Origin of the sequence: Curtobacterium sp. NPDC088465, assembly GCF_044753165.1 — a bacterium.
In the GTDB taxonomy this organism is placed as follows: Bacteria; Actinomycetota; Actinomycetes; order Actinomycetales; family Microbacteriaceae; genus Curtobacterium.
This window is the reverse complement of the sequence record NZ_JBIVMR010000001.1, coordinates 574,419-689,761: the sequence shown is the minus strand read 5'-3', so window position 1 is coordinate 689,761 and position 115,343 is coordinate 574,419. Positions and strand designations below refer to the sequence as shown.

Genomic DNA, 115,343 nt, shown 5'->3' with positions numbered 1-115,343 from the left:
TGAACCGGGTCAGCGCGGCCAGGTCGCGACGACCGCCACCGCGTTGAACAGCACGTGCGCCACGATCGCACCACCGATGCGGTTCGTCATCGCGACCAGGGTGCCCGTGAGCAACCCGAGCACGAAGGTCGTCAGGAACACCTGCACCCCACCGAGCGAGGTCGTCGCCGACCCGAGGAACAGGTGCGACAGCGCGAAGAGGAACGCCGTCACGAGCACGGCCAGCCAGCGCGTCCGGGGCGTGAGCTCGGCGGCGAGCAGACGCTGGAACAGCCCGCGGAAGAAGAGCTCCTCGAGCACGGGGCTGACCAGCACGATGCCGACCGCCGACACGAGCAGCAGCCCGATGTCCGGGGTCCCGAGCGACGGCGCGGGCTGCAGGCCGCTCGTCCCGGTGAAGGACAGCGCGAGCACGGCGTCGAACACCCGCGTCAGGATCACGACCCCGAGCGCGAACACGAGGTCGCCGAGCTCGATCCGGAAGCGACCGAACAGGTCACGGCCCGAGCGGCGCAGGACCCAGACGATGCCGAGCACGAGCGGCACCCACACCGCGAGGTTGCCGAGCAGCACCTGGAGCACCGGGCCGGGGACGGCGCCGCGCAGCGTCAGGCTGCTCACGATCCGGGCGAGCACGACCGCCACGACGAGGGCGACCAGCAGGGCGACGAGGTCGCGTTGCCGGGCGGTCGAGGGCTCGGTGGCGGCCACTTCCGGCTCGGATGTCATGGGGCGAGCGTAGAGGACGACCGACGCAGATCGGCAAGAACAGCCGAGTGAGGCTCAATGGTGTGGCACTATTTGTATGCCGTCTGCTGGGACAAGCCCACGGAACCTGTGTCGGGACCACAGGAACGGCCAGGATCGGGGAAGGCGGGCCGCGTGGAACTGCGCGACTACATCACAGTGCTGCGGAAGAGTTGGGCACTGATCCTCGTGCTCGCCCTGGTGGGCGTCGCGGCGGCAGCAGGGTTCTCCCTGCTGAAGAAGCCGGTGTACTCCGCCGAGGCGCAGGTGTTCGTGTCGACGGAGACGTCGGGCAGCGCGAGCGACCTGGCGCAGGGCAACACCTTCACGCAGCAGCGCGTGCTGACGTACTCGAACCTGGTGTCGACCCCGATCGTGCTCCTGCCGGTCATCTCGTCGCTCGGGCTCGACATGAACGCGGACGAGCTGTCGAAGATGGTGTCGGCGACGGCGCCGACGAGCACGACCCTCATCTCGATCACGGTCAACGGCACCGATCCGGTGCAGGCGACGAACATCGCGAACGCGACCTCGCAGAGCCTGACCAACGTGGTCGAGGACATCGAGGCCACCGACGAGAACGGCTCGAGCAGCGTCAAGCTGACCCGCGTGAAGCAGGCACAGGTGCCGAGCTCGCCCGTCAGCCCGAACGTCCCCGTCAACATCGCCCTCGGCCTGCTCGTCGGTCTGGCGCTCGGCGTCGGCATCGCCGTGCTGCGCGAGACGCTCGACAACCGCGTCCGCGTCGAGACCGACGTCGAGAAGATCAGCGACAAGCCCGTCGTCGGTGGCATCGCCTACGACAACAAGGCGTCCGAGCGACCGCTCATCGTGCAGGTCGACCCGCGCAGCCCGCGCGCCGAGTCGTTCCGCACGCTCCGCACGAACCTGCAGTTCCTCGACCTCGGCACGGGCTCGCGCACGTTCGTCATGACGTCGTCGATGCAGTCCGAGGGCAAGAGCACCACCGTCGCGAACCTCGCGATCGCGCTGGACAGCGCCGGCTTCAAGGTCATCCTGATCGACGCCGACCTCCGTCGCCCCCGCGTCGGCGAGTACATGGAGGTGGACGGCTCCGCCGGGCTGACCGACGTGCTCATCGGTCGCGCGAGCCTGGAGGACGTCGCGCAGCCCTGGGGCCGCGGCAACATGGTCGTGCTGCCCGCCGGTCAGATCCCGCCGAACCCGTCGGAGCTCCTCGGCTCGAAGGCCATGCAGGACCTGATCGAGACGCTCGAGCAGCAGTTCGACTACGTGCTCTTCGACGCACCGCCGCTGCTGCCCGTCACCGACGCCGCGATCCTGTCGAAGAAGGCGTCCGGTGCCATCCTCGCGGTCGCGTCCGGCAAGACCCACAAGGGCCAGCTCGCCGCCGCGGTCGCGTCGCTCGAGAACGTCGGCGCACCGATCGCCGGCTTCGTCATCACGATGATGCCGGTCAAGGGTCCGGGCGCGTACGGCTACGGCCGCTACGGGTACGGCTACGGGTACGGCCTCGACGAAGAGGAACCGCCCCAGAAGTCCACCAAGTCGTCGGGGAAGACCCGCGGCAAGCTCGGCGTGGTCCGCCGCGCGGACCGCTGACGGCGGTCGGGGGATGAGCCAGCGCCGGGGGATCCGAAGCCTCGGGAGCGAGCTGCCGCGGACGACGCTGATCGGGATCGCACTCGTGGTCGTCGCGCTCGTCGTCGTCGACGTCGTCCTGGTGGCGCTGGCGCTCGCGCGCACCGCGCCGGAGGCGCGCGGCGACGCCGGTCCGGTGCCGACGTTCGGTTCGAGCGCGTCAGCGCCGGCGACGCCGGGACCGTCCGCCACCGCGTCTGCAGAACCGACGGCCGACGGGGTGTCGACCCGTCACATGCTGTCCGCGGTCGACGGACTGGAGGCATGGCGAGCCTCCAGTACGACCTGTGACGTCTCCGAGACGGTGCTGGAGCACACCACCGACGGTGGGCAGGAGTGGTCACCCGTCGCCCTGGGCGACGACGTGCGGACCATCGGGTCGCTGCGCGCGACCGCCGACGGCCTGTCCGTGCTCGTCGGCGTCGGCGACGAGTGCGCGACCGAGGTCCGCACCAGCACCGACGACGGAGCCACCTGGGTGCTCGGGACCGCCGGTGCCGCAGGCGCGGGGGTGACCGACCAGGGGTTGGTGCTCGGGGACGCGGTCGTGCCCTCGCCCTGCGAGGACCCGCTCGACGCCTTCCGGGGTGACAGCACGACGCTGGTCGCGTGCGCTGACGAGCTGCGGTGGCGCACCGGTACCGGTGCGTGGGTGACCGTGCCGATCGACGGCGTCCGTGCCCTCGCGGTGAACGGGACCGAGTACACGCTCGCCCGCATCGGGACCGACTCGTGCGACGGCGTGCAGATCGAGACGATGCCGGCGTCGGGTGTGACGCCTGCGACGACCACCACGCCGATCGGTTGCAACCGGGTCGCGACGGACGGTGCGATCGCGCTCGACCGCTCCGGGCAGGACGTCTGGATGTGGACGGGCGACGGCGTCGCGGTGTCGAAGGACGGCGGGGCGACGTGGTGAGCGTCGTCGAGCGATCAGCGGTGCGGCCGGAGGCATGGGAAGCGACCTACTCCCGTCGGCTCGTCATCACCGACGTGTTGGCGCTGGTCTGGGTCGTCTTCGGCGTGCAGATCGCCTGGTTCGGTTTCGACAGCAGGCAGGTCGCGGGAAGTCCGGCGGACCTGGCCCTCGGCTACACCGCGGTGTCGGTGGTCCTGATCGGCGCCTGGCTCACGGTGCTCGCGGTCTACGACACCCGCGACCCGCGGTACGTCGGGAGCGGCGCCGGCGAGTACCGGCGCATCGTTGATTCAGCGATCCGCCTCTTCGCGCTCGTCGCCATCATCGCCTACGTGTTCAAGCTCGACATCGCGCGCGGCTACGTGTTCATCGCCTTCCCGCTCGGCGTGCTCGTGCTGCTGCTCACTCGTTGGATGTGGCGACAGTGGCTCAACGCGCAGCGTCGCGGCGGCAAGTTCTCGGCGCACGTGGTGCTTGTGGGGTCGACCGCCTCGGTCGAGCACATCGCCCGCGAGCTGATCCGCCACCCCGAGGAGGGCTACCGCGTCGTCGGCGCTTGCGTGCCGACCGGCGAGATCGGCTCGCCCCTCGGCGCGACCGGTGTGCCCGTGCTCGGTCGCATCCCGGATGCCGTGGTCGCGCTGCGCAGCATCGGGGCCGACACGGTCGCCGTCACGAGTTCCGACGATCTCGGCGCCCAGGCCGTCCGGGAGCTCAGCTGGGAACTCGAGGGTGGTCGCGAACACCTCATCGTCGCCCCCAGCCTGACCGAGGTGAACGGCCCCCGTATCCACACGCGGCCCGTGGCCGGTCTGCCGCTCATCCACGTCGAGATGCCCCGGTACGACGGGTCAGCGCTCTTCACCAAGCGAGCGTTCGACATCGTCGGCTCGGCCGGGCTGATCATCGCGCTCTCGCCGCTGCTCATCGTCCTGGCGCTCGTCGTGAAGCTCACCAGCGCCGGACCGGTGCTGTACCGCCAGGAGCGGATCGGGCTGAACGGCCAGCCGTTCGACATGCTCAAGTTCCGGTCGATGCGCGTGAACGCAGACGCCGAGCTGGAGGCGCTGCTCGCCGCGCAGGGCAAGGGCGACACTCCACTGTTCAAGCTCGACAACGATCCGCGCATCACACCGATCGGGCACTTCCTGCGCAAGCACTCGCTCGACGAGTTCCCGCAGCTCTTCAACGTGTTGTTCGGGTCGATGAGCCTGGTCGGCCCTCGCCCCCAGCGGGAGGGTGAGGTCGCACTGTACGACGCCGCCGCCGCGCGCCGGCTCCTGCTCAAGCCCGGCATGAGCGGGCTCTGGCAGGTGGGCGGCCGGTCGTCGCTTGCTTGGGAGGACGCGATCCGGTTGGACTTGTACTACGTGGAGAACTGGTCAGTGACGAGCGATCTCAACATCCTCTGGAGAACGGTGCGTGCCGTGGTCGCACCAGGGAACGAAGCACACTGATGGCAGGTCTCATCGCTCACGAGTGGATAGCGCAACACGGCGGTTCCGAGAACGTGGCGGAGTCGATGGGGCGTGCGTTCCCGGACGCCGACGTCGTGACGCTCTGGAACGATGCTCCCGAACGCCTGCGCGGACACAAGGTCACCGAGACCTGGCTGTCCAAGACCCCACTGCGGCGGAACAAGGCCGCGGCGCTGCCGTTCATGTCGTCGACATGGCGCAACGTCGACACGAGCCCCTACGACTTCGTGCTCGCAAGTTCGCACGTCTTCGCTCATCATGTCCCGGTCGACCGGGAGACGCCGAAGTTCGTGTACGCACACACTCCGGCCCGCACGATCTGGGCACCGGAGCAAGACTCGCGCGGGGCGAACGTCGTTGTGAGAGCGTCTGCACCCTTCTTCCGGCGGCTTGATCGCAGTCGGGTGGACGACAACGCTCGGTACGCAGCGAACAGCAACTACATCAAGGAGCGGATCGCCTCCACATGGGACCAGGACGCGACGGTCATCTATCCGCCGGTCGACGTCACCGGGATTCGGAGTGCCGCACCCACCCTCGACGGGCGGGAGCGTCGCCTCCTCGACGGGCTTCCGTCCGACTTCGTGCTCGGCGCTTCCCGCTTCGTGCCCTACAAGCGTTTGGATCTCGTCATCGAGGCTGGCTCAGCCGCCGGGATCCCGGTCGTGCTCGCTGGCGGCGGACCGTTGCGGGAAGCGCTAGAGGCGAAGGCCGCCGACTCTCGGGTCCCGGTCGTGTTCATTGATCAACCCTCCAACGGTTTGCTGCACGAGCTCTACCGTCGTGCGTCGGTCTTCTTGTTCCCCCCGGTCGAGGACTTCGGCATCATGCCGGTCGAAGCGATGGCGGCGGGTACTCCCGTGGTCACCTACGCGGTCGGCGGCGCCAGTGAGAGCGTGGAGATCGTCCGAGGGGGCGTCGTGTCCGCCTCCCTCGACCCCGGAGAGCTCGGGTCCGCACTGTTGAGCGCCGTGGACACAGACATGCGGGACGTGCCGCAACGGGTCGAGCGGTCGTTCGGCGAGGATGCCTTCATCACGCGACTGCGCGACTGGATGTCCGAGAAGTGAGCTCCACGAGCGACGCGACCGATCGTGTGAAAGTGCTCTTCGTAGACCATTCCGGCTTGCCCGGCGGGGGCCAACTCGGCCTCCTCCGCTTCCTGCAGTCACGGGCGGGGGCAGGGACTTCGGTACTCCTGCTCGACGAGCCGGGTATCTTCTCGACGGTTCCGGGCAACCGCGTCCACAGCGTGGGGAGGGGCGGACCGTTGAGGCGGCTCATGGCCCTCGGTGGAGCGCTGCGCCGTGAAGCTGTCCGGAACGGTGCGGAGCTGGTCGTTGCCAACAGCCTACGTTCGGCACTCGCTCTCGCCCTGACGCGGAAGCCGCGCGGAGTCCGGTACGTCTACTACCTTCGAGTCGACATGGACCGCAGCAAGATGAGCCGCGCCCGGTGGGTCCTGCTGAACGGCTTCGTCCTTCCTCGTTTCGACGGCTTCATCAGCAACAGCCGTTGGACAGAATCCACGATTCCGTCGAGGTTCCTGGAGAAACCTCGTCGTGTCGCATACCCGGTCAGCGGAACCGTCAATGCCTCGGTGCCGGCGAGGCCAAGCCACGAAGCGACGTCGCTGACGGTCCTCAGCCTCAACCGGGTGGTGGAGTGGAAAGGACTGCACGTTCTCGTCGAGGCCGTGCAAATCCTCGTCGACGAGGGTTTCCGACACCGGGTGAACGCGGTGATCGCTGGAGGGACCTTCCACGAGGACGAGGCCTACGCAGCGCGACTCGAACATCGAGCGTTGGCCGAGAAACTCCCGATCTCGTTCCTCGGGCACCAGGCAGACGTCGCGCCGCTCCTCGGTCAGTCTGACGTCGTGGTCTCTTGCTCGCTCGTGGCTGAGCCGTTCGGGCAGGTCGTGGTCCAGGGTCTGGCCGCGGGCCGTCCGGTCATCGTCACCAACAGTGGAGGGCCGCGCGAGATGATCACAGACGGTGAGAACGGCGTCGTCGTCGAGCCGGGTGATGCGCGAGCCCTCGCCAGGGCGCTCAGACGTCTCGCTGAATCTTCCGAACTCAGGGACCGGATGGGTGCGGCGGCGCGCCGATCTGCGGAGCGGTTCTCGGACGAGCGCACGACGGAGGAGCTCGTCACCTCGCTGAGCGGGCTCAGAGAAGACATCGCCGCGCAGCAACGGATCGGACGTCGTCAATGAGTGGGCGTTCAAGCGGCAGGGCGGACGGCCTGACTGCGGAACCAGTCGACCGGCCACGCCTCCTGATCATCACGAGGTCCTTCGCGGACAACTCCACGGGAAGAGCCTTCGCGCTCTGGTCGCTTGCACAGCGACTCGGTTGGACCGCGATGGTCGTGTCCGGCGACGACAGTCCGGTGTGGTCCCCGCTCGTCGGCAGCGCCTTCGCAGAAGCCTGCTCGTACGTGTCAGACGAGGGGGCACTCGAACTCGCTCGACAGTCTGACCTCTTGATTGCAGTGAAGCCCTTCCCGGAGACGCTTGGTCGCGCGGCTCGAATGCAGGCCGTGACATCCACACCTGTCTTGGCTGATGTGGACGATCCGGACATCGAGGTGAGGTTCCCGTTCCACGATCCTCGCAAACTCGTCTTCAGGGCCGTTACCCGCCCGAGGGAGCTGATCACGGGGTTCCAGATGAAACGTCTGGTGAAGAAGTTCCCGGTCACGGTGAGCAATCCGGTGCTCCAGCGACGATTTGGTGGTGACATCGTCGGTCACGTTCGTACTGACACCGGGCCCGGAGCGACGCACACAGCGCGGGGCGGGAAGGTGGTGTTCGTCGGAACGAACCGGAAGCACAAGGGTGTCGATGTCCTCCGCGAAGCAGTCGCTCGACTCGCGTCGGAAGGTTTCACCCTCACCGTCACCGATGATGAACCAGAAGACGCCAAGGCGTGGGAGCAGTGGACCGGACGCACGACGCTCGAGGAAGGACTACGACTGGTCCGGACCGGGGACATCGTCGTGGTGCCGAGCCTCCGGGGTCACACAACCTCCGGAGCGCAACTCCCCGCCAAGCTCATGGATGCCATGATCGCGGGTCGGGCCATCGTCGTTTCGGACTTCGCTCCCCTGCGCTGGGCTGTGGGTTCCGGTGGCCTGGTAGTCGCCCCGGGCTCCGTCGAAGCTCTGGCAAGCGCGCTTCGCCAATGTGCCGACCCTGCGCTGCGAGCAACGCTTGGTGCTGCGGCACGCGAGCGCGGTATCGATGAGTTCTCGGTTGACGCCGTCGCGGACCGTTTCGCGGCGATCTGCCGAAGAGCAATCGCTGGCGCCCCGGTCCGATCGCGGGATGGACAATGACCAAGGACATCCGGCAGCAGCCCACTCGTCTTCCCGTCGAGGACCACTCGGCTGTGGCCGGCGCAGCGCGGGGAGGCGCGGGCTTCACGATGATCGCGCAGGTCATCGTGCTTTGCGTGACGTTCGGTGGCACATTCGTGCTCGCCAACCTCCTGCCGCCCGCCAGCTTCGGTCTCATCGGTATCGTCACAGCTGCCACGGGCGCAGGTGATCTCTTGCGCGACGCCGGTCTCGCGAACGCCGCGATTCAGGCGCGTCGGCTTTCCAACCAGCAGCGTTCGAACCTCTTCTGGACCTCGGCGGCGCTGGGTTCGACTGTCGCGCTCGCCGTCTACCTCATCGCTCCATTGCTCGGGGGCGTCTACGACAACGCCGACATCGTCCCCATCACGCAAGCGATCGCGGTCTCCTTCCTCCTCAACGGTCTCGCGTCGCAGCACCGCGCATCGTTGTCCCGCGAACTGCGTCTTCGCGCCACCGCTGCTATCGACGCGCTTGCGTCGGTGATGAGCACCGTGACCGCCATCACGATCGCTGCGCTGACGCACAGTGTCTGGGCTCTGGTGTTCCAGCAACTGGCGGGCCCCGTGATCGCTCTCACACTGGCCCTCTGCCTAGCGCGGTGGTGGCCGATGCTCCCACGACGCTCGGAGGGGATCAGGCCGATGCTGTCGTACGGATTCCACCAGCTCGGAGCGCAGCTGGCGGTGTACGTGGGGGAGAACATCGACACCTTGATCGCGGGCTACCGGTTCTCGCCGACGGAAGTCGGTTACTACAGTCGGGCGTACTCCCTGGTGACCCGGCCTCTCACCCAGGTGAACGTCCCCGCGGGGAAGCTCGCCAACCCGGTACTCTCGCGTTTCCAGGATGACGACGAGCAGTACTTCCGCTATCTCCTCCGGGCGCAACGGCTCTTGCTGGTGGTGACAGCGACGGTGATCATGCTCTTCGCCGCTATCGTCGCGCCGATCATTGCTCTCCTGCTCGGAAACGAATGGGCGCCAATAGTCCCCCTGATTCAGATCCTCGCGGTCGGCGCCCTCTTTCGGGTCGCAGCGTTCAGTACTTCATGGGTCGCGGCATCGCGCGGGCTCAACAAGATCAGCCTCTACGCCAATCTCACGGGACTTCCGGTGACGATCGGGGCGATTCTGCTCGGCTCTCAGTGGGGTATCACGGGCATTGCGGTCGGACAGGCGGTGTCGGGGCTCACTTCGTGGGTCCTAGGGCTCGTCTGGTTCGCTTACAAGGCCAAGACCCCAAGCCGGCAGTTGTTCGGCACGAGCGCAGAGCTGTTGGCCACCCTGGTGTTGCCGTTCGTGGGCGGCATCTCCGCTGTTGGTCTGACGAACGAACTGAGCCCGTGGATGTCCATCGCTTCGGGAGTCGGAGCATTTGCGCTGGTCTACCTGCTCGAGGTCCTTGTACTCAAGCGCCTCAGAGCAGATATTCGTAGTGTCCTTAGCGTCGTCTTCTTCCGCGGCGCTTCTCGCCTGAAGCGGTGATACGTCCGTTGGCGAAGCGGTCGGTGACAACAGATCGCGAGAGCAGACCGACACGTGCTCGAGCCTCATTGTGATGCGCGTTCATCACGAGCGCATTGCTGGCCCTCAGCGGGGAGTGCCCGCTGGCGAATGAATTGCCCGCCCGAGGCGGTGGCCGAAGCCCTCATTTCGCAAGGGCGGCAGTGGTCGTTCTGTGGCCCGTATGCGGTGATACCCGCAAGATGAGGTAGTGCGGTGCCACTGAAGGCCCGAGAGTCGCGTTGGCTACTGGCGGTGGAACGACCGCCGGGCGGAGCCTCCTCTCCGGGAGGCTCCAAGTTCAGCTTCGTGGCCGAGCGCGCTGTGTCAGCCGAAGGATTTGGATGACTGAACGGCTCCTCGGAGCGGAGTAGCCGCGGGGGAACCGAGCGACAGTGCTGCCCCGAGCGTCAGAGCAAATAGTGGAAACGCTTGGAAGTAGCTTGTGACGTCATTGAACATCCAGAGGAGCATCACTGCGGCGAGCAAGCCGCGCGTCATGACCCGAGTGCCGGCGTCAGGGATACGACCCGCGTCACGAGCGAGATCGAACCAGATTTTGGCGACTATGAGCAGGTAGACGGTACCGAGGATTACCCCGAAGTCTGCAAACGCTGCAACGAAGAAGTTCTCGGTGGGCAGATGGAAAACGGCATCAGCTCCGCGGATGCCCAGGCCTGAAGTCCATGCTCCATTCTGGATCATTCCGTGGAAAATCCCCTCCCAGTGCTCCACTCGCCCGGACGTCACGTTGCCGTTGGCCAGGTCGAGACGCGACAGCGACTGCGGCGTGAAGGAAGGGATGACACCAAAGGAGATCAAAGCGATCAGCGTCAGAATGCCAAGCGGTAGGAGCAGCAGCCAGAAGGCAGGTCGGCGGCGTTCCGCAATCACGATGCAGACCACGAGGACGGCCGCACCGATCAGGCAAACGCGTGCAAGAGAGAGGGCATAGCTGACGAGCAGTAGCGCTGCGGCGATGGCGTAGCCGACCATTCGAAGCCTTGTCCGCGCCATGCTGATAGCAAGCGCAAAAGCTGCCACGACTGCAAGGGCTCCATAAGCACCAGACTCGCCGACCCACCCACCGAGCCTGTGGATCATGCCTCCTCGAGTGCCATCAGAGAACGTCTGGTGTGCGTAAGTCGCTGGCAAGTTGGCTCGGTAGCCCGCGATAGAGGTGACACAGGAGGCCACCGATGCGATCGTGCAGACTGCCAACAGCTGCTTCGCCCTGGCGGATTCCACTCTCGCGACGTAGACGGCCGCCAAGGTTCCGAAGACAAACAGGAATCGGACGGTGAGTAGCCCCTGGGTTGCAAGGACGTTGCTCGGGTACAGCCAGATGGCAGCGACGCCTGTACTGACAATCACGACGCCGAGGAGTATCAGAATTCGCGCGAGGCGCCCGCCACTGCTCGAAAGAACGACGCCCCACATGAAAATTCCGAAAATATCGATCGGGCGGACTTCGCCACCGCCGACGCCAGGGACGGCAGGGAGAGATGCGATCACAACTGCTGCAACAGCCGCCCAGAAGGCGATGCCTGTTCCCCTGACTCGAACGGCATCGACTGTTGAGCGAGTGAGGCCCCTGGGCGCACCAACTTCACTCAAGGTGCGCGTCGGTGCCGCTGTCGTCATACTGGCAGTCTAGGCATGTCGAGCTCTTGTCACGAGCGCTAGCGCGATCGAGCTTGGAGGCGCTGCGGCGAGTGGGCCTCAACTAAGATGGACCCATGTCGGACCTGCCGGAGTCGCGACGCACTGCAGTTCGCCGGGGGAACAGGTCCCGTGTCGGTCTGTGGATCGTCTTGTCGATTGTCTTCCTCTTGTTCCTCGCTGCAGCATGGGTGGGGGTACGCGGCGTTCTCGCCAAAGGTCACCTCGAAGGGGCCGTCGCCGATGTCGGTACCCTGCGGTCGCAGCTCACGGGCGCCGACACGAGCGCCGCGCAGCAGACGGCGAAGCACCTGGAGGACGAGGCATCCGCGGCGCGGTCACTCACCAGCGACCCTGTTTGGGGCGCAGCCGAGTACGTCCCGTTCTTCGGGACGAACCTGCGTGCTGTGCGCGAGGTCGCCGTGGTCGTCGACGATGTGGCCGATGGTGCGGCGAGTCCCGTCGCTGGCGCCGTCGGTGGGCTTGGGGTCGGCTCTTTCGCACCGAAGGATGGGAAGGTCGACCTTGATCCGCTCGTGAAGGCACAGCCGGCGGTCGCGCAGGCGGCTGAGACGCTTGCCAAGGCCGACCGCGACGCTCAGGCGATCGACACGAGCGGCACGCTCTCGCCGGTCACGTCCGCGGTCAATCAGCTACGGAACGCCACGCAGTCCGCGTCGAAGCAGGTCGACACGGCCAATCGCGTCGTGCAGCTCGCACCGGCGATGCTCGCTCGCGACGGCGAGCGCAACTACGTGCTCCTGTTCCAGAACAACGCCGAGCTCCGCGCCGGGGGCGGTATCCCGGGGGCCGTTGCGCTGCTCAAGGTGCAGGACGGGTCGATCAAGCTCGAGAACCAGGCTGCGGGTTCGTCGTTCGGTCCCTACGAGCAGCCGGTGCTTCCGCTCGAGCCGGAGACGACCAGCCTGTACGGCGACATCACCGGCAGGTACATGCAGGACGTCAACCTCACGCCCCGCTTCAATGTCACTGCGCAGCTCGCCCGCGAGATGTGGAAGCAGAAGTTCGGGCAGGAGGTCGACGGCGTCCTCGCGATGGACCCGGTGACGCTGAGCTACATGCTCCGTGCGACCGGGCCCGTGCAGCTCGCAACCGGTGAGACCCTCACGTCGGACAACGCCGTGCAGCTGCTGCTGAGCGACGTCTACGCCAAGTACCCGGATCCCGAGGTGCAGGACGTCTTCTTCGCCTCCGCCGCGAGCGCTGTCTTCGACAAGGTGTCGAGCGGAGACTTCGACGCGAAGCAGTTCATCGGAGCGCTGACTCAGGGGACCGACGAGGGGCGCCTCCGTCTGTGGAGCGCGTCGGGGGACGAGCAGCGGCGGCTCGACGGGACCCCGCTGGCCGGTGAGCTCCCCACCGCGTCTCGCGAGACCCGGCAGTTCGGTGTCTACCTGAACGACGGCACGGCCGCCAAGATGGACTACTACCTCGACAAGACCGTGTCGGTGGGATCGTCGGTCTGCCGACAGGACGGTCGTCCGACTTCCGTGATCGAGGTCACCCTGAAGAACACCGCGCCAGCCGATGCGGCGACCAGCCTGCCGCGCTACGTGACCGGCGGTGGCACTTTCGGTACCGAGCCCGGGAAGATCAAGACACTCGTCGCCGTCTACGCGCCGGAGAACGCCATCTACCTCGGCTCGACGCAGGACGGCAAGCAGGTCGGCGTGCAGACCGCGACGGACGGTGGACACCCGGTCACGCAGCTGCAGACGCTGCTCGCGCCGGGGGAGAGCACGACCTTCCGCGTCGCATACCTCGGCGACGCGAAGTTCGCAGACGCCGGTGTCGAGGCGATCTCGACGCCCGGCGTCAAGCAGGGCAAGGTCGAGCCCCTCCAGTTCGAGTGCAAGGACCCGGTCTCCGCAGGCTGAGCGCGAACGATACGTCCGCGGCCCGTCCACGGAACGGAGGCGACGGCGTGTCGAGCCGTGCAGCGCGGTCGATGTTGTCCCCAGAGTGGGGGGTCAGAACTTTCCTGAGCACGCGGCTCAGCCGGTCACAGGTACACAACGAGCGGCCGGAGTAGCTGTGTGAATTTGTCCAATAGCGGCCTTGAACTGGGGTTTGGATTCGACGATCACTCCCCTCGCTGGGAGCGCAGTCACCCTCGAGCTGTCCCTGATGCGCACCGGTCCCGGCTCGATCTCGAAAAAGTTTCGGATCAGGTGGCAACAACCTGAGGATTCCCGCTAGATTGAGGGAACTTCGCCATAGCGACCGCTTGCTCCTTCACGGCTTGCGTTTGGGGGGAGTGCCACGGGCTCTGGGTGTCAGGGTCTGCAGGATCAGATTCTTAGGGGAAACACTTCATGAAGAAGCTCATCGCAGCTGCCGTCCTCGCGGGCGCAGCGTTCATCGCCATCCCGACCGCGGCGAACGCTGCCGGCTACGCGCCGGACTCGAGCGTCTCCGTCTCGGGCAACTACGTCGCGGGCGGCACCGCCTTCGTCAGCTTCACCGACGGTGCGTTCCAGAACGGCGAGACCGTCAACGTCCAGGTGACCGGCGCCGGCGCCGTGACCCTCGGTGCGCTGCCGACCACGACGGTCTCGAAGGCCTACACGGCTTCGCCGACCGGCGCGCTCGTCGTCAAGGTCACCTTCCCGGCCGGTGCTTCGGGTACCTATAACCTGACCGCCACGGGCGCCACCTCGGGCGTCGTCGGCCTCGCCTCGTTCACCGTCGCCCCCGGCGACACCGCCGTCACGGTCGGCTCGAACGGCAACTCCGGCACCCCCGGCCAGCTCGCCTTCACCGGTGGCACCATCTCGACGCTCGGCCTCTGGGCTGCCGGCGGCGCCATCGTCCTCGGTGGTGGCCTGCTGGTCGTCCGCAAGTCGGTCCGTCGTCAGCACGACGCCGCCTGAGCGCAGCTGAACTGAACGAAGCCCCTGGCGCCTCGGTGCCGGGGGCTTCGTGCTGTCGTCGGTGGAGGGACGAGGGCGGATCAGGTCGGACGGATCAGGTGACGACCAGGGCGATCGCCACGACGGCGATCACGACGAGCGGCGCGACGATCCACAGCCACCAGGGGAAGGTCGACGGCCGGCGGTAGGGGCGATGGTGCTTCCGATCGGGGTTCGGGTCCATGCGCTGACCGTAGGCCGCGCACGGGCCGAGCGGTTCGTCCGTCGTCAGATCGTCACACTGCGGCCCGCGACTGTCCGCCAGCCGCGCTGACGCGGGCCCGCCCCAGCACCACGATCCCCAGCAGGACCCCGAGCACCGCTCCGGAGGTGTTCGACAGCACGTCGTCCACCGACGCGAACCGCGCCGGCAGGAACAGTGCCTGCACCGTCTCGATCGCGCAGCTCGCCAGGAACCCGCCGAGCATGCCGACCCACCACGCGCGTGCCCCGAAGAGCAGCAGCACGAAGAACCCGAACGGCACGAAGAAGAGCACGTTCGCGGTGAACTCGACCGATCCGTAGTCGAGCCACTGCGGAGCGCCGAGACGGTGCCCCGCGGCGATCGCTCGCGTCAGCCACGGGTGGATCCCGCGGTCGACGGGGGAGCCCGCCGTCGCCACGAGCACCACCAGGAGCGCGTAGGCGGCCGCGAGCGTCCACGCCACCCGCCTCGTTCGTCCCGACGCGTGCGCGGCGCTGTGTCGCGCGTGCCAGGCTGCGTCGAGCAGCGCCCCGATCGCGACCCCGACGAGGCCCGCGAGCACGACGGACCGGAACCGCTCGCCCGGGGTGGAGGACTGTGCCGCCACGGCGACGGCGGCCGCCAGCACGACGACGGCGCTCACCAGGGCGCGTCCCGCCACCCCGGCCGGCCGGGAGGCCCGGCTCGCCCCCGCCAGCAGCACCGGCAGCAGGGCGGTCACCAGGGTCACCGCGATCGCGGCCACGAACCCGTCACCGAGCGTCAGGGTGCCGTGCCCGAGCGCGCGCAGCGCGCCCACGAGGTGGAGCAGCGCGGACCGGACCCGGTCAGCGAGGCCGGGCACCAGCAGGACCGCGCCCACGAGCACGACCGCAGCCACCATCCCGCTGCGCACGATCGTGGTCCTCGTCCTGGTGCTCATCGGGAACGACGCTAGCGGGCCGCGCCTCCCGTCCGGGATGGACGCGAGGGGACCTCGCGAACTGCAGGAACCGGTTCATCCACGGAACGAGTACCCCGTTCTCGCACCTGTACCCCGTTCCCGCGTCCCCCGACCCCGGAAATCCGGGGCTGTACCCCGATCCGTATGCACGAAACCCGTGAATGGACGGGCATCGCTGGCGTCGGCGGGGGACGTTCTCGTACGGTTGCACCATCACCTGATGTACCCCGGATCGCGAAGGAGAGCGACATGAGCACCACCGTCACCACCGACACCCGCGAGGTCACCCTCGACACCGACACGGTCGACGTCATCGCGATCCTCGAGGCCGAGGCGGAGCACTCCGGCCGCGCAGCACGTGCCAAGACCACGTGGACGCAGGAGGACGACGGCGAGTGGATCGCCAACTACGGCGGCTACTTCGGCGGCAGCGTCGACAAGCGCGACGGCCGCTACGTGGCCTCGGACACCTTCGGACTCGTCGTCGGCGACTTCGCCACGCTCGAAGAGGCCCAGACGAAGCTCTCGGACCAGCTCCACGTGATGCTGCCGGCCGTGATCCGTCCGGTCGCGTAGTGCCCGACGACCATCCGGCCCTCGCGGTCAGCACCACCAGCCAGACCCGTACCACCAGCACGGCCCGAACCACCAGCACCGTCCAGCACCACAGCAGCACGAGGAGCACCACCATGAGCACCAGCGTCGCCAACAGCCAGCAGGCCGAGGTGACCGTGGACACGGCGACCATCGAGGTCATCACCGGCATCGCTGCCGGCGTCGTGTCCCCCGATGCACCGGCCCGGGCGCACGTCGTCTGGTCCGAGGCCGACGCGGGGCTCTGGGCGGCGAACTACGGCGGCTACTACGGCGGCGTGATCGACCAGCAGGGCGCACACTTCTTCGTGTCTGACACCTTCGGTCAGTACGTCGGCGACTTCCGCTCGCTGCACGAGGCGCAGGACCGTCTCGCCGAGCGGCTCCACCAGCTGCTGCCGGACGTGCGCCGCACGCTCGACTGAGCAACGATCCGACCGGGAGGCCCGGGTCGCCTCCGCCACACGGCGGACGTGACCCGGGCCTCCTGTCGTCGTGCGCCCGGCGGGACCGTCGTCGCGGGCCCGCCAGCATGCACCCCCAGTTCGAGGAGGGTCCCCCACACTGGGGACCGGCGTTGACCCCTGGTGCACTCAGTGTCCTGCCAGGATCGGGACGACGCCAGCGACCGTCCCTCTGCACGGACCGTCACGACAGCTCGGCGTCGGCATCGTCTCGACCCGAAAGTGACTCATGCTGCCTGTGCACCAGGGCACCCGTGTGCCCGCACGCGCTCACGCGCGCCCACGACCCGGTATCCGTACCGTCGCCATGCTCGGCGTCGCCCTGCTCGGCGCCGTCGGTCTCACCCAGGCCGTGGTGGCCGACCCGGCTGCGGCTGCGTCCGGACTCCGTTGCGACCAGAACACCGTGTACGCGATCAACGGTGCGGGTGACCTCGCGTCCATCGACGTGACGAGCCACGCTTCCGAGGTCAAGGCGAGCATGAGCCCGGGCAACAACGCCCTCGGACTCGCGAAGAACGGTGTCGCCGCCTACGCGTCGTTCAACGGGACGACGCCCGCGGGCAGCGCGAACACCATCACCACGTACGACGCGGTCAACGAGCAGCGGCTCCCCGACGTCAAGAACGCCGACCCCTCCGGCGCGCGTGCGTTGCTGCGCGGCGCGGTCAACCCGGTGACGGGCCTGTACTACTACGCGGGCAACGGGGCGAGCGCCTACCTCGGCGCGTACGACCCGAACACGAAGACCCGCATCGGCCAGGTCGGCTCCCTCGGGAACCTGCAGACGGGCATGAACGGCGACATGGCCTTCAGCACCCGCGGCCTGCTGTTCGTGGTGACCGGCAACCAGGTCCGTCGCGTCGACGTCGAGACCGTGCCGACCTCCGCCGGTCGACAGGTGCTGTCGACCTCGTTGGTCGCGACGCTGCCGAGCAACCAGGCCGACGCCGGGGGCAGCCCGGGCATCGCGTTCTCGTCCGACGGCTACCTCTACGCGTCCATCGGCACCACGATGTACAAGATCAACCCGAGCTCCGGCAAGCAGGTCGACAGCTTCACCATCGGTGGGGACTTCCAGCCGTCGGACCTCGCGACCTGCAACTACGCGAACACGCTCGCCGCGCAGTCGAGCGTCGACGAGCGGTGGAACGCCGGCGACCAGTTCGGTCTCCGCGTCGACGGCGATCAGATCTCCGCGGGCAACACCGCTGACACGACGAGCACGAGTGCCGGCGCGCAGACGCCGAAGGCCGGTGCCGTACTGACGCTGCCGGACACGACCTACACGGCGACGCAGTCCGCCAAGGGGACGACGGACCTCGCGAACTACGACACGACCTGGCAGGCGGTCGAGCTGAACAGCGGTCGGACCGTTGCATCGGGAAGCGGCAACAACGCGTCCTTCGTGTTCCCGCACGCGACGACCGCGGACGGCAGCGACATCGTCGTCACCTTCGCCAACACCGTGAAGGCCACACACGTCGCGACCACCGCCGACACCGCGACCACGACCACCGGTACCGCGGTGACGAAGAGCGCCGCCGACGGTGTGCTCGCGAACGACAGCGGTACCGGCCTGAGCGTCGTCTCGAACACGCAGCCCGCACACGGTTCCGCGACGGTCCGTGCCGACGGGTCCTACACGTACACGCCGGCCGCGGGCTTCTCCGGCACCGACTCCTTCACCTACACGGCGAAGGACTCCTCCGGGCAGACCGCGACGAGCACCGTCACCGTGACGGTCCAGCCGACCGGCGCCGACGACGCCTTCTCGGTGCACGCCGGCGGGACCGCGACGGCGGACGCGACCACGGGCCTCCTGGCCAACGACGGCGGCAGCGACCTGACCATCACGAGCCACACCGACCCGACGCACGGCACCCTCGAGCTCGGGAAGGACGGGTCCTACCGGTACACCCCGGCCCCCGGCTTCTCGGGCACCGACTCCTTCACCTACACCGCGACCGACGGCAACGACACCACCACGACGGCGACCGTCACCGTGACGGTGCTGCCCGCGGCCGGCGCCGACGCGATCACCGTGACCGCCGGCGGACCGACCACCGTCGGTGCCCCGGGCCTGCTCGGCAACGACCAGGGCACCGGCCTGACCGTCACCGGGTCGACCCAGCCCGCACACGGCACGGTCACCGTCGGGAAGGACGGCTCGTACACGTACACCCCGGCCGACGGCTACTCCGGTGACGACACCTTCGACTACACGGTCACCGACGGCAACGAGAAGTCCGACACCGTCACCGTGACCGTCCTCGTGCGCCCCGCGGCGGTCGACGACACGATCACGCTGCCCGCGGGCGGCACCGCCACGGCGACGACCCGCGCCGACGGCGTCCTCGGCAACGACCGCGGCACCGGCCTGACGATCCGCTCGAACACCGAGCCGACGCACGGTTCGCTGACGCTGGCACCCGACGGCACCTACACGTACGTGCCCGCGACCGGGTTCTCCGGCACCGACACGTTCACCTACCAGGCCACCGACAGCGCCGGCACGGTCGTCAGCGGCACCGTCACCGTGGTGGTCGTGCCCGTCGCGGCCGACGACCGCGCCGCGACGACGGCGAACCGTCCCGTCGCGATCGACGTGGCGGCGAACGACACCGGTACGGACCTCACGCCGAGGATCGCCACGGCTCCGGCCCACGGCACCGCGGTCGTGAACGGGGACGGCGCCGTCGAGTACACCCCGGCCCGTGACTGGTCCGGCACCGACACCCTCTCGTACACCGTGACCGACGGCTCCGGCCGGACGTCACAGCCGGCGACCGTGACGATCGCGGTCTCGCCGACCGCCCGCCCGGACACCACCTCGACGACGGCCGGCACCCCGGTCACCGTCGCGGTGACGGCCATGACGAGCAACGACTCCGGTACCGGGCTCACCGTCACCGGCGTGGGCAAGGCCTCGAACGGCACGGTCGAGCTCGACGCGGACGGCAACGCCGTGTTCACCCCTGCCGACGGCTTCTCGGGTACCGGCTCGTTCTGGTACGACGTCCGTGACGCCTCGGGACGCACCGACTCCACGTGGGTCGTCGTCGTGGTCGGACCGCAGGCCACCGCGGACTCCGCGACCGTCCCGGCGTCCACCACGCTGACCGTCCCCGTGGCGGAGGGCGTCCTGGCGAACGACCACGGCACCGGGCTGACCGCGACGATCGACGAGCAGCCGCTGCACGGCACGGTCGACCTCGCCGCCGACGGCTCCTACACGTACACGCCGACCGCGGACTGGTCGGGCTCGGACCGCTTCACCTACACGACGAAGGACGCGTCGGACACCGACGAGAAGAGCACCGGTCTCGTGACGATCACCGTCACGCCCCGCACCGAGGACGACCGGATCCGCACCGCGGCCGACCAGCCCGTCACGGTGACCTCGGGTGACCTGACCGGCAACGACCACGGTTCCGGCCTCACCGTCACGTCGGTCGGGCAGCCGAGCGCCGGCACCGTCGTGCTGAACGCCGACGGCACCGTCACGTACACCCCGGCTCCGGGTGCGTCGGGCACGGCGACCTTCCCGTACGGGGTCACCGGCGCGAACGACGAGCAGGCCGCGGGCACCGTCACGGTGACCATCACGCCCGTGGTCGCCGCGACCGACGCCGACGCCACCGCCGACGGCACCCTCGTGGTGCCCGCGGACGAGGGCGTGCTCGAGGGCGCGACCGGCACCGGCCTGACCGTCACCGACAACACGGACCCGGGTCACGGCACCGTCGAGGTCGGGAAGGACGGCTCGTACACGTACACGCCCGAACCGGGGTACTCCGGCAAGGACACCTTCGACGTGACGATCACCGACGGCTCCGGGAACACCACGACCGGCACCGTCACGATCACCGTCGCACCGAAGGCCGTCGACGACACCGCGACGACCACGACGGGGACCCCGGTCGACGTCGCCGTGATCGAGAACGACAAGGGCACCGCGCTCCGGGTGACTGGCATCGGCACGGCTGCGAACGGCACCGTCCGGATCTCCGACACGACCGGCACCGACGGCACGGCCGCCCGCGACACCGGCGTGACCTACACGCCCGCCGACGGGTTCTCGGGCACCGACACGGTCACCTACACGGTGACCGATGCCGCCGGCTCGACCGCGACCGCCACGGTGCGCGTCACCGTCGCACCCACCGCGACCGACGACGTGCTGCAGACCACCTCCGGCACCCCGCTCGCGCTCGGCGGGACCGTGCTGACCGGGAACGACCACGGCACCGGGCTGACGGTCACGGACCACACGGCTCCGCGTCACGGCACGGTGACCACCGCGGCGGACGGCTCGCTCGTCTACACGCCGACGACGGGCTGGTCCGGCACGGACACGTTCACCTACACGGTGACCGACGCCTCCGGGCAGACCGCGACCGCCACGGTCACGGTCCTGGTCGGCAACGTCGCGACGGCCGACCACGGCACCACCACCACGAACGGCACGCTGCGGGTGTCCGCGGCCTCGGGCGTCCTGACCGACGACTCCGGCGCGGGGCTCTGGGCGAAGATCGACCGGCAGCCGGAGCACGGCACGGTCGAGCTCCGCAAGGACGGCTCGTACGTGTACACGCCGGCTGCCGGCTTCTCGGGCACCGACACCTTCACGTACACCGCGGTGGACGCCGAGGGCTCGACGTCGACCGGCCTCGTGACGATCACCGTCACCCCGGTCGCGACCGACGACCGCACCAGCACCGCCGCCGGCACCCCGGTGACCGCGGTCGACCCGGGCGTGCTCGGCAACGACCACGGCTCGGCCCTGCGGGTCGTGTCCGCGGGGACGGCTCGGCACGGCACGGTCCGCATCGCCGGCGCAGGGACGTTCGTCTACACGCCGGACCAGGGCTTCTCGGGTGTGGACTCGGTCACGTACCGCGACCACGACCTGGAGGGCCAGGCCGCGGACGCCACCGTGTGGATCACCGTCGGGATCGACGCCGTCGACGACAGCGCACGGACCGTCGCGGGCACCCCGGTCGCCCGTGACGCCCGGCACGGCCTGCTCGGCAACGACCGGGGGACGGGCCTGACCGCCGCCCTCGACCGGAAGCCCGCGCACGGCACCGTCTCGGTGCAGCGCGACGGCTCGTACCTGTACGAGGCCGCGGACGGCTTCACCGGCACGGACCGGTTCACCTACACGGTGACCGACGCCTCCGGGCAGACGACGACGGCCACCGCGGTCATGACGGTCGTCGCGGCCGCCACCGCCACGGACGACTCGGGTGTCGGTGCCGTGGGCCACCCGGTCACCATCCGCCCGATCGACAACGACCACGCCAGTGGCGGAGCGCACTTCGTGGCGACCACGCTGCACCTGGTCGACCCGGCCACCGGCGCACCGACCGACCGGGTCGTCGTGCAGGGCATGGGCACCTGGCAGGTCGACCGCGGGCAGGTCGTGTTCACCCCCGAGCACGGCTGGGCAGCGCGCACCTCGATCGACTACACGGTGCTCGACAGTGCCGCGCAGCTGGTCCGCGCGACCATCGAGGTGTCCTACCCGACCGGGATCGCGGCGGTCGCGCACATCGCGAAGCTCGCCTTCACCGGCACCACGGGACTCGTCGGACTCGGCCTGGCCGCGGTCGCGATGGTCCTGGCCGGGGCGTTCCTGGTGGTCCGCCGCCGAGGTGACGGGACCGCCGTCGTGACGGGGACGCGCCGCCGCAGCGGGTCCTGACGACCGCACCCCACCACCGGACGGGAGGCCCGGATCACGTCAGCCGACAGGCGAACGTGATCCGGGCCTCCCGTCCGTCGTCCGTGGTCACGACCCGACGTCGGGTCGCCGTGCCCTCGGGGGTCAGCGGACGGGCCCGTGGTGCGCAGCGCTCACCCGATGGGTGCGATGAGCTGCGGGCCGTCGTTCCGCACGCTGTTCACCGCGCGGGAGACCTCGTACTGCTCGAGCCCGGCCGCGACCGCGAGCGACTCGTGGTCGAGCAGTGCGAGCAGGTCGTCGGAGCCGAGGTCGCCGTCGAGCCAGTCGTCGTAGCCGTCCGGGGTGAGGAACGCCGGCATCCGGTCGTGGACCTCGCCGGGCGCGACGTGCGCGTCGCGGGTGATGATCGCGAGCGACAGCCGCCACTTGTCCGGGTCGTCCTCGGGCTTCGTCGGGTCCGGCCAGGCGCTCACGATGCCCGCCATCGCCAGTGCGCCGTCGGGCTCGTGCACGAAGTGGGGCTCCTTGCCGTCCTCGCGCACGACCCACTCGTAGTACCCGAGCGCGGGGACGATGCACCGGTTCGTGGCGAACGCGCGCTTGAACATGCCGCTCGTCGCGACCGTCTCGATGCGGGCGTTGATCGGCTTCGGCCGCTGCTTCCGGAAGTCCTTCGCCCAGCTCGGAACGAAGCCCCAGCTGATCTGCGGGAGCTCGCGCTGCCCGTGGCGCTGCCGGACGGCGTACACGGGGTCGGTCGGCGCGACGTTCCAGCTCGGGGCGAGGCCGGCGTGCACCTCGCCGGTGTCCTCGTCGACGTGCTCGGTGCGCGCCGCGAGCTCACCCACGAGCTCGGGCAGCAGATCAGCCGTGGTGTCGGAGACGACGAACCTTCCACACATGCGCCCAGTGTGCCCGCCGCGGCCGACAGTGGTGCGGGCGCGCAGCCGTCACTCGCCGGGCAGGCGGACCTTCGACCCGTGGGGGTGCCGGCGCCAGAGCGGACGGTGCCCCGGCGTGGTTGGTGCCGCCTCGAGCGCCGCGAGGCGGGCACGTTCGGCGAGTCCGAGCCGCGCCACCATGTCCGGGAGTGTGAGGAGGTACACGAAGGGCCACAGGATCACGAAGACCTCGACCTGTCCGGAGACGAGCGCCGTGATCCCGCCGGAGGCCGCCCCCACCAGGAGCGGCCCGAGCCGCGAGAGCCGTCGCACGAGTCCACGCTGCAACAGCGGCACGTCGATCAGGACGGCCTCGCGGTCCTCGGGCGCGATCGGCTGCGCTCGCCGGCCGATGTAGGGCTGCACCGACCAGCGGACGGACAGCTGCCAGTCGGGTCGCACCTGTCGCCCGTTGATCCGGAGCTCGGGACCGATGTCGCGAGCCGTCGGGAAGCAGGAGTACGCCACCGCGAGGACTCCGAGCGTCGCGAAGGTGATCGCGACGACCGGGCGGAGGACACCGGGGCCCACCCAGGCCCACGCCCACTCCGTCGCGACGAACACGACGAGGGCGACCGCGGCGACGGCTCCCGCGGACCACAGGGCACGACGGGCCCGCGCCGGGTCGACGACCTCCCAGAGGCGCCCGCGCAAGACCTGCCAACCGAGCCGGTACACGGACCCCTTCTACGCCGCGAGGCTGCGAGGACCGGCCGCTGCTAGCGTGCCCGGGTGGACGACGAACAGCGCTGCCCCTGCCTGAGCGGCAACCCCTACGGCGAGTGCTGCGGGCCCCTGCACGCCGGTGCCGCCGCACCGACCGCCGAGCGGCTCATGCGCTCCCGGTTCACCGCGTTCGCGCTCGGGCTGCCGGAGTACCTGCTGCTCACCTGGCACCCGAGCACCCGGCCGGACGAGCTGACGCTCGACCCGACGCAGCGCTGGACGCGCCTGGACATCGTGTCGACCCGGTCGGGAGGCCCGTTCGACTCCGCCGGGCAGGTCGCCTTCCGCGCGTGGTGGCGCACCGACGACGACCGCGGGACGCTCGAGGAGACGAGCGAGTTCGTGCGGGAGCAGGGGCGGTGGTTCTACGTCGACGGGGTCATCGCCTGAACCGTCGTTCACGGTCGACGGCGTGGTCGCCTGAACCGCGGTTCACCGTCGACGGCGTGGTCGCCTGAGCGCTGACGGTCAGGCGGTGATGGTCGCCGGCAGCCCGACCGCGAGCCGCATCGCCCGTCGGACCGCGGCCTCGTCCGGCAGCAGCTCGGTGTCGTCACCGGACACGAAGAACCGGATCTGCCCGATCGCCTGCTCCGTCAGCATGTCGAGCCCGTTGAGCACCCGGCCCCCTGCGGCGAACCAGCGTCCGGCCGCGGCGGTCGGCCAAGGCTCGTAGGCGACGTCGAACAGCACCGCGTCCGGCCCGGAGGGCAGCAGCTCGAGCGGGTCGGCCGCGCCGCCGGGCAGCGTCGACACGAGGAACCCGTGCCGCATCCCCGGCAGCGAGTCGATCGGCAGCACCTCGAGCGTCACCCCGAGGCGCACCGCCAGGTCCACGAGGGAGCCGGCCTTCGCGGTGTCGCGGAGGAAGAGCCGCACGTCGACCGCGCCGAGCCGCACCGCAGCCGCGAGGGCGCTCGCCGCAGTGGCCCCACCGCCGACGATCGTTGCCTCGCCCGGCAGGTGCCCGAGTGCCTCCACCGGTCGGACGATGCCCTCGACGTCGGTGTTCGCGCCGGCCAGGACGACGCGGTCGCCCTCCTGCCGGAAGGCCACCGTGTTCGCGACCCCGAGCTCGTCGACGAGCGGGGTGGTTCGGTCGAGCATCGGCAGGACGTCCCGCTTGAGCGGCATGGTCAGGCTGAGCCCGCGCCAGTCGGGACCCAGCCCCGCGACGAACGCGTCGAGCCCGCCGGAGGCGACCTCGTGCCTCCCGTACGTGAACGGCAGCCCGAGCACGTCGTAGGCCGCCGCGTGCAGCGTGGGGGAGAGCGAGTGCGCGATGGGGGAGCCCAGCACGGCCAGCCGGGTCCGGTCGGGGTCGGTGAACTCCACGTCCGGAGCCTAGCCGCTCAGCGCCCTCGACTGGGGTGCTTAGGGTAGCCTTACCTGTGTGATCCGAACCTCCCCCTCAGCGCGCCGCGTCCGCCGCGTGCTCGCGGCCGCCGGCGCCGTCGTCGCCGCGTCCCTCGTCCTCGCCGGGTGCACCTCCGGCTCCTCGTCGCCCGCCGCGTCCGACGGTGCCTCGGGCTCGGGCGGCGCGTTCCCCGTCTCGATCCAGACCGCACTCGGCACGACCGAGATCCCCTCGCAGCCGAAGCGCGTCGTCGCCCTCGGCTGGGGTGACGCGGAGACGGCGCTCGAACTCGGCGTGCAGCCCGTCGGCGCCAGCGACTGGCTCGCCTTCGGTGGCGACGGCGTCGGGCCGTGGCTCAAGGACGCGTACACGAAGAAGCCGACGATCATCCAGACGCTCGAGCCCAGCTACGAGCAGATCCTCAAGCTCAAGCCGGACCTCATCCTCGACACGAAGAGCTCGGGCGACAAGGACCGCTACGCGAAGCTCTCGGCGATCGCGCCGACCGTCGCGGTGCCGAAGGGCGGCGCGAACTACCTCACCACCACCGAGCAGCAGGTCGACCTCGTGTCGCGTGCACTCGGCAAGGAGTCCGAGGGCAAGAAGCTGCTGACCGACCTCGAAAACGCGTACGCCGCGGCGCGGAAGGCGCACCCCGAGTTCGACGGCAAGACCGCCGTCGTCGGTTCGTACACGGCGGACGGCTTCGGCGCGTACGCCTCGAAGGACAGCCGCTCCACCTTCATGCAGCAGCTCGGCTTCACCATCCCGAAGGCCGTCGACCAGCAGGCCGGCGACGCGTTCTCGGTGAGCCTGTCCGAGGAGAACCTCGACCTGCTCGACGCCGACCTGACCGTCGTCCTGCCGATCTACGTCGACGCGTCGAAGGCCGAGTCCGACCCGCTGTTCCAGAAGGTGCCGTCGGTCGAGGCCGGGCACTCCATCGTCGTCGACGACGCGGACGTGTCGAACGCGTTCTCGCTCGGCACCACCGCCGCCATCGAGTGGGCGCTGGACCGGCTGCCGGACGAGTTCGCGAAGAAGGTCGGCTGACCGACAGCCACAGGGGGAGTACGGGAGACGCCGGGTCGCGAGTCGCGACCCGGCGTCTCCCGTTGCGTGCGTCCCTCGTTGCGTGCGTGCGTGCGTGCGGGGGCGTGGCGACCGGCGGTGACGGATGGTGCGCGGTCGCCGGACGGGAGGCACGGTGCGGGCCGGCACCGCGCCTCCCGTCCGACGTCTGGTGCCGTTCCGCGCGTTCCGCTACGCGGCGGTGAAGGTGGAGCCGATGAAGGCGAAGAGCAGGGCGATGAGCGGCAGCGAGCCCTGCACGAACGCCGAGTTCAGGTACCGGCGACCCGTGCCGGCCAGGACGACCGCGGCGCCGAGCATGCTCGCGCTCGAGAACACCACGAGGGTCCACCCCGTCGCACCGCTGCCGGTGACGACCAACACGACGCCGAGGATCGCGCCGATCGCGAGGAACAGGTTGTAGAAGCCCTGGTTGAACGCGAGGGAGCGGGTGGCCTGCGCCTCGGACTCCGAGGCGATGCCGAACACGCGGCGGACGCGAGGACTCGTCCATGCGACGGACTCGAGGAAGAAGATGTACACGTGCACGAGGCCCGCGAGGACCGCACACACGCCCGAGATCACGAGCAGGACCGACATGGCCTCCATTCTCGCAGCCCCGGAGCAGTGCTCGTGTCCGCCCGTCACACCAGCCCGCTCGGCGGAGGGCCGCCGGTAGGCTCGGGCCATGAGTGCCGACGAGTCCACACCCGTCCACGACGATGCGGTCGCCGAGCTGGCGAGCATCCGGCAGAGCATCGACAACATCGACGCCGCCGTGATCCACATGCTCGCCGAGCGCTTCAAGTACACCCAGCGGGTCGGTTACCTGAAGGCCGAGGCGGGCATGCCGGCCGCCGACCCGGGGCGTGAGCAGGTGCAGGTCGCGCGGCTCCGACAGCTGGCCGCCGAGTCGCACCTCGACCCCGCCTTCGCGGAGAAGTTCCTGAACTTCATCGTCGCCGAGGTCATCCACCACCACGAGCGCATCGCCGGCGGCGAGCGGTGAGCGGGGCTGCTGCCGGGTTCCCGGCCGACGACTTCCCGCGGGATCTCGCCGACCTGCACCTGCTCGTCGGGTCGTACACGGCGACGGGTGGTGGGAACGCGACCGGCATCTCGGTCGTGCACGGGACCACCGCATCCACCGTCGCCGTGATGGACGACCCCTCGTTCCTCGCGCTCTCCGGCGACCGGGTCTACGCCGTGTCCGAGACCGCGGACGGTCGCGTCTCGGCCTTCCGGTACGCCGGCGGTGCGCTCGAGCACCGTTGGGATGCCGACGCCGGTGGTGACGCACCCTGCCACGTGCGGGTCGACCCCTCCGGTGCGCTCGTCGTCACGAACTACGTCTCCGGCACCGTGACCGCTGTGTCGCTCGAGGCCGCTGAGTCGCACGCCGCCTCGGTGACCGCGAGCGACGGCGTCGTCGGGACCCACGGCAGCGCGGACCGGGTCGTCGTTGCCGAGTCGGCGCTCGTCACCGGCGTGCTGCCCGACGTCGAGGGGCCCGTCGAGGACCGGCAGGAGGGGCCGCACGCCCACCAGTCGATCGCGACGCCCGACGGCACCGTGCTCGTCGCGGACCTCGGCGGCGATGCACTCCACGAGTTCCGGGTGACGGCTGACCCCGCGATCGACCTCGTGCGCGTGCACCACCTCGGGCCCGGGGTCGGGCCGCGGCACATGGCGTGGCTCGGGGCCGGGGCCGGGGCCGGGTCGGACGCGGACGCGGACGCGGACCTCGTCGTCGCGGGTGAGCTCGACGGACGTGTGTACCGCCTGCGCCGCGACGACTCCGGGACGCTGCGGCCGATCGCCTCGGCGCCGGCGTTCGAGGGCGCGGTGGGGGAGTCGCTCCTCAGCCACGTCGAGGTCGACCAGGCCGGACGGGTCGTCGTCGCGGTCCGAGGCCGGGACCTGATCGTGGTGCTCGACACCGCGGACGACGGGCTGACCGTCGTCGGGTCGGCGTCGTGCGGTGGCGTCTGGCCGCGGCACTTCGCGCAGGTGCCCGGGTACCTGCTGGTGGCCAACCAGATGTCCGACGCGATCGCCGTGCTGCCCGTCGGGGCGGACGGGGTGCCGGGCGAGGTCGTGGCGCAGATCGCCGTCGGGTCGCCTGCGTGCATCGTGCCGGTGTCGGCCCGGTCGTGACCGTGGTCGGGGCCGGCGCTAGTGCCGGGGCTGGGGCCGGCGCTGGTGCCGGGGCCGGGGATGGCGCTGGGGCGCCCGTGCCCGTGCCCGTGCCCGTGGCCGGGGCCGGTGCGTCGGGCGTGCTCGCCGACGGGTACCGCCTGGTGGTCGGGCCGCCGCCGCTGGACGACTACCTGCGCCTGCGACGGGACTCCGGTCTGTCACCGAAGGACGCTGCGCAGGGTGCCGGGGCTATCGCGGGGAGCTGGTCGGCCGTGCACGTCGTCGACACCGACGGGGTCCCCGTCGCCATGGGCCGCACGATCGGGGACGGCGGGTGGTACTTCCACATCGCCGACATCGCCACCGATCCGGACCACCAGCGCCGGGGGCTCGGGAGGGTCGTCGTCGAGTGGCTCGTGGCGGACATCCGGTCCCGCGCGCCGGAAGGCGCCTACATCACGCTCGTCGGGGACCCGCCCGGTCAGCGGCTCTACCGTTCGCTCGGGTTCGAGGACGTCGCGCCGAGCCTCGGGATGGCGCTGCCGCTGCGCTGAGGGAGCCGGGCGTCAGCCGTGGACGACGTTGGCGAAGGGCCGGCCCGCTGCCAGCGCGGACACCTGGCGTCGCACGAGCTCGAGGGTCCGCGGCACGCTGAGGTCCGTGTTCCCACCGACGTGGGGCGTCAGCACCGTGTTCGGTGTCGTCCAGAGCGGGTGCCCGGCCGGGAGCGGCTCCGGGTCGGTCACGTCGAGCGCTGCCGACAGTCGTCCGCGCTGGAGCTCCGCCACCAGGGCATCGGTGTCGACGACCCGTCCGCGGGCGACGTTCACCACGAGGGCGCCGTCGGGCAGCGCAGCGAGCAGGGCTTGGTCGACGAGGTGTTCGGTCTCGTCGGTCAGCGGGGTGATGAGCACGAGGACGTCCGTCCGGGCCGCGAGCTCCGGGAGCTCCCCGAACGCGTGCACGTGCCGACCGTCCTGCTCCCGTGCAGTGCGCGCCACGACGGTGACGTCGCACCGCATCGCCTCGAACCGCGTGGCGATCGCAGCGCCGATCGCCCCGTGGCCGACCACCGTGACCCGACGATCGGCGAGCGAGCGGGTGGTGCGGACGTCCCACACCCCTGCGGCGCGGTCGGCCTGGAACGCGTGGATCTCGCGGAGCGAGGTCAGTGCCAGACCGACCGCGAGCTCGGCCGTCTCGTCGTCGTGGATGCCGCGGCCGTTCGCGACCTGCGCGTGTGCCGGGGCGTGCGGCAGCGCGTGCTCGTACCCGGCACTCGGCAGCTGCAGGAGTCGCAGGTTCGGCAGGTCGTGCACGAACTGCCACCGGTGACGACCCGCGAAGTAGAACGGCAGCAGCGTGAGCGCGACGTCCTCGGGGCGGTCGTACGGGCCTTCGACGTCCCACACGTCGAGCTCGACGCCGTCCGGCACGGGGCCGAACCGGTCGACGAGCTCGACGAAGGGCAGGGTGACGATCGGCATGCGGTCGCGGTGCTCCTGGTCGCCGTCAGCTGTCGGTGCGCGGCGAGAACGAACCGTGGTCGTCGAGCGGCCCGCGCCCGACGTAGCCCTCGGTGACGTCCTCGACGATCACGTCGCCGAAGCGCGCCGGCAGCGTCGCGCCGTGCGTGCCCCGCAGCTCGTCGATCGACGCCTCGAACGAGCCCTGCACCTCGAGCGTGCCGGACGAGGCGTCCGTCACACCGATGCGCAGCACCGGGAAGCCGCGACCTTCGCACAGCCCGCGGAACCGCACGTCGTCCTCGCGGCGCACGGTCACGATGACGCGACCCGTCGACTCCGAGAACAGCGCGGTCGCCGTGTCGACGCCGTCGCGCTCCTCGAGCTCGTCGAGCACCACGCGTGCGCCGATCCCGAAGCGCAGGACCGACTCGGCGAGGGACTGGCCGAGGCCGCCGTCCGCCAGGTCGTGGGCGCTGGTGAGCAGCTGCTCGCCGGATGCCGCGTGCAGCAGCTCCGCCAGGGCCTTCTCGCGGTCGAGGTCCACCGCCGGCGGGCGACCACCGAGGTGCCCGTGGACGGTGCCGGCCCACGCCGAGCCGTCGAGCTCGAGGCTCGTCGTGCCGAGCAGGTACACGTTGTGGCCGTCGTCCTGCCAGCCCGAGGGCACGCGCAGGGCGACGTCGTCGATGATGCCGAGCACACCGACGACGGGCGTCGGGTGGATCGGGGTCGTGCCGGTCTGGTTGTAGAACGACACGTTGCCGCCGGTGACCGGGATGCCGAGCTCCATGCAGCCGTCCGCCAGGCCCTCGACGGCCTCGGAGAACTGCCACATCACCTCGGGGTTCTCCGGCGAGCCGAAGTTCAGGCAGTCGGTGACCGCGGCGGGGACGGCGCCGGTGACGGCGACGTTCCGGTACGCCTCGGCCAGCGCCAGGCGCGCGCCCTGCTTCGGGTCGAGCTGGCAGTAGCGGCCGTTGGCGTCGGTCGCGACGGTGACGCCGAGCCCCGTCTCCTCGTCGACGCGGATCATGCCGCCGTCGTCGGGGAAGGACAGCGCGGTGTTGCCGAGCACGTAGGTGTCGTACTGGTTCGTCACCCAGTTCTTCGACGCGAGGTTCGGCGAGCCGAGCAGCTGCAGGAACTGCGCCTTGAGGGCCGGACCGTCGGTCGGACGCTCGAGCGAGGCGGCGGTGTCGGCCTGCAGCGCATCGATCCACGACGGGTAGGCGACCGGGCGGTCGTACACCGGACCGTCGACGGCGACCGTGCGCGGGTCGACGTTCACGATCTCCTGGCCCTGCCAGTCGATGACGAGACGGCCGGTGCCGGTGACCTCGCCCAGGACGCTCGTCTCGACCTCCCACTTGCCGACGACCGCGAGGAACGCGTCGAGCTTGTCCGGGCGGACGACCGCCATCATGCGCTCCTGGCTCTCGGACATGAGGATTTCCTCGGCCGTGAGCGTGGGGTCGCGCAGCAGGACGTCGTCGAGCGAGATGTGCATGCCACCGTCGCCGTTCGAGGCGAGCTCGCTCGTCGCGCAGGAGATGCCAGCGGCACCGAGGTCCTGGATGCCCTCGACCAGTTCCTCGCGGAACAGCTCGAGGCAGCACTCGATGAGGACCTTCTCGGCGAAGGGGTCGCCGACCTGCACCGCCGGGCGCTTGGTCGGGCCGCCCTCGGTGAAGGTGTCGGACGCCAGGATCGACGCGCCGCCGATGCCGTCGCCACCCGTGCGGGCACCGAAGAGCACGACCTTGTTGCCGGCACCGGAGGCGTTCGCCAGGTGCAGGTCCTCGTGCCGCAGGACACCGACCGCGAGCGCGTTGACGAGCGGGTTGCCCTGGTACACCGGGTCGAAGTAGGTCTCGCCGCCGATGTTCGGCAGGCCGAGGCAGTTGCCGTAGAACGAGATGCCGCCGACGACGCCGTGCACGACGCGCGCCGTGTCCTCGTGGTCGATCGCACCGAAGCGCAGCTGGTCCATCACGGCGACCGGGCGCGCGCCCATCGAGATGATGTCGCGGACGATGCCGCCGACGCCGGTCGCGGCGCCCTGGTAGGGCTCGACGTACGACGGGTGGTTGTGCGACTCGACCTTGAAGGTCACCGCCCAACCGTTGCCCACGTCGACGACACCGGCGTTCTCGCCCATGCCGACCATCAGGTTCTTCGTCATCTCCGGCGTGACCTTCTTGCCGAACTGACGGAGGTAGTTCTTCGACGACTTGTACGAGCAGTGCTCGGACCACATCACCGAGTACATGGCGAGCTCGCCCGAGGTGGGGCGGCGGCCGAGGATCTCGCGGATCTTCGCGTACTCGTCGGCCTTGAGCCCGAGTGCCTCGTACGGCTGCTCCTTGTCGGGGGTGGCGGCGGCGTCCTGGACGGTGTCGGGCTTCGGGCGAACGTGGGTCGTCACGGTGTTGTCGTTCCCTGTCACTGGAGTCGTGTTCGTCGGAGTCGTCGTCACTTGACGAGCGTCGACTCGATCACGGAGGTGAAGAAGGTGAGGCCGTCCGTGCCGGAGGCCATCGCCGCGGGGGTGTCCGGGCCGAACCCGGGCTCCGTCGCGTGCTCGGGGTGCGGCATGAGCCCGACGACGTTGCCGCGCTCGTTCGAGACGCCCGCGATGTCGTCGATCGACCCGTTCGGGTTCACCCCGACGTAGCGGAACACGACCTGGCCGTTGTCCTCGATGCGCTTGATCTCGTCGGCGTCTGCGACGAACCGGCCGTCGGCGTTCTTCAGCGGGATCGTGATCTCCTGCCCGGCGCTGAACCCGGAGGTCCAGGCGGTGCCGGCGGTCTCGACGCGGAGCTTCTGGTCGCGGCGGATGAACTGCTGGTGCGCGTTGCGGGTGTGGGCGCCCGGCACGAGGCGGGCCTCGGCGAGCATCTGGAACCCGTTGCAGATGCCGAGCACGGGCATGCCCTTGCCTGCGGCGTCGATGACCTCGGCCATGATCGGGGCCTTCGCCGCGATGGCGCCGGCACGCAGGTAGTCGCCGTACGAGAACCCACCGGGGAGCACGATCGCGTCGACCCCCTGCAGGTCGTGGTCGCCGTGCCAGAGCGCGACGGGGTCGGCTCCTGCGAGGCGGACCGCGCGCTGGGCGTCGCGGTCGTCGAGCGAGCCCGGGAACGTGATGACGCCGATGCGCATCCGCGTCACGCGTCCTGCACGGTGACGGAGACGACGTCCTCGATCACGGCGTTCGAGAAGACGTCGGCCGCGATGTCGCGGACCTCGGCCAGCTTCGCGTCGTCGACCGGGCCGTCGACGGCGATCTCGAAGCGCTTGCCGATGCGGACGTCGGTCAGGTCGGCCTTGCCGAGACGGGCGAGGGCGTTGCCCACCGCCTTGCCCTGGGGGTCGAGGATCTCTGCCTTGGGCATGACCTCGACGACGATGGTTGGCACGTGTTCACTCCAGCGCTTGGGTGGGTTGGGTGGGACGGCATCAGTCTACGGGCCGCGCGCGCCGCGCCGGGCCGCTTGTGGAGAAGTCGTCCAAGGCGTATGTTCCAAGTCGAATAATCGCTCGCGAACACGGTCTGGAGGCACGGATGGCGTCGCTCACGCCCCTCGCGTTCGCCGCGCTCGGCCTGCTCGCCGAGGCGCCCATGCACCCGTACGAGATGTTCCAGACGATGCTCCACCGGCACGAGGACCAGAACGTCAAGGTCCGGCCGAGCACGCTGTACCACCAGATCGGACGCCTCGTGGACCTCGGGTACGCCGAGGCACTCGGGACCGCGCGCGAGGGCAACCGGCCCGAGCGCACCACCTACGCCATCACCGACCACGGCCGCGCGGAGCTCGACGCCGGACTCCGGCGCATGATCGCGGAGCCCGCCGACGAGTACCCCGAGTTCCAGCTCGCGGTGTCCCACGTCGACAACCTGACCGCCACCGACGCGGTGACCGCGATGCGCGCACGCGCTGCCGCACTCCGCGCGGAACGTGCCGGGTACGACGAAGCCGCCACGGGCCTCCAGGCCAAGCAGCTCGCCGAGCGCTACTGGCTCGACGTGTCGTACGTGCGTGGCATGCTCACCGCGCAGATCGAGTGGCTCACCGCCACCGCCGACCGGATCGCGAGCGGCGACATCCCCTGGGACGGCCCCGCCGTCCCCGACCCAGCACCACAGAAGGACCAGGACACCACTCGATGACCTCCACCACGTCCGCCGACCTGCAGCACGGGAAGAAGCCGTGGCCCGCGCTCTGGGCACTCGTCGTCGGCTTCTTCATGATCCTCGTCGACTCGACCATCGTGTCGGTCGCGACGCCCACGATCGCGCAGGCGCTCGACGCCGACATCAACGCGGTCATCTGGGTGACGAGCGCCTACCTGCTCGCGTACGCGGTGCCGCTGCTCATCACCGGGCGCCTCGGCGACCGGTTCGGCCCGAAGGTGCTGTACCAGGCGGGTCTCGTGGTGTTCACCCTCGCGAGCCTGTGGTGCGGCCTCGCCGGGTCGATCGAGGTGCTCATCCTCGCCCGCGTCGTGCAGGGCCTCGGCGCCGCGATGATGACCCCGCAGACGATGGCGGTCATCACGCGCATCTTCCCGCCGCAGAACCGCGGTGCGGCCATGGGCCTGTGGGGCGCCGTCGCCGGCGTCGCCTCGCTCGTCGGCCCGATCGTCGGCGGGCTGCTCGTCGACGGCCTCGGCTGGGAGTGGATCTTCTTCGTGAACGTCCCCGTCGGCGTCGTCGCGTTCGTGCTCGCGCAGCGCTTCGTCCCCCGCTTCGAGCGGCACGGACACCGCTTCGACTACCTGGGCATCGTGCTCAGCGCCGCCGGCATGTTCCTGCTCGTCTTCGGCATCCAGGAGGGCGAGACCTACGACTGGGGCACCATCACGGGCCCGATCTCGGTCTGGTCGCTGATCATCACCGGCATCGTCGTGCTCGCCGCCTTCGTGGTGTGGCAGGGCGTGCAGAAGGGCGAGCCGCTGCTGCCGCTCGGCCTGTTCAAGGACCGCAACTTCACGCTCGCCAACATCGCCATCACGGCCGTCGGCGTCGCGATCTCGTCGTTCGCGCTGCCGATCATGCTCTGGGCACAGGACGTCCTGCGTTTCTCGCCGACCCAGGCCGCGCTGCTGCTCGTGCCGCAGGCCGTCCTGTCCGCCGCGCTCGCACCGCTCGTCGGCAAGAACCTCAACAAGTGGAACCCGCGATGGGTCGGCTCGTTCGGCCTCGCGTGCTTCTCCGGCGGGCTGTTCTGGTTCGGTGCCCTGCTGTGGTCGGGCGCCGGCTGGGGCTGGACGCTGCTGCCGAGCGCGCTCCTCGGGCTCGCGAACGCCTGCATGTGGGGTCCGCTCTCGGTCTCGGCGACGCGCAACCTGCCGCCGGCGCTCGCCGGTGCGGGGTCGGGCGTCTACAACACCACGCGGCAGATCGGTGCGGTGCTCGGTTCGGCCGGCATCGCGGCGCTGATCGAGGCGCGCATCACGGCGAACTTCCCGTCCGGGTCGGGCACGGGCTCGGGCGGTGCGGAGCAGCAGGTCGGCGCGCTGCCGGAGTTCCTGCAGCAGCCGTTCGCCACGGCGATGGGGCAGTCGCTCGTGCTGCCGGCCGTGGTGCTCGTGGCGGCCATCGTCGCGGCGCTGTTCCTGGCGAAGCCGAAGCAGACGACGGCGTGGAAGCAGACCGGCGCGGTCGAGACGCAGCCCGGCGCGGCGGAGCCCGAGGCCGCGGCGCGCTGACGCTGCGGCGCGGTCGTCGTCACACGGACCCCGGTCCCGCTCGTGCGGGGCAGTCGTCCGGGGTGCCGGTCGTGCGGGGCAGTCGTCCGGGTCGTGCCGGTGTAGAACGACAAGACCGCTGTCGTACGACAGCGGTCTTGTCGTTCTTGCCGTCCAGAGCGGAAGAGCGTGGATCGGCGGGGACTGGTGCGACAGGATCTTCGTCGTACGACAGCGCATCTGTCGTACGACGGCGCCGCACGACCCCCCTCGGGCCCCGCTCACCCCCGCCGCTGCAGGTGCGCCCGGGTCAGCTCGGCCATCTCCTCGTCGGACAGGGCGTCCACGGAGCGGGCCTCGCGGCGGTCCGTCCGCTGCCACCGCACGAACAGCATCACGAGCACCGGGACGTCGGCGACCTCGGCGATGAACCAGAGCAGGTCACCCGCCAGGTGCTGGTCGCGCAGCGGGGTCGGGAACCACGGCTGCCCCACGGCGTGCACGAGCGACCCGTCGAGCACGTGGTCCGACACGCGCAGCACGATGCCGGGGACCGCGTCGAGCAGCAGCTCCACGAAGGCGAGCAGGAACTCGACCGTCACGAACGTCGAACTGCGGAGGACCCCCGGCTCGGACAGCGGCCCGAGCACCGTGAAGCCGAGCACCGGCACGGACACGGTGACGAGCGCGGCCCACACGCTCGACTCACGCACGACCGCCGACAGCGGGGTGAGCAGCACCGCGAAGAGCACCAGCCCGACCACGGGGGCGACGATCGCGTTGCCGAGCACCCGGATCGGCCGTGAGTGCACCACGCGGTCGGCGACGGCGGACCAGTGCGCGGGTCCGCCCAGGCGCAGCAGGGACACGGGAGCGGCCAGGGCGGCGAAGGTCGGAACCGCGAAGAACAACAGGGCGAGCCGGAGCGTGAACGCCCACCGGAGCTCCTGGTCGTACCGCCCGACGATGCCGAACTGCAGCACGGCGAAGAGCAGCAGTGCGACCAGGAACGACGCGGTGCGCCAGGCGGACCACCGGGCCCCACGGCGTCGAGCGCCGACGAGCCACCAGCCGTAGGTCACCGCGGCGACCGCCAGCAGCACCGCGGCCAGGGGATCGACGTGCCAGGTGCTCCAGAACTCGGCGGGTTCGGGCGTGGGGTGCCTCCTGGTGTCGGGCCGGACGAGCCGGCTCCGTCATCCTCCGCCCGTCCGACCCCGCCGCAGCCGGGCCGATGCGCAGCGGCGGTGAGGATCGGCTCAGGTGCCCACTGGTCCCACGGCTGCCGAGGCTGTCCGCGCGGGCCGGGTCCGGCCGAGCAACCACACCCCGACCGGCACGGCGACCGCGCCGAGGACCGCGACGCCGAAGGACAGGTGCCACTGCATCACGACGAACGCCGGACCGATCGTGCACAGCGCTGCGACGGTCACCACGGGCCACCCCGCCCGGTCGGTCCCCGGCTGCAGTCGGGGGAGCGGGCGGTCCCACCGGCGCAGCGCCCTGGCCACACCGATCGCCGCGGCCAGCACGACGACGAGTGCGATCGGCCGCGTCGCCCACCACGGCACCGAGCCCGGGTCGGGGAACGGGACGGCGAGCAGCAGCGCGACGCCGTTCAGGGCGATGTACAGCGGCAGGTGCCAGAGGTAGATCGCCATGCCGTCACGACCGAGCACGAACACGGTCGCCTGCGCCGCCCGGGTCTGCATCAGTCGGGTGAGCGGTCGGTGCACGAGCTGCACGAGGCAGACCTGCGACACCGCGAGCACCGCCAGCGGCAGCATCGGCGGGTTGAGGTCCTGCAGCATGTCCGGCGCCCAGAGCCCGACGCTCGTCAGCGGGACGAGGAGGGCGTACCCGGCCAGCGCGACCGCCGCGAGCAGCAGCCTCGAGCGGCGGGCGAACCAGCCGTCTGCCCAGAGGAACCCGAGCTGCTGCGCGAAGAGCCACACCGGGCCGAGGTTGAGGAGTCCGACCTCGGCGGTGCCGGTCGCGAAGCGGAGCGTGTCGACGGCCGTCGCGAGGACCAGCAGGACACCGAGCGTGCGGAACGGCGCCCGCGCGTGCAGGCGTGCCATCACCGGCACGCAGCACTGCGTGATGCCGTACGCGGCGAGGAACCAGAGCGGCGAGCCGATACCGAACGCGACCTCGGCGAGCAGCTCCGCGGGGGTGCCGAGGGCCGTCGCGATCCCCAGGCCGAGTGCCAGCACCACGAACAGCGGCACCGCCGGGCGGAAGAGCCGCACGAGTCGCGTCGCCACGAAGTCCCGCGCACCGCCGCCCCGAGCGAGCGTGCTGCGCCACCCGACCGCACTCGCGAACCCGCCGACCGCGAAGAACAGCGGCATCACCTGGCCCGCCCACGTCGCGGGGACGTACCAGGCCGCCTCCTGCAGCGGGCTCGTGACACCGATGCCGTCGGCCGACACCGCCACCCCGACCATCGTGACGTGCACGACGACGACGAGGACGACGCACGCCGTCCTGATGAGGTCGACGACCAGGTCCCGCTGCGCGATGATCCCCCGGACGTCCTGAGCGCTGCTGGCCGGCACGGAGTCGATCCGCGACGAAGGCCCCTGCTTCGTGGACATGCCGTGACGCTAGCGCCCGACCGGCTGGATCAGCATCGTCCCAGCGGATCGCGACCGGATCGTGACACATCGCATGCCAGCAGCGGCATACATCGTCCTGAGAGTCGCGCGCGGAGTCGCCGTGGGGGAGGGGGGCACACCGCCGCTGCGGACGGGCACGGCCGGATGGCGCGCCGACACGCGCAGCACGCCGCCCCCTGGGCCCCGAGCCCACGACCGTGTACGGTGGAGCTTGTCTTGACCGATGCAAGAGAAAGAAGTTGATGGACGCCGACGCCGACCTGCTCCGGGCTGCCGGCCTGCGGGTGACGACGCCCCGGCTGGCCGTCCTGCGTGCCTCGGGATCGATGCCGCACGCGACCGCGGACGACATCCTCACCGCGGTCTCGGTCGAGCTGCCGACGACGAGCCACCAGGCCGTCTACGGGGTGCTGGGCGCCCTGACCGGCGCAGGACTCGTCCGGCGCATCGAGCCCGCGGGCAGTCCGGCGCGGTACGAGCGGCGCACCGGGGACAACCACCACCACATCGTCTGCACGATGTGCGGCGCGGTCGAGGACGTCGACTGCGCCGTCGGCCACGCCCCCTGCCTCACGCCGTCGGAAACGCACGGCTTCGCCGTCACGACGGCCGAGGTCACGTACTGGGGCATCTGCGAACGCTGCGCAGCGGCGGAACGCGACGACGCCCAGGTCGTCACGGCCTGACTCCGGCGGGACGTCCGGAGTCGGACGAGACCGCCCGGCGCGACACCGACGTGACGCGCCCCACGAGCAACCCGAACCATCCTGACCGAACCAACCGTTCCACCTGAGGAGGAACCGTGTCCGACCAGAACACGACCGGCCCCGCCGGCACCCCCACCACGACGACCAACTCCGGCGCCCCCGTCTCGAGCGACCAGCACTCCATGGGTGTCGGCGCCGACGGCCCCCTCGCCCTCCACGACCACTACCTGGTCGAGAAGCTCGCCCAGTTCAACCGCGAGCGCGTCCCGGAGCGCGTCGTCCACGCGAAGGGCGGCGGTGCGTTCGGTACCTTCACCGTCACGCACGACGTCTCGCAGTACACGCGTGCCGCGTTCCTGCAGCCGGGCAAGCAGACCGAGATGCTCGCCCGCTTCTCGAGCGTCGCCGGTGAGCAGGGCTCCCCGGACACCTGGCGCGACCCCCGCGGCTTCGCGCTGAAGTTCTACACCGAAGAGGGCAACTACGACCTCGTCGGCAACAACACCCCGGTGTTCTTCATCCGCGACGGCATCAAGTTCCCCGACTTCATCCGCTCGCAGAAGCGCCTGCCGGGCAGCCACCTCCGCAACCACGACATGCAGTGGGACTTCTGGACCCTCTCCCCGGAGTCGGCCCACCAGGTCACGTGGCTCATGGGTGACCGCGGCCTGCCGTCGTCGTGGCGCCACATGGACGGCTTCAGCTCGCACACCTACCAGTGGATCAACGCCGAGGGCGAGCGCTTCTGGGTGAAGTACCACTTCGAGACGCAGCAGGGCCACAAGACCCTGACGCAGGAGGACGCCGACCGCATCGCCGGTGAGGACGCCGACTTCCACATCCGCGACCTGTACGAGGCGATCGAGCGCCAGGACTTCCCGAAGTGGGTCCTCAAGGTGCAGGTCATGCCGTACGCGGACGCCGAGGGCTACCGCTTCAACCCGTTCGACCTGACGAAGGTGTGGCCGCACGCGGACTACCCGCTCATCGAGGTCGGCACGATGGAGCTGAACCGCAACCCGGAGAACTACTTCGCGCAGATCGAGCAGGCCGCGTTCGCGCCGTCGAACTTCGTCCCCGGCATCGCGGCGAGCCCCGACAAGATGCTCCTCGCGCGCATCTTCAGCTACGCGGACGCCCAGCGCTACCGCGTCGGCACGAACCACGCGCAGCTGCCGGTGAACGCCCCGAAGAACGAGGTCCACTCGTACTCGAAGGACGGCGCCATGCGCTTCGACTTCCAGAAGGCGGAGGTGCCGGTGTACGCGCCGAACACCCAGGGTGGAGCGCACGCCGACCCGACCGCGACGGACGACGTCCCGGGCTGGGAGTCCGACGGCGCGCTGCAGCGCTCCGCGGCGACCCTGCACGCGGAGGACGACGACTTCGGCCAGGCCGGCACGCTCTACCGTGAGGTCCTCGACGACGCCGCGCGTGAGCGCCTGGTCGGCAACATCGCCGGCCACGTCTCGAAGGTGACGCGCGACGACCTGCGCGAGCGCGTGTTCGCCTACTGGACCAGCGTCGACGGCGACCTGGGGGCGCGCGTGCGCGCCGCGGTCGCGCCGAGCGCGCCCGGTTCGAACGAGGACCCGGAGAAGGTCGCGGTCGAGGCGTAGTCGCCACCACCTGACGGACGGGAGGCCCGGTACCAGCTGGTACCGGGCCTCCCGTCCGTCGTGTTGTCGCTCCTGGACCTGCTGGCCGTTGAGCATGACCTCGCCCGGCTGGTGGCGGGGCCCGGTCCTCGTTCCTGGACCTGCTGTCCGTTGCGCATGACCTCGCCCGGCTGGTGGCGGGGCCCGGTCCTCGTTCCTAGACCTGCTGTCCGTTGAGCATGATCTCGCCCGTCGGCCAGTCCTCCAGCTGCGCCTCGACCGGCAGGACCATCCAGCCGCCCTGCTCGGTCTCGTTCACACCGACCCCGTCGGCCGTGAAGGCCGAGAACGTGCCGACGGCGCCGTCGACCTCGTGCCAGCCCATGTGCGCGTAGAAGGGGATGCGGTCCTCGCCGGCGCCGAGGAAGCCGTAGGGCACGCGGAGTCCCTCGAGGACGGCGCGGGTGCGGACGAGGAGTTCGCGGCCGACCCCGCTGCCCTGCAGCCTCGGCGAGACGGCGACGATGCCGGTGTCGCCGACCAGGACGTCCTGCCCACCGACCGTGACGAACATCCGACGGATCCCGACGTGCGCGAGCACCGTGCCGTCCTCGCCCCAGCCGACCACGCGGCGCTCGGGCTGCATGCCGGCGTAGTCGCGGCCGCCCACGTACCAGTGCGACCAGCTCGGGAACGCCTGCCCGAGCATCGCTGCGATCGCCTCGTGGTCGGGGAGCGACAGTGCGCTCTCCTCGACCACCTCCCACCGGATGTCTTCGCTCACGGGTCCATCCTGCCGGGTCCGCCTGCGCGTCGGTGCGGCCCGAGGCTCGGCCAGGCGGACATGTTCGCGTGTGCTCGACCACGAACGTGTCCGCGGAGCCGAGCCTCGGCGCAGACCGCCCGCGCGCGAGCCGCTCAGCCGCGACCGGGCGCGGTCACCTCGATGCGGTTCGCCCACGGGTCCTCGAAGGCCACGGTCCGACCGTCGTCCGCGGTCTGCACCCCGGTGTCGTGCATGCGGGACACGAGTGCGCCGAGGTCGTCCGCACCCGGCACCTCGATCCGCACGAGCCCGAGCCCGAGTGCCTGCTGCCGGCGCCCGGCCCCGCGGGAGTTCCACGTGTTCATCGCCATGTGGTGGTGGTACCCGCCCGCGCTGACGAACAGCGCCTGGTCGCCCATCGCCGCGGTCGTCGCGAAGCCGAGCCGGTCGACGTAGAACGCCTTCGCGGTGGCGACGTCGCCCACGGACAGGTGCACGTGGCCGACCCGGCCGGGGCGCGTGCTGGCCGCTTCGAGCGCCGAGGAGGTCAGGTGTTCCTGCACGAAGGCGTTCGGGTCGACGTAGATGGTCGCCATGTCGACCATCCCGTGCGTCCACGACCACTCGGTGCGGTCGCGGTCCCAGTACAGCTCGACGCCGTTGCCCTCGGGGTCCTGGAAGTAGAACGCGTTGCTGACCAGGTGGTCGGCGCTGCCCGTGAAGGTCTGCGGGTACTTCGTCGCGACGGAGTACAGCGCTGCCGCCAGGTCGGCCTGCGTGTCGAACAGGATCGCGGTGTGGAAGAGCCCGGCCTCGTGCGGAGCGGCGTGCCGCATCGCGGGGGCGTGCTCGAGGACGACGATCGGCGTCGACCCACGACCGAGCACGGCGGTCCCGCCCGCGTTCGTCAGCACCGTCAGGCCGACGCCGTCGCGGTAGTAGGCGACCATCGTGTCGAGGTCGGCCACGCGGAGCGTGACGGCGCCCATCCCGGTGTCGGCTGCGAGCAGGTCCTGCGTGTGCATGCCCCCAGTGTGCGCCGGAATGGTTGACGCGTCAACCAAACCGCGACCACGGGCTACTTCGCGCTGAACCCGCCGTCGGTCTTCAGCAGCTGGCCGTTCACCCACCCGCCGTCCGGCCCGAGCAGGAACCCGACGAGCGCCGCGGTGTCGGTCGGCATCGACGGGCGCCCGAGCGGCGTCTGCGCGACGGCGGCCCGGCGGATCTCGTCGGTCATCCACCCGGTGTCGTTCGGGCCCGGGTTCACCAGGTTCGCACTCACCCGCACGTCACCGAGCTCGAGGGCAGCCCCGACGATCAACCGGTCGAGTGCGCCCTTGCTCGTGCCGTACGGCAGGTTGAACCCGACGTGGTCGCTCGTCAGCGCGACGATGCGACGGCGGTCCTCCGGTACGGCTGCACCCTCGCGGAGCCGCCGCGCGTACGCCTGCACGACGAGGAACGGCGCGCGCACGTTCACCGCCAGGTGTCGGTCGAACGACTCCACCGTCGTGGTCGCGAAGTCCGAGTCGACCGACTCGCAGTGCGACATCACCACGGCGGTCACCGGCGCGCCGGCCTCTGCCTCGGCGCGGCCGACGAGCGCGGCCGCCTGCTCGGGGTCGGCCAGGTCGACCGGGAGGCGCGTCACCCGTGCCCCCGCACGCTCGGCCTCCGCGACCACCGCGTCCACCCCGTCGGGGTCGGCCGCACCGTGCACGCGCGCGTCGTACGGCCCCCACCACGAGAGGGCGAGGTCCCAACCGTCGGCGGCGAGCCGCGTCGCGATCGCGGCACCGATCCCGGCGCGGCGGCCGACGCCCGTCACCAGGGCGAGCGGTCTGCTGGTGAGCGGTCCGTGGGTCATGGGTCGTGCCTCCCGTCCGGGCGACGCGTCGGTGCGTCGCCCGACCAGGATGGCATCGCACACGGGATCCCGTCGGCGCGGCGCGGCGCGGCAGGGCCAGGATGGGAGCATGCCGCCCTCCCGCCGACCCGACCTGCCGACCTTCCCGGTCGACCGTCTGCGCGACCGCATGTCGTCGTACATCTACGGCAACATCACCGTGCTCGCGGTCGCGATCGCGGTGGGGCCGGAGCAGATCGAGCACGGGGCAGCGGTGCTCACGGTGCTCGCGACGGCGGTGCTGACATACCTGGCGCACGTGCTGTCCCACCTCGTGGCGCACACCATCGGCGACACCGGTGACGACGCCGAGCACCGGGAGACGATCGGGGCGATCCTGCGCGACGCGAACCCGATCGCGACCTCCGGCCTCATCCCCGCGGTGCTCTACGCCGTCGCGTGGGCGGACTGGCTGCCGGCGCAGTGGGCGCAGACCGCGGCGATCGTCATCCTCGTCGTCCGCATCGGGATGGTCGGGGTGTTCCTGCAGCGGTTCAGCGGACGGCGTCCGACGTTCCTCGGGCTCTGGGGTGGCATCGTGCTCGCCGCGGTGGCCTTCGTGATCGGCCTGGTGAAGGTGGTGGTGACGCATTGAGCGAGCAGACCGACGAGCCCCGTGCCGGACGACCGGTACGGTCCGGGTGGCGCTTCGTCCGCGACCTGGCGGTCATCGTGGTCGTCGCGCTGCTGGCGTCCTTCCTGGTGAAGGCCTACCTGGTGCGGGCGTTCTCGATCCCGTCCGGCTCGATGGAGCGCACGCTGCTGATCGGCGACAACGTGCTGGTGAACGAGCTCGTGCCGGGCGTCGCCCCGCTCCGCCGGGGAGACGTCGTGGTCTTCCGCGACCCGGGCGACTGGCTGACCAGCGAGCAGGGCGACGACCTCATCAAGCGGGTGATCGGGCTGCCGGGCGACCGGGTGTCGTGCTGCGACGCCGAGGGACGGCTGTCCGTGAACGGGCACGCGGTCGACGAGCCGTACGTGGTCCGGCCGTCCGACGTGGACCGTGTCTCGGCGGAGGACTTCGACGTCACCGTGCCCGCGGGGCGGATCTGGGTGATGGGCGACAACCGGTACGAGTCGGCCGACTCGCGCATCCACGGGACGGTGCCGATGGCCGACGTCGTGGGCCGGGCGTTCGTCGTGACCTGGCCGGTCACGCGGTGGAGCGTGCTCGGCCGGTACGGCGAGGAGTGGGACGCGGTGCCCGACCCGCGGTGAGGGACCCCGCGCAGCGCGCTGGCCGGTCAGCAGCCGGTCGTGCTGAGCGTGACCCGCGTGACGTCGTCGCCCGACACCGTCGTCCGGACGGAGCACAGGTCGCCGGCCCGCACCGTGACGTCGCCGAGCGGGACCCCGGCGAAGTCCGCGGTGCCTCCGGGGAACACCCGCTGGTGCTCGGACAGCTTGCCGGTCGCGGCGAAGACCTTCACCTCGTAGGGGCGATCCGCAGCGTTCGACGACACGGTCACCGAGATCTGCCCGGTCGAGTCGTGGGCGCCGCACCCCGTCAGTGAGAGCGCGGCGGCAGCGCCGAGGGCGAGCACGAGCGGAGCACGACGGATCACCGTGCCGAGGGTACGCGCGTCCGACGGAGGCGCGTGTCCGGCGGATCCGGTCGCGCGCTCCCGGGTCCACCGTTCTGGGGAGGGGCGCTCCCACGGCGGACCAGTAGCGTGGAGGGCATGCACCAGGGGACCTCACCGACCTCCGCCGGATCATCGCCCGACGCCGTCCGCCGCGCGGCCCTCGTCGCCGCGCTCGACGTCGTCGACGGCGGGCCCGAGGAACGCTTCGAGCGCATCACGCGGATCGCCCGCGAGGCGTTCGGTGTCTCGGGCTCCTTCCTCAACCTCGCCGGCACCGAGGTCCTCACCATCAAGTCGCAGCAGAGCGACGCCGTGTTCGGCCCGACCATCCCGCTCCGGGACACGTTCTGCGGCCGCACGCTCGACCAGGCCGGTCCGATCGTCGTACCGGATGCCCGCGCCGACGACCGGTACGCCGACATGCCGATGGTCGTCGAGGACCCCAACGTGCGCTTCTACGCCGGTGTGCCGCTCCGCGTCGGCGACGACCACGTCAAGGTCGGCACGCTCTGCCTGGTCGACCCGCAGCCCCGGACGCTGGAGCCCGACGACCTGGCGCTGCTCGAGGAGCTCGGCGTGTGGGCGGAGCGCGAGCTCGCGGCCGGCGCGGACGAGGACCGCCTCCGGAACGTCCTCGCCGGGCTGCAGCCCACGCCGGTCACGGTGCCGGGGTACCGCATCGGCGGCATGTCGGTCCCGCACGGGGTGGTCTCCGGCGACCTGCACGAGTGGCACCTCGCCGGTGACGCCCTGCACCTGACGGTCGCGGACGTGATGGGCAAGGGCATGTCCGCCGGGCTGCTGGCGGCGACGATCCGCGGAGCGCTCCTCGCGCGGCCGGACGAGGAGCCCGGGCGGGCGATCGCCGCCCTGGACGAGCAGGTCGCGCCGGACCTCGGCCGTGCCGAGTCGTTCGCCACCATGTTCCACGGCCGGCTCGATCCGACCAGCGGGCGGATGGACTTCGTCGACGCCGGGCACGGCCTCGTCCTGCAGATGCGTGCGGACGGCCGTGAACGGACGCTCCTGTCGAACGACCTGCCGATCGGCCTGCACCCGGCCGGGCTCACCCGGTCGTCGGGGTCGCTCGTGCTCGAGCAGGGTGACGTCCTCGTGCTCGTCAGCGACGGTGCGCTCGAACTCTGGGACTCGACGCTGCAGTCGCTGTCCCGGCTCGGGGCCCTGTGGCGCGAGGAGCCCGAGATCGACGCGTTCCTGGGTCGGGTCCGCGCCCGTGCGCTCGAGCACGACCCCGGTGACGACCTGACGGTCGTCGTGCTCGTCCGCGACTGAGCCACGGCGACCGGCGACCGGCGGTCGTCGGTCGTCATGTGGTCGGACGGGAGGCGCGCGGCGGCCCCGCCACGCGCCTCCCGGTCGGCACCCGGTCATGTCGCGCTCCGCTGCGGACGACACACCCTGCTGTGGCGGGGTGCGACGTCCGTGCGAGGGCGCGACGTCCGTGCCGGGGCGCGATCCGTGATCGGCGGACGCGTGGCGGGACGCACCCGGCCGGGCCGCGACGCCGGCCCGGCGGTCAGGCGCCGAGGCGCTCGATGAGCTCCGCGTAGCGGGCGGCCGTGCGGTCCACGATCTCCGCCGGCAGCACCGGCGGGGTGCCCTGGCGGTCCCAGTTCGCGCTGAGCCAGTCGCGCACGATCTGCTTGTCGAACGAGTCCGTGCGGCTGCCGGAGCGGGCGTCCCAGTAGCGGCTGGAGTCGCTGGTCAGGACCTCGTCCGCGATCCGGATCGTGCCGTCGGTGTCGCGGCCGAACTCGAACTTCGTGTCGGCGATCACGACGTCGTGCTCGAGGGCGATCGCCGCCGCCTCACCGTAGACGCGCAGCGACAGGTCGCGGAGGGCCTCGGCGTCCTCGCGCCCGACGAGCTCGACGGTCTGCTCGAAGGAGATGTTCTCGTCGTGCTCGCCCTGCGGCGCCTTGTAGGCCGGGGTGTAGATCGGCTCGGGCAGGCGGTCGCCCTCGGACAGCCCCGCGGGCAGGGGGACACCGCACACGCTCTGCGTCTCGCGGTACTCCGCCCAACCGCTGCCGACCAGGTACCCCCGGACGACGCACTCGACCGGGAACATGGCGAGCGGCAGCACGTGCATGGACCTGGCGGCCACGGACTCCGGCACCGGGGTCCCGCCGGCACCGGGGTCGACCAGGTGGTTCGGGACGTCCGCGATGCGGTCGAACCAGAAGCGCGACAGCCGCGTCAGGAGCTCGCCCTTGCCGGGGATCGGGGGTTCGAGTGCGAAGTCGTAGGCGCTGACCCGGTCCGAGGCGACGAGCAGCAGCTCCGACGCGCTCGCGACGTCGTCGATGCCCGCGGGCACGTAGAGCTCGCGGACCTTGCCCGACGAGACGTGCCGCCAGCCGGGCAGCTCGGACACGGCCGTCACCGTGCGACCTTCGCGGCGATGTCGGTGCGGTACTGCGCCCCCTGGAGCGCGATGTCGCCGAGTCCGGCGTATGCGCGCTCCCGGGCCTGTGCGAAGTCGGTGCCCGTCGCGACGACGCTCAGCACCCGGCCGCCGGTGGCGACGAGGTCGTCGTCGAGCACGGCGGTCGCGGCGTGCGCCACGGACACGCCCTCGCGCGCTTCGGCAGCGTCGATGCCGGTGATGACCCGACCGGTGTGCGGGTTCTCCGGGTAGCCCTCGCTCGCGAGCACCACCGTGACCGCGACGTCGGTGCTGAACGCCGGTTGCGGAGCCGACGCGAGCTGTCCGGTCGCGGCCGCCGTCAGCAGGGCGCTGAGCGGCGTGGTCAGGCGGGGGAGCACGACCTGGGTCTCCGGGTCGCCGAAGCGGGCGTTGAACTCGATGACGCGGACGCCCTGTTCGGTCACGATGAGCCCGCAGTAGAGCAGGCCGATGAACGGCGTCCCCTCGTGCTCGAGTCGACGGACGGTGGGGAGCGCCACGAGCTCGGTGACCTCGGCGACGAACGCCTGCTCGGACTCCCACCGCTCGGCGAGCCACGGGAGCGGGGAGTAGGCGCCCATGCCGCCGGTGTTCGGACCGGTGTCCCCGTCGCCCAGGCGCTTGTGGTCCTGTGCGGGGCTGAGTGCCCGGACGTCGTGCCCGTCGCTCAGGAAGAACAGCGAGACCTCTTCGCCGTCGAGGAACTCCTCGACCACCACGCGGCCGTGCTGCAGCCAGTACGTGGCGTGGTCGACGGCCGCCTGCCGGTCCTCGGTCACCAGGACGCCCTTGCCCGCGGCGAGCCCGTCGGCCTTGACCACGTACGGTGCCCCGAGCTCGTCGATCGCGGCCACTGCCTCGTCCACCGTGCCGGCGTACACGGGGCGTCCGGTCGGGACCCCGGCCTCGGCCATGATGCGCTTCGCGAACGCCTTCGACCCCTCGAGCTGGGCGGCCGCACGGCTCGGGCCGAACACCGGGATGCCCCGGGTCCGGAGCGGGTCGGCGACCCCGGCGATCAACGGCGCCTCGGGCCCGACGACCACGAGCTCCACACCGTTCTCGATCGCGTACTCGGCGATCAGCTCGCCGTTCGTGGGGTCGAGCGACACGGTCTCGACGTCGGCGGCGATGCCGGCGTTGCCGGGCGCCACCGTGATGACGTGTCCGGCCCGCTCTGCGAGGAGGGCCGTGATGATCGCGTGCTCGCGGGCACCGGAACCGAGGACGAGGATTCGCACGCGGCAAGCCTACCGAGCGCGACACGCCGTCCGCGATGCGACGGCTAGCCTGTGGACATGCCGCCGAAGAGGATCGAGGACGCCGCGGGACGCTCCGCGCTCGCCGCCGTGCGCGCGGGCTCGACCGTCCGGTCGGACGTCGCGACCGCGGTCCGGTGGACCCTGCAGCGCCTGGCCGACGACGTCCCCGGCAACAGCGTCGAGGTCCGCGTCCCGCCGTTCGCCGCGGTGCAGGCGGTCCCCGGTCCACGGCACACGCGGGGGACCCCGCCGAACGTGGTGGAGACCGACGCCACGACCTGGCTGGCCCTGGCGCTGGGCGAGCTGCGGTGGGACGAGGCCCTGGCGGCGTCGCGGGTCAGCGCGTCCGGCTCCCGGGCCGACCTGACGGCGTTCCTGCCGGTCCGTACCGCGGTCTGACGCCGGTCGCGCCGCTGCGGTCGCGCGGCCGGGCGAACCGGCAGCCGGGGCGCTCGGCCGGGTCGTACAGCCTGGCTCACCGACTTAGGTAGGTCCTACCGATGTGACCGACAGGACCACCCCCGTAACGTCGAAGTCGCCGGGATTCGGACCCGACCCGAACGGGTCCGAACCCGGCGACAGGGTTCAAGGTACGCGACATGCTGCCTTCGTTGTCAACCGGTACGGCGAGTCGTGCTGCAAACCGCAACGATCGCGGTCCCATCGGGGACCTTTCCTGACCCTGCGTCAGCTTCCGAGGCGGTTCAGGACGCCGCCGGACGACCATCAGGACGCCGACGCGTGGTCAGCGGGCGCCGAGCAGCTCCACCAGCTCCGACCGCGCGTGCACGTCCCACTTCGCGAAGATCCGCGACATGTGCGCGTCGATCGTCCGCACGCTCAGGCTCAGCGTCTCCGCGATCCGCCGGTTGCTCAGGCCCTGCGCCGCGAGTTCCGCGACCTCGTACTCCCGGTTCGTCAGCGGTGGGCGGACCCGACCGGCCGACACGGCCATCCCGTGCGCGGCGAGGACCCCCTGCGCCGCCACGACCCGCGTCCGGTCGCCGGCGAGCTCGGCGTCCGCGTACTCGACGACCGCGCGGGCGAGGGGACCGTCGACGCGCGCTGCGGCTTCGCGCATGCGGGCGAGCGACGCGGTGGTGTCCCGCCCGGACGTCATGTCGTGCGTGTAGTGCTGCGTCACCGCGTACATCACGTGCAGCCACGACCCGTCACGGGTGCTGCGCTCGATGATCTCGTCCGCGTGTCGGAGTCCGGCCGGGTTGCCGAGCACCGTCTCGGTCCAGGCGATCGACACCGCCACCTGCTCGCCGGTGATCCGCATCGCGCGGCCCGGTGTGGTGCGGGCGCGCTCGAGTGCCGCGGCCGCGCGCTCGGTGTCGCCGGCGTACGCGTACGCCATGGCCAGTCGTGCCCAGGGGTAGGCCGCGAACCCGCCGTGGTCGGCCACGTCGTAGCGCTCGCACGCCGCCGAGAACGCGGCGATCGCGTCGTCCCACCGTCGCTGACCGATCGCGTGGTTGCCCAGGCCGATGAGCTCGAGCGTGAAGTCGTACTTCAGGAACGGGCTCCCGCGTCGGACCGGGATCTCGGTGACCAGGTCGGCCATGTCCCCGCGCCAGACCTGCACCTGGTGCAGCACCGAGACGTTCTCGCCGACGCCCCACGGGGCAGCCTCGACGTGCTCGACGGCGGTGGCGATCGCCCGGCGCGCGAACGCGGCGGCCTCCTCGAGCCGGCCCTCGGTCGCGAGTGCCATGGTGACACACGGCGCGAGGCACAGGAGCGACACGGGCACGGTCGGCTGCTGGAGGATGCGCGACCGCTCGATCTCCGCCCGGACCTCGGCGAACCGACCGCCCCAACCCAGGTGGGCCAGTCGGAGCAGCCGGACGTGCTCGGCCGTCTCCGGACCGACGAGGGGTGCGAGGGCCTCGGAGAGCGCCACGGCGGCGTCGACGTCGTCGTCGTGGAACTGCCGGATGTTCGCCAGGGTCTCGCACGCCTCGACCACGACGGCGTCGTCGATCTCGCCGGCGCGCTTCCTGGCGAGGTCCCACGCGGCCTCCGCGTCGGCGCGACCGGCCTCACGACCCGTGCTGTACGAGTGCGCGACGGACCGCAGGCAGAGGGCGGTGACCCGCTCGGTGGCCGTGAGCGCGGTGCGCAGTGCGGCCGAGGCCAGGGCGACGGCGCTCTCGTGCTCCTGCAGCCGGACCGCGACCTGGGTGGCGTCGATGAGCTGGCCGACCGACGGCAGCACACCGCACTCGAGCGACCAGAGCGCGGCGCGGAGCCGGGCGGCGGGCGGCGCTCCCTCCGGCCGGGCGGTCCGGAAGGCGTTGGCGCGCGCGAACAGTGCCGTGCGCCGCGCGACCGGCACGAGGCCACGGACGACCTCGCCCACGAGCGGGTGGGACGACCGGACGATGCTCGTGCCGTCCTCGGCGGAGTCGACGGCGACCAGGCCCAGCGCGACGACCCGGTCGACATCGCCGCCGGACACCATCCCGAGCAGTCGGACGAGCGGGATCGGGTCGGCGAGCGCGACGATGTCGACGACGTCACGGAGGTCCTCGGGCAGCGCGCCGAGCTCGGTGCGGTACATGTCCGCCAGGCTGTTCGACGCGGTGACCCGGCCGCGCCAGTACCAGCCCGTCGCGGTCTGGTCGAGCGCCCCGGACGTCAGTGCCGCGCGGACGACCTCGCGCAGGTACAGCGGGTTGCCGGCGGTCGCCCGGTGCACGCGCTCGGTCGAGGCGGTCTCGAGCTGCGCGCCGAGTGCCTGTGCGACGACCTCGCCGGTCTCGTGCAGGTCGAGCGGGGCGAGGTCGATGCGCTCGAGCAGGTCGTCCTGCCACAGTGCGCGGAGCGGCTCCGACAGTGCGGTGAAGTCGCGGCACGTCAGCACGAGCCGCGCACCCTGGTCGCGGACGAGCCAGGCGACGTACCGAGCCGAGATGGCGTCGAGGTGGTCGGCGTCGTCGACGCGCAGCACGACGTCGCGGTCGGCCAGGTCGTCGGTCTCGCGCAGTCGGCGTGCGGCCGAGGCGTCGTCGACCAGGTCCGCCAGGGCCGCCGGCAGCTCACCGAAGCGGTCCGCCACGGCGCCGAACGGCATCGAGCGACCGGCTTCGACCGCGGTGATCGGCACGACGACCGTGCGACCGGTGGGGTCACGGCGGGCGACGCGGTCGGTGACGCGGGCGGCGGTGGAGGTCTTGCCGAGCCCCGGTGCGCCGACGATCGCGACGCTCCAGCGGTGCTCGGCGACGACGGAGACCGCGCGGTCCTCCTCGCGACGCTGCACGATCGGCCACGGGACGCGTCCGGGCGTGCGGGGGCGGCGACGCCCACGGACGGACTGTTCGTGCACCCCGTCACCTCCCGTTCCTGGTCGTCCGCCTGCTCCCCCCGGCTCACGGATCCCGTTCCCGGGCTCCGACATCGTCCTCGACCGGGTGGTCGGTGTCCGACGGACTGCGTTCCGTGGATACCGACCGGTAGGGACATCATGCCCTGGATCGGTCGACGCGCAACAGGCCGACGGACGTCCCACAGTGGGGGACAATGGTCGGGTGAGCGACACCGACCGACCCGAAGACCGCCCGGCAGCGCCGGCCGCGACGCCGGCTCCGAGCGCCGTCAGCTCGGCGGACGAGGTCACCATCCGCCGCGCACCCAAGTTCGGCGTGTTCATCGTCGGCGGCGCGGTGCTCGGCTTCCTCGCGACCCTGCTGGTCGTGACGCTCACCATGGACATCGACCGCGGCGACCAGCAGGACGCCGACTTCGGCACGCTGGTCGGCTACTTCTCGCTCTGGGGCGTCACGATCGGCGCCTTCGTCGGGGCCGTCGTGGCGATCGTGCTCGACCGCGTGTTCGCCCGCCGCGCCGCCCGCCTGACGGCGGAGCGCGTCGAGGTCGAGCCGGCCGAGGAGACCGTCGACGGCGAGGTCGAGGAGCACGGCGACGCGGGCGGACCCGCGGGACGCACCGACCGCTGACGGTCTGCACCGCACGACGGACGGGAGGCTCCCCACCCGCTGGTGGGGAGCCTCCCGTCCGTTCCGTGGTCGCCGTGGCGACGCGACTCAGCTGAGCTGGTTCGCCTCCACCCACGACAGGTACTCCGGGCTCACCGTGCCGGTGACGTACTCACCGGTGAAGCAGCTCATCTCGAGGTCGGTGACGTCCGAGCCCTCGATGATCGCGTCACGCATGTCCGCGACCTCCTGGTAGATGAGGTGGTCGCTGCCGAGCACGCGGTTGATCTCCGGGATCTTCCGGTCGTGCGCGATCAGCTCGGCGCGGGTCGGCATGTTGATGCCGTACACGTGCGGGTACCGGACCGGGGGAGCGGCGCTCGTGAACGTGACCTCGTTCGCACCGGCTGCTCGTGCCATCTCCACGATCTCGCGGCTCGTGGTGCCGCGGACGATCGAGTCGTCGACGATCAGGATGTTCTTGCCCTTGAACTCGGACGACATCGCGTTGAGCTTCTGGCGCACCGAACGCTTGCGCTCCGCCTGCCCGGGCATGATGAACGTGCGGCCGACGTAGCGGTTCTTGAAGAAGCCCTCGCGGTAGTCGATGCCGAGCTTCTGCGCGACCTGCATGGCCGCGGGTCGGGACGAGTCCGGGATCGGCATGACCACGTCGATGTCCCCGGTCGGGGCGTACTGCGCGATCGTGTCGGCCAGGCGGTTGCCGAGACGGAGGCGGGCGTCGTACACCGAGATGCCGTTCATGACGGAGTCGGGACGCGCGAGGTAGACGTACTCGAACGAGCACGGCACCAGACGCGGGTCCTTCGCGCACTGGCGGGCGTGCATCTGGCCGTTCATCTCGATGAACACGGCCTCGCCCGGAGCGATGTCGCGGACGACCTCGTAGCCGCCGGACTCGAGCACGAGGGACTCGCTCGCGACGACCCACTCCGGCTGCCCGGCCTCGTCGAACTTGTGGCCGAGGATCAGCGGTCGGATGCCGTACGGGTCGCGGAACGCCAGCAGGCCGTGTCCGGCGATCGTGGCGATCGTGGCGTAGGAGCCCTCGACGCGCTCGTGCACGCGCTCGACCGCGTCGAACACCTGACCGGCGTCGAGCTCGCTGCCGCGGACCTGGCCCTGGAGCTCGTGCGCCAGGACGTTGACCAACAGCTCGGTGTCGCTCGTCGTGTTGAGGTGACGGCGGTCGATGTCGAACAGCTCGCGGGTGAGCTCGCGGGTGTTCGTCAGGTTGCCGTTGTGCACGAGCACGATGCCGTAGGGCGCGTTCACGTAGAACGGCTGGGCCTCTTCCTCGTTGCTCGCGACGCCCTTCGTGGCGTACCGGACGTGTCCGAGCCCCATCGTGCCGAGCAGGGCACGCATGTCGCGGGTGCGGAATGCTTCACGGACGTGCCCACGCGTCTTGTGCATGTGGTGGACGCGACCCTCGACCGTGGCGATGCCGGTCGAGTCCTGGCCCCGGTGCTGCAGGAGCAGCAGGGCGTCGTAGATGGATTGGTTGACGGGCCCCTGCGCAACGAGGCCGACGATGCCGCACATTCGCGGAGTGCTCCAGACCGTAGGATCGGGTGGTACCGAACAAGTCTGCCATGCTCCGCGGAGGACCACGCATGCCGAACCCGTACGCTGCCGCCGGTGTCGACACCGCCGCCGGTGACCTGGCCGTCGAACTCATGAAGTCCGCCGTCTCGGCGACCCACAACCCATCGGTGCTCGGTGGTGTCGGCGGGTTCGCCGGGCTCTACGACGTCTCGTTCCTCAAGGACTACGAGCGTCCGCTGCTCGCGACCTCGACCGACGGCGTCGGCACCAAGGTCGCCATCGCGCAGGCGATCGACAAGCACGACACGATCGGCCAGGACCTCGTCGGCATGGTCGTCGACGACATCGTCGTGGTCGGCGCGAAGCCGCTCTTCATGACGGACTACATCGCCTGCGGCCGGGTCGTGCCGAACCGCATCGCCGACATCGTCGCCGGCATCGCCCGCGGCTGCTCGGCGACCGGGACCGCCCTGGTCGGCGGCGAGACGGCGGAGCACCCGGGGCTGCTCGGGCCGGACGACTACGACGTGGCGGGTGCCGCGACCGGTGTCGTCGAGGCCGGGCGTCAGCTCGGCGCGCACCTCGTCGAGGACGGCGACGTCGTGGTGGCGATCGAGTCCTCCGGGCTGCACTCGAACGGGTACTCGCTCGTCCGGCACATCCTGTCCGGCAAGGGCATCGGCTACACCGACCAGCTGCCGGAGTTCGGCGCGGGGGTCTCGGTGGGCGAGGCCCTGCTCGAGCCCACCCGGCTGTACACCGCGCCGCTGCTCGACCTGCTCGACGCCCGACCCGGTGTCGTCCACTCGCTGTCCCACGTCACCGGTGGTGGCATCGCCGCGAACCTGGCGCGGGTGCTGCCCGTCGGCACCTGGGTCGAGGTCGAGCGCTCGACGTGGACGCCCCCGACGGTGTTCCGGGTGCTCGCGGACATGGCGGGGACACCGGTGGAGGACACCGAGGGCACCTGGAACCTCGGCATCGGGATGTTCGCGGTCGTCGCGGCGTCCTCGGCGTCGGCGGTGCTCGACGACCTGCGGGCCGCGGGGCTGCCCGCGTGGACGGTCGGCACGGTGTCGACCTCGGCGCGGGACCTGGACGGGTTCGAGCAGGGCGCCAAGGGCGTCGACGGGGGAGCGGTCCGACTCGTCGGTTCCTACGCGGGCTGAGGCGCACCGCCCCGACCTCGGCGGCCGCGCGGCGCCACGGTCTGCGCCGAGCTGCGCGGCGTCGTGCGGTCGCGCGGCGTCACCGTCTGCGCCGAGCTGACGGCGTCGGCGATGTGCCACCGGTGCCGGCGCGGCCGTCCTGGTCGCACGACCTGCCGCGTGCGGTCGTTCCGGTCGCGCGAACTGCCGCTCATGTCGAAGGCGAGCGGCAAGTCCTGCGACCGAAGCTCGCCGCCGCGTGCGGTGGTGCGGCGAGGTCGACCCGCTCGGGCCGTCGTCGGCGATGTTCCACCGGTGCCGGCGCGGCCGTCCTGGTCGCACGACCTGCCGCGTGCGGTCGTTCCGGTCGCGCGAACTGCCGCTCATGTCGAAGGTGAGCGGCAAGTCGTGCGACCAGGGCTCGAGCCCAGCGAGCTGGACGTGCCCGAAGACCGCCGGAGCCCGCGCACACGACGACGCCGCGCGACCCCGGAGGGTGCGCGGCGTCGACGGTCCGGGTCAGGCGGACTTGTCCTGGTCCTGCTGGGGCTCGAACTCGTCCTCGTCGTCGCCCGGTTCCTCACCGTACTGGTCAGCCCAGCGGTCGACGTAGGAGTTCTCGTCCGAGTGTTGCCCGGCGGAGAGCTCTCGCTCGAGCGCACCGTAGTTCGTGTCCGGACTGAAGTACTTCAGCTCCCGGGCGACCTTGGTGTGCTTTGCCTTCTGACGGCCGCGCCCCATGCGTGACCCCCTCGTGATCGGCTCTGGTCCGGTCCTGGCGGGTGCATGGTTGCCACCCGGGGAACCGAACGGTTCGTGGTTTGAAATCTGCCGATCACTCTACCATGTACCCCGTTCCCCACCTGCCCATCGGCGTCCCCCGTCGGCCGGTCGGAGAGGTGACCAGGGCTCACGCCGCGAGCGGCTCCGGCACGCCCCGCTTCCGCCGTGCCGAGCGCAGGACGAGGGCGTCGAGCGAGAACTGCCCGGGCCCGGTCAGGGCGATCGCGAGCGAGGCGACGGCGAGCACGAGCACGTACTCGAAGCCGCCGTCCTGGGCGAAGAACCCCGCGGTCGCGTGGGCGAGCAGGCCCGCGACGACCATGTCGACCGCGAGCAGCAGTCCGACGACCCGAGTCGCGACGCCGACCACGAGCAGGATCCCGCCGACGAGCTCGAGGCCGGCGACGAGGGGTGCCGCGACCTCGGCGAGCGGGACGCCCATGCCCGAGAAGCCCTGCGCGACGCCGGGGATCCCCTGCGCGAACTTCTGGGCGCCGTGCGCGGTGAACACCACGCCGAGGACGATGCGGAGCGCGGTCAGGCCGATGGAGGTCGATGTCGTTCGCATGGCGACGACGCTATGCGGTGACGTGTCATCGACCCGAGGCCCTCGGGGGATTGTCCGCACTCGGCCAGGGGTCACCCAGACGTCGGTCCGCCGAATCGGGGACCGACGCTCAGGAACGACCGACGCCGGTCCACCACAGCGGGGACCGGCGTCGGGCGACAGGGTGTCGCGTCAGGAGTCCGCGCCGCGCCCGGTCTGCTGCTGCAGGCGGTCGATGTGCTCGGACGCCTCGGCCTTGCTGAGGTCCGCGGGGAGCTCCTCGCCGGCCTCGCGGGCGAGGGTGTCGAGGTAGCTGCGCTGTGGTCCGGTCATGGGCTCGTCGCCGGTCACCCACTGCTCCGGGTCCTTGCTCGCGGTCGTCGAGGGGTCGGGACGCTCGCCGCCCAGGGTCTCGCCCTGGTGCGACTCGTCGGGGGTCTGGTCTGCTGCGTCGGTCATGGCGCTGAACCTACGCGCGACGCCGGACACGACACGCAGCGAGGGCGTCCCCCAGGGGACGTGCGCCGGCACGCGGACCGGGCTCCCGACCAGGCGGACGGCGGCGCTCAGACCGGCGTCGCCGTGTAGCGCACCAGGTCCGGTCCGACGCCGCTCGTCGCGATCGGCACCTCGTCGCCGCCCTGCTCGATCCAGATCGTCGCCGCCCGCTCGTCGATCCGGACGACCTCGTGCAACGACCCGTCGATGAGCACCGCCGCCCGCACGGACACCTGCCCGGTGGACGCCCGGGGCGGCAGCCCGACCACGTCGGCGTCGTACGCGGCGTACCGACCGGGGGAGAGGAACGGCGAGACCGGGGTGGTCACGACCTCGAGACCACCCTCGACGGCGCGCACGGCGACCAGGCGCACCGCCTGGTCGGTGGGCAGGGGGACGTCGACCACCGGGGCGTCGACCGGACCGGCCAGTGCACGGAAGGCGGGCCGACCGTCGGGGGCGAGCAGTCCCTCCAGGCCGTCGATCCGCACGCGACCGCGGCCACGCGAGTCGGCGTAGAGCCCCGGCTCGAGCCCGGAGCGGCGTGCCTCGAGCCGCGTGACCACGACGCGGTCCGGTCGGTACCAGTCGCGGAGCGTGGCCGGGTCGACCCAGCCGATGCTGGCGACCCCGCGGGCGAGGTCGGCGCGGTCGTCGGCGGGGCGTTCGTCGAGGGCTCCGAGCGGGTGCTCACCGCGCACGGCGACGAGTCCGGCGTACGGCCCGGCCACCGGTGGTTCGTGGTCGAGCACCTCGACGCGCTTCGACACCTTGCCGCCGTGGCCGTCGAAGGTCGCGAAGGTGCGCAGGTCGGAGATCGTCATGTCGCCGACGATGCTACGACCGGCCGCCGTCACGGCGTGCAGGTGTGGCGACGAGGAGGTGCACCTCGCCCGTGCACTGGGTCGGGTCGACGCCCTCCGCGGGACCGGCGGGACGCGACGCCCGCCGCGGCTGCAGGCCGTCGCGCTGCACCGGCGACCCCACCGGCTGCAGGCTGTTCCGCTGGACGGACCGGAGCAGACGGTCCTCCTGCGCGTCGTGGTGGGACACGCCCTGCGGCGAGCGGCGGAGTGCCGGCCGGACCGGCTCACCGCGGCGTTCCTGCCCCGGCAGCGGACGGGAGCGTCGCCCGTAGAGCAGTTCCGACGAGTCGAGCAGCCACGGCACCAGGGCCACGGTCACCCCGTGCACCAGCAGGAGCTTCTTGCGGATCCGGCGCCCGCGGTGGTTGTGCAGCAGGGTCTCCCACCAGTGCCCGACGACGAAGACCGGCGTGTAGACGGTGACGACCTCGGACCCGTGCTCGGCCCGGTGCGCCTTGATGTACCGGATGAGCGGCATCGAGATGTCGCGGTAGGGACTCGGCACGACGGTGAGCGGGACCTCGATCCCGTGCTCGACCCACTGCTCCTGCAGCCGGCGGGCCTCGGCGTCGTCGATCGCGACGTGCACCGCCTCGAGTCCGGCGTGCTGTGCCGCGATGGCGTAGTCGATCGCCTTGAGCACCGGCTTCTGGAGTGTGTTGACGAGGACGATCGCGTGGTCGCCGGTCGCGCCGAACTGCGTGTCGACGTCCGCCTCGACCTCGTGCGAGACGTCGCGGTAGTACCGGTTCACGCCGAGCATGAGGACGAACAGCACGGGCATGATCACGAACACGAGCCAGGCGCCGTGCGTGAACTTCGTGATGGTGACGACGACGAGCACGACGAAGGTGGAGGTCGCGCCGATCGCGTTGATCGTCAGCGAGCGCCACACCTGTCCGCGGTCGACGGGCTCGTCCGCGCTGCCGTCGCGGTCCGAGCGCAGCAGGCGCAGCCAGTGCCGGACCATGCCGGTCTGGCCGAGCGTGAACGACACGAAGACGCCGATGATGTACAGCTGGATGAGGCTCGTGACGTTCGCGCGGTAGACCACGAGCAGCGCGACCGCGACGAGCGCGAGCACGATGACGCCGTTCGAGTAGATGAGGCGGTCGCCGCGGGTCGACAGGGCCTTCGGCGCGTAGGAGTCCCGCGCCAGGATCGAGCCGAGCAGCGGGAAGCCGTTGAAGGCCGTGTTCGCGGCGAGGAGCAGGACCGCGGCCGTCGTCGCCTGGACGACGAAGAACAGCACGCTGCCGCCCCCGAAGGTCGCGGCGGCGATCTGCGCGATGAGCGAGCGCTGCGGTGTGGTCGCGCACGCGGTGAAGCCCTGCAGGTCGCACGCGCGCTCGGCGTAGTGCACGTGCGAGACGAGCGCGAGCGTGATGAGCCCGACGAACAGCACGATCGCGATCGAGCCCATGAGCACCAGTGTCGTCTGGGCGTTGCGGATCTTCGGGCGACGGAAGGCCTGCACGCCGTTCGCGATCGCCTCGACACCGGTCAGGGCCGAGCAGCCGGACGCGAACGCGCGCAGGAGCAGCAGCACGAAGGCCGCCTGCGTCGTGTGCTCGACGTTGTCGATCGTGTACGCGGCGGACTCGGCGACGGGGGCGTTGCCGAGGGCGGTGCGGACCAGGCCGGTGACGACCATGACGAACACCGAGCCGACGAACAGGTAGGTCGGCACCGCGAACGCCTTGCTCGACTCGCGGACGCCGCGCAGGTTCACCCCGGCGAGCAGCACGACGAAGGCGACCGCGAGCTCGACGCGGAACGGGTCGAGTCCCGGCAGCGCCGAGATGATGTTGTCCACGCCCGAGGCCACCGACACGGCGACCGTCATGACGTAGTCGACGAGCAGCGCGCTCGCCACGACGAGGCCGGCCTTCTCGCCGAGGTTCCGGTGGGCGACCTCGTAGTCGCCACCGCCGGACGGGTAGGCCTTGACGAGCTGCCGGTAGGACGCGACCACCACGACGAGCAGCAGCACCACCACGGCCGCGACCCACGGGGCGAAGGTCAGGAACGCCATCCCGCCGAGCAGCAGGATCATGAGGAGCTCCTGCGGGGCGTACGCCACGCTCGACAGCGGGTCGCTCGCGAAGATCGGCAGCGCCAGGTGCTTCGGGAGGAGCTGTCCCTCGAGCTTCTCGGAGGGCAGGGGATCGCCGATCAGTCGCGCCTTGAGCGACCGGATCTCGTTCGTCACGAGCGGCAAACCTACTCAGTTGCGCGCCCGAGTCAACACTGTGGGAACGGACAGGCGGCGACGGCCGTGCGCCGGACGCACGCCGACGGGCAGCGGACGGGAGGCGCGGCTCGCCACCACCCGTCCGCCGGCGGCCGTCAGACGGAGCGGCGCAGGGCCTCCAGGCCGTCCCGCAGGCGCGTCACCGTGTCCTCGGTGAGCGTCCCGCGCGTCGCGCGGCGACGCAGGTCCGCCCGGACCTGCTGCCGGAACGCGGCGATCGCCATCTCGACCTCGCGGAGGGCGCGGGCGCCCTCCGTCGGGACGTCGACGGGCTCGTCGGCGGTCTGACCGCGCGGGGCCTGGGCGCTCGCGGCGAGGTCCGCTCGGAGCGAGCGCATGGCCTCGCCGACCGAGGCGCGGACGCCGTCGGCCAGTGACCGCACCGAGTCGGCGACGCCGGACTCGACCGCGGCGAGCTCCTCGGCGCGGGCGTCGAGCTCGGCACGCCCGGCGTCGGTGATCGCGTACACGGTCTTGCGGCCGTCGACGGTCTTGGTGACGAGCCCCTCGGACTCGAGCTTGGCGAGCCGCGGGTACACGGTGCCGGCGCTCGGGACGTACGCGCCGCCGAAGCGCTCGCCGAGGGCCTGGATGAGCTCGTAGCCGTGCATGGGGCGGTCGGCGAGCATGGCGAGCAGTGACAGGCGCAGGTGACCGTGCGCGAAGACGGGGCTCATTCGGACGCCTCCGCGCCGGTCGGGGCGTCCGTCGGGGCGGCCGGGGCGGGCGGGGCGTGCAGGACCGCGACGTCGCCCGAGACCGAGTTGACCTTGAGGTCGAGCCACTGCCCGCTCAGCTCGCCGCCCTGCTTGACGTACGAGCCGCGGACGCCGCGGATCTCGGAGTCGTCGAACTGCAGCTTGCCGGACGCGGTGCTGACGGTGCAGCGGTACGGGACGCCGTCCTCGAGCCGGACGCTCACCGAACCGGACACGGTGTTGATGCGTGCGGCGTCCGGGGTGCCCTGCAGGTCGAGCACCACGTCGGCGTTCACCCCGTCGGCCGTGAGGCGCGGGATCGCGCCCGTCGCCACGACGTCGCCCGACACGGTGCGGACCGTCAGTGCGCCGTCGAGGTCGCGGACCGTGGTCGCCCCGGAGACGGCGTGCACGGCGAGGTCGCCCGCGAGCCCGTCGACGACGACGTCGCCCGAGACGGTGTTCACCGAGGCGCCGCGGTTCGTGCCGGAGAGCAGCGCCCCCGCGGAGACGACGCCGACCGTGACCCGTGCGTCGCGGGGGACCAGCACGCTGACGTCGGCGGTGGCGCGACCGCGGAACGACCTGAGGAAGCCGAGCGGGTCGTCCCACCGGACCTGCGGGTGGTCGATGGTGAGCGTGTCGCCGTCCAGCTCGATCTTGAGCGGCTTGCCGGACACGCCGTGCACCTCCACCCGGGCGGTCGGTTCGTCGTGGGCCACGACGTCGACCTGCCCACCGGCGAGCCCGACGCGCAGGGCGCGGACGATGCCGGTGTCGATCACCTTGGGCTCCTCGACGAGCCACTTCTCCTGGGCCATGTTGCCTCCTCGAACTCGCGATGTATCGCGTGTGTGGAGTCACGGTACATCGCGAGTGACCCGTTGTCACCAGGCCAGGATGCAGGACGGCCCCGCTCCCGGTGGGGAGCGGGGCCGTCCTGCGGAGCGGGCCTACTTCGCGGCGTCGTCCAGCGCCGCCTGTGCCTTCTCCGCCGCCGCGTCGAGGGCCTCCTTCGGACTGGTCTTCAGCAGCATCGCGGACTGCAGCTGCGTCGACAGCGCCGCGCTCACCTCGCCGTACGCGGTGATCGACGGACGGGCCTTGGCGTACTCGAGCTCGTCGGCGAAGGCCTTGAGGCGCGGGTTCTCGTCCAGGTACTGCTTCCACGTCGCGTTGTCCGCCGTGGCCTGGTTCGCGGGGAGCAGGCCGGTCGCGATGTCCCACTTCGCCTGGGTGTCCGGGCTGAGCCACCACTGCAGGAACTTCCACGAGGCGTCCTGCTTCGCGGTCGTCGTCTCGATGATGTACGAGTTGTTCGTGCCGAGGTTCATCGCCGGCTCCTCGATGCCCGGGAGCGGGAAGACACCGACGTTCTCCTTGCCGAGCGTGCTGTCGATGGTCGACAGGTCGTACGCGCCGGTGATCGCCATCGCGGCCTTCTTCGACGTGAGCGCGGGGACGGCGCCGTTCGTCGAGGTGGTCAGGAGCGACTGCGGGTAGGCCGAGCCGTCCTGCAGCATGTCCGTCCACGCGGTGAGGGCCTTCACGCCCGCGTCGCTGTTGAACTCGACCTTGGTGTTGTCCTCGTTGAGGAAGTCGCCGCCGGCACCCCAGAGCATCGACTGCCACGTGAAGACCGGCCACTCACCGGTACCGATCGGCAGGTAGGCGCCGTACTGGGTCGTGCCCTTGGTGAGCTTCTTCGCGTCGTCCTGGAACTCCGCCCACGTCGTCGGGGTGTCGGTGATGCCCGCGGCCTTGAACATCTCCTTGTTGTAGACGACGGCGTAGTCGCCGATGTCGGTCGGCAGCGTGTACTGCTTACCGTCGAACTCGCCGGTCGAGAGCATGCCCTCGGTGAAGCTGTCCTTCGTGACGTCTCCGCTCGACAGGTGGTCCTCGAGCGGCAGGACCTTGCCGGTCTGGATCACCTCGCCGGTCTGCTGCGGGGTGCTGTCACCGAGCACCATGTCGGGACCGGTGTCGTTCTTCAGCGCGTTGATGAGCTTCGCGTCGAACTGGTCGGACGAGGCCGCGTACTGGGGCTGGACGCCGATCTCGTCCTGCGAGGAGTTGTACTCGTCGATGAGCTTCTTCACCTCGGTGGCCTGCGGCCCCGTGTAGTTGTGCCAGACCGTGATCGTGGTCTTGCCGCCGCTGCCGCCGGAGTTGCCGGTGACGGAGCCGCCGGAACACCCGGACAGGGCCAGTGCAGCACCCACGGCGAGGGCCGTGGCGCCGAGCAGTCGCTTGCGCATGAGTCGTCCTTTCTCGGACTTCGGGTGGAGCGAAGGGTGCCCCCGCCTGGGGCGGAGGGTGATGAGGAGGAGTGGAGCGAGGGGCGGTGCGGGATCAGCGGAGTCCGCCGGCCATGGCCGACACGATCTGCTTCTGGAAGATGATGAAGACGATGAAGACCGGCAGGATCGCCAGCGTGGAGCCGGCCATCAGCAGGTTGAAGCTCTGGCTCGCGTTCGCGGACTGCAGCTGCGTGAGGCCGACGGAGACGGTGAAGAACTCCGTCCGCGACGCGACGAGGAACTGGAAGAAGAAGTTGTTCCAGTTGTAGACGAACGACAGGACCGCGAAGGACCCGATCATCGGCGTCGCCATCGGCGTCACGACGGACCACATCCGCCGCCACACCCCGGCACCGTCCACCCGGCTGGCGTCCTCGATCTCGCTCGGGAACGACGTGAAGAACTGCCGGAAGAGGAAGGTGCCGAGGATCGACGGGATGTTCGGGACGATGAGGCCCTGGTAGCTGTTCAGCCAGTGCAGCGAGGACAGCAGGGTGATGAGGGGCGTGAACACGACCTCGAACGGCACGAGGAGCGCGGCGAGCAGGACGACGAAGACGATGTTCTTGCCGGGGAACTTCAGGCGCGAGAACGCGAAGCCCGCAGCCAGGCTCGTCACGATCTGCCCGAGGGTGGTCGCGATCGCCACGACCGTCGAGTTGAAGAAGTACAGCCCGAAGGGGGCGACGGTGAAGATGTCGGTGTAGTTCGACAGCTCCCACTGCCGCGGCAGGAAGGTCGGCGGGAAGGCGAGTGCCTCCTCCGAGGACTTGAAGCTCGTCAGCAGCATCCAGAGGAACGGGCCGAAGAACAGCACGACCGCGACGAGCAGGATGACGTGCCGCAGGACGGCGGGTGAGTGCTTGCGGAACAGCACGCCGAACGGGCGGCTGCGGTGCGGACGGGAGGCGCGGTGTGCGTCCGCCGGGAGGGTGCGGGAGGTGATCTGGGTCACGGTGGCGGTCCTAGTTCAGCTCGACGGGATCGCGGCGGTTGATGACCCGCAGCTGGACGACCGCGACGAGGATGCCGACGATGAGCAGGAGCACGGCGGCAGCGCTGGCCGAGCCACCGTGGAAGAACACGAAGCCCTGGTTGTAGATGTAGTAGAGGATCGTCTCGCTCGAGTTGATCGGGCCGCCCTGGGTCAGGACGTAGACCTGCGTGAAGACCTGCAGCGCGCCGATCACGCCGGTGATCGCGAGGAAGCCCGTGGTCGGGGCGACCAGGGGGAGCGAGATCCGGAAGAAGCGGCGGATCGGCCCGGCGCCGTCGAGCGTCGCGGCCTCCATGTAGGACGCCGGGATGTTCGTGAGCGCGGCCGAGTAGATGATCATCGTGTAGCCGACGCCCTGCCAGATCGAGAACACGATCACCGAGACCAGGGCCCACGGCTCGGACGTCAGGAAGCCGATCGGGGGAGCACCGAGCGCGGTGACCACGCCGTTCACCAGACCACCGAGCGGCGACAGGATGAAGCTGAAGATCAGCGCGCTGCCGACGATCGGGGCGATGTACGGCACGAAGAGCAGTGCCCGGTAGACGCCGCGACCGCGGAACGGCTGCGCCAGCAGTGCCGCGAAGAACAGCCCGAGGGCCATCGTGATCGGCACCACGACCACCACGTACAGCGCCGTGTTGCCGGCCGCCCGGACGAACTCGCCGTCCTGGAACAGCCCGGTGAAGTTCGACAGGCCGACGAAGCCGTTCGTCTCGCCGGACGCGGGGTTCCAGTCGGTGAACGAGTAGAAGACGGTCTGCGCCAGTGGGTACAGGTAGAACAGCGCCAGCAGCACCGTCGTCGGGGCGATGAGCACGTAGCCCGCTCGGCCCTCGCGTCGTTCCATCCGGCTCGCGTCCGCAGTGGACGACCGTCGACCGGGGACACGCACCCGGGCCGGGTTCTCAACCGCACTCGTCATGCGGACCTCCTCTTGGCTCGTCGTTGAACGCTAGGAATCGGCTGTTTCGAGCAGATTACCGTTCGATCACCAAAAGTAAACAGTCGAATCTGCAACGACTTCGTTCGATAATCGACCGTTTCGTCGCTACAGTGTCGGCATGCACGAGCAGCACTTCCAGGACATGGACCGGAACCCCGGGTCCGTCGGGGACGTCCTCCGACTGATCCGCGTCTCGGACACGACCTCGCGCTCGAGCATCGCCAGGAGCACCGGACTCGCACCGTCCACGGCCTCGGCCCGGGTCGACGCACTGACCGCGCTCGGGCTCGTGCGCGAGAGCGGCGCCGAGGGGTCCCGCGGCGGCAGGCGTGCCCGGCGGCTCGAACTCGTGGCGGACGCCGGCTTCGTCGCCGCGGCCGACCTCGGCGCCCACCACGTGCGCATCGTGCTCACCGACCTGGCCGGCCGGATCGTCGCCGACACCGACGCCCTCGAGCACGGCGCCGCGACGGTGCCCGTCGCCGCCGGACCGCGGGCGTCGGTCGCCGCGCTGTGGGACCGGTTCGTCGAGCTCGCCCGCGACGCCGGCCTCGACACGACCCGCTTCCGCGGCGCCGCGATCAGCGTCCCCGCGCCCGTGTCGTACCCGGGCGGCAGCATCGCGACCCCGTCGTTCGAGCCGTCGTGGCACGGTGCCGTGCTGCCCGAGCTCTTCGCCGAGCACACCGACGCCCCCGTCCTCGTGGAGAACGACGCGAACCTCATCGCCCTGGCCGAGCGTCCGGGCCCCGACCGTACGGGCACGCTCGTCGCGGTGAAGCTCGGCACCCGCATCGGCTCGGGGGTGCTGCTCGACGGGCGCCTGCACCGCGGGGTGAGCGGTGCCGCCGGCGAGATCAGCCACACCCCGGTCGACGGCCAGGCCGCGATCGGCTGCACCTGCGGCGTGCCGGACTGCCTCGAGTCGGTGGCGTCCGGGGGAGCGATCGTGGCGCGGCTGCGCGCGGGCGGACGGCAGGTCGGCGGGACGAGCGACGTGCTCGCGCTCGCGGCGCAGGGCGACGCGGTCGTCCTCGACGAACTCCGCCGGGCGGGGGAGCACATCGGCCGCGTGCTCTCCGGCATCGTGAACTTCTGCAACCCGAGCGAGGTCGTGCTGGCGGGGGCGATGTCGGCGTCGTCCGTCCTGGTCGCGACGATCCGCGGGGAGCTCTACCGGTCGTGCCTGCCGATGGTCGCGGACGCCCTCGACGTCCGGGCGAGCTCGTCCCCGCGCGACGCCGGCATCCGCGGGGCGACGGTGCTCGCGATCGACGAGGTGCTCGCACCGGCACGCGTCGACGAACTCGCCCGCGCGGCGACGGAGCGGACGGCATGAGCGCCGCGGGCACGGGCTCGCACGGCGGCCGGGAGTCATCGGGCGCGGTCGTCGCCGTCGACGTCGGCGGCACCACCGTCAAGGGGATGGTCCGGGTCGGTGACGTCGTCCTCGACCGCGCGGTCGTCCCCACCCTGGCGCCGGTCGCGGCGACCGACGCGCACGCGGCGGCCACGGACGCCGCCGTGGGCGGTCCGGCGCTCGCCGCCGTCACCGCCGTCGTCGACCGACTCGCCGCAGCCGCAGCCGCCGCCGGGCACCCGCTCGCCGCCATCGGTCTCTGCACGCCCGGGGTCGTCGACGCCGAGACCGGGACGGTGGTCGTCGCGGTCAACCTCGACTGGCACGACCTGCCCCTCGCCGGACTCCTGCGCGACCGGTACGGCGTCCCCGTCGCCGTCGCGCACGACGCCCGCGCTGCCGCGACGGCCGAGATCGCGGCACGCACCGCGGCGGGCCGGGACGTCGCCGAGCTGGTCTTCATCCCGATCGGGACCGGCGTCTCCGCGAGCCTGGTCGTCGACGGGCGCCTGGTGGTCGGGGCAGCCGGAGGTGCCGGCGAGGTCGGACACGTGTGCGTCCGACCGGGCGGCGAGCCCTGCACGTGCGGGCAGCGCGGGTGCGTCGAGGTGTACGCCTCCGCACGGAACATCCGACGGCGCTACCGCGCGGCCGGCGGCACGATCGACGGCGCGACCGAGGAGATCGTCGCCGCCGTGGACACCGACCCCGTGGCCGCCGCGGTCTGGGCCGACGCGGTCGACGCGCTCGCCGCCGGGATCGCGATCCTGTCCGCCGTGCTCGACCCGGCGGTGGTCGTCGTCGGCGGCGGACTCGGCGAGTCCGGGGAACGCCTGCTCGCCCCGCTGCGCACCGCGGTGGACGCGCGGCTCGGCTGGCGTCCCGCGCCCCGCATCGAGCAGTCCCTCGCGGGCGCCGGTGCCGGCCTGGCGGGAGCAGCCCTGCTCGCCCGCACCGCAGCGCAGTCGACCGCAGCGCAGTCGGCCCCTGCGCCGCCTGCCGCCACCACCGCTGCCCACGGCGCCGAACCCACCACGGACACCGCACCACCACGAACCAGGAGGACCCCATGACCGCTCAGCGACTCCGGATCGGCCTCGTCGGCGCGGGGGTGATCGCCCACGCGCACCTGCCGAACCTGCTCCGGATCGGGGACGTCGTCGTCTTCTCCGAGGTCGGCGCCGAGGACCTCGTCGCAGCACACGGCGGCGAGGTGGTCGACTCACTCGACGAACTCCTCGCCCGCGTCGACGTGGTGGACGTCGTCGTCCCCACGTACGCCCACGCCGAGGTCGTGCGCGCGGCGCTCGCCGCAGGCAAGGACGTCATCAGCGAGAAGCCGCTCGCCCGCACCGACGCGGACGCCGACGACCTGGTCCGGCTCGCGCACGAGGCAGGTCGCCAGCTCTACCCGGCACACGTGGTCCGCTACTTCCCCGAGTACGTCCGTCTCAAGGCCGCGGTCGAGGCCGGGCAGCTCGGCGAACTGGCCGTCCTGCGGTTCGTCCGCTCGGGTGCGTTCCCGACCCGCTCCGCCTGGTTCGCCGACCCCGAGCTCTCGGGCGGCATCATCATGGACCAGATGATCCACGACCTGGACATCGCACGGTGGATCGCCGGCGACGTCGTCCGGGTCAGCGCGGTGCACGTCCGCAAGGGCACCGTCGACCACCCGGTCGAGGCGGCGCACGTGCTGCTCACCCACGCGTCCGGGGCGATCAGCCACGTCGCGGGCATCTGGGGGCCGGCGCACCTGCCGTTCGTCACCGAGTTCTCCGCCACCGGCACCCTCGGGTCCCTGTCGCACGACTCCCGCGCCGAGCGGAACTACACGGCGGAGCTCCTCGACGAAGCCGGGGTCGGCGGCGACCTGCCCGAGCTCGACCCCGCCGAGGACCCGTACTTCCTCGAGATCCGCGAGTACCTCGGGGCCTTCCGTGGCGGCGCGGTGCCCCGCGTGTCCGCCGAGGACGGCGCCACCGCGGTCCGCATCGTCAACGCCGCGCTGCGGTCGGTCGCGACGGGGCAGCCCGTCGACCTCGAGCCCGCCCCGGCGGCCGGGACGCACGAGGGGGCGACGGCGTGACCGCCCTGCGCATCGGCGTGCTGTCCTTCGCGCACACGCACGCCCTGTCCTACCTGTCCGCGCTGCAGGCGATGCCCGACGTCGAGGTCGTCGGCACCGACCCGGACGGCACCTCGACGGGCACCGACCTGGTCGACCTGCGCGGTCGTGCACTCGCCGACGCCCTCGGGGTCGCGTACGTCGACACCGTCGAGGAGCTCCTGGCGAGCGGGGTCGACGCCGTGGTGGTCACGAGCGAGAACGCCCGGCACCGTGCCCTGGTCGAACAGGCCGCCGCCGCCGGGGCCCACGTGCTGTGCGAGAAGCCGCTCGCCACGAGGTGGGAGGACGGGCTCGCGATGCGCGCCGCCGCCGAGGCCGCCGGCGTGCTGCTCATGGTCGCCTTCCCGGTCCGCTTCGCGAGCACCTTCGCCCGGCTCGCCGCGACGAAGCGGTCCGGCCGCCTCGGCGAGGTGTTCTCGGTCCGCGGTGCCAACAACGGCATGCTGCCGCTGACCCGCTCGTGGTTCACGGAACCCGGACTGTCCGGCGGCGGCGCGATCGTCGACCACGTCGTGCACATCGCGGACCTGCTCGACGAGCTCCTGGACGGCACGCCGGCCGAGACCGTCACGGCGGTCACGAACCGGGTGCTGCACGCGTCGCGCGCGCAGGCCGAGACCGCCGGTCTGGTCACCATCACCTACGCCGACGGCACGATCGCGGCGATCGACTGCTCGTGGAGCCGTCCGGACACCTCGCCGACGTGGGGTGGGCTGGCCCTCACCGTCGTCGGGACCGAGGGATCGGTGGACGTCGACTTCTTCCGGCCCAGCGTCCGCGGGCTCGACGCCGCGAGCGGCCGGTCGGTCGTCCTGCCCTACGGGCCGGACTTCGACGCCGCGATGCTCGACACGTTCGTCGCCGCGGTGCGCTCGGGCGAGCAGCCCCAGCCCGACGCGGCCGTGGGACTGCGCACCCTGGCGATCGTGCTGGCAGCGCAGGAGTCGGCCGCGACCGGCGAGACGGTGCGGGTGCGGTCCGTCTGACCCGACCCGCTGACGGCCTGGAGGCGCGGTGCCGGCCGGTGCCGCGCCTCCAGGCCGTCAGCGGGTGCGGCCCGACCGCCGAGCGGTCGCGTCAGGAGCCACCGGCCGCCGCCCACAGGCGGCGTGCGTTCGCGAGTCCGCGCTCGACCGCGTCGACGTCGTCCTCGAGTCCCTCGAACTCGATCGACACCGGCCCGTCGAACCCGCTGGCGACGATCCGCTCGACGATCCGTCCGAGCGGCAGGTCGCCGTGCCCGACCACCGTGCCGAGGACGGCGCGACCGGCCAGCGTGGTGAGCCACCCGTCGGCCGCCGGCGGGGTCTCGCGCACCAGGAAGTCCTTGAGGTGCACGACCGCCGCGACCGGCAGCACCCGCTGCACCGCGCGCAGCGGGTCGTCGTCGAGGCAGACGAAGTTGCCGACGTCGAGCAGCGCGCGGAAGCCCGGGTGGTCGACCTCGTGCACCAGCCGCAGGGTCCGCTCGCTGTCGTTGAAGGCGAAGCCGTGGTTCTCGACCATCGTCGTGATGCCGAGCGTCGCGGCGTGCTCGGCGACCGCGCGGCAGACCGGCACCACCTGCGCGAGCACCCGCTCGAACTCCGCGTGGTCGGCGTCCCGCCAGGCCCAGGGGACGACGTCGTGGCGGAGGTGCGTGATCCCGAGCCGGTGTGCGACGTCGAGGTGCTCGTGGACGCGGGCGACCTCGGCGTCGACGGTCGCCGGGTCCGAGAAGTCCGCGCCGATCACGTGGTTCGCGAGCGCGATCCCGCGGGCGGCGGCGTGCTCGCGCAGCCGATCGACGAGCTCGGGCTGCCGGGGGAGGTCGTCGCCGAACCCGCCCGCGGCGATCTCGAGGTGCTCGCCACCGGCGTCCGCGACCCGGTCGACGACGTCGAGGATCGTCAGCGCGCCGCGCTGGAGCGAGCGGGCGTAGCTGTAGGAGGACACTCCGAGTCGCATGGCGCGACCCTAGCCGCAGTCGGTGCGCCGCCACCAGGGGTGCTGCCCTGGCGTTGCGGGGACCACGGCAGGCGGCGGAAGAGCGGCATGAGCGGCTGCACCATCGGGCCGATCGCGAACGCCGCGACCACCGTGCCGACCCCGACGTCGCCGCCGAGGAGCCACCCGACCACGACGACGGTGACCTCGATGACGGTACGGGCGAGCCACAGCGGCCAGCCGAACCGCTCGTGCACGCCGACCATCAGGCCGTCCCGGGCGCCGGTGCCGAGCCCGGCGCCGATGTAGCAGGCCGTCGCGACGGCGAGCAGCGCGAGCCCCGCGGCGAACAGCAGGATCCGGGGGACCAGGCCGTCGGGCTCCGGAACGAGCCACAGCACCAGGTCGGCCGACGGACCGATCGCCAGCACGTTGCAGAGCGTGCCGATGCCGGGCTTCTGGCGGAGCGGGATCCAGAGCAGCAGGATGACGACGCTCGACGCCACGGTGATGACGCCGAACGACCAGGGCAGCACGTTCTCCAGGCCCTGCGTCAGGACCGTCCACGATCCGACGCCGACCACGGCGCGGACCTGCAGCGCGGTCGAGGCGCCGTAGAGGAAGAGCCCGACGGCGAGCTGGACGGAGCGGAGCACGAGGGCGGTGGAGCGGCGCATGCACCGATGCTCCCGCCGGATTGGCCTGGCCGTCGAGAGCCAATCGGGCTAGCGTGGCCCCGTGCCCCCGGTCTCCCTCAGTGCCCGCGCCGCCGCCCTCCTGCTGGCCGACTGGCGCGACGGCACCGACGCCCCCGCCTACGAGGCCCTGTCCGACGCCGTCCGCGTGCTCGTCATCGACGGCCGGGTGCCGCTGGGCGTCCGGTTGCCCGCCGAACGCGGGCTCGCCGAGGCCCTCGGCGTCTCCCGGACGACCGTCGCGAACGCCTACGCCCGGCTGCGGGACGACGGGTTCGTGGTGTCGCTGCGCGGGTCCGGCAGCGTCGTGCACCTGCCGCGCGACCTGGCCGGTCGGCCCGACCCCGAGCGACTCGGCGGTGTGGTGCCCGGGGACCTGCTCGACCTGCGGAAGGCCGCCCTGCACGCCGCACCCGAGGTCGCCGACGCCGTCGAGCGGGCGGTCCGGTCCGTGCCCGCCGCGCTCGCCGGCATCGGCTACGACACCGTCGGTGACCCCGGGCTCCGCGCAGCGATCGCGGACCGGTACACCGAGCGCGGGTTGCCCACCGACCCCTCGCAGGTGATCGTCACGATCGGTGCGCAGCACGCGATCGCACTGCTCGCCCGCGTCCTCGTGCGCCGCGGCGACACCGTGCTCGTCGAGTCGCCGACGTACCCGCACGCGCACGAGGCCTTCCGCGAGGCCGGTGCCCGACTCGTCGGCGTGCCCGTCGACGCCCGCGCCGGCTGGGACGCGGCAGCGCTCGAGACGACCCTGCGCCGGACGGCCCCGGCGGTCGCCTACGTCATGCCCGAGCTCCACAACCCGACCGGGGCGACCATGACGGCCGACACCCGGCGGCTGCTGCTCGACGTCGCCGCGACGACCGGCACGACCGTGGTCGCCGACGAGACGATGGGGGAGCTCCGCATCGACGGGGACCCCGCGCCGCCGCTCGCCTCGGCCGACCCGTCGGGCGCCTCGGTCGTGATGATCGGCTCCGCCGCCAAGGTCTTCTGGGGCGGCCTGCGCATCGGTTGGGTCCGGGCCGCACCGGAGCTCCTCCAGCGCCTGCTGCTCGCCCGCCCGACGGGCGACCTCGGCACGCCGGTCCTCGACCAGCTCGTCGCGCGCGAGCTCGTGCCGCGCACGGCGGCCGTCCTGGAGGGGCGGCGCACCTTCCTGCGCGCCGGTCGCGACGAGCTCGTGGCCGGCCTGCGCGCCCGGCTGCCCGAGTGGGACGTCCCGTCGCCGGCAGGCGGGTTGACGACGTGGGTCGGGCTCGGCCGTCCGGTGTCGAGCGCACTCGTCCTGGCCGCGCGGGCCGAGGGGGTGCTCCTGGCGTCGGGTGGGGTCTTCGGCCCCGACGGCGGGTTCGAGCGGTTCCTCCGGGTGCCCTGGACGACGGCCGCGGCGGACCGGGAGCGCCTGGTCGACGTGCTCGGGCGCGCGTGGTCGCGGATCGGTGGCGAGGCAGCAGGCACCCGGGGGTCACTCGCCGCGGTGGTCTGAACGCCCGGTCGTCCACAGGTGCACGTTCGTCCACGGACCTGCGCCGGGCGGTCTGGTTCGCAGGTGGAACTGCGAGGATCGGCACGTGCACCTCCTCTCGGTCTTCAGCCTCCGGAACCGCGCCCTCATCGCGCTCGTCACGATCGTCGTCGCGGTGTTCGGCGGCGTCGCCCTGACGAACCTCAAGCAGGAGCTCATCCCGAGCGTCCAGTTCCCCCAGGTGGCGATCGTCAGCGCCTACCCCGGTGCGACGCCGGAGGTCGTGTCGAACGACGTCTCGACGAAGATCGAGCAGGCCATCCAGGTCGTGCCGAACCTCGAGTCGACGAGTGCGACCTCCTCGACCGGGCAGAGCGTGGTGTCCGCCTCGTTCGACTACGGGTCGAACCTGGCCAGCGCCGAGGACAAGATCCAGACCGCGGTGAACGCCCTGTCGCTGCCGGACACCGTGCAGACCCAGATCGTCACCGGGTCCTTCGACGACCTGCCCGTGCTGCAGCTCGCCGTCACGGCCTCGGGCAACCAGGAGCAGCTCGTCGACCGGCTGAACGCCACGGCGGTGCCCGACCTCGAGAAGCTCGACGGCGTGCGGCAGGCCGACGTCTTCGGCAACCCCGGCCGCCGCATCGTGATCACCCCGGACGAGGACGAGCTCGCGGCACGGGGGCTCACGACGCAGTCGATCTCGGACGCCCTCGACGACAACGGCACGCTGATCCCCGGTGGCACGATCACGCAGGACGGCACGACCCTCTCGGTGCAGACCGGGCAGCGCATCGCGTCGCTCGACGACATCCGCGGGCTGCCCCTGACGGCGTCGAGCGGGTCCGGGTCGTCCGGCTCGTCGGCCGGTGGATCGTCCACGGGCGGTGCTGCGACGGACTCCGGCAGTGCCGCGGGCGCTCCCGGCAGCACCGGCACGGCCACCGGCTCCGCGGGTTCCGGGGACGGCACCGCGGGCGGGACGGCCGCGGGCCAGGGCCAGACCGGTGCGACCGGCACCGGGACGACCGCGACCGGCGGTGCGGGCGGGAGCACCGCCTCCACGCCGACCTCGCTCGGTGACGTCGCGACGGTGCAGATCGAGGAGTCGCCGAGCACCTCGATCAGCCGCGTCGACGGCAAGACCGCGCTGACCATCGCGATCACGAAGACGCAGGAGGCGAACACCGTCGACGTCTCCGAGACGGTGAAGGCCGCACTGCCCGGCATCGAGGCCAAGGTCACCGGCGACCCGCAGTTCACCGTGGTGTTCGACCAGGCGCCCTACATCCAGCAGTCCATCGACTCCCTGGCGGAGGAGGGCCTGCTCGGCCTCGGGTTCGCGGTCGTCGTCATCCTGGTGTTCCTGCTGTCGTGGCGGTCGACGCTGGTGACCGCGATCTCGATCCCGACCTCGGTGCTGCTCGCCGCGATCGGCATGCAGGCCGCCGGCTACACCCTCAACATCATCACGCTCGCCGCGCTCACCATCGCGATCGGCCGCGTGGTCGACGACTCGATCGTCGTCATCGAGAACATCAAACGGCACCTGCAACCCGGCGTCGACCGCGGGCGGGCGGTGCTCGACGCCGTGCGCGAGGTCGCCGGGGCGGTCACCGCCTCGACGCTCACGACCGTTGCGGTCTTCCTGCCGGTCGCGTTCGTCGCCGAGCTCGTCGGCGAGCTGTTCCGGCCCTTCGCGCTCACGGTCACGATGGCGTTGCTCGCGTCGCTGTTCGTGTCGCTGACGATCGTGCCCGTGCTCGCGTACTGGTGGCTCCGGGCGCCGAAGACGCACCGGCACGCGGCGGTGCCGACCACCGGATCGACCGAGACCGGGTCGACCGAGACCGTGCCCGCGAGCTCGTCGGCACCGGTGTCGGCTGCGTCCGGGGCGGCTGGACCGACGTCGACCGGGGCGCTGACCTCGGCCGACGACCTGCACGACGCCGGGACGTCCGACCGGCTGCGTCGCGGGTACCTGCCCGTCCTCCGCTGGGCGGTCGGCCGCCCGGCGCTCGTCCTCGTGCTCGCCCTGGTCGTCCTCGGCGGCACCGCAGCGGCCGTGCCCTTCGTCAAGACGAACTACCTCGGCGACTCCGGGCAGAACACCTTCACCGTGACGCAGGACCTCGAGCCGGGCACCAGTCTCGACGAGCAGTCGGACGCCGCGCGCAAGGTCGAGCGAGTGCTGCAGGACGTCTCCGGTGTCGAGACCGTGCAGACCACGATCGGGTCGAGCGGCCAGTCCATCCAGGCCGCGTTCGGCGGCGGCGCATCTGCCTCCGTGCAGTACAACGTCACGACCGACGCCGGGGTCGACCAGACGACGATCCAGTCCGAGGCCCGCGACCGCATCGAGCGGATCGACGGCGTCGGCGAGGTCAGCCTGTCGAGCGCCGGTGGCGGCTTCGGCGGGTCGAGCGACATCGAGGTGGACGTCACCGCGCCGACCCAGGCCGAGCTGCAGACCGCGGCGGAGAAGGTCCTCACCGAGATGCGCGGCGTCGACGGCACCACCGCGGCGTCGAGCAACCTGTCCGCCGCCGAGCCGTACCTGGCCGTCCGGGTCGACCGGACGAAGGCCGCCGAGCGCGGGCTCACCGAGACCCAGGTCGGCGGGATCGTCGCCGCTGCGGTCTCGCCGCGGGACACCGGCAGCGTCGAGATCGACGACGCCACCCTCGACGTCTACATCGCCGACCCGGAGCCGCCGACCACCATCGACGCGCTGAAGTCGCTGTCGATCCCGACCGCGAGCGGCGAGGTCCCGCTGACCGACGTCGCGACGGTCGAGCAGTCCGACGGTCCGACCACCATCACCACGTCGAACGCCGTCCGCACGGCGACCATCACGGTCACGCCCGACTCGACGAACCTCGGACAGGCGGTGCAGAACGTCACGACGGCCGTCGATGCCCTCGACCTGCCGAAGGGTGCGTCGGCGACGATCGGCGGTGTGGCGTCGAGCCAGTCGTCGGCGTTCAGCCAGCTGCTGCTCGCCGTGCTCGTCGCGATCCTGATCGTCTACGTGATCATGGTCGCGACCTTCCGGAGCCTGCTGCAGCCGATCCTGCTGCTGCTCTCGGTGCCGTTCGCGGCGACCGGTGCGCTGCTCCTGCAGATCGTCACGGGCATCCCGCTCGGGGTCGCGTCGCTCATCGGCCTGCTCATGCTCGTCGGCATCGTCGTCACGAACGCGATCGTGCTCATCGACCTCGTCAACCAGTACCGCCGCCGGGGGCTCCGCGTCCGCGAGGCACTGATCGAGGGAGCGACCCGCCGCCTCCGGCCGATCCTCATGACGGCGCTCGCGACGATCTTCGCGCTGCTGCCGATGGCGGTCGGGCTGACGGGGAAGTCGGGCTTCATCTCGCAGCCGCTCGCCCTGGTGGTGATCGGCGGTCTGGTGTCCTCGACGCTGTTGACCCTCGTCGTGCTGCCGGCGCTGTACTCGGTGGTGGAGGGCTTCCGGGAACGCCGGGCCGACCGGCGGGCGGAGCGGGAGGCGGCAGCAGAGCACTGACACCGGGCGCCGGGGTCCGGACGCTCGAGGCGTCAGTCGCGGGTGCCGGACCGAGGGCGCCGGACCGCGGGCGCCGGGTGTTGGGCGTCAGACGGCGGACGCCGGGGTCCGGATGCCCGAGACCCGCGTCAGTCGCGGGTGCCGGACTCCTCGGCGTCGACCTGCCGGAACCACGACACGAGCACGCAGGTCAGGGTCACGAGGAACACGACGGCGGCACCCTGGGCGGCGATCGCCATGTGGCCGGTGGCCGCCGAGTATCCGCCGAAGGCCACGGCGGCGGCGAACGACAGCCCGAGCAGCAGCTCCGCGTACGTCCGGACGGAGGTCCGGGTGGGCCACTCGGTGACGGGGCGCGCGGGACGGCTCGTGGTGTCGGTCACCCCTCGAGTGTGCGCGGACGCCCCAGCCCCCGCACACCCGAGTCCGGGTGCCACCCGCACGGGGCACGGCCCGGCCGGACCCGTCAGCGGAGACGGTCGCGGAGGAACGCCACCACCCGCTCGCTCATCGCCCGGTCGAGCTGGGCGATCGAGTGCGCCGTCCCCTCGACCGCGACGAACGTCACGGGGACGTCGTGCTCGCGCAGGGTGGCGACGAACTCCTGCGACTCCCACAGCGGGATGAACTCGTCGGTGGAGTGCCCCACGAAGAACGGAGCGGTCTCGTCGGTGACGTGGTACCCCGGCGAGGCCGCCCGTGCCGCCGGGCACGTCGTGTAGTCCCGGCAACCGAGGTAGAGCAGCTGCTTCCGCTGGAACGACGCCGACACCCCGTCCGGCTCGGTCGACCGCGTCGTGAGGTCGGTCGGACCGCTGAGGTCGACGACCGCGCGGATGCGGTCACCGGCGGCCCACGCGGCCGACTCGTGGTCGGTCACCGCGAGCATCGCCACGAGGTTGCCTCCCGCGCTGCCGCCGAAGAGCCCGACGCGGTCCGGGTCGATGTCGTAGGTCCCCAGCGTCGCGGGTCGGAACACCCAGTCGAGCGCTCGGCGGACGTCGTCGAGCCCCGCCGGGAACGGGTCCGTCGGTGCGAGGCGGTAGTCCACGTTCACGGTGACGAAGCCCTCGGACGCCAGGTACTGGCACACCGCCCGGTAGGCGGCGGTCGCCTTGTCACCGTGCGACCAGCTGCCCCCGTGGACGAGCATCACGGCCGGTCGGCCGCCGGCAGCACGGGTGTCCCGTGCGTCCGCGCGCGCAGTGGCGTCACCGGCCGGCGTCGCTGGCGTCGACGTCGGGGCCGTCGGGGTCGCCGTGGTGTCCGGTGCGCTGTCGGGCGGCAGGCACACGTCGAGGCGCTGCAGCGGTTCCCGACCGTAGGGCACGTCGGCGACGACCTCGATGCCGGGGTAGCGCAGCGACAGCGGGTAGATCACGGGGTCGGCGGTGACGACGTCGTCACGGTCGCCCGCCGGTGTGCCGCTGCACGACCCGAGCACGGCCGTCGCCACGAGCGCGGTGAGGAGCGCGAGCAGGGTGCGGCCGGTCTTCATCGACGTCCACGCTAATCCCGCCCGCTCGGCGCTGCGTCCGCCGTCCGGACGAGTGGGCTCCTCCCCGCGGTCGAGCCGGGCACACCTGGTCGGACCGGGCGTACCTGGTCGAACAGATCGACCAGGTGTGCCCGATCTCGCCAGGTCCACCCGAAGTCACCGGGCGCCCGGGCCGCCCGATCTCGCCAGGTACGCCCGATCTCACCAGGGACGCCGGGATCCGCCGGGTGCCAGGATGGGCACGAGACCCGCAGGAGGACCCGTGAGCCGTCGCAAGGCCTGGAACACCGACCCCGAACCGCTGCTCCGCGTCGAGGAGGGTTTCCGCCTCGACCGCGTCGACCCCGACGGCACGCCGGGCTTCCCCGGCCGCAAGATCGACGGGCTCGAGGCTCTCGCCGCCGGTGCCGACCGCCTCGCCGCCCTGCAGGAACGCCTGCACGCCGCGAGCACCGCCGGCGACCAGCGTCGTGTGCTCCTCGTGCTGCAGGCGATGGACACCGCGGGCAAGGGCGGCATCGTCTCGCACGTCGTCGGCGCGGTCGACCCGAACGGCGTCCACTACGCGGGCTTCGGGGTGCCCACCGCCGAGGAGCGCGAGCACGACTTCCTCTGGCGCATCGAACGGCAGCTCCCCGCGGCGGGGCAGCTCGGTGTGTTCGATCGATCCCACTACGAGGACGTCCTCGTCCAGAAGGTGCGCGCGTTCGCCCCGCCCGAGGAGATCGAGCGTCGGTACGGCGCGATCGTCGACTTCGAGGACCGTCTGGTCGAGCAGGGCACGACGATCGTCAAGGTCATGCTGCACATCTCGAAGGACGAGCAGCGCGAGCGCCTCGGCGACCGGCTGGACCGCCCCGACAAGCACTGGAAGTTCACCCCGGGCGACATCGACGAGCGTCTGCTGTGGGACGAGTACCAGCAGGCGTACCAGACGGTGTTCGAGCGCACCTCGACGGCCCGGGCACCCTGGTACGTCGTCCCCGCGAACCGCAAGTGGTACGCCCGACTCGCCGTGCAGCAGCTCCTGCTCCGCGCGCTCGAGGACCTCCAGCTCACCTGGCCCGCCGCCGACTTCGACGTGGCCGAGCAGCGACGGCGGCTCGCGGAGTCCTGATCCCGCTCACCGTCTGGAGGCCCGGCACCCCTCCGCCCCGCGGCCGACGGCCCGCGCGCGGCCGGTAGCCGGTCGATCGGGGCTGGCCAGGCGGGCTCGTGTCACGTAGACTCGATCGGTCGGCCTTCGGCACCGCGGTATGTGACCGCGGGTTTCGTTTGGGTGTGTGTGCGCTCGAGGGCTGGATTCACGTCGATCCGCGACGGGAAGAACCCCCTCCCCGCTGAAGAGCCCCCGCCGATGTCGCTGCCGGGCGCTGTGGGACGTCTGCACCCCGGAAAGTAGCAATGGCCCCGTACGACAAGGGCGCGCGTCAGCGTGCCGACGACCGAGTCCGCCACGCGAACGGCACGCCCGCCGCTCGCAGCAGCAAGCACCGCGGGTACCGCGCCGCCGACCCGGCCCAGCCGCGGCAGAAGCAGCGCTGGGACGCCGAGGAGCGTCGCGGCCGCGCATCGCAGGGCGAGCGCCCGGCTCGCCCGAACTGGGAGCCGCGCGACGGCGGCCAGCGCCGTGACGACCGCGGCGGACGCGGGTTCGACCGTGACCGTGGTGGTCGTGGCCACGACCGCGACGACCGTGCTCCGCGTCGGTTCGACCGTGACGACCGTGCCCCTCGTCGTGACGACGACCGTGGTGCTCGTCGGTTCGACCGCGACGACCGTGCTCCGCGTCGGTTCGACCGCGACGACCGCGCTCCCCGTCGTGATGACGACCGTGCCCCGCGTCGATTCGACCGTGACGACCGTGCTCCGCGCCGGTTCGACCGCGACGACCGCGCTCCCCGTCGTGACGACGACCGTGCCCCGCGTCGGTTCGACCGTGACGACCGTGCCCCGCGTCGGTTCGATCGTGACGACCGTGCCCCCCGTCGCGATGACGACCGTGGTGCTCGTCGGTTCGACCGTGACGACCGTGCCCCGCGCCGGTTCGACCGCGACGACCGCGCTCCCCGTCGTGACGACGACCGTGGTGCCCGACGCCCCGACCGCGACGACCGTCCGCAGCGCCGGTCGTTCGACCGTGACGACCGTGCCCCGCGTCGCTTCGACCGTGACGACCGTGCCCCGCGCCGGTTCGACCGCGACGACCGCCCGCAGCGCCGCTCCTCCGACGACGACCGCGCGCCCCGCCGCGACCGCGACGACTCGCGCCCGGCCTACGTCCCCGCGGACGACGTCAAGCTCGAGAAGCTCCAGGCCGAGGCGACCGTCGCGGCCGACGTCGAGGGCGTGACCTTCGCCGACCTCGGCATCGGCGGCAACATCTCCCGCGCCCTGGCCGAGATGGGCGCCACGGCCCCGTTCCCGATCCAGGCGGCGACGATCCCCGACGTGCTGTCCGGCAAGGACGTCCTCGGCCGTGGCCGCACCGGTTCCGGCAAGACGATCGCGTTCGGTGCGCCCCTGGTCGAGAAGCTCATGGAGCACGGCGGCGGCACGAAGCGCAAGATGGGCCGCGCCCCGCGTGCGCTCATCCTCGCCCCGACGCGTGAGCTCGCCCTGCAGATCGACCGCACGGTGCAGCCGATCGCCCGTTCGGTGGGCCTCTTCACGACGCAGATCTACGGCGGTGTGCCCTACGGCCGCCAGGAGGGTGCCCTCGAGCGCGGCGTCGACATCATCGTCGGCACGCCCGGCCGGGTGCAGGACCTCATGAACAAGGGGAAGCTCGACCTCAGCGAGGTCGTCGTCTCCGTGCTCGACGAGGCCGACCACATGTGCGACCTCGGGTTCCTCGAGCCGGTGCGCGAGATCCTCTCCGCGACCGCCGAGGTCACCCCGCAGGGCAACCGCGCCCAGAAGCTCCTGTTCAGCGCCACGCTCGACGCCCAGGTGGCGTCGCTCGTGTCCGAGTTCCTGCACGAGCCGAGCGTCCACGAGGTCGCCGGCGAAGACCAGGCGTCCTCGACCATCGACCACCGCGTGCTGGTCGTCGAGCAGCGCCAGAAGGACCAGGTGCTCGAGGAGCTCGTCGCCGGCGACGGCAAGACGATCGTCTTCGCCCGCACCCGGGCCTACGCCGAGCGCCTGGCCGACCAGTTCGAGGACGCCGGCATCCGGGCGACCTCGCTCCACGGTGACCTCAACCAGTCGCGCCGCACGCGCAACCTGCAGCTGCTCACGAGCGGCCGGGTGAACGTCCTCGTCGCGACGGACGTCGCGGCGCGCGGCATCCACGTGGACGACGTGTCGCTCGTCGTGCAGGCGGACGCCCCGGACGACTACAAGGCGTACATGCACCGCTCCGGCCGCACCGGCCGTGCCGGCAAGGAGGGCACCGTCGTCACGCTCGTCCCGCGTGGCCGCGTCCGGAAGATCGAGGGCATCCTCGAGAACGCCGAGATCGAGGCGGACCTCGTGCAGGCCGCCCCCGGCGACGGCATCGTCGCGGAGCTCGCGGCGCGCTAGACGCGACCACCTCGACCGACGGGAGGCACGGAGCCAGCTGGCACCGTGCCTCCCGTCCGTCCGGAAGGGGTCAGCGGCTGAAGAAGAGCAGGCCGCGCACGTAGCCGGCCTGGCCGGCGTGCTGCGTGCAGTCGTCGAGGATGCTGACGAGCCGTGCGCCGCGGGTCACCGGCGGGTCCCAGGCGTCGTCGACGACGGCGTCGAGGTCCTCCGGCGCCAGCGTCGCGACGTACGCGACCGTCCGCTCGTGGACCGCGCGGAGGTAGCCGTTCAACAGGTCCGCCGAGGCGCGCACGCGACCGACGTCGTCGCGCGACATCCCGTACCCGAGCGCGTCGGCCGGGAACGGCAGGTCGAACCGATCGACCCAGCCGTCCGCGATCCAGACCTGCTCGGAGCCGGCGAGGTCGGCGACCTGCGCGTCCTGCCCGCGAGCGATGTGCCAGGCGAGCCACGCGAGGGTGTTCGCGCCGGCCGCCGGGCGAGCGGCGAGCTGGTCCGCGGACAGACCGTCGAGCGCACGCTCGACCGTCTCGGGGACGCGGGAGAACGCTTCGGTGAGGAGTTCGGCAGGGGTCATGCGGCCGACGCTACGCGGCGGGTGCGGGCCCTGCTCCAGGGCCCCGGTCCGCGCTCAGCGGTCGGTGGCCGCGCGGTGCCGCCGGTCGAGCGCTGCGCCGATGTCCTCGAGGGCAGCCGCGACGCCGTTCCGCTCGGTGGCGGGGACGGCCTCGCTGAAGGCCGAGGCGTACGCGGCGCTGACGGCCCGTGCGACGGCTGCGCCCGACGGCGTCAGGTGCACGAGGATGCTCCGCCGGTCGCCCGGGTTCGGGCGCCGTTCGAGGTGCCCGTGGCGCTCGAGCCGGTCGAGCAGCGAGGTCATCGCACCGGTGCTCAGCTCGAGGACGTCGCCGGCCTGCTTCGGTGTCGTCGCCTGCCCCTCCGATGCCGCGAGGTGCACCAGGAAGCGCGTGTCGGTGATACCGAGGCCCTGCGCGGCGCTCTCGTGCGCGAGGACCCGAGCGTGCCGGACCTGCAGGACCCGGAAGGCCGCGATCATCCGTGCGAGCCCGGCGTCGTCCGCGGCCGTGCCGACACGGTGCGCCGGTGCCGGGTCGCCGATCGCGAGGTCGCTCTCGAGGTCGATCTCGACGTCGGGGGAGACCGGGGCCGGGGGGAGGCCGGTCGTGACGGTCAGGGGAGGTAGGGCGGGGGAGGTGTCCGTCACGGGGTGGCTCTTCTCGGGTGGTGATCGCGGCGGCGATCGACGGGACGCGGGCGGACCCGGGTCAGAGGTCCATGCAACAAGTATCTCAACGATTGAGACACCCCCCAACAATGGGGTCATTGCTTCTCTTGTCATCAACACGTTCGACAAGTAGCTTGATCGCCGTAGTACACAGGCACCGTAGCGCGACCAACCACCGCGGGTCCGGAGCCACCACCGATCAGAATCTCTCCTCCGGAGGACAACCATGTCCCGTGTGTCCCCTCGCGCCGCCCGTCTCGCCGCCTGGATCGCCGTGCCCGCCGCCCTCGTCGCCTCGGGCGTCGTCGTGTCGACCGCCTCGTACTCGGCCTTCTCGGCCACCACCACGAACCCCACCAGCAACTGGACCGCCGGCACCGTCGCGCTGTCGGACGACGACGCGAACACCGCGCTCTTCACCGCTGCGAACCTCAAGCCCGGCTCGACCGACAGCAAGTGCATCACCGTGACCTCCACCGGGTCGCTGCCGTCGACCGTGAAGCTCTACGCGACCTCGCCGTCGACCTCGAGCGTGCTCGCGCAGAACACCACGATCAAGATCGAGCAGGGCACCGGCGGCGGCTTCTCGTCGTGCTCGGGCTTCACCCCCGCGGCGACCGGCGGGACCCTCTTCGAGAACACGCTCCCGACCCTCGGGACGCAGGCGACGAACTTCGCCTCGGGCCTCGGCGCGTGGACCACGACCGGTGCCGCCAGCGAGACCCGGGTCTACAGGGTCACGTACACCGTCTCCGCGAACACCCCGAACGCGGCGCAGGGCACCAACGCCCAGATCGGTCTCACCTGGGAGGCCCAGAACAACTAGCAGGGCACCCCGCCCGTCACCACGCCCCCGGTCGAAGGCAGTCATGGTCAGCATCGCAGTGCACGGTGGTCACACCCCGCACGACGTGCTCCACGACGTCGTCGACTGGGGGCGTGTCGTCGTCGCGACCGCGGCCCGGGCCGTCGTCGCGACGCTCCTCGGGCTCGCGCTGTGGTCGGCCGCCCCGGCGCTCCTCGGCTGGCACCCGACCACCGTGATGACCGGGTCGATGGCACCGCGCCTCGCGCCGGGCGACGTCGTGGTGTCGCGACCGGTCGCCCCGGCGGAGATCCGGCCCGGGCAGATCCTGCTCGCGGACGACCCCGACCAGCCGGGACACCTGCGGATGCACCGGTTCGTCGAACCCGGCCCGGACGGCACCGTCGTCACGAAGGGCGACGCGAACCCGCAGGTCGACTCGACGCCGATCGAGCGTTCCGCCGTGCACGGGGTCGGCTTCCTGCGGGTGCCGTCCGTCGCCACCCCGGTGCTCTGGGTCCGCGAGGGCCGCTGGGTCGAGGTCGGCACCGTCGCGCTCGCGCTCGTCGCGGTGCTCCTGCTCTGCACGGTCGACGCTCCGCTCCGTCGACGCGGTCCGCGGCACCGCGGCGACGGTGGGCACGCGGGAGACGGCGGGACCGCGGGCCACGGCCGGGAGGCACGGCTCGCCTCCGCAGCGCCGCCCGCTGCGGGCGCTCCCGGCGTCCCGGACCGCCGGTCGCCACGTGCCGTCCCGCGCCACGTCGACGAGCGTGGCCGCGCCGCAGGCCGCGCGGCCGTGCAGCGCGTCCCTCGCGTGGGCCAGACCGGGGTCCTCGGGCTCGTCGCCGTCGTGGTCGGGGCGAGCGCCGTGCTCGTGCCGACACAGGCCGATGCTGCACCGTTCGGTCGGACCACCGGCACGGCCGTCCAGCTCACCGCCGGGACCGTACCGGTCGTCACGACCCTCTCGTGTACGGACTCGAGCAACGGCTCGGTCGTGATCGGCTGGTCGTACGCCGGGGACTTGCCGAAGTCGTTCACCGTGACCGACGAGACCGGGGCGGTGCTCGCGACAACAGCCGACGGCCAGGCGCGGAGCGCGACCGTCAAGCTCAGCAGTGCGCTCGCCCTGGGCACGAGGCGCACCGTGCAGGTGCAGACCAACGCCGCCGCGCCGGGTGCCTGGACGTCGACGCAGAGCGCAGGGGTGCCCATCCAGTTCACGTCGCTCCTCGGGCTCGGGCTCGTCTCCGGCACGAGCTGCGTGCGCTGACGTTCCTGCACGGGCAGCGGCACGCGCCGGTCCTCCACAGGGCGGCACGGGCTCGCGGGTGATGTCCCCGGCCGCCGCTACCGTGGCGGCATGCGGATCCTCCACACCGGCGACTGGCACCTCGGCCGCACGCTGCTCGGTGCGGACCTGCTCGGACACCAGTCGACCTTCGCGGACTTCCTCGTCGAGACCGTCCGCGACCGCGCGGTCGACCTGGTCGTCATCGCCGGCGACGTCTACGACCGTGCGATCCCGCCGGTCGACGCCGTCCGGCTGCTCTCGCGGACGCTCGAACGTCTGGCCGAGACGGCGACGGTCGTGCTGACCCCGGGCAACCACGACTCCGCCGCCCGGCTCGGCTTCGGCGCGGGGGTCATGCACGACCGCGTGCGGATCCTGGCGGAGCCGACGGGCATCGGCACGCCGGTGTTGCTCGACGACGAGTACGGCCCGGTCGCCGTGTACGGGATCCCGTACCTGCACCCCGACCTGACGCGCTACGCCCTCGCGGACGTGCCGGACGAGCCCCTCGCCCGGTCCCACCAGGCGGTCGTCGGCGCAGCCACCGCACGGATCCGAGCAGACCTGTCGGAGCGTCCGGGCACCCGCAGCGTCGTCGTCGCGCACGCCTTCGTCGGCGGGGCTGCTCCGAGCGACAGCGAGCAGGACATCCGGGTCGGCGGGGTCGACCAGGTCGCTGCCTCGGTGTTCGACGGCATCGACTACGTCGCGCTCGGACACCTGCACGGACCGCAGCGCGTGGGCGCGGGGGACCGCATCCGGTACGCCGGGTCGCCGCTCGCGTTCTCGTTCGGGGAACGGCAGCAGCGCAAGAGCGTCACCCTCGTCGAACTGGCGGCCGACGGTGGGGTCTCGGTGGAGCTGGTACCCGCGCCCGTGCCGCGGCGCCTGGTCGACGTCCGGACGAGCATGGAGGCGATCGAGTCCGGCGCGCACCGCGCGGACGCCGACGCCTGGGTCCGCGTCGCGGTCACCGACACCGTCCACCCCGAGCGGCTCTACGCCCGGGTGAAGGACCACTTCCCGCACGCGCTGGCGATCACGCACGAGCCCGCCGACCGCCCCGACCGGCAGGCGGCGCGGGCGGTCACCGCGACCTCCGACCCGGTCGAGGTCGCGGCCGACTTCGTCGCGTTCGCCAGCGGCGCGACGCCGGGCGACGACGACCGCGCGGTCCTGACCGAGGCGTACGAGGCAGCGGTCCTCGCGATGCACGACGACCGGGGGCGCTGATGTACCTGCACCGACTCGAACTCCGGGCGATCGGGCCCTACCCCGAACTCGTGGCGATCGACTTCGCGGCGCTCGCCGCCTCCGGGGTGTTCCTGCTCGAGGGCCCGACCGGCTCCGGCAAGTCGACCATCATCGACGCCGTGGTGTTCGCCCTGTACGGCGGGCTCGCGGGCGAGGGATCGACGCACGACCGCCTGCACAGCCAGCACGCCGATCCCGGGGTGGAACCCTTCGTGGAGCTCGTGTTCGAGACCGGTGCCGGCGTGTACCGGGTCCGCCGGACGCCGCAGTACGACCGGCCGAAGCAGCGCGGCGCAGGGACGGTGCGACAGCAGGCGTCGGCGCAGCTCTTCCGGCTCGCACACCCCGGCGACGTCGTCGGTGAGCCGGTGTCCTCGCGGATCCCGGAGATCGGGCTCGAGGTCGCTCGGGTCGTCGGACTCGACCGTGCACAGTTCCTGCAGACGGTCGTGCTCCCGCAGGGCGAGTTCGCTCGTTTCCTCCGGGCACCGGGCGAGGACCGCCGGAAGCTCCTGCAGTCGCTCTTCGGCACCCAGGTCTACGACCGCACGGCGGACGAGCTCGCCGCCCGCCGCCGAGAGGTCCAGGCCGAGGTGGAGTCCGCCGACGCCCGGGTGCGGGACGCGCTGAGCCGCTTCGCCCAGGCCGCCGGTGTCGTCGACGCCGACGAGGCCTCGGTGCCGGGGACCCTCGACGCGCTGCGCACCGTGGCCGAGGCGACCGCAGCAGATTGCACCGAGGCGGTCGCGGCGGCGGAACGCGCCCGGGTGCACGAGCACGACGTGGCCGCGCGACTGCAGGCCAGGGCACGACGTGCCGCGCTCCTCGATCGTCGCCGCGCCCTCGACGACGCCGCACCCCGGGTCGAGGCCGCCCGCGCCCGGCTCGCGCTCGCCGAACGGGCCGTCCGGGTCACGACGCCGGCACAGGGGCTCGACGCCGCCCGGTCCCGTGCTGACGAGCACCGACGCCGAGCGCACGACCTCCGTGCGCGCCTCGGTGTCCCGTCGCACGTCGACACCGCCGCACGCCGCACCGACCTGGCCACCTGCGTCGCGGCGGTCCGGCACCTCGTCGCGGTCGAGGCCACGCTCGACGACCGCCGACGGGCCCGCACGGACGCCGCCGACCGGGCCGCACTGCTCGTCCGACGGGTGGCCGAACTCGACCGTGCGCTCGAGTCGCGTCCCACCGGTCGGGCCGCGCTCGTCGAGGAAGCCCGGACCGCGGCCACCGCCGCGGGCGACGCCGAGGCCGCCCGAGCCGAGGTCGAGCGCCTCCGGCAGCTGCGCGCAGACCTCGACGCCCGTGACGCCGCAGCCGCCGCCGTGCACCGGGCGGAGCAGGTGGTGGCCGACCGTCGCGTCCGCGCCGAAGCGCTCCTGCGGACCGAGCAGGCCCTGCGTACCCGCCGCATCGCCGGACTGGCGGGCGAACTCGGCGCGGCACTCGTCCCGGGCGACCCCTGTCCAGTGTGCGGCGCGCTCGAGCACCCGGACGTCGCCCTGCCGCAGGACGACCACCCGGACGCAGCCGCCGTCGACGAAGCCGCCGACGCATCACGTGCCGCCGACGGCGCCCTCGCCGAGGCGGCGTCCGCGCTCGCCGTCGAGCGTGCCGCCCTCGAACGACTGCGCGCCGCCGTCGGGGAGACGGACGCCGACGCCCTGGCGACCCGAGCCGCGGCCGCCGACGCCCGCGTGCAGGCAGCCCACGCTGCGGCAGTCCGCGTCGCCGAGGTCGAGGGGCAGCGGACGGCGTACGACGACGAGACCCGGGCACTCGAGCGCGAGCACAACACCGTGCAGGCCGACCACGCCGTCCTCGTGGCGACGAGCGGGGCAGAGGGATCGCGGCTCGACCAGGACGCCGCTGCCGTGACGGACGCCCGACAGCGCGCAGCGACCGTCGCCGCGGGCTCCTGGGACGCATCCGCCGACACCGACGGCCGCATCGGTGGGACGTCGGACGACCGCTCCCTCGCGCAGCTGGTCCGGCAGCTCGACGACCTCGTCGCACGAGCCGACGAGGTCGCCGCCGCCGAGTCGCAGGCGACGACGGCGGCACAGGCCGTGCGCGAGCGGTCCGCCGAGGTCGACCTGGCGCTGACCGAGCAGGGCTTCGACACGCTCGACGCGGCCCGGGCAGCACTGCTCCAGCCGGATGCCTCGGCCGCGCTGCAGGCCGAGGTCGTCGCCGCCGAGCGGGAGCGTGCCGTCGTCGACGCCGGGCTCGTCGAACCGGCGGTGGTGGCGGCCGCCACCGACGAGGGCTCCGCCGCCGCCGGCTCTACCGTCGCGCTCGACCTGGACGCCACCCGCACCGCGACCGTCGCCGCTGCCGAGCGTGCGGACGAGGCCACCCGCGCGGCGGTGTCCGCGTCCGACCGGTCGGAGGCCGCAGCCCGCTGTGCCGCCGAGGTGGTCCGGGCCGTCCGTGCTCGCGACGACACGTCGGCGCGCAGCCGCGCCGTGGTCCGCCTGGCCGACGTCGCGAACGGTGTCACCGCGGTGAACCCGAGCGGGATCACCCTCGGCACCTACGTGCTCATGCGGCGCTTCGAGGACGTCGTCGCCGCGGCCAACGACCGGCTGCGGGGCATGCTCGGAGGGCGGTTCACCCTCGAGACGTCCGACGAGCGCGAGGCCGGGTCACGAGCCCGCCGGACCGGCCTCGCGCTGGCCGTCCACGACCACACCACCGACACCCGGCGCGCTCCGGGGAGCCTGTCCGGCGGCGAGACCTTCACGGTGTCGCTCTGCCTGGCACTCGGGCTCGCCGACGTCGTGCAGGCCGAGGCCGGCGGGGTCTCGCTCGGCACCCTGTTCGTCGACGAGGGGTTCGGCACGCTGGACCCGGAGACGCTGGACGACGTCATCGGGCAACTCGCACGCCTGACCGCCGGCGGACGGCAGGTCGGCATCGTGAGCCACGTCGAGGAGCTCAAGCAGCGCATCCCCGAGCGCATCGCCGTACGGCGCACCGCCGAGGGCGGCTCGCGGGTCACGACCACGGTCTGACGGTCCGCGCGGGCAGCGCAGACGTCCGACCGCAGACCGCCGCTGCGGACCCCGCGGGCGGTCGACGGACGGCTGTGGTCAGGGCGACGGCGGCGCGTCCACCGTGCCGTCGGGCGGCGGCAGGATGTCGGCGGCGATCCACGGGAAGACCCACGTGAACAGCGCGTACACGATCACCGCGAGCAGCACGAGCAGCTCGAGGACCTTCAGGGCAGCCGGGCCGGGCAGGATCCGCCAGACGAACGGGAAGATCACTTCGGCGTCTCCGAGAGTTCCTTGGGGGTGCCCTCCGAGACGGGCATCCAGTAGTCGAGCTTGGCGTGGGTCACGTAGCGCTCCTTGGCGGACCACATGGGGTGGCACGCGGTCAGGGTGAGCCAGCGGTCCTCGGCCGAGGGCGTGACACCCGGCTGGTTCGGCACCGGCGCGATCGTCTCGATCTTGTCCGGCGTGACGATCTGCGAGTCGGTGACCTTGTAGACGTACCAGACGTCGAAGTCCTTCTCCTCGTCGGTCACCCGGACGACGATCGCGTCGTCGGTCTTGAGCTCCGCGATCTGGTTGAGCGGCTTGCCGTACGTCACGCGGTGCCCGGCGACGGCGAAGTTGCCCTCGGCGCCCGGCATCGCGGTGTCCTGGTAGTGCCCGAGCCCGATCGTGTTGAGCACGCGCTCGCGGTCGGTGCCCTCACCGATCGGACGGAGGTAGTCGGCGCCGAAGCGGGGGATCTGCATCGTGCCGAACACGCTCGTGACCTCCGGCGGTTCGGCGAGCACGGGCGCTTCGCCCCGGTGCTCCGAGCCCTCGACCTTCGGCGCCGCGCGCTGCCCGAGGTCGTCGACGAGCTTCGTCTGCTCGTTCACGGCGACGACGTCCGTCCACCACGCGGTCCACACCACGTAGAGGCCCGTGCCGGCACCGGCGATGATCAGGAGCTCGGCCAGCAGCGAGACGAGCGCCCCGCCGACGGTCTGACGGCGCCGAGGGCGTCGTGGCGGCCGCGTGGCCTCGTCCTCGCGCGCCGAGCGGCGCGTCGGGGCGGTGTCGTGTGCGGTCACGGTGCTCCTGATCCGGATGGGGTGGTCGGACAGGTCTATCAGACCACGCCGAGGAACAGGTGACGAGTCCTCGCACCTGTGGATGCCCACGGGTCCCGCTAGCGTGAACGGATGACCCCGGTGTTCCGACCGTTCCGCCCCGACGACATCGAGGCGGTCGTCGCCCTGTGGGAAGCCTGTGGGTTGCTGCGTCCGTGGAACGACCCGCGTCGTGACATCGCGCGGAAGGTCGCCGAGCAGCCCGAGCTCTTCCTGGTCGCCGAGCAGCCCGACCAGCCCGAGCAGCCCGAGCACGACGACGAGCGCACGGTCGTCGGCGTCGGCATGGCTGGGTACGACGGGCACCGCGGCTGGGTGAACTACCTGGCCGTCCGTCCCGACCTGCAGGGCTCCGGACTCGGTCGCGCCTTCATGGCCGAGTTCGAACGGCTGCTCACCGAGCGCGGCTGCCCGAAGGTCAACGTGCAGGTGCGCGAGGGGAACGAGCAGGTCCTCGGGTTCTACGCTTCGCTCGGGTACGCCCCGGACCGCGCGGTCTCGCTCGGCAAGCGCCTCATCGCCGACGACTGATCCCGACGCCGGGCGCCGGACCACGGACACCAGCGCCGGACCACGGACACCAGCGCCGGACCACGTACGCCAGCCCCGGACCAAGGGCGCCCGACGCCCGCTAGGCCAGCGCCAGTCCGACCGCGGCCACGAACGCGAGCACGATCCCCGTCCACTGCACCGCGGTCAGCCGTTCGCGCAGCACGACGCCCGCGAGCACCACCGTGCCGATCGGGTACAGCGCGTTGAGGACGCTCACCACCGGGAGCGTGGCGTCGCCCGAACCGACGTGCAGCGCCGCCTGGATGCAGGCGTTCGCGAGGGCGTCGAGCACCCCGCACGCCACCACGGCGACCACCGTCGGCCGTGACCAGCGCGGCCAGCGGAACGGATCCCGCCACCGCGACGGACCCGACGAGCCGGGTCGGCGCGACCGGCCCGGTCGACGCACCGCCCTCGCGTCAGCCGCGCCAGACCGCGCGGCCGGTGCCGGCGGACCGACGCGATCCGTGCCTCCCGGCCGACCGGACCGTGCCGGCCGCACCGGCCCCGACCGCGCCGCCACCGCGACCGCCACGGCGCCGAGCAGCACCGTCTGCACCACCCGCCCGACCAGGAGCGTCGCGACCCCGGCGTCCCCGGGTGCCGCGTCGTACGCGAGCACGATCCCGCCGAACCCGCACCCTGCCACCGCGGCCGTCGATACCCCGACCGCGGTCACCCGCGCACCCGAGGAGTCCCGCACCGCCGCGACCAGCACGACCGCGAGCACCGCGACCACGAGCGCGACCGACGCCGCCAACGACAGCACCGTCCCGCCCAGCAGCGCGACGACGACCGGGGTGAGCGCGGCGAACACCGCCGTCAGGGGCGACAGCACGCTCATCGGGCCGACGGCCAGCGCCCGGTACAGCAGCAGCACCGCCACGGATCCGGAGGCACCCGCGGCCGTCCCCGCGACGACCGCGCCGGTCGAGAACGTCGCGCCCACGAGCGGCACCCCGACACCGAGCGGGACCAGCCCGACCGCCGCAGCGGCGGCCGCGACGACCACGGCCCGGACCCGGCGTGCGGCGAGGGCGCCAAGGAAGTCGGCCGCCCCGTAGACGACCGCACCGGTCAGGCCGAGCAGGACGGAGAGCACGGCTCCCATCCTGCCCGTGCCGGTAGCCTGCGCGGGTGAGCGTTCCCTACCACCGCCTGCCCCGTGTCGATGCCCGTTGGCGCTGGTGGCGTCCGCTGGTCGCGCTCGCGTTCCTCGTCGGGTACTACGTCGTGACGCAGATCGTCCTCGCGGTGGCGTACTTCGTGCCGATCGGTGCGACGCAGGGCGCCGAGGGGCTGATCGGGTTCCAGGACGACCTGACGAGCGGCGCCCTCGACCCCACGGACCCGCTCATCCTGTCGCTGACCCTGCTGTCGCTCGTGGTGCTGCTGCCCGGCATCCTGCTCGCGGTGAAGATCGCCCGGATCGGCCCGGCGGGCATCCTGTCGTCGACGCGTTTCCGAGTGCGCTGGCGGTGGACGCTGTGGTGCCTGCTCCCCACGCTCGTCATCGCGATCCCGATGTTCCTGCTGCAGACGTGGGGGATGTTCTCGTTCGACGGCGGCTTCGGCTGGGACCACGACGCCATCGGGCAGTCGACGGTCTCGCCCGCCACCCTGACCTTCACGATCGTGATGGTCCTGGTGCTCGTCCCCTTCCAGGGTGCAGCGGAGGAGTACGTCTTCCGCGGCTTCCTGATCCAGACCATCGCGTCGTGGATCCCGGTCCGGATCGTCGGCGTCGTCGTCGCCGTCGCGGTGTCGACGGTCGTGTTCGCCGCGGGGCACATCCCGAACGGCTACAACGTGTGGGGCATCCTCGACGTCGGCTCGTTCGGGCTGATCGCCGCGATCATCGTGCTGCGGACCGGCGGCATGGAGGCCACCGTCCTGCAGCACGCCTTCAACAACATCATGATCTTCGTGCTCCAGGCCCCCGGCTGGTCGAAGGTCGACCTCGATGCCTCGGACGGCACCGCGGGTGGCTTCCTGGTCACGCTCGCGACCTCGCTCGCCTTCTGGGGCATGATCGAGCTCCTCGCGTGGTGGCGGGGGCTCGACCGTCGCTTCCCGGGACACGAGGCGCCCCGCTTCCGCGGTCCGGCTCCGGTCTCGGCGGGCGGTCGGCAGTGGACCCTGCCGGGAGGCACGGGCTGGGCAGCCGCACCGGCCCGCGGTCCCGAGACGGACCGGGACACGTCGGCGGCCGGCCCGGACGACGCGGTGCCTGTGGACGAGACGGTGGGTGTCGCCCCGCGCTCGTAGGCTGGGTGCATGAGCACGACGACCACGACCTCGCCGTCGCGGGCTGCCGCGCTCGACGTCCTGCACCGCGTGTGGGGGTACGACGCCTTCCGCGGCGAGCAGGCCGCGATCATCGACCAGGTCGTCTCCGGCGGCGACGCGCTCGTGCTCATGCCGACCGGTGGCGGCAAGTCGCTCTGCTACCAGGTGCCCGCGCTCGTCCGTGACGGCGTCGGCGTGGTCGTCTCGCCGCTCATCGCCCTCATGCAGGACCAGGTCGACGCCCTCGCCGCCAACGGTGTCCGCGCCGCGTTCCTCAACTCCACCCAGGGCCCCGACGAGCGCGCCCGGGTCGAACGGGCGGTCGTCTCCGGCGAGGTCGACATGCTCTACCTCGCGCCCGAGCGCCTGCGACTCGAGTCGACCCGATCCCTGCTCGACCGCGCACGCATCGCCCTGTTCGCCATCGACGAGGCACACTGTGTGGCCCAGTGGGGCCACGACTTCCGCCCCGACTACCTCGAGCTGAGCGTGCTGCACGAGCGCTGGCCGACGGTGCCGCGCGTCGCCCTCACCGCGACCGCGACGCCGCAGACCCACCGCGAGATCTCCGGCCGCCTCGGGCTCGACGACGCCGCGCACTTCGTGGCCGACTTCGACCGGCCGAACATCCAGTACCGCATCGAGCCGAAGACCGGCGCGCTGCAGCAGCTGCTGACGTTCATCCGCACCGAGCACAGCGGCGACGCCGGGATCGTCTACTGCCTGTCCCGCAACTCGGTCGAGCGCACCGCGGCCGCCCTCGCCGACCAGGGGATCCCGGCGTTGCCGTACCACGCCGGCCTCGACGCGAAGGTCCGTGAGCGCAACCAGTCGACGTTCCTCCGCGAGGACGGCATCGTCATGGTCGCGACGATCGCCTTCGGCATGGGCATCGACAAGCCCGACGTGCGGTTCGTGGCGCACCTCGACCTGCCGAAGTCGGTCGAGGGCTACTACCAGGAGACCGGGCGTGCGGGGCGCGACGGGCTGCCCTCGACGGCGTGGCTCGCCTACGGGCTGAACGACGTCGTGCAGCAGCGCCGGATGATCGACCAGTCCGAAGGTGACGCGGCGCACCGGCGGCAGCTCAGCGCCCACCTCGACGCCATGCTCGCGCTGTGCGAGACGATCGAGTGCCGCCGGGTGCGGTTGCTGGCGTACTTCGGGCAGGAGTCCACGGCCTGCGGGAACTGCGACACCTGCATCGCACCGCCCGAGCCGTGGGACGGCACCGTGCCCGCGCAGAAGTTCCTGTCGACCGTGGTCCGGCTGGAGCGTGAGCGCGGCCAGCGGTACGGCGTCGCGCACCTCGTGGACATCCTGGTCGGCAAGCAGTCACCCCGCGTGCAGGAGCTGCGGCACGACTCCCTCGCCACGTTCGGCATCGGCAACGACCTGGGCGAGGGGGAGTGGCGTGCGGTCGCCCGGCAGCTCCTGGCGCAGGGCTACGCGGCGGTGTCGGGCGACGGCTTCGGCACGATCGTCCTCAGCCCCACGAGCGCCGAGGTCCTGAGCGGTCGTACGCGCGTGCTGATGCGTCGCGACCCGGTGAAGGCTCCGCGGAGTCAACGGGTGCGACGTCAGGCGGTCACCGACGTGCCGCAGGAGGCGCTCGGCCTGTTCGAGGCGCTGCGTGCCTGGCGTGCGGCGCAGGCCCGGGAGCAGGGGGTCCCCGCCTACGTGGTGTTCAACGACGCGACGCTGCGGGGGATCGCTGCGGTGAAGCCGGCGGACGAGGACGCTCTCAGCGAGATCTCCGGCATCGGCGGCGCGAAGCTCGAGCGCTACGGGCGCGCGGTCCTCGACGTGGTCGCAGCGCACGCGGACTGAGTCGCCGCTCCACTCGGACCCACCCACAGGACGCCCCGTCGGTCACTGACCGGCGGGGCGTTCGTCGTCTACGCGAAATATCGTATTGCGCCATCGTCGGGCTGTGACGTATTGTGTATTTCACATCTTGTCCACAACCCGACACAGAGAGCAGTATGTCCGCAGCAACGACACCCCTTGCGAAACGACGCCCCGTAGTCCGCGTCGTGCTCGTCCTCGTCACACTCGTCACCGCGTTCCACGTGTTCGCGCAGTTCCTCTGGATCGCCCCGGCCTCCGCCCTCCGCGAGCTCGTCCCCGGCAACCTCCTGTACTCGTGGCAGATCCCGTGGTTCGGCCAGAGCTGGTCCGTCTTCGCGCCGAATCCGATCAACGGCAACTACCACCTCAAGGTCCGCGCGCTCGTGAAGGACGGCTCTGGCGAGCACGTCACGCAGTGGATCGACGCGACCGATGCTGAGTACCGGATGCAGTACCACAAGCTCCTCCAGCCGCGAGCGGCATCGCTCGCATCAGAGCAGGCCTCCGACTACAAGACCGCGTGGGACGACCTGACCAAGCGTGAGCAGGAGATCGTCTCGTGGGGCTACTGGAAGGGGGACGTGCCGAAGGGCCGCTTCGAGAAGGCGCTCCGCGGGGCAGCCGGTGACGACGAGGACGCCAAGAAGGCAGCCGGCCGCTTCATCTCGAAGCATGCCTTCACCCTCGCCTACGCCACGCAGGCCGCGCGAGCCGTGTGGGGCGACGACGTGGTCCGCGTGCAGTTCCAGGTCTACCGGCAGAACGCGATCCCGTTCGCCGAGCGGCAGGACCCGGCGGCCCAGGAGCCGCCGAAGCAGCAGGCGCCGACCGGCTGGCGTGCGCCCTTCGTGATCGCCGGCCAGTCGCAGGAAGCCTTCACGAAGGTGTTCCGCCCGCTCGTCGAGGACCAGCTCCACGACGAGGACGGCACCGCCACCGACCAAGACGCCCCTGCGCCGACCGCACCGCAGAGCACGTCCCCGGCGGAGCCGGCAGCGCCGGCCGCGCCGGCTGACGCAGCCACTCCGGAACCCGCCCCGGCCCCGATCCCGGCCGAGCCCGCACCCAACCAGGAGCAGCGCTGATGGTGACCACGATCCTCCAGTCCGTCCGACGTGCTGCCGGTGTCGCCCGCAGCCTGTCCGCCGAGTTCCTCGACCTGGTCCTGGGCCTCGTCCTCCGCGCCGCGACGTTCAGCGAGCAGTGGCTGACCGGCCGCAAGAAGGCCTTGTACGGCCTCGCGGTGACCCGCTTCCTGCTCGGCCTGCTCGGCGCGGGCATGGTCCTCACCAACTGGTCGACCCGCTACTACGCGTACGGTGCCGGATCTGCCTGGACCGGCGAGCACCTCTGGCCCGGCAGTGACTTCGCCACCCTGTGGCTGACGCGCTTCTTCCACGACATCGGCGAGCAGGACCTGCTCCTCAGCCTGGCGATGGCGGGGCTCCTGCTCGTGTCGATCGCCCTCATGCTCGGCTGGCACACCCGCATCGTGATGCCACTCTTCCTGCTCGGGTACGTCTCGTGGATCGAGATGAACGACCTGCTCAGCGACCAGAGCGACAACCTCGTGCGGATGGTGCTCATCTACATGCTGTTCGCCGACCCGGCGGCGCGGCTCTCGCTCGATGCCCGGCGTCGCGCGAAGAACCGCACGGCGGTCCGACGATGGTCCCGCTGGCGCGCGCGGCTGCACCCCTACGACACGATGTTCAACAACCTCGCCGTCGTCGTGCTGGTGCTGCACGTCGCGTTCATCTACATGTCCGGTGCGCTGTACAAGGCGCAGGGCGACACCTGGTCGCACGGCTACGCGGTGTACAACCCGCTGCACGTCGATCGCTTCTCGGTCTGGCCGGAACTCGCCGACGCCATCACCTGGTGGGGGCCTGCGGTGGTCGCGATCTCCTGGGGCACGATCGTCATCCAGATGATGTTCCTGCCGATGCTGGCAACGCGCACCACCCGCATCCTCGCGCTCATGGGCGTGATGACGTTCCACCTGGGCATCGGCATCCTCATGGGTCTGCCGTTCTTCTCGCTCGCGATGATCGCCGTCGACGCCGTGCTCGTCCGCGATCGCACCTGGCGGGCGATGGGCCGCGCGGTCCGCGACCGCTGGCGTGCTCTCGGCGATGGCGAAGCGGCCCAGAGTCCCGCCAAGCCGGTGTCCGGACGACGTTCTGCCGGTGCTGCCCCGACACCCGGGTCACCCGTGCGCGTTGACGACGAGGCCGAGGTGTCCCAGGACGCCGACCTCGTGGGGAGCCGGTGAAGGCGTACGTCGTCGGCAGCGGTCCGAACGGTCTCGCCGGAGCGATCGAGCTCGCTCGGAACGGTTTCGACGTGACCGTGCTCGAGGCCACCGCGCACATCGGCGGTGGCCTCGGGTCCGCGGAGCTGACCGAACCGGGGCTGGTCCACGACCTCGGCGCCGCGTTCTTGCCGATGGCCGTCGCCTCGCCGTTCTTCCGGAGCCTCGACCTCGAGGCCCTCGGCGTCCGCTTCCGACACGCCCCGATCGCCCTCGCGCACCCGCTCGACGACGGTTCAGCCGGCCTGCTTCACCACGATCTCGGTACGACCGCCCGTGGTCTCGGCGCAGACGGCGGGCCCTGGCGTGCGCTGTTCGAGCGGTTCGCAGAGTCGTTCCCCGAGCTACTCGACGACGCGATGCAGCCGATGGTGCACCTGCCACGGCACCCGCTGCTCATGGCCCGTTTCGGGTCGGTGGCCGCGCAGTCCGCAGCACGTGTCGCCGGCACCTTCCGCACCGAGCAGGGGCGGGCGCTCTTCACGGGCGTCGCCGCGCACGCGTTCGGTCCGCTCGACAAGCCGTTCTCGTCCGCGGTCGGCGTGATGCTGACCGCCGCGGCGCACGCCGTGGGGTGGCCGGTCGTCGAGGGCGGCGCGCAGGTGCTGGCGGATGCCCTCGTCCGGCACCTCGTCGACCTCGGCGGCACCGTCGAGACGCGACGCGAGGTCCGGACGATCACCGAGCTCGGCGATGCCGACGTCGTCCTGCTCGACACGACGCCCGCCGCCGCCGTCGCCATTCTCGGCGACGCCATGCCGCGCCGCTTCCGACGCGCGTACGGCGCGTACGTGCACGGGCCGGCGGCGTTCAAGGTCGACTTCGCGGTCGAGGGGGACATCCCCTGGACTGCGGACGGTGTCCGCGACGCGGGGGTCGTGCACGTCGGCGGCAGTGCCGCAGAGGTGTCGGCCGCGGAGGCACGTGTTGCCTCCGGCGCGTCGGCCCGCCAGCCCTTCGCGCTGGTCGGGCAACAGTACGTCGCCGATCCGGGACGGTCCCGGAACGGCGTCAACCCGGTGTGGGCGTACGCCCACGTGCCGTACGGGTCGACCGTGGACGCCACGGAACGGATCGTGCGCCAGATCGAACGGTTCGCACCCGGCTTCCGGGAGCGGATCGTCTCGACGCACACCACCGGGGCCATCGGTCTGGCGGCAGCCAACGCGAACTACGTCGGCGGCGACATCAACACCGGCGCCACCGGGTTCCGGCAGCTCGTCGCCCGGCCGATCGCGGGGCGCCGGCCCTACCGGACCGGTGTGCCGAACGCGTACCTCTGCTCGGCGGCGACGCCGCCGGGGCCGGGTGTGCACGGTATGGCCGGCGCGAATGCTGCGAATGCTGCGAAGGCTGCGAAGGCTGCCATGACAGGACCCGACATAACTTGGGATGCGCTTCCCTCCTCGTGAGGGAGGTGTTTCTGAAGCGTCACGGGAAAGGCGTTGAGTATTAGTGCATTGTGCCAGCGTCATCGAGATTCGGCACTCGGACTGTGTCTCATCAAGAAGGAAATGGAAGACTGAATGAACATCCGCAATAGAACGTTTTGTGTTCGCGACGTGGTGGCGCTGGCGGCAGCTGGTGTCCTCGCGGCTGGAGTCATCGCCATGGATGATTCGGCAGCCCTGGCTGGTGGCACTGGATCGGTTAAGGCTCAGTCAGTCAAAAAGAGTGAGTCGCGGCGGATCATCTGGAAGTCTGGGTCGACTTATTATGCACTCGGCACAAGTATCCATGTCGGGACGCATGAGCACATCACAGCCGATGCGTTCAAGACGTTGGAAGATGCTCAAAAGAACGCACAGCTATGGGATGTGCCGGCTCCCGGCGAGACGGGCCACATTGGCCCTACTGGCAAGGGCTACTGCGCGTACACATGGTTTGGAGTCCAGCAGCTCAATGGTAAGTGGAATCCCAACCACTGGCATCTTGAGGGCGAGGGTAGTTGTCAGCGCGAGGATTGGGTGGATGACAAGGTAGCGTATTTGGCTTCCTTCAAGATGAGTGACGACGGCAAGCAACTGATACCAGCGAAGGCTCTGCCCACCTCCACGCCCGTAGGCAACCTATTCCGATCCCCGGCAATCACAGAGATTGGTGGAACAAGCGGGCCTGTGGTTGGCTTCATCCCCGCTGGGAAAACCGAGCTGCAACCCGGTGACGATGCCGGCGGTGGCACCGACAACGGCACCGACAACACTGGTGGGGCTGACCAGGACAACGGCACCGACCAGACCGGTGGGGCTGACCAGGACAACGGCACTGACAACACTGGTGGGGCTGACCAGGACAACGGCACCGACCAGACCGGTGGGGCTGACCAGGACAACGGCACCGACAACGGCACCGACAACACTGGTGGGGCTGACCAGGACAACGGCACCGACCAGACCGGTGGGGCTGACCAGGACAACGGCACCGACAAGACCGGTGGCGCGGACCAGGACAACGGCACCGACAACACTGGTGGCGCGGACCAGGACAACGGCACCGACAAGACCGGTGGTGCTGACCAGGACAACGGCACCGACAACGGCACCGACAAGACCGGTGGCGCGGACCAGGACAACGGCACCGACAACACTGGTGGCGCTGACCAGGACAATGGCACCGACAACGGCACCGACAAGACCGGTGGTGCGGACCAGGACAACGGCACCGACAACACTGGTGGTGCTGACCAGGACAACGGCACCGACAAGACCGGTGGCGCGGACCAGGACAACGGCACCGACAAGACCGGTGGGGCTGACCAGGACAACGGCACCGACAACGGCACCGACAAGACCGGTGGCGCTGACCAGGACAACGGCACCGACAACACTGGTGGCGCTGACCAGGACAACGGCACCGACAACGGCACCGACAACGCCGGTGGCGCTGACCAGGACAACGGCACCGACAACGGCACCGACAACACCGGTGGCGCTGACCAGGACAACGGCACCGACAAGACCGGTGGCGCGGACCAGGACAACGGCACCGACAACACTGGTGGCGCTGACCAGGACAACGGCACCGACCAGACCGGTGGCGCGGACCAGGACAACGGCACCGACAACACTGGTGGCGCGGACCAGGACAACGGCACCGACCAGACCGGTGGGAACGTGAAGGGCTCGAACGCGAACTCCACCGCGAACAAGAACGCCGCGGGTTCGTCCACGGCGTCCTTCCGGGCCGACGACAACTCCAACGCGTCGATCGTCGGAGCTGCCATCGGTGCGGCGAACTCGGACAACACGGGTGAGGCCACGGCCGCGGGTGACATCACCGCGAAGTCCGCGGCGCAGGTCGCGGGCAACATGGTGACGACGGCCTCGGCGGACACATCCAAGGACATCGCCTCGGACGCCAACATCGCTGCCCTCGGCGCTGCGAACCAGGCGGCCAACGCCGACAACAGCAGTGGCACGAACGCGAAGGGTACGTCGGCGGGCAACGGCCGTGCCGGTGCCGCGTCGAAGTCCGGTGCCATCGCGACCTCGACGACGAACGCGTCGACCGAGGCCGGCGGCACCAGCCAGGGTTCGGATGACAGCCAGGGTTCGGACGAGAACCAGGGTGCGACGAACACCGACGGCACGAACCAGGGTTCGGACAAGAACCAGGGTGCGACGAACACCGACGGCACGAACCAGGGTTCGGACAAGAACCAGGGTGCGACGGACACAAAGGGCTCGAACGCAAACTCCACCGCGAACAAGAACGCCGCGGGTTCGTCAACGGCGTCGTACAAGGCGGACGACAAGTCCAACGCCAGCGTCCAGGGTGCTGCCCTGCCTGCGGCCAACTCGGACAACACCGGCGAGGCCACGGCTGCGGCGGACATCACCGCGAAGTCGGCGGCGCAGGTCGCAGGCAACATGGTGACGACGGCTTCGGCCGACACGTCGAAGGACGTGGACGCGAACGCCAACATCGCGGCGCTCGGTGCGGCGTACCAGGCGGCCAATGCCGACAACTCGAGCGCCACGAACGCCAAGGCGTCCGCGGCGAAGAACGGCAACGCCTCGGCAGCGTCAGCGTCAGCGGCGATCGCCAAGTCCAGCTCGGACGCGTCGGGTGACGCGGCGGGCAAGGCGTCGAGCGAGCTCGCCTTCACCGGCTCCGACGTCCTGCCGGTCGTCGCGCCGCTGGCTGCGCTGCTCACCGCGCTGGGCGGTCTCGTCCTCTTCGCGGCGAAGCGTCGCAAGTCGCGCGAGGACGCGTAGTCCCACCACCCGTCACCACACCCGGTGACACCGGGGAGGCGACGGCACCCGCCGTCGCCTCCCCCTTCTGCGTACCCCCGGGACGACCACCCGGGCGTCCGCACCTGCCCACGGCCAGACCGCCGCCCACCTGGGTGGCCGGAGACCAGGAAGCACATGCACCACTTGAACACCCAGCACGCCCGACGTCGTCGCGTGCTCACCACCACGGCCCTCGGGCTCACGACCGTCGTCCTCGGCAGCACCGCTGTGGCTGCCGCGGTCGTCCCGGCACCTGCTTCGGCATCGACCGTCGCCGAACACACCGCCAAGGCGTCGGCTGCTCTGCGCGGCGCCCCCGCTCCGGACCCGCAGGTTCTCTACTCCGAGGGCTTCGAGCACGACACCACCGACCAGTGGATCGGGCTCGAGGACTACGTCGGCGCCGAAGGGGAGCGCTACACCGCCGACCCGGCCTGGCTCGACCACGACCAGTGCAACGGCATCATCCTCGACGGCGCGACCACGGATCTGCCGTCCTCGTGCGGGGCTTCGTCGCTCCGTGCCCTCGCGACCGCACTCGGCACCGTCGGTGGCAGCGCGGACCCGAAGGCGAACCACGTCGTGAGTGCGTGGACGACCGACAAGGCCGTGCCGGAGGGCGCTGTGCAGGCCGAGTCCGTGCAGACCTCGAAGATCAAGGACCCGGGCCGGTTCATCTCGTTCGGCGTGAACGCCGCAGCGGCAGCCTGCGCGGACTACGTGCATCCCCTGCTCAACTTCGCGCTCATCGACGGCGAGGTCGAGCGACCGGTCTCCGACCACGCGATCGACCCCTGCACCGACGCAGCGTCGACGGACCTGGACACCGACGGCGTCCCGCTCCGCGGCGGCTCGTTCGTCTCGAAGGGCGGCCTGCTGTTCGACGGCGACGCGATCCGCTGGGTGATGCGCAACGAGCAGACCTCACCGAGCGGCAACGACGGGGCGATCGACCAGGTCACGGTGTTCGACTCGACGCCCGAGCTCCGCGCCGACCTGACCGGCGACGACCTGATCGTCGGTGACACGGCGCGACTCACCTTCACGGTGGTGAACACGAGCGAGGCCGGCAGCAAGCCCGGCTGGTCGTTCGAGGACCGTCTCCCCGACGCACTCCGCATCGCGGACCAGCCGAACGTCGCGACCACCTGCGCGAACGGCACGGTCGAGGCAACGGCCGGCGGGCACACCGTGCAGGCCTCCGGGGACCTCCGGAACGAGGAGGCCGGCTGCACCATCGCGCTCGACGTCACCACGACGACGCCGGGGAACCACACGCTCGACGCCTCGTCGGTCACCACGTCGCGCGGCCTCGAGGACGCCGTGGACACGAAGATCGCCTTCGCGGCCGAGCACAACGCGCTCACCGTGACCGAGGAGCCGCTCCTCACCGGCGGCAACGGCGACGCCGTCGCCGACCTCGGTGAGCAGCTGGCCTTCCGCGTCACGGTGACGAACGCCGGGAACGTGGCGATCCACGACCTCGCCGTCACGTCCGGACAGGACCCGACCGACTGTGTCGCCACGAGCCTCCCGGTCGGTGCCAGCACCACCTGCACCACCGCGGCTCGCGCGGTGACCCAGGACGACGTCGACGCCGGCCGCGTCGACGACTCGGTCACCGTGTCCGCGGCATCGCGACTCGGCGCAGCGGTCGAGGCGAACGCATCCGCATCCGTCCCTACGACAGCGGCCGCTCCGGCGCTCGGCCTGGAGGCGCGGCCCACGTCGTCGACGCCGGCCGCGGTGGGCGACGAGGTCGACCTGGAGGCCGTGGTCACCAACACGGGCAACGTCACGCTCCACGACGCCTCGGTCGAGGCCGCGGGCCGCGACCTGCCGGTCACCTGCCCGTCGACCACGCTCGCACCGGGTGCGTCCGTCACGTGCGCGACGGCGACCGGGTACCGCGTCGAGCAGACGGACGTGGACAACGGCGGCGTGACGCTGCAGTTCACGTCCGCGGCCCTGCCGCCCTCGGGTGACGCCGTGACGGCCGCTGCGACCACCGACGTCCGGACCCAGGACCCAGCTGCGGCGCTCGAGGCGTCGCTCTCTGCCTCGCACGACGACCTGCACGTCGGGGAGCCGATCGCGCTGCGGGGCACGGTCCGGAACACGGGCAACGTGACCGTGCACGACCTGTCGTACGCCGTGCCCGGGCGCCCGGAGCTGGCACCCGCGTGTGACGCGACCGAGCTCACGCCGGGCGCCTCCACCGAGTGCGTGGTCGGTGTGCACGAGGTCACCCAGGCGGACGTCGATGCCGGCCGGGTCGACGTCGCGGCCGTCGTCTCGGGCGCCGCGCCCGACGGCACCGCCGTCAGAGCCGATGCGTCCACGTCCGTCGAGGTCCCCCGTCACCCGGCGCTCGGCGTCACGGCGTCCGCGAACCTGGCGGCGTCGGAGCACGAGGTGCCCGAGGCGGGCGACCTGGTCGAGCGGAGCGCCACCGTGCGGAACGACGGCGACACGACGCTGACCGCGGTGACGGCCACGGTCGGAGGTGGCGAGGCGACGTGCGCGGAGATCGATCTCGCTCCCGGCGCGGAGACCGTCTGCCGTACCGAGGACAGCGCCCTCACCCAGGGTGACGTCGATGCCGGTGCGCTGACCGTCCCGGTCACCGCCGATGCTGTGGCCCCGGACAGCTCCTCCGTCGAGGCGTCCGACCGGGTCCGTGTCGGGCTCACCGGACGCGGCGGCCTCGACGTGCAGGGTGCGATCACCACGAGCACGGACGAGCCGCTGCGGCCCGGCGTGACGGTCGACGCGTCGTTCACCGTGCGGAACACCGGCAACCGCACGCTCGACTCGCTCGCGATCGAGTCCGAGGGGCTCGACTCGGCGGTGCCCTGTGGCGTCGACGAACTCGCGCCCGGCGCGACGACGACGTGTGCCACGGAGACGCCGACCCAGGTCACGTCGACCGACGCATCCGCCGGTGAGGTCGCGCTGACGGCTCGTGCCAAGGGTCGGCTGGTCGACGTCGACGGTGCTGCGGACGAGTCGGTCACGCGTTCCGGCCTCGTCGTGACGCCCGGTACGGCGCACGAACGACCGACGTGGGTGTTCTCGCCCTGGTTCTCGAAGCAGCTCCGGACCGAGCCGGCTCCCACGCCGGCGCCGACCGCAGCGCCGGTGGTGCCCGAGCTCGCGTTCACCGGGTCGACCGTGCTCGCGGCGGTGCCCCTGGCGGTCGGCGGGTTCCTCGTCGGGGTGCTCCTCTGGGGCCTCGCACGTCGTCGTCGCACGGCTCCCGGGCACGAGTCGCACGACGGCTGAACCGTGCAGCGTGGGGGCCTCGTGGTCCCCGCGCTGCTTCCATTCCGATCGCGGCATGCAGCCCGCTCCGCGCTCACTACACTCGGAACCTCCCACGACGAGGAGGCCCGGTTGCCCGGTACGACGAAGTTCGCCACCACGATGAGCCGTGCGGTGGTGACCCCGCTCGCGCGCCTGGTCTGGCGACCGCGCATCGTGGGACGGAAGAACGTACCGAAGCACGGGCCGGTCATCCTGGCGAGCAACCACCGGTCCTTCATCGACTCCCCGGCGATCACCCTCATGGCGCCGCGCAAGGTGTCGTTCCTGGCCAAGCAGGAGTACTTCACCGGGACCGGTCTGCGTGGTGCGGTGTCGCGCGCGTTCTTCGGCGGGATCGGTGCCATCGGGGTCGAACGCGGAGCGGGAGCCGCGGCGCAGCACGCCCTCGACCTCGGGCTCGAGCGGCTCGAGGCCGGCGAGGCCTTCGCCATCTACCCCGAGGGCACCCGGTCCCTCGACGGTCGGCTCTACAAGGGTCGGACCGGCGTGGCCTGGTTGGCGCTGACGAGCGGGGCGCCGGTGGTGCCGGTCGCACTCACCGGCACCGAGGACGTGCAGCCCGTCGGCTCGCGGCTGCCGCGGCTCGCCCGCGTCACCATCGAGTTCGGTGCACCGATGGACCTGTCCCACTTCGGCGAGGCGTCGTCCGGCCGTGCACGGCGCCACGCGACCGACGCCGTCATGGACGCGATCCAGGCGTTGAGCGGGCAGGAACCCGCGAACGCCTACAACAATCCGCCGTCGACGATCGTCGAGCGGGTCAAGCAGGTGCTGCGGCGCGACGACCCGACGCAGGCGGTCGAGCCCGACTGATCCAGAACGCGCTATTGCACATTCGGAATATCAGTGGTTGAATCGTCCTCGTGCCCGAGGCACGAGCCCAGTCGGACCGCCCAGGACGGCCCGATCCACCACTGACCGGAAGGCAAGCAGCATGTCCTCCACGCCCCTCTTCGACTCGATCTCGCGTCGGGCCTCCCGCGCCGCGACCACGGCTCCGGAACAGGCGCAGCCCGCGGTGACCCTTCCGGCGGCACCGGCACCGGCACCGGCACCGGCCCCGACGGCGACGCCCGCTCCGGCAGCAGCGGTCTCCGTCACCGCCGCACGCACCCGGGTCGTCCCCGCACCCACCTCGCCGCTGACGGCTCCCGTGTCCCCGATGCGGTCCGCCCTGGTGCCGGCTGCCCTCGTCGCCGCGATCGACGAGATCCCGCAGCGGGTCGGGACCGCGCTCCCGAACGAGGTCGCCGTCACGCCCGACCAGCTCGCGCTGGTCGAAGCGGTGACCGATGCGATCACCCGCGCGGTCGTCGACGCCGTCGTCGGGGAGCTCGAGCGCATCACGCGCGACGGCGTCGTCCGCGGCTGAGCCGACCGGCACCGCCACCGATGACGGACGACGTCCGAGCGTCCCGACACACCCCATCCCGACACACCCCATCCCGACACACCCCATCCCGACACACCCCATCCCGACACACCCGATCCGATCTCCCGACACGATGACGACGACCACGACCGACAGCGCCCCCGGCTCGGCGCCGGCGGCACCGATCCGCCCCCGCGGAGCGGCCCGCCGAGCGGCGAACGACGCCGCTGCCCGGTCCGTCCGTGTCGGCCACCAGACCGCCGAGGCGGCGGTCCCCCCTGCCGCCGCCTCGGTGTCCACCACCACCACCACCATCGACGGCGCTCGGTCCGGAGCAGCCCTGCCGAGTCGTCGTGACCTCCGCACCCCTCGCCGGTCCGCCGATCGTCCCGGCAGGCTCGGCAAGCACAACAAGCACGGCCTGCGCGTACCCGACCTGCGCGTGCCCGACCCGCGCGTGTCCGGGCGACCCGGGCGTGACCGGCACGTCCCCGAGCTCCGCAGGGGCGTCGCTGTCGGTCGGCCTCAGCGTCCCGCGGCGCTGCCGGCGGCCCGATCGGGGTCGTCCTCGCGACTCCTCCCGGTGACGGCGTCCGCCCTCGCAGCCTGCCTGGTCGTCTCCGTGTCGACCCCGGCCGCCGCACTCGACGACCCCACCGGGTTCGGTCTCGGCGCCGCACCCGCATCCGCACCCGCGCACCAGGTCGCCCCGGCGCCGGAGCAGCACTACCGCGTCGCGTCCGGCGTCACCGTCACCGTCGTCCGCGACGGCTTCGACGTGCAGGCGACCCGGGCGGGTGGCGATCGACACGGCCGTGTGCAGATCACGACGGGCTCGGACGTGGTCCGTCCCGTCGCAGGGACGATCCCGACCGCCGGAGGCTTCGGCGGTCGGCAGGTCGCCGGGTGTGGTGCGTGCTCGACGAACCACCACGGGCTCGACTTCGCCGCGGCATCCGGGACGCCCGTCGTCGCCGCGATGCCCGGACGGGTCGTGTCCGCCGGGCCGCTCGGCGGGTACGGCAACCAGGTGCTCCTCGCACATCCGGACGGCACGCAGACGCGGTACGGGCACCTGTCCCGCATCGACGTCCTGCCCGGGCAGACGCTGTCGGCCGGCGAACAGCTCGGCGCCGTGGGCAGCACCGGGGTCTCCACCGGCCCGCACCTGCACTTCGAGGTCATCGTCGGCGGGACGCCGATCGATCCGGCCCCGTGGCTCGCCGCTCGCGGCCTGCTCTGAACGGGTCGCACCGGCGACGGGTGTCGGCGTCCGCACGCCGACCGGGCCAGGCTGGTCGGGCCGCGCAGGCGTAGCGTCGAGAGCGACGTCGGCAGGGTGCCGGACGCAGGACGGAGACAGTGGTGCGCGTGACGGTGCTGGGTACGGGGACGATGGGTGCAGGGGTCGCGGGGTCGCTGCTGCGCGAGGGCCACCGGGTGACCGTGTGGAACCGCAGCGCCGACAAGGCCCGCCCGCTCGGCGACGCCGGCGCCACCGTGGCGACGGACGCTGCCGCGGCGGTCAGCGACGCCGAGGTCGTCCTGCTGACGCTCTTCGACACCGATGCGGTCGTCGACGTCCTCGAGACCGCTGCCGGGGACGCTCCCGCGGACGCCGTGTGGGTGCAGGCCTCGACCATCGGCGTCGCGGGGACCGAGACCGTGGTGCAGTTGGCCGAGAAGTACGGCATCACCCTCGTCGAGGCGATGATGCTCGGCACGAAGGCCCCGGCGGAGCAGGGCAAGCTCACCATGCTCGCCGCCGGCCCGTCGGACGTGCTCGACCGTGTGGACCCGGTGCTCGACGCCATCGGGGCGAAGACCGTCCGCGCGGGGGAGCGGGTCGGCGACGGTACGGCCCTGAAGCTCGCGGCCAACGCCTGGGTCGCGTCGATCACCGCCGCCACCGGCCAGTCGCTCGCGATCGCCCGTGCGCTCGGACTCGACCCGCAGCTGTTCCTCGACGCGATCGACGGCACCGCGAGCGACTCGCCCTACGCGCACACGAAGGGTGCAGCGATGATCGGCGGTGACCTCGCGCCACAGTTCGCCCTCGACGGCCTGCGGAAGGACATCGGGCTGATCGGCGACGCGGCACGGACCGCGGGGGTGTCGACGACCCTCCTCGACGCGCTCGACCGGGTCTACGCCGACGCGAGTGCAGCCGGGCACGGCGCCGACGACATCGCTGCGGTGGGCACCGCCTTCGCCGACGACCAGCGGTAGGCCGCCCGCCGGGTCAGTCTCGGCGCAGCCAGCGCAGCACGGCGCCGCGGAGTCGTCCGACGGCCTCGTCGTTCATCGTGTTCGCCAGGTCGAAGGCCTCCCGCGCGGGGTCGGCGCCGTTCCGGATGCGCCGGAGTGCGGCGTCGGCCCGGGCACGCGCGTCGAGCTCGGCGAGCGGCATGTCGTCCTCGGGGTCGCGCGCGTGCTCGCGGCCCGGCTCCTGCGACCGCGGACCGAGCGGTGGGACCCCGACGGGTTCGTCCGGTGCGCTGGGCATGGGACGAGGCTACGCGGAGCGCTCCGTGTCGGCCGCGTCCTCGTCGTGGTCGACGACCCGGGCCATCTCCTCGAGGAACGCGACGATGACCGACATGTCCGTCTGGGGCAGGTGCTCGGCGACCTCGATCGCGCGGGTGTCGAGCTGGTCGATCACCCGCAGCACCTGCCGCATCGACCCGCCGGACGCGGTGAGGATGACCCCGCGGCGGTCGTGGGGGTCGGGGTGTCGTTCGACGTGACCGCTGCGGACGAGTCGGTCCACGAGTGCCGAGGTCGACGCCGGCGTGATCTCGAGTCGGTCGGCGAGTTCCTTCGCGTTGACGGAGCGTCCCTCGGACTCGGCGTCCAGCAGGACCCGGAGCGCGAGCAGTGCGTTCTCGCCGATGCCGAGTGCCTCGCGCGCCCGGCGCTGGGCAGCGCTCTCGGCACTCCGGTACCTACGGAGCGCGTTCAGTACGTCCACCGCGTCGACCCTGGATCCTGACCCGTACCAGAAGCCCGTGGTGGTGTTCGTCACCTCGGTCGTCATACGGACAATGCTAGACGCTCTAGTTAGATTGTCTAGCGAGTGTCCCCTGGGAGCGCGTCTGCCGGATGGCTCGCAACACCCGTGACGCGGTCCCGAAACACCGCCGCAACGCCCGCTCGGTAGCTTCGCCGCATGCAGGAGCCGACGTGCTGAGCCGACTCGCGGGGAGCGTGTTCCACGTCGGGAGCGCGGTGGAGCGGGCCGACGTGGTCGCGAGGATGCTCGACGTCTACGTCGTCCGGCCCGACGCGGGTGTGGTCGAGGAGGAGTCCACGGTCGGCTCCGTGCTGCACCGCGTCGTGGGGGCACGCGCGCCCGCACGACGCCGTGAGCGTGCGGCCGTCGTCGAGTCGCTCGCCCTCGACCGGCACGAACCCGCCTCGGTCGCACACGCGGTCGGTGTGGCACGGGACCACGCCCGTCGCGCGCGCGAGGTCGTGTCCACCGAGCTCTGGGACTGCCTCGACGTCACCCGGTCGCGCATGCCGCGCAAGGTCGCCGTCGACCGGGCGCACGAGTTCCTCGCGTGGGTGCGGGAACGGAGCGCGCTGGCCGTCGGCGTCGTCGAGGGTGACGTCAGCCGCGACGAGGTGTGGGAGTTCTTCACCCTGGGCAGGTCCCTGCTGCGGTGCGGCCTCACGGCGCGGTTGCTGGCGTCGTCGCTCGTCGATGCGGGGTCGGCGGCGTCGTGGACCACCGCGCTGCGGGCGTGCGGTGCCGGCGAGGCCTTCCGGCGGGGGCGCGACCACCACGGCGTCGATCCGCGGGACGCCGCCGGGTTCCTGCTCCACGAGTCGCACAGTCCGCGGTCGCTCGCGTTCCTCGCGGCGCGCGCCGACGACTGCCTCGCGGACGTCGCGCCCGCCTGCGTGGGGGACCAGGTCGCCGCGTTCCGGGTCGCGCGTTCGGCGCTCGGACGCGTGGAGGTCGGTGCTCCGGACCGGATCCGAGCCGCCGCCGAGGGACTCGCCGCCGCGGTCGACGCCGTCGTCGCGGCGCTCGAGGACCGCGTCTTCACGGTCGCGACCCCCGCGCGCTGAGCTGCGGTCGTCGGGCGGGGCACAGCGCCGGACGGGAGGGCCGTGGCGGGCTGGCACCGTGCCTCCCGGCCGGCATCCCGTCGCGGTGCGCGCGCGGCGGGGGTGGCCCGTGCCTCCTGGCCGACGGTCCCGACGCTCAGACCGAGCTGGACCGGTCCGCCACCGCCTCGTCGCGCTCCAGGTCGCGCCGCAGCGCGGCACGCGACGCCCGCGTGCCGACCACCGGCACCGCGTGCGTGACCGCGAGGTGCAGTCGGGCGTTGGCGTCGTACCGCAGCCGCAGGTGTTCCCAGCGGACGAGCCAGACCAGGGCGATCGCGAGCGCGACGAAGCCCGACGCGGCTCCCACCACGATCGCCCAGCGTGGCCCCCACGCATCGGCGACGGCGCCCACCACCGGGGCGCCGATCGGCGTGCCCCCGGCGAAGATCGCCATGTACAGCGCCATCACGCGACCGCGCATCGCGGGCTTCGTGGTGGTCTGCACGAGCGCGTTGGCCGTGGTCATGAAGGTGAGCGAGGCCAGGCCGACGAAGACGAGCACGACCGCGAAGGTCCAGTACGTCGGGGCGAGGGCCGCCGCCGTGCACGCCAGGCCGAAGCCGGCCGAGGCGACGACGAGGGTCCGCATCCGCGGGCGGTCCCGCCGGGCGGAGAGGAGCGCGCCGGCGACCGAACCGATCGCCATGACGGAGTTCAGCAGGCCGAACTCGCCGGCACCCTTGCCGAACTCGACCCGCGCCATGGTCGAGGTGAAGATGGGGAAGTTCACGCCGAAGGTCCCCACGACGAAGATCATGCAGAGCACCACGATGATGTCCGGACGGGTCCGCACGTAGGTGAAGCCGGCGAGGATCTGCCCCTTCCCGCGCTTCGCGCGCACGCGTTCGGCGAGCTGGGCGGGGTCGACGAAGCGGAGCGCGACGAGGACGGCCAGGAACGAGCCGGCGTTGATGACGAACACCCAGCCGGACCCGATCGCGGCGATGAGCACCCCCGCGACCGCGGGCCCGATGAGCCGGGCGGCGTTGAAGGACGCCGAGTTCAGCGCAACGGCGTTCGAGACGTGCTCGCCCTGCACGACGTCGGAGACGAACGCCTGCCGGATCGGGGTGTCGAACGCGGCGACGATGCCGAGCGCCAGGGCGAAGCCGTACAGGGACCACAGGGTCGCCGTGTCGGTGAGGACCATGATCCCGAGGCCGAGCCCGAGGGCGCCCATGAGTCCCTGCGTCAGCATGAGCATCCGCCGCCGGTCGAAGCGGTCCGCAGCCAGGCCGGTCAGCGGGAGCAGGAGCAGCTGCGGACCGAACTGCAGCGCCATCGTGATGCCGACCGCGATCGCGTCGTTGTCGGACAGCTTCGTCAGGACGATCCAGTCCTGGGCGGTGCGCTGCATCCAGGTGCCGACGTTGGAGACCAGGGCCCCGGCGAACCAGATGCGGTAGTTGCGGGTGGACAGGGAGCGGAACAGGGCGGTCACTGCTGGGCAAGCCTCCTCATGATCTCGGTGGCCTCGGCGAGGGTGCGGCGCTCGGTGGCGGTCAGGGTCGTGAGGCGCGGGGAGAGCCAGTCGTCGCGGCGGCGCCGGGTCTCCTCGACGAAGGTCGCTCCGGCCGGGGTCGCGGCGAGCAGGACCTTGCGGCGGTCGTCGCCGTGGTCGACCTTGGACACGAGGCCGCGGTCCACGAGCACCGCGATCGACTTCGTCATGCTCGGCGGTGTGACGCCGTCCTGCCGGCTGAGCTCGGCGAGGGTCATGGCGCCCTCGCGGTGCAGTCGCGCGAGGGCCGAGAACTGGCCGTCCGTCATGCTCGCGTCGACCTTCTGTGCGCGCAGCGTCCGGGACAACCGGGCCACCGCGACGCGGAGGTCGGTGGCGAGTGAGGTGTCGGGCACGACCGTTAGCCTACCTCATTAGTTCAGCGAACGAACTGGTCTGCGCGAGGTGTACGCTGCGTACGCAACACGTGTTGCTTTGTGCACGATCGACGGAACGTCGAGGAAGAAGGAGAACATGTCCGAGTTCGAGGGCAGGGTCGCCGTCGTCACCGGTGGCGGCAGCGGCATCGGGGCTGCGATCGCGAAGGAGCTCGCGGCCGCGGGCGCGCGGGTCGTCGTCACCGACATCAAGGCCGAGGCCGCGCAGCGCGTCGTGGCCGAGATCGAGGGCGCCGGGGGCACCGCGAGTGCGTTCGAGGCGAACTCCGCGGTCGCGGGCGACAACGAGCGGATGGTCCAGCACGCGGTCGACACCTTCGGCGCGCTCCACCTCGCGGTGAACAACGCCGGCATCGGTGCGGCTCCCCAGCCCATCGGCGAGTACGACGTCGAGGCGTGGGACCGGGTCCGCGCGGTCGACCTCGACGGCGTCTTCTACGGGCTCCGCTACGAGATCCCGGCGATCCTGGCTGCCGGTGGTGGCGCGATCGTGAACATGGCGTCGGTGCTGGGGTCGGTCGGCATCGCGCACAACGCCGCGTACGTGGCGTCGAAGCACGCGCTCGTCGGGCTGACCAAGGTCGCGGCGCTCGAGTACACGGCGCAGGGTGTCCGCACGAACGCGGTCGGTCCCGGGTTCATCGACACCCCGCTCGTCCGGTCGTCGCTCTCCGCCGAGGAGCTCGCGGCGCTCGAGGGTGAGCACGCGGCGAAGCGGCTCGGTACCGATGCCGAGGTCGCAGCGCTCGTGCTGTTCCTGCTGAGCGACAAGGCCTCGTTCATCAGCGGCAGCTACCACCTGGTCGACGGCGGGTACTCCGCGCACTGACCCCGGAGCGGGTGTACTTGGTCGGATCGGGCGTACCCGGTGAGAACGGGCGTACCTGATCGCAACGATCGACCAGGTACGCCCGTTCTCACCTTCCATCGCAGGTGCGATGGGAAAGAACGGGCGAACGGGAGGCGCGGCGCGGCTCGAGCGCGCCGTCTCGCCAGCGCGGACGCGACGAGCATGGTGGCGCGCCTGCCAACCGGGACGGTTCGGGCGTGCCTGGTCGGTTCGGGCGTACCTGGTCGGAACTTCCGGTCAGGTACGCCCGTTCTCTCCATGCATCGCGAGTGTCATGGGAAGGAACGGGCAGACAGGAGGCGCGACCCGAGTCCCCGACGTCGAGCACGCTGGTCGCGCCTCCCGTCCCGGCGCGTGGTGCCGATGGGCCGTCGGCTCGCGTCGGGCGCTCAGCCTGCGTCGGGCGCGAGGATCGCGTCGTGGGGGAGCAGTGCGTGCACGCCCCAGGTCCGGTTCGCGACCTGGGTCACGCGCATGCTCACCGCGACGCTCGCCATCGCCAGTGCCTGCCCGCGGGTGATCCCGTGCAGCCCGACGATCCAGTCGACCATCCGGTCGAGCGCCGTCGTCGTCGCCGTGTTGAGGTCGGCGTCGAACCCGAACGTGATGTGGCCGGCAGGGGTGTCGGCGTGGACGCCCTCGACCGGGGCGTGGTCGAGCAGGGACAGCGTCATCGTGGTGGTCATGCCGCGCTCGACCGCGGTGCCGGAGACCTCGCCGTCGCCCTGTGCGGCGTGCCCGTCGCCGACGGAGAGCAGCGCGTCCGGCACGGTGACGGGCAGGTACAGCGTCGCGCCGGCGACCAGTTCGCGGCAGTCGATGTTGCCCCCGCCGAGCGGACGCGGCGGGATCGTCGAGTGCTCCCCGGTGGGCTCCGGCGGCAGACCGACCACGCCGAGGAACGGCGCGGTCCGGACGCCCAGCCCGAGCTGGTTCCGCGCCGTGCCGGCGTCCGCGTCGACGTCCCAGAGCAGCGGCCCGCGCGACGCCGCGTCGACGAGCCCGAGCGCCCGGGCGACCGGGGTGTCGACGCCACCGGACCCGGTGTAGCCCCAGTCGTCCGGCACCAGCGCGTCGAAGCGCACGGCGAGCACCTGTCCGGGTCGCGCTCCCGCGACCGCGATCGGTCCGACCAGGCAGTGCCCGCGTCGCGGATCGAGGAGCGTCGGCGCGTCCGCCCCCGGCGCGGCCAGCCGTTCGGTGTAGCCCGCGGCGCTCAGCGTCCGGACGGTCACGGTGTCACCGTCCTCGACGCGGAGCACGGGCTCGCGTTCCGCGGTGAGGACGTCGACAGCGGTGTCGGGCGAGGCATCGATGCGGTGGGAGGTCACCGGTCGATCCTCCCAGGCGTGCAGCGTTCCTGGTGGACATGCGCAGGCTCCGAGCCGGCTGCGTGGACGCCGGACGGACACGCCACGGACCGCCAACGTCGCCCCCACGTCTGCGAGGATCGACCCGTGCCCACCTTCTCCGCCGCTCGAGGGGACTCCTCGTTCACCGACGCGCACGGCGTCGAGATCGTCTACTCGACCTGGCGCGCCGCCAGGCCGAAGGGCATCGTGCAGATCGCGCACGGCGTCGGGGAGCACGGACTCCGGTACGAGCCGCTGGCGCAGGACCTCGTCCGTGCCGGGTACACCGTGCACGCGAACGACCACCGCGGGCACGGCCGGACCGGTCTGGCGCAGTGGGACGGGGACCACGCGCGGCTCGGACGGCTCGGACCCGGTGGCCTGCGGGCGGCGATCGCGGCCGTGGAGCAGATGAGCGACGTCGCCCGCGCGCAGGACCCCGGCGTCCCGCTCGTGCTCGTCGGGCACTCGTGGGGGTCGCTCATGGCACAGCGGATCGTGAACACCTCGTCGGAGCGGTACGACGGGGTCGTGCTCTCCGCCACGGCGTACCGACTGCCCGGGTGGATGAACAGCGGCGACCTGAACGCCCGGCACGCGGGCTCCGGACCGACGAAGTTCGAGTGGATCACGCGCGACCGGGCCGTCATCGACGCGATCGCCGCCGACCCGCTCGCGGTCGAGGCCGACGTGATCAAGCTCTTCGGCGTCCGTGACGCCGCGCGGCTGCTCGGCGTGCCACGCCGAGGCATCCCGCACGACCTGCCGATCCTGCTGCAGGTCGGATCGGACGACACCCTCGGCGGCCCCCGTTCCGTGGAGCGGCTCGCCCAGGCGTACCGCCGTCGCGGTCGGCTGTCGGACGTCCAGGTCCACGTCTACGACGGGGCGCGGCACGAGGTCTACAACGAGACGAACCGCGACGAGGTGGTCGCCGACCTGATCGCGTGGCTCGACCGCCACGTGGCGCGCTGACGCGACGGGCTGCCGGACGGGAGGCGCGTGGCAGCGGTGCCCCGTGCCTCCCGTCCGGCGGACGGCGGGCGTAGGCTCGCCCTGTGCACGGTGAGTACAAGGTCCCCGGAGGCAAGCTGGTCGTCGTCGACCTCGAGGTCGTCGACGGGAGCATCCAGGAGTTCCGGCTGGCGGGTGACTTCTTCCTCGAGCCGGACGACGCGCTGCCGCTGATCGACCAGGCCGTGGACGGCCTGCCCGCGACCACCGACGCGGCCGGCATCGCCGCCGCGGTCCGCACGGCGCTGCCCGAGGGGGCGGTGCTGCTCGGCTTCACACCGGAGTCGGTGGGGGTCGCCGTCCGTCGCGCGCTCTCGCGGGCGTCGACGTGGCAGG

At 71.7% G+C, this 115,343-nt stretch carries 101 protein-coding genes (1 of these 101 only partly in view); 55 read left to right on the top strand and 46 right to left on the bottom strand.

Annotated elements, in window-relative coordinates:
* Nucleotides 1-9: 9 nt before the first annotated feature.
* On the bottom strand, nt 10-729 hold the full coding sequence (locus ACIP6W_RS03095; RefSeq protein ID WP_081984608.1) for a CPBP family intramembrane glutamic endopeptidase: 720 nt from the start codon (nt 727-729) through the stop codon (nt 10-12).
* A gap of 153 nt (nt 730-882) precedes the next feature.
* On the opposite strand from ACIP6W_RS03095, the gene ACIP6W_RS03090 reads away from it, so the two are divergent.
* From ACIP6W_RS03090 to ACIP6W_RS03060, 7 genes are all read left to right on the top strand, one after another.
* On the top strand, nt 883-2,331 hold the full coding sequence (locus tag ACIP6W_RS03090; protein ID WP_209684074.1) for a polysaccharide biosynthesis tyrosine autokinase: 1,449 nt from the start codon (nt 883-885) through the stop codon (nt 2,329-2,331).
* Between the two features lie 13 nt (nt 2,332-2,344).
* Nucleotides 2,345-3,289, top strand: coding sequence for a hypothetical protein (locus tag ACIP6W_RS03085; RefSeq protein ID WP_400428230.1), 945 nt, complete (start codon nt 2,345-2,347; stop codon nt 3,287-3,289).
* Entirely contained in the window at nt 3,286-4,746 is a 1,461-nt protein-coding gene (locus tag ACIP6W_RS03080) for a sugar transferase (protein ID WP_400428227.1), read from the top strand. Before ACIP6W_RS03085 ends, ACIP6W_RS03080 begins: the two co-directional genes overlap by 4 nt.
* The gene (locus ACIP6W_RS03075; protein WP_400428225.1) at nt 4,746-5,837 is read left to right on the top strand and encodes a glycosyltransferase; all 1,092 of its coding nucleotides are present in this window, start codon (nt 4,746-4,748) and stop codon (nt 5,835-5,837) included. The genes ACIP6W_RS03080 and ACIP6W_RS03075 overlap by 1 nt, the downstream gene beginning before the upstream one ends.
* A 356-nt stretch (nt 5,838-6,193) precedes the next feature.
* A complete protein-coding gene (locus tag ACIP6W_RS03070) occupies nt 6,194-6,985 on the top strand; it encodes a glycosyltransferase (RefSeq protein ID WP_400428223.1) in 792 nt (263 codons plus the stop codon).
* Nucleotides 6,986-7,140: 155 nt separating this feature from the next.
* Nucleotides 7,141-8,109: a glycosyltransferase family 4 protein gene (locus ACIP6W_RS03065; RefSeq protein WP_400428220.1), complete on the top strand. Its 969-nt coding sequence runs from the start codon at nt 7,141-7,143 to the stop codon at nt 8,107-8,109.
* Complete coding sequence (locus ACIP6W_RS03060) at nt 8,106-9,617, top strand: lipopolysaccharide biosynthesis protein (protein WP_400428218.1); 1,512 nt, start codon at nt 8,106-8,108, stop codon at nt 9,615-9,617. The genes ACIP6W_RS03065 and ACIP6W_RS03060 overlap by 4 nt, the downstream gene beginning before the upstream one ends.
* 345 nt (nt 9,618-9,962) lie before the next feature.
* On the opposite strand, the gene ACIP6W_RS03055 is transcribed toward ACIP6W_RS03060, so the two are convergent.
* The gene (locus ACIP6W_RS03055; RefSeq protein WP_400428216.1) at nt 9,963-11,279 is read right to left on the bottom strand and encodes a hypothetical protein; all 1,317 of its coding nucleotides are present in this window, start codon (nt 11,277-11,279) and stop codon (nt 9,963-9,965) included.
* 554 nt (nt 11,280-11,833) lie between these two features.
* On the opposite strand from ACIP6W_RS03055, the gene ACIP6W_RS03050 reads away from it, so the two are divergent.
* Nucleotides 11,834-13,195 (top strand): DUF4012 domain-containing protein, encoded by a 1,362-nt coding sequence (locus ACIP6W_RS03050; RefSeq protein WP_400428213.1) that lies wholly within the window; start codon nt 11,834-11,836, stop codon nt 13,193-13,195.
* Between the two features lie 438 nt (nt 13,196-13,633).
* Nucleotides 13,634-14,191, top strand: coding sequence for a hypothetical protein (locus tag ACIP6W_RS03045; RefSeq protein WP_400428210.1), 558 nt, complete (start codon nt 13,634-13,636; stop codon nt 14,189-14,191).
* A gap of 94 nt (nt 14,192-14,285) precedes the next feature.
* On the opposite strand, the gene ACIP6W_RS03040 is transcribed toward ACIP6W_RS03045, so the two are convergent.
* Together ACIP6W_RS03040 and ACIP6W_RS03035 are read right to left on the bottom strand one after the other, a co-directional pair.
* Nucleotides 14,286-14,414: a hypothetical protein gene (locus ACIP6W_RS03040; RefSeq protein WP_268746769.1), complete on the bottom strand. Its 129-nt coding sequence runs from the start codon at nt 14,412-14,414 to the stop codon at nt 14,286-14,288.
* A 52-nt stretch (nt 14,415-14,466) separates the two neighbouring features.
* A complete protein-coding gene (locus ACIP6W_RS03035; protein ID WP_400428207.1) occupies nt 14,467-15,357 on the bottom strand; it encodes a VanZ family protein in 891 nt (296 codons plus the stop codon).
* A gap of 270 nt (nt 15,358-15,627) precedes the next feature.
* On the opposite strand from ACIP6W_RS03035, the gene ACIP6W_RS03030 reads away from it, so the two are divergent.
* The 3 genes from ACIP6W_RS03030 to ACIP6W_RS03020 all read left to right on the top strand — a co-directional run bounded on the left by ACIP6W_RS03030 (nt 15,628) and on the right by ACIP6W_RS03020 (nt 22,146).
* On the top strand, nt 15,628-15,954 hold the full coding sequence (locus ACIP6W_RS03030; RefSeq protein WP_066652101.1) for a hypothetical protein: 327 nt from the start codon (nt 15,628-15,630) through the stop codon (nt 15,952-15,954).
* A 113-nt stretch (nt 15,955-16,067) separates the two neighbouring features.
* Nucleotides 16,068-16,397: a hypothetical protein gene (locus ACIP6W_RS03025; protein WP_209684057.1), complete on the top strand. Its 330-nt coding sequence runs from the start codon at nt 16,068-16,070 to the stop codon at nt 16,395-16,397.
* A 346-nt stretch (nt 16,398-16,743) separates the two neighbouring features.
* Nucleotides 16,744-22,146 carry an Ig-like domain-containing protein gene (locus ACIP6W_RS03020; protein ID WP_400428204.1) on the top strand — a complete coding sequence of 1,801 codons (5,403 nt, stop codon included), beginning with the start codon at nt 16,744-16,746 and terminating at the stop codon, nt 22,144-22,146.
* Between the two features lie 152 nt (nt 22,147-22,298).
* Here ACIP6W_RS03020 and ACIP6W_RS03015 read toward each other — a convergent pair whose 3' ends face one another.
* Both ACIP6W_RS03015 and ACIP6W_RS03010 read right to left on the bottom strand, forming a co-directional pair.
* Entirely contained in the window at nt 22,299-23,030 is a 732-nt protein-coding gene (locus ACIP6W_RS03015) for an SOS response-associated peptidase (RefSeq protein WP_251155389.1), read from the bottom strand.
* A 48-nt stretch (nt 23,031-23,078) separates the two neighbouring features.
* Nucleotides 23,079-23,747, bottom strand: coding sequence for a hypothetical protein (locus ACIP6W_RS03010; RefSeq protein WP_271826235.1), 669 nt, complete (start codon nt 23,745-23,747; stop codon nt 23,079-23,081).
* Between the two features lie 54 nt (nt 23,748-23,801).
* Between ACIP6W_RS03010 and ACIP6W_RS03005 the strand changes: the two genes are divergently transcribed.
* Nucleotides 23,802-24,185, top strand: a complete 384-nt coding sequence (locus ACIP6W_RS03005; protein ID WP_400428200.1) for a YchJ family protein — start codon at nt 23,802-23,804, stop codon at nt 24,183-24,185.
* A gap of 78 nt (nt 24,186-24,263) precedes the next feature.
* On the opposite strand, the gene ACIP6W_RS03000 is transcribed toward ACIP6W_RS03005, so the two are convergent.
* Nucleotides 24,264-25,130: a shikimate dehydrogenase family protein gene (locus tag ACIP6W_RS03000; protein WP_400428197.1), complete on the bottom strand. Its 867-nt coding sequence runs from the start codon at nt 25,128-25,130 to the stop codon at nt 24,264-24,266.
* A gap of 58 nt (nt 25,131-25,188) precedes the next feature.
* Between ACIP6W_RS03000 and ACIP6W_RS02995 the strand changes: the two genes are divergently transcribed.
* Nucleotides 25,189-26,205 carry an iron-siderophore ABC transporter substrate-binding protein gene (locus ACIP6W_RS02995; protein ID WP_400428194.1) on the top strand — a complete coding sequence of 339 codons (1,017 nt, stop codon included), beginning with the start codon at nt 25,189-25,191 and terminating at the stop codon, nt 26,203-26,205.
* Nucleotides 26,206-26,415: 210 nt separating this feature from the next.
* On the opposite strand, the gene ACIP6W_RS02990 is transcribed toward ACIP6W_RS02995, so the two are convergent.
* Nucleotides 26,416-26,823, bottom strand: coding sequence for a DUF1304 domain-containing protein (locus tag ACIP6W_RS02990; protein WP_200884129.1), 408 nt, complete (start codon nt 26,821-26,823; stop codon nt 26,416-26,418).
* Between the two features lie 88 nt (nt 26,824-26,911).
* On the opposite strand from ACIP6W_RS02990, the gene ACIP6W_RS02985 reads away from it, so the two are divergent.
* From ACIP6W_RS02985 to ACIP6W_RS02975, 3 genes are all read left to right on the top strand, one after another.
* Nucleotides 26,912-27,232, top strand: a complete 321-nt coding sequence (locus ACIP6W_RS02985; RefSeq protein WP_066652113.1) for a chorismate mutase — start codon at nt 26,912-26,914, stop codon at nt 27,230-27,232.
* Complete coding sequence (locus ACIP6W_RS02980; RefSeq protein WP_400428191.1) at nt 27,229-28,380, top strand: lactonase family protein; 1,152 nt, start codon at nt 27,229-27,231, stop codon at nt 28,378-28,380. The genes ACIP6W_RS02985 and ACIP6W_RS02980 overlap by 4 nt, the downstream gene beginning before the upstream one ends.
* Nucleotides 28,381-28,457: 77 nt before the next feature.
* Nucleotides 28,458-28,916, top strand: a complete 459-nt coding sequence (locus tag ACIP6W_RS02975) for a GNAT family N-acetyltransferase (RefSeq protein ID WP_400428189.1) — start codon at nt 28,458-28,460, stop codon at nt 28,914-28,916.
* Between the two features lie 12 nt (nt 28,917-28,928).
* Here the strand turns inward: ACIP6W_RS02975 and ACIP6W_RS02970 are convergent, their stop codons facing one another.
* From ACIP6W_RS02970 to purS, 4 genes are read right to left on the bottom strand one after another with little or no spacing between them, the layout of a single operon-like run.
* A complete protein-coding gene (locus tag ACIP6W_RS02970; RefSeq protein ID WP_209684043.1) occupies nt 28,929-29,849 on the bottom strand; it encodes a 2-hydroxyacid dehydrogenase in 921 nt (306 codons plus the stop codon).
* Nucleotides 29,850-29,874: 25 nt separating this feature from the next.
* Complete coding sequence (gene purL / locus ACIP6W_RS02965; RefSeq protein ID WP_307810397.1) at nt 29,875-32,256, bottom strand: phosphoribosylformylglycinamidine synthase subunit PurL; 2,382 nt, start codon at nt 32,254-32,256, stop codon at nt 29,875-29,877.
* A gap of 47 nt (nt 32,257-32,303) precedes the next feature.
* On the bottom strand, nt 32,304-32,999 hold the full coding sequence (gene purQ / locus ACIP6W_RS02960) for a phosphoribosylformylglycinamidine synthase subunit PurQ (RefSeq protein ID WP_066657734.1): 696 nt from the start codon (nt 32,997-32,999) through the stop codon (nt 32,304-32,306).
* Between the two features lie 5 nt (nt 33,000-33,004).
* The gene (gene purS, locus ACIP6W_RS02955; protein ID WP_066652126.1) at nt 33,005-33,256 is read right to left on the bottom strand and encodes a phosphoribosylformylglycinamidine synthase subunit PurS; all 252 of its coding nucleotides are present in this window, start codon (nt 33,254-33,256) and stop codon (nt 33,005-33,007) included.
* Nucleotides 33,257-33,402: 146 nt separating this feature from the next.
* On the opposite strand from purS, the gene ACIP6W_RS02950 reads away from it, so the two are divergent.
* On the top strand, nt 33,403-34,011 hold the full coding sequence (locus ACIP6W_RS02950) for a PadR family transcriptional regulator (protein ID WP_066652130.1): 609 nt from the start codon (nt 33,403-33,405) through the stop codon (nt 34,009-34,011).
* Nucleotides 34,008-35,552, top strand: coding sequence for a DHA2 family efflux MFS transporter permease subunit (locus tag ACIP6W_RS02945; RefSeq protein WP_144411226.1), 1,545 nt, complete (start codon nt 34,008-34,010; stop codon nt 35,550-35,552). The genes ACIP6W_RS02950 and ACIP6W_RS02945 overlap by 4 nt, the downstream gene beginning before the upstream one ends.
* Before the next feature lie 260 nt (nt 35,553-35,812).
* On the opposite strand, the gene ACIP6W_RS02940 is transcribed toward ACIP6W_RS02945, so the two are convergent.
* Both ACIP6W_RS02940 and ACIP6W_RS02935 read right to left on the bottom strand, forming a co-directional pair.
* The gene (locus ACIP6W_RS02940) at nt 35,813-36,634 is read right to left on the bottom strand and encodes a cytochrome c oxidase assembly protein (protein WP_311206258.1); all 822 of its coding nucleotides are present in this window, start codon (nt 36,632-36,634) and stop codon (nt 35,813-35,815) included.
* 156 nt (nt 36,635-36,790) lie between these two features.
* Nucleotides 36,791-38,131: an acyltransferase gene (locus ACIP6W_RS02935; RefSeq protein ID WP_311206257.1), complete on the bottom strand. Its 1,341-nt coding sequence runs from the start codon at nt 38,129-38,131 to the stop codon at nt 36,791-36,793.
* A gap of 263 nt (nt 38,132-38,394) precedes the next feature.
* Here ACIP6W_RS02935 and ACIP6W_RS02930 point away from each other — a divergent pair, with 263 nt between their 5' ends.
* Nucleotides 38,395-38,838, top strand: a complete 444-nt coding sequence (locus ACIP6W_RS02930; RefSeq protein WP_066652134.1) for a Fur family transcriptional regulator — start codon at nt 38,395-38,397, stop codon at nt 38,836-38,838.
* Nucleotides 38,839-38,954: 116 nt separating this feature from the next.
* Nucleotides 38,955-40,478 carry a catalase gene (locus ACIP6W_RS02925; RefSeq protein WP_066652137.1) on the top strand — a complete coding sequence of 508 codons (1,524 nt, stop codon included), beginning with the start codon at nt 38,955-38,957 and terminating at the stop codon, nt 40,476-40,478.
* A 196-nt stretch (nt 40,479-40,674) separates the two neighbouring features.
* Here the strand turns inward: ACIP6W_RS02925 and ACIP6W_RS02920 are convergent, their stop codons facing one another.
* The 3 genes from ACIP6W_RS02920 to ACIP6W_RS02910 form a co-directional block, all read right to left on the bottom strand.
* Nucleotides 40,675-41,241 carry a GNAT family N-acetyltransferase gene (locus ACIP6W_RS02920; protein WP_209684035.1) on the bottom strand — a complete coding sequence of 189 codons (567 nt, stop codon included), beginning with the start codon at nt 41,239-41,241 and terminating at the stop codon, nt 40,675-40,677.
* A gap of 134 nt (nt 41,242-41,375) precedes the next feature.
* Entirely contained in the window at nt 41,376-42,248 is an 873-nt protein-coding gene (locus tag ACIP6W_RS02915; protein ID WP_400428185.1) for a VOC family protein, read from the bottom strand.
* Between the two features lie 53 nt (nt 42,249-42,301).
* Nucleotides 42,302-43,093: an SDR family oxidoreductase gene (locus tag ACIP6W_RS02910; RefSeq protein ID WP_400339829.1), complete on the bottom strand. Its 792-nt coding sequence runs from the start codon at nt 43,091-43,093 to the stop codon at nt 42,302-42,304.
* A gap of 109 nt (nt 43,094-43,202) precedes the next feature.
* Between ACIP6W_RS02910 and ACIP6W_RS02905 the strand changes: the two genes are divergently transcribed.
* A complete protein-coding gene (locus tag ACIP6W_RS02905) occupies nt 43,203-43,727 on the top strand; it encodes a hypothetical protein (RefSeq protein WP_400428183.1) in 525 nt (174 codons plus the stop codon).
* Complete coding sequence (gene lepB / locus ACIP6W_RS02900) at nt 43,724-44,353, top strand: signal peptidase I (protein ID WP_400428181.1); 630 nt, start codon at nt 43,724-43,726, stop codon at nt 44,351-44,353. Before ACIP6W_RS02905 ends, lepB begins: the two co-directional genes overlap by 4 nt.
* A gap of 26 nt (nt 44,354-44,379) precedes the next feature.
* Here the strand turns inward: lepB and ACIP6W_RS02895 are convergent, their stop codons facing one another.
* Entirely contained in the window at nt 44,380-44,700 is a 321-nt protein-coding gene (locus tag ACIP6W_RS02895) for a hypothetical protein (RefSeq protein ID WP_144411227.1), read from the bottom strand.
* A gap of 117 nt (nt 44,701-44,817) precedes the next feature.
* On the opposite strand from ACIP6W_RS02895, the gene ACIP6W_RS02890 reads away from it, so the two are divergent.
* Complete coding sequence (locus tag ACIP6W_RS02890) at nt 44,818-46,014, top strand: PP2C family protein-serine/threonine phosphatase (protein WP_144411228.1); 1,197 nt, start codon at nt 44,818-44,820, stop codon at nt 46,012-46,014.
* Between the two features lie 244 nt (nt 46,015-46,258).
* Here ACIP6W_RS02890 and ACIP6W_RS02885 read toward each other — a convergent pair whose 3' ends face one another.
* Entirely contained in the window at nt 46,259-47,119 is an 861-nt protein-coding gene (locus tag ACIP6W_RS02885; RefSeq protein WP_400428177.1) for a phosphoribosylaminoimidazolesuccinocarboxamide synthase, read from the bottom strand.
* A gap of 5 nt (nt 47,120-47,124) precedes the next feature.
* On the bottom strand, nt 47,125-48,393 hold the full coding sequence (gene purD / locus ACIP6W_RS02880; RefSeq protein WP_251155374.1) for a phosphoribosylamine--glycine ligase: 1,269 nt from the start codon (nt 48,391-48,393) through the stop codon (nt 47,125-47,127).
* A 57-nt stretch (nt 48,394-48,450) separates the two neighbouring features.
* Between purD and ACIP6W_RS02875 the strand changes: the two genes are divergently transcribed.
* Nucleotides 48,451-48,813, top strand: a complete 363-nt coding sequence (locus ACIP6W_RS02875) for a sterol carrier family protein (protein ID WP_066657743.1) — start codon at nt 48,451-48,453, stop codon at nt 48,811-48,813.
* Between the two features lie 346 nt (nt 48,814-49,159).
* Here ACIP6W_RS02875 and ACIP6W_RS02870 read toward each other — a convergent pair whose 3' ends face one another.
* A complete protein-coding gene (locus ACIP6W_RS02870; RefSeq protein WP_400428174.1) occupies nt 49,160-51,751 on the bottom strand; it encodes a LuxR C-terminal-related transcriptional regulator in 2,592 nt (863 codons plus the stop codon).
* A 202-nt stretch (nt 51,752-51,953) separates the two neighbouring features.
* Between ACIP6W_RS02870 and ACIP6W_RS02865 the strand changes: the two genes are divergently transcribed.
* On the top strand, nt 51,954-52,382 hold the full coding sequence (locus tag ACIP6W_RS02865; protein WP_209684023.1) for a hypothetical protein: 429 nt from the start codon (nt 51,954-51,956) through the stop codon (nt 52,380-52,382).
* Between the two features lie 87 nt (nt 52,383-52,469).
* Here ACIP6W_RS02865 and purF read toward each other — a convergent pair whose 3' ends face one another.
* Nucleotides 52,470-53,927 (bottom strand): amidophosphoribosyltransferase, encoded by a 1,458-nt coding sequence (gene purF, locus ACIP6W_RS02860; protein WP_066652154.1) that lies wholly within the window; start codon nt 53,925-53,927, stop codon nt 52,470-52,472.
* 71 nt (nt 53,928-53,998) lie between these two features.
* Between purF and purM the strand changes: the two genes are divergently transcribed.
* Nucleotides 53,999-55,099, top strand: a complete 1,101-nt coding sequence (gene purM, locus ACIP6W_RS02855) for a phosphoribosylformylglycinamidine cyclo-ligase (protein WP_311206252.1) — start codon at nt 53,999-54,001, stop codon at nt 55,097-55,099.
* A 498-nt stretch (nt 55,100-55,597) separates the two neighbouring features.
* Here the strand turns inward: purM and ACIP6W_RS02850 are convergent, their stop codons facing one another.
* The 10 genes from ACIP6W_RS02850 to ACIP6W_RS02805 form a co-directional block, all read right to left on the bottom strand.
* A complete protein-coding gene (locus ACIP6W_RS02850; protein ID WP_066652157.1) occupies nt 55,598-55,819 on the bottom strand; it encodes a DUF3073 domain-containing protein in 222 nt (73 codons plus the stop codon).
* A gap of 169 nt (nt 55,820-55,988) precedes the next feature.
* The gene (locus ACIP6W_RS02845; RefSeq protein ID WP_251160994.1) at nt 55,989-56,429 is read right to left on the bottom strand and encodes a DoxX family protein; all 441 of its coding nucleotides are present in this window, start codon (nt 56,427-56,429) and stop codon (nt 55,989-55,991) included.
* 171 nt (nt 56,430-56,600) lie between these two features.
* The gene (locus ACIP6W_RS02840; RefSeq protein WP_066652161.1) at nt 56,601-56,867 is read right to left on the bottom strand and encodes a DUF3072 domain-containing protein; all 267 of its coding nucleotides are present in this window, start codon (nt 56,865-56,867) and stop codon (nt 56,601-56,603) included.
* A gap of 107 nt (nt 56,868-56,974) precedes the next feature.
* On the bottom strand, nt 56,975-57,730 hold the full coding sequence (locus ACIP6W_RS02835) for a hypothetical protein (RefSeq protein WP_311206251.1): 756 nt from the start codon (nt 57,728-57,730) through the stop codon (nt 56,975-56,977).
* A 13-nt stretch (nt 57,731-57,743) separates the two neighbouring features.
* Nucleotides 57,744-59,993 (bottom strand): APC family permease, encoded by a 2,250-nt coding sequence (locus ACIP6W_RS02830; protein ID WP_271826255.1) that lies wholly within the window; start codon nt 59,991-59,993, stop codon nt 57,744-57,746.
* Nucleotides 59,994-60,121: 128 nt separating this feature from the next.
* Nucleotides 60,122-60,703: a PadR family transcriptional regulator gene (locus ACIP6W_RS02825; RefSeq protein WP_066652167.1), complete on the bottom strand. Its 582-nt coding sequence runs from the start codon at nt 60,701-60,703 to the stop codon at nt 60,122-60,124.
* Nucleotides 60,700-61,545 carry a DUF4097 family beta strand repeat-containing protein gene (locus ACIP6W_RS02820; protein ID WP_066652169.1) on the bottom strand — a complete coding sequence of 282 codons (846 nt, stop codon included), beginning with the start codon at nt 61,543-61,545 and terminating at the stop codon, nt 60,700-60,702. The genes ACIP6W_RS02825 and ACIP6W_RS02820 overlap by 4 nt, the downstream gene beginning before the upstream one ends.
* Before the next feature lie 132 nt (nt 61,546-61,677).
* Nucleotides 61,678-62,985: an ABC transporter substrate-binding protein gene (locus ACIP6W_RS02815; protein WP_400428171.1), complete on the bottom strand. Its 1,308-nt coding sequence runs from the start codon at nt 62,983-62,985 to the stop codon at nt 61,678-61,680.
* 94 nt (nt 62,986-63,079) lie between these two features.
* Entirely contained in the window at nt 63,080-63,982 is a 903-nt protein-coding gene (locus ACIP6W_RS02810) for a carbohydrate ABC transporter permease (protein WP_209684009.1), read from the bottom strand.
* Nucleotides 63,983-63,992: 10 nt separating this feature from the next.
* Nucleotides 63,993-64,949 carry a carbohydrate ABC transporter permease gene (locus tag ACIP6W_RS02805; protein WP_081984625.1) on the bottom strand — a complete coding sequence of 319 codons (957 nt, stop codon included), beginning with the start codon at nt 64,947-64,949 and terminating at the stop codon, nt 63,993-63,995.
* Between the two features lie 139 nt (nt 64,950-65,088).
* Here ACIP6W_RS02805 and ACIP6W_RS02800 point away from each other — a divergent pair, with 139 nt between their 5' ends.
* Genes ACIP6W_RS02800 through ACIP6W_RS02785 form a run of 4 tightly spaced genes read left to right on the top strand, consistent with a single transcriptional unit; the run spans nt 65,089 to nt 69,444 of the window.
* The gene (locus ACIP6W_RS02800; protein ID WP_066652175.1) at nt 65,089-66,309 is read left to right on the top strand and encodes an ROK family transcriptional regulator; all 1,221 of its coding nucleotides are present in this window, start codon (nt 65,089-65,091) and stop codon (nt 66,307-66,309) included.
* Nucleotides 66,306-67,403 (top strand): ROK family protein, encoded by a 1,098-nt coding sequence (locus tag ACIP6W_RS02795; protein WP_400428168.1) that lies wholly within the window; start codon nt 66,306-66,308, stop codon nt 67,401-67,403. Before ACIP6W_RS02800 ends, ACIP6W_RS02795 begins: the two co-directional genes overlap by 4 nt.
* Nucleotides 67,400-68,416 carry a Gfo/Idh/MocA family protein gene (locus tag ACIP6W_RS02790; RefSeq protein WP_271826259.1) on the top strand — a complete coding sequence of 339 codons (1,017 nt, stop codon included), beginning with the start codon at nt 67,400-67,402 and terminating at the stop codon, nt 68,414-68,416. Before ACIP6W_RS02795 ends, ACIP6W_RS02790 begins: the two co-directional genes overlap by 4 nt.
* Complete coding sequence (locus tag ACIP6W_RS02785) at nt 68,413-69,444, top strand: Gfo/Idh/MocA family protein (RefSeq protein ID WP_400428165.1); 1,032 nt, start codon at nt 68,413-68,415, stop codon at nt 69,442-69,444. The genes ACIP6W_RS02790 and ACIP6W_RS02785 overlap by 4 nt, the downstream gene beginning before the upstream one ends.
* Before the next feature lie 91 nt (nt 69,445-69,535).
* Here the strand turns inward: ACIP6W_RS02785 and ACIP6W_RS02780 are convergent, their stop codons facing one another.
* The gene (locus ACIP6W_RS02780) at nt 69,536-70,405 is read right to left on the bottom strand and encodes a sugar phosphate isomerase/epimerase family protein (protein ID WP_400428162.1); all 870 of its coding nucleotides are present in this window, start codon (nt 70,403-70,405) and stop codon (nt 69,536-69,538) included.
* Nucleotides 70,348-71,061, bottom strand: a complete 714-nt coding sequence (locus ACIP6W_RS02775) for a YitT family protein (RefSeq protein WP_400428159.1) — start codon at nt 71,059-71,061, stop codon at nt 70,348-70,350. Before ACIP6W_RS02775 ends, ACIP6W_RS02780 begins: the two co-directional genes overlap by 58 nt.
* A 61-nt stretch (nt 71,062-71,122) precedes the next feature.
* Between ACIP6W_RS02775 and ACIP6W_RS02770 the strand changes: the two genes are divergently transcribed.
* Nucleotides 71,123-72,574, top strand: coding sequence for a PLP-dependent aminotransferase family protein (locus ACIP6W_RS02770; protein ID WP_400428155.1), 1,452 nt, complete (start codon nt 71,123-71,125; stop codon nt 72,572-72,574).
* A gap of 85 nt (nt 72,575-72,659) precedes the next feature.
* A complete protein-coding gene (locus ACIP6W_RS02765; RefSeq protein WP_400428152.1) occupies nt 72,660-76,082 on the top strand; it encodes an efflux RND transporter permease subunit in 3,423 nt (1,140 codons plus the stop codon).
* 128 nt (nt 76,083-76,210) lie between these two features.
* Here ACIP6W_RS02765 and ACIP6W_RS02760 read toward each other — a convergent pair whose 3' ends face one another.
* Complete coding sequence (locus tag ACIP6W_RS02760) at nt 76,211-76,465, bottom strand: hypothetical protein (protein ID WP_066652192.1); 255 nt, start codon at nt 76,463-76,465, stop codon at nt 76,211-76,213.
* 83 nt (nt 76,466-76,548) lie between these two features.
* Nucleotides 76,549-77,580: an alpha/beta hydrolase gene (locus tag ACIP6W_RS02755; protein ID WP_066652193.1), complete on the bottom strand. Its 1,032-nt coding sequence runs from the start codon at nt 77,578-77,580 to the stop codon at nt 76,549-76,551.
* A gap of 235 nt (nt 77,581-77,815) precedes the next feature.
* On the opposite strand from ACIP6W_RS02755, the gene ACIP6W_RS02750 reads away from it, so the two are divergent.
* Nucleotides 77,816-78,697, top strand: a complete 882-nt coding sequence (locus tag ACIP6W_RS02750; protein WP_081984632.1) for a PPK2 family polyphosphate kinase — start codon at nt 77,816-77,818, stop codon at nt 78,695-78,697.
* A gap of 287 nt (nt 78,698-78,984) precedes the next feature.
* Nucleotides 78,985-81,108, top strand: coding sequence for a DEAD/DEAH box helicase (locus tag ACIP6W_RS02745; RefSeq protein ID WP_400428148.1), 2,124 nt, complete (start codon nt 78,985-78,987; stop codon nt 81,106-81,108).
* A gap of 70 nt (nt 81,109-81,178) precedes the next feature.
* Here the strand turns inward: ACIP6W_RS02745 and ACIP6W_RS02740 are convergent, their stop codons facing one another.
* Together ACIP6W_RS02740 and ACIP6W_RS02735 are read right to left on the bottom strand one after the other, a co-directional pair.
* On the bottom strand, nt 81,179-81,688 hold the full coding sequence (locus ACIP6W_RS02740) for a DUF664 domain-containing protein (protein WP_400428145.1): 510 nt from the start codon (nt 81,686-81,688) through the stop codon (nt 81,179-81,181).
* A gap of 54 nt (nt 81,689-81,742) precedes the next feature.
* Complete coding sequence (locus tag ACIP6W_RS02735; protein WP_400428142.1) at nt 81,743-82,336, bottom strand: MarR family transcriptional regulator; 594 nt, start codon at nt 82,334-82,336, stop codon at nt 81,743-81,745.
* Between the two features lie 247 nt (nt 82,337-82,583).
* On the opposite strand from ACIP6W_RS02735, the gene ACIP6W_RS02730 reads away from it, so the two are divergent.
* The 4 genes from ACIP6W_RS02730 to ACIP6W_RS02715 all read left to right on the top strand — a co-directional run bounded on the left by ACIP6W_RS02730 (nt 82,584) and on the right by ACIP6W_RS02715 (nt 88,733).
* A complete protein-coding gene (locus ACIP6W_RS02730) occupies nt 82,584-83,183 on the top strand; it encodes a hypothetical protein (protein ID WP_326496486.1) in 600 nt (199 codons plus the stop codon).
* Between the two features lie 43 nt (nt 83,184-83,226).
* A complete protein-coding gene (locus tag ACIP6W_RS02725; protein ID WP_400428139.1) occupies nt 83,227-84,438 on the top strand; it encodes a S24/S26 family peptidase in 1,212 nt (403 codons plus the stop codon).
* 90 nt (nt 84,439-84,528) lie between these two features.
* Complete coding sequence (locus tag ACIP6W_RS02720) at nt 84,529-85,692, top strand: exonuclease SbcCD subunit D (protein ID WP_400428137.1); 1,164 nt, start codon at nt 84,529-84,531, stop codon at nt 85,690-85,692.
* Nucleotides 85,692-88,733: an AAA family ATPase gene (locus ACIP6W_RS02715; protein WP_400428134.1), complete on the top strand. Its 3,042-nt coding sequence runs from the start codon at nt 85,692-85,694 to the stop codon at nt 88,731-88,733. The genes ACIP6W_RS02720 and ACIP6W_RS02715 overlap by 1 nt, the downstream gene beginning before the upstream one ends.
* Nucleotides 88,734-88,811: 78 nt before the next feature.
* On the opposite strand, the gene ACIP6W_RS02710 is transcribed toward ACIP6W_RS02715, so the two are convergent.
* Both ACIP6W_RS02710 and ACIP6W_RS02705 read right to left on the bottom strand, forming a co-directional pair.
* On the bottom strand, nt 88,812-88,988 hold the full coding sequence (locus ACIP6W_RS02710) for a hypothetical protein (protein WP_158407726.1): 177 nt from the start codon (nt 88,986-88,988) through the stop codon (nt 88,812-88,814).
* Nucleotides 88,985-89,791 carry a class E sortase gene (locus ACIP6W_RS02705; protein WP_235426468.1) on the bottom strand — a complete coding sequence of 269 codons (807 nt, stop codon included), beginning with the start codon at nt 89,789-89,791 and terminating at the stop codon, nt 88,985-88,987. Before ACIP6W_RS02705 ends, ACIP6W_RS02710 begins: the two co-directional genes overlap by 4 nt.
* Nucleotides 89,792-89,902: 111 nt before the next feature.
* On the opposite strand from ACIP6W_RS02705, the gene ACIP6W_RS02700 reads away from it, so the two are divergent.
* Nucleotides 89,903-90,361, top strand: coding sequence for a GNAT family acetyltransferase (locus tag ACIP6W_RS02700; RefSeq protein ID WP_400428130.1), 459 nt, complete (start codon nt 89,903-89,905; stop codon nt 90,359-90,361).
* Nucleotides 90,362-90,461: 100 nt separating this feature from the next.
* Here the strand turns inward: ACIP6W_RS02700 and ACIP6W_RS02695 are convergent, their stop codons facing one another.
* Complete coding sequence (locus tag ACIP6W_RS02695) at nt 90,462-91,484, bottom strand: EamA family transporter (RefSeq protein ID WP_400428127.1); 1,023 nt, start codon at nt 91,482-91,484, stop codon at nt 90,462-90,464.
* 35 nt (nt 91,485-91,519) lie between these two features.
* Between ACIP6W_RS02695 and ACIP6W_RS02690 the strand changes: the two genes are divergently transcribed.
* The 11 genes from ACIP6W_RS02690 to ACIP6W_RS02640 all read left to right on the top strand — a co-directional run bounded on the left by ACIP6W_RS02690 (nt 91,520) and on the right by ACIP6W_RS02640 (nt 108,002).
* Nucleotides 91,520-92,650 (top strand): lysostaphin resistance A-like protein, encoded by a 1,131-nt coding sequence (locus tag ACIP6W_RS02690; RefSeq protein ID WP_400428124.1) that lies wholly within the window; start codon nt 91,520-91,522, stop codon nt 92,648-92,650.
* A gap of 9 nt (nt 92,651-92,659) precedes the next feature.
* Nucleotides 92,660-94,501, top strand: a complete 1,842-nt coding sequence (gene recQ / locus ACIP6W_RS02685) for a DNA helicase RecQ (RefSeq protein ID WP_066652214.1) — start codon at nt 92,660-92,662, stop codon at nt 94,499-94,501.
* A 206-nt stretch (nt 94,502-94,707) separates the two neighbouring features.
* Entirely contained in the window at nt 94,708-95,607 is a 900-nt protein-coding gene (locus ACIP6W_RS02680) for a DUF5819 family protein (RefSeq protein ID WP_400428121.1), read from the top strand.
* On the top strand, nt 95,607-96,797 hold the full coding sequence (locus tag ACIP6W_RS02675; RefSeq protein WP_400428118.1) for an HTTM domain-containing protein: 1,191 nt from the start codon (nt 95,607-95,609) through the stop codon (nt 96,795-96,797). Before ACIP6W_RS02680 ends, ACIP6W_RS02675 begins: the two co-directional genes overlap by 1 nt.
* The gene (locus ACIP6W_RS02670) at nt 96,794-98,248 is read left to right on the top strand and encodes a phytoene desaturase family protein (RefSeq protein ID WP_400428115.1); all 1,455 of its coding nucleotides are present in this window, start codon (nt 96,794-96,796) and stop codon (nt 98,246-98,248) included. The genes ACIP6W_RS02675 and ACIP6W_RS02670 overlap by 4 nt, the downstream gene beginning before the upstream one ends.
* Nucleotides 98,249-98,953: 705 nt before the next feature.
* On the top strand, nt 98,954-101,053 hold the full coding sequence (locus ACIP6W_RS02665) for a beta strand repeat-containing protein (RefSeq protein ID WP_400428112.1): 2,100 nt from the start codon (nt 98,954-98,956) through the stop codon (nt 101,051-101,053).
* 156 nt (nt 101,054-101,209) lie between these two features.
* On the top strand, nt 101,210-104,359 hold the full coding sequence (locus tag ACIP6W_RS02660) for a hypothetical protein (RefSeq protein ID WP_400428109.1): 3,150 nt from the start codon (nt 101,210-101,212) through the stop codon (nt 104,357-104,359).
* Between the two features lie 141 nt (nt 104,360-104,500).
* Nucleotides 104,501-105,214, top strand: a complete 714-nt coding sequence (locus ACIP6W_RS02655) for a 1-acyl-sn-glycerol-3-phosphate acyltransferase (RefSeq protein WP_081985203.1) — start codon at nt 104,501-104,503, stop codon at nt 105,212-105,214.
* 121 nt (nt 105,215-105,335) lie between these two features.
* Nucleotides 105,336-105,773 (top strand): hypothetical protein, encoded by a 438-nt coding sequence (locus tag ACIP6W_RS02650; RefSeq protein WP_271826275.1) that lies wholly within the window; start codon nt 105,336-105,338, stop codon nt 105,771-105,773.
* A gap of 133 nt (nt 105,774-105,906) precedes the next feature.
* On the top strand, nt 105,907-107,016 hold the full coding sequence (locus ACIP6W_RS02645; RefSeq protein WP_400428106.1) for a M23 family metallopeptidase: 1,110 nt from the start codon (nt 105,907-105,909) through the stop codon (nt 107,014-107,016).
* Nucleotides 107,017-107,144: 128 nt separating this feature from the next.
* Nucleotides 107,145-108,002: an NAD(P)-dependent oxidoreductase gene (locus ACIP6W_RS02640; RefSeq protein WP_209683967.1), complete on the top strand. Its 858-nt coding sequence runs from the start codon at nt 107,145-107,147 to the stop codon at nt 108,000-108,002.
* Nucleotides 108,003-108,015: 13 nt separating this feature from the next.
* Here ACIP6W_RS02640 and ACIP6W_RS02635 read toward each other — a convergent pair whose 3' ends face one another.
* The gene (locus tag ACIP6W_RS02635; protein WP_066652222.1) at nt 108,016-108,279 is read right to left on the bottom strand and encodes a hypothetical protein; all 264 of its coding nucleotides are present in this window, start codon (nt 108,277-108,279) and stop codon (nt 108,016-108,018) included.
* Between the two features lie 9 nt (nt 108,280-108,288).
* The gene (locus ACIP6W_RS02630; protein WP_066652224.1) at nt 108,289-108,810 is read right to left on the bottom strand and encodes a MarR family winged helix-turn-helix transcriptional regulator; all 522 of its coding nucleotides are present in this window, start codon (nt 108,808-108,810) and stop codon (nt 108,289-108,291) included.
* A 146-nt stretch (nt 108,811-108,956) separates the two neighbouring features.
* Between ACIP6W_RS02630 and ACIP6W_RS02625 the strand changes: the two genes are divergently transcribed.
* Nucleotides 108,957-109,850 (top strand): alpha-E domain-containing protein, encoded by an 894-nt coding sequence (locus ACIP6W_RS02625; RefSeq protein WP_209683965.1) that lies wholly within the window; start codon nt 108,957-108,959, stop codon nt 109,848-109,850.
* Nucleotides 109,851-109,986: 136 nt separating this feature from the next.
* Here the strand turns inward: ACIP6W_RS02625 and ACIP6W_RS02620 are convergent, their stop codons facing one another.
* Nucleotides 109,987-111,333 carry an MFS transporter gene (locus ACIP6W_RS02620; RefSeq protein ID WP_400428103.1) on the bottom strand — a complete coding sequence of 449 codons (1,347 nt, stop codon included), beginning with the start codon at nt 111,331-111,333 and terminating at the stop codon, nt 109,987-109,989.
* Entirely contained in the window at nt 111,330-111,749 is a 420-nt protein-coding gene (locus ACIP6W_RS02615; protein ID WP_066652230.1) for a MarR family winged helix-turn-helix transcriptional regulator, read from the bottom strand. Before ACIP6W_RS02615 ends, ACIP6W_RS02620 begins: the two co-directional genes overlap by 4 nt.
* Before the next feature lie 118 nt (nt 111,750-111,867).
* On the opposite strand from ACIP6W_RS02615, the gene ACIP6W_RS02610 reads away from it, so the two are divergent.
* Nucleotides 111,868-112,620, top strand: a complete 753-nt coding sequence (locus tag ACIP6W_RS02610; RefSeq protein ID WP_400428100.1) for an SDR family NAD(P)-dependent oxidoreductase — start codon at nt 111,868-111,870, stop codon at nt 112,618-112,620.
* 410 nt (nt 112,621-113,030) lie between these two features.
* Here the strand turns inward: ACIP6W_RS02610 and ACIP6W_RS02605 are convergent, their stop codons facing one another.
* Nucleotides 113,031-113,972: an acetamidase/formamidase family protein gene (locus ACIP6W_RS02605; protein WP_400428097.1), complete on the bottom strand. Its 942-nt coding sequence runs from the start codon at nt 113,970-113,972 to the stop codon at nt 113,031-113,033.
* Between the two features lie 126 nt (nt 113,973-114,098).
* Between ACIP6W_RS02605 and ACIP6W_RS02600 the strand changes: the two genes are divergently transcribed.
* Nucleotides 114,099-114,968, top strand: a complete 870-nt coding sequence (locus ACIP6W_RS02600) for an alpha/beta hydrolase (protein WP_066657760.1) — start codon at nt 114,099-114,101, stop codon at nt 114,966-114,968.
* An 83-nt stretch (nt 114,969-115,051) separates the two neighbouring features.
* Nucleotides 115,052-115,343, top strand: the 5' end (the start) of a protein-coding gene (locus ACIP6W_RS02595) for a biotin/lipoate A/B protein ligase family protein (protein ID WP_066652234.1). The gene runs 758 nt beyond the window's last position; 292 of the gene's 1,050 nt are visible here — the first part of the coding sequence; its start codon is at nt 115,052-115,054; the stop codon falls past the right edge of the window.

Excerpts from the sequence above, each read along its gene's own strand:
- ACIP6W_RS03045 (WP_400428210.1), top strand. The coding sequence starts at position 13,634 with ATGAAGAAGCTCATCGCAGCTGCCGTCCTCGCGGGCGCAGCGTTCATC.
- ACIP6W_RS02675 (WP_400428118.1), top strand. The coding sequence starts at position 95,607 with ATGGTGACCACGATCCTCCAGTCCGTCCGACGTGCTGCCGGTGTCGCC.
- ACIP6W_RS02915 (WP_400428185.1), bottom strand. The coding sequence starts at position 42,248 with ATGCACACGCAGGACCTGCTCGCAGCCGACACCGGGATGGGCGCCGTC.
- ACIP6W_RS02630 (WP_066652224.1), bottom strand. The coding sequence starts at position 108,810 with ATGACGACCGAGGTGACGAACACCACCACGGGCTTCTGGTACGGGTCA.
- ACIP6W_RS02655 (WP_081985203.1), top strand. The coding sequence starts at position 104,501 with ATGAGCCGTGCGGTGGTGACCCCGCTCGCGCGCCTGGTCTGGCGACCG.
- purM (WP_311206252.1), top strand. The coding sequence starts at position 53,999 with ATGCCGAACCCGTACGCTGCCGCCGGTGTCGACACCGCCGCCGGTGAC.
- ACIP6W_RS02875 (WP_066657743.1), top strand. The coding sequence starts at position 48,451 with ATGCCGCCGAAGAGGATCGAGGACGCCGCGGGACGCTCCGCGCTCGCC.
- ACIP6W_RS02700 (WP_400428130.1), top strand. The coding sequence starts at position 89,903 with ATGACCCCGGTGTTCCGACCGTTCCGCCCCGACGACATCGAGGCGGTC.
- ACIP6W_RS02795 (WP_400428168.1), top strand. The coding sequence starts at position 66,306 with ATGAGCGCCGCGGGCACGGGCTCGCACGGCGGCCGGGAGTCATCGGGC.
- ACIP6W_RS03035 (WP_400428207.1), bottom strand. The coding sequence starts at position 15,357 with ATGAGCACCAGGACGAGGACCACGATCGTGCGCAGCGGGATGGTGGCT.
- ACIP6W_RS02740 (WP_400428145.1), bottom strand. The coding sequence starts at position 81,688 with ATGACCCCTGCCGAACTCCTCACCGAAGCGTTCTCCCGCGTCCCCGAG.
- ACIP6W_RS02945 (WP_144411226.1), top strand. The coding sequence starts at position 34,008 with ATGACCTCCACCACGTCCGCCGACCTGCAGCACGGGAAGAAGCCGTGG.
- ACIP6W_RS02660 (WP_400428109.1), top strand. The coding sequence starts at position 101,210 with ATGCACCACTTGAACACCCAGCACGCCCGACGTCGTCGCGTGCTCACC.
- ACIP6W_RS02645 (WP_400428106.1), top strand. The coding sequence starts at position 105,907 with ATGACGACGACCACGACCGACAGCGCCCCCGGCTCGGCGCCGGCGGCA.
- ACIP6W_RS03075 (WP_400428225.1), top strand. The coding sequence starts at position 4,746 with ATGGCAGGTCTCATCGCTCACGAGTGGATAGCGCAACACGGCGGTTCC.
- ACIP6W_RS03030 (WP_066652101.1), top strand. The coding sequence starts at position 15,628 with ATGAGCACCACCGTCACCACCGACACCCGCGAGGTCACCCTCGACACC.
- ACIP6W_RS02755 (WP_066652193.1), bottom strand. The coding sequence starts at position 77,580 with ATGAAGACCGGCCGCACCCTGCTCGCGCTCCTCACCGCGCTCGTGGCG.
- ACIP6W_RS03085 (WP_400428230.1), top strand. The coding sequence starts at position 2,345 with ATGAGCCAGCGCCGGGGGATCCGAAGCCTCGGGAGCGAGCTGCCGCGG.
- ACIP6W_RS03020 (WP_400428204.1), top strand. The coding sequence starts at position 16,744 with ATGCTCGGCGTCGCCCTGCTCGGCGCCGTCGGTCTCACCCAGGCCGTG.
- ACIP6W_RS03040 (WP_268746769.1), bottom strand. The coding sequence starts at position 14,414 with ATGGACCCGAACCCCGATCGGAAGCACCATCGCCCCTACCGCCGGCCG.
- ACIP6W_RS02800 (WP_066652175.1), top strand. The coding sequence starts at position 65,089 with ATGCACGAGCAGCACTTCCAGGACATGGACCGGAACCCCGGGTCCGTC.
- ACIP6W_RS02650 (WP_271826275.1), top strand. The coding sequence starts at position 105,336 with ATGTCCTCCACGCCCCTCTTCGACTCGATCTCGCGTCGGGCCTCCCGC.
- purQ (WP_066657734.1), bottom strand. The coding sequence starts at position 32,999 with ATGCGCATCGGCGTCATCACGTTCCCGGGCTCGCTCGACGACCGCGAC.
- ACIP6W_RS02745 (WP_400428148.1), top strand. The coding sequence starts at position 78,985 with ATGGCCCCGTACGACAAGGGCGCGCGTCAGCGTGCCGACGACCGAGTC.
- ACIP6W_RS02635 (WP_066652222.1), bottom strand. The coding sequence starts at position 108,279 with ATGCCCAGCGCACCGGACGAACCCGTCGGGGTCCCACCGCTCGGTCCG.
- ACIP6W_RS02835 (WP_311206251.1), bottom strand. The coding sequence starts at position 57,730 with ATGACGATCTCCGACCTGCGCACCTTCGCGACCTTCGACGGCCACGGC.
- ACIP6W_RS02610 (WP_400428100.1), top strand. The coding sequence starts at position 111,868 with ATGTCCGAGTTCGAGGGCAGGGTCGCCGTCGTCACCGGTGGCGGCAGC.
- ACIP6W_RS02715 (WP_400428134.1), top strand. The coding sequence starts at position 85,692 with ATGTACCTGCACCGACTCGAACTCCGGGCGATCGGGCCCTACCCCGAA.
- ACIP6W_RS02775 (WP_400428159.1), bottom strand. The coding sequence starts at position 71,061 with ATGCGCCGCTCCACCGCCCTCGTGCTCCGCTCCGTCCAGCTCGCCGTC.
- ACIP6W_RS03060 (WP_400428218.1), top strand. The coding sequence starts at position 8,106 with ATGACCAAGGACATCCGGCAGCAGCCCACTCGTCTTCCCGTCGAGGAC.
- ACIP6W_RS02720 (WP_400428137.1), top strand. The coding sequence starts at position 84,529 with ATGCGGATCCTCCACACCGGCGACTGGCACCTCGGCCGCACGCTGCTC.
- ACIP6W_RS03095 (WP_081984608.1), bottom strand. The coding sequence starts at position 729 with ATGACATCCGAGCCGGAAGTGGCCGCCACCGAGCCCTCGACCGCCCGG.
- ACIP6W_RS02730 (WP_326496486.1), top strand. The coding sequence starts at position 82,584 with ATGTCCCGTGTGTCCCCTCGCGCCGCCCGTCTCGCCGCCTGGATCGCC.
- ACIP6W_RS02890 (WP_144411228.1), top strand. The coding sequence starts at position 44,818 with ATGCACCAGGGGACCTCACCGACCTCCGCCGGATCATCGCCCGACGCC.
- ACIP6W_RS03070 (WP_400428223.1), top strand. The coding sequence starts at position 6,194 with ATGGACCGCAGCAAGATGAGCCGCGCCCGGTGGGTCCTGCTGAACGGC.
- ACIP6W_RS02790 (WP_271826259.1), top strand. The coding sequence starts at position 67,400 with ATGACCGCTCAGCGACTCCGGATCGGCCTCGTCGGCGCGGGGGTGATC.
- ACIP6W_RS02850 (WP_066652157.1), bottom strand. The coding sequence starts at position 55,819 with ATGGGGCGCGGCCGTCAGAAGGCAAAGCACACCAAGGTCGCCCGGGAG.
- ACIP6W_RS02985 (WP_066652113.1), top strand. The coding sequence starts at position 26,912 with ATGAGTGCCGACGAGTCCACACCCGTCCACGACGATGCGGTCGCCGAG.
- ACIP6W_RS03055 (WP_400428216.1), bottom strand. The coding sequence starts at position 11,279 with ATGACGACAGCGGCACCGACGCGCACCTTGAGTGAAGTTGGTGCGCCC.
- ACIP6W_RS02845 (WP_251160994.1), bottom strand. The coding sequence starts at position 56,429 with ATGCGAACGACATCGACCTCCATCGGCCTGACCGCGCTCCGCATCGTC.
- ACIP6W_RS02840 (WP_066652161.1), bottom strand. The coding sequence starts at position 56,867 with ATGACCGACGCAGCAGACCAGACCCCCGACGAGTCGCACCAGGGCGAG.
- ACIP6W_RS02935 (WP_311206257.1), bottom strand. The coding sequence starts at position 38,131 with ATGTCCACGAAGCAGGGGCCTTCGTCGCGGATCGACTCCGTGCCGGCC.
- ACIP6W_RS02970 (WP_209684043.1), bottom strand. The coding sequence starts at position 29,849 with ATGCCGATCGTCACCCTGCCCTTCGTCGAGCTCGTCGACCGGTTCGGC.
- ACIP6W_RS03015 (WP_251155389.1), bottom strand. The coding sequence starts at position 23,030 with ATGTGTGGAAGGTTCGTCGTCTCCGACACCACGGCTGATCTGCTGCCC.
- purF (WP_066652154.1), bottom strand. The coding sequence starts at position 53,927 with ATGTGCGGCATCGTCGGCCTCGTTGCGCAGGGGCCCGTCAACCAATCC.
- ACIP6W_RS02750 (WP_081984632.1), top strand. The coding sequence starts at position 77,816 with ATGGGCACGAGACCCGCAGGAGGACCCGTGAGCCGTCGCAAGGCCTGG.
- ACIP6W_RS02990 (WP_200884129.1), bottom strand. The coding sequence starts at position 26,823 with ATGTCGGTCCTGCTCGTGATCTCGGGCGTGTGTGCGGTCCTCGCGGGC.
- ACIP6W_RS02910 (WP_400339829.1), bottom strand. The coding sequence starts at position 43,093 with ATGACCCACGGACCGCTCACCAGCAGACCGCTCGCCCTGGTGACGGGC.
- ACIP6W_RS02930 (WP_066652134.1), top strand. The coding sequence starts at position 38,395 with ATGGACGCCGACGCCGACCTGCTCCGGGCTGCCGGCCTGCGGGTGACG.
- ACIP6W_RS02825 (WP_066652167.1), bottom strand. The coding sequence starts at position 60,703 with ATGAGCCCCGTCTTCGCGCACGGTCACCTGCGCCTGTCACTGCTCGCC.
- ACIP6W_RS02905 (WP_400428183.1), top strand. The coding sequence starts at position 43,203 with ATGCCGCCCTCCCGCCGACCCGACCTGCCGACCTTCCCGGTCGACCGT.
- ACIP6W_RS02805 (WP_081984625.1), bottom strand. The coding sequence starts at position 64,949 with ATGACGAGTGCGGTTGAGAACCCGGCCCGGGTGCGTGTCCCCGGTCGA.
- ACIP6W_RS02725 (WP_400428139.1), top strand. The coding sequence starts at position 83,227 with ATGGTCAGCATCGCAGTGCACGGTGGTCACACCCCGCACGACGTGCTC.
- recQ (WP_066652214.1), top strand. The coding sequence starts at position 92,660 with ATGAGCACGACGACCACGACCTCGCCGTCGCGGGCTGCCGCGCTCGAC.
- ACIP6W_RS02820 (WP_066652169.1), bottom strand. The coding sequence starts at position 61,545 with ATGGCCCAGGAGAAGTGGCTCGTCGAGGAGCCCAAGGTGATCGACACC.
- ACIP6W_RS02815 (WP_400428171.1), bottom strand. The coding sequence starts at position 62,985 with ATGCGCAAGCGACTGCTCGGCGCCACGGCCCTCGCCGTGGGTGCTGCA.
- ACIP6W_RS03025 (WP_209684057.1), top strand. The coding sequence starts at position 16,068 with ATGAGCACCAGCGTCGCCAACAGCCAGCAGGCCGAGGTGACCGTGGAC.
- ACIP6W_RS02950 (WP_066652130.1), top strand. The coding sequence starts at position 33,403 with ATGGCGTCGCTCACGCCCCTCGCGTTCGCCGCGCTCGGCCTGCTCGCC.
- ACIP6W_RS02780 (WP_400428162.1), bottom strand. The coding sequence starts at position 70,405 with ATGCGACTCGGAGTGTCCTCCTACAGCTACGCCCGCTCGCTCCAGCGC.